92 protein-coding genes (1 of these 92 only partly in view) are annotated in these 115,343 nt (G+C 47.5%); 79 read left to right on the top strand and 13 right to left on the bottom strand.

What is annotated here, in order from left to right:
• The 17 genes from R70723_RS29345 to R70723_RS29265 all read left to right on the top strand — a co-directional run.
• Positions 1 to 622, top strand: the 3' end of a protein-coding gene (locus R70723_RS29345; RefSeq protein ID WP_039877600.1) for a phospho-sugar mutase. The gene continues 1,094 nt to the left of window position 1, outside the view; only the last 622 of its 1,716 coding nucleotides appear in the window; its start codon lies off the left edge, out of view; it ends in the stop codon at positions 620 to 622.
• 133 nt (positions 623 to 755) lie between these two features.
• A complete protein-coding gene (locus tag R70723_RS29340; protein ID WP_039877598.1) occupies positions 756 to 2,795 on the top strand; it encodes a DUF5693 family protein in 2,040 nt (679 codons plus the stop codon).
• A complete protein-coding gene (gene csaB / locus R70723_RS29335; protein ID WP_039877596.1) occupies positions 2,768 to 3,907 on the top strand; it encodes a polysaccharide pyruvyl transferase CsaB in 1,140 nt (379 codons plus the stop codon). The genes R70723_RS29340 and csaB overlap by 28 nt, the downstream gene beginning before the upstream one ends.
• Before the next feature lie 7 nt (positions 3,908 to 3,914).
• Entirely contained in the window at positions 3,915 to 4,670 is a 756-nt protein-coding gene (locus R70723_RS29330; RefSeq protein WP_039877594.1) for a WecB/TagA/CpsF family glycosyltransferase, read from the top strand.
• Between the two features lie 116 nt (positions 4,671 to 4,786).
• The gene (locus R70723_RS29325; protein ID WP_039877593.1) at positions 4,787 to 5,914 is read left to right on the top strand and encodes a glycosyltransferase family 4 protein; all 1,128 of its coding nucleotides are present in this window, start codon (positions 4,787 to 4,789) and stop codon (positions 5,912 to 5,914) included.
• 161 nt (positions 5,915 to 6,075) lie between these two features.
• On the top strand, positions 6,076 to 9,957 hold the full coding sequence (locus tag R70723_RS29320) for an S-layer homology domain-containing protein (RefSeq protein WP_039877592.1): 3,882 nt from the start codon (positions 6,076 to 6,078) through the stop codon (positions 9,955 to 9,957).
• A gap of 245 nt (positions 9,958 to 10,202) precedes the next feature.
• Positions 10,203 to 10,544: a hypothetical protein gene (locus tag R70723_RS29315; protein WP_039877589.1), complete on the top strand. Its 342-nt coding sequence runs from the start codon at positions 10,203 to 10,205 to the stop codon at positions 10,542 to 10,544.
• A gap of 593 nt (positions 10,545 to 11,137) precedes the next feature.
• Positions 11,138 to 13,858 carry an S-layer homology domain-containing protein gene (locus R70723_RS29310; protein WP_039877588.1) on the top strand — a complete coding sequence of 907 codons (2,721 nt, stop codon included), beginning with the start codon at positions 11,138 to 11,140 and terminating at the stop codon, positions 13,856 to 13,858.
• Between the two features lie 71 nt (positions 13,859 to 13,929).
• On the top strand, positions 13,930 to 14,475 hold the full coding sequence (locus R70723_RS29305; protein ID WP_039877586.1) for a hypothetical protein: 546 nt from the start codon (positions 13,930 to 13,932) through the stop codon (positions 14,473 to 14,475).
• 163 nt (positions 14,476 to 14,638) lie between these two features.
• Positions 14,639 to 14,908 carry an alpha/beta-type small acid-soluble spore protein gene (locus R70723_RS29300; RefSeq protein ID WP_039877584.1) on the top strand — a complete coding sequence of 90 codons (270 nt, stop codon included), beginning with the start codon at positions 14,639 to 14,641 and terminating at the stop codon, positions 14,906 to 14,908.
• Positions 14,909 to 15,119: 211 nt separating this feature from the next.
• Positions 15,120 to 16,322 carry a methionine adenosyltransferase gene (gene metK / locus R70723_RS29295; RefSeq protein ID WP_039877582.1) on the top strand — a complete coding sequence of 401 codons (1,203 nt, stop codon included), beginning with the start codon at positions 15,120 to 15,122 and terminating at the stop codon, positions 16,320 to 16,322.
• Positions 16,323 to 16,532: 210 nt separating this feature from the next.
• Positions 16,533 to 20,552: an Ig-like domain-containing protein gene (locus tag R70723_RS29290; RefSeq protein ID WP_052421513.1), complete on the top strand. Its 4,020-nt coding sequence runs from the start codon at positions 16,533 to 16,535 to the stop codon at positions 20,550 to 20,552.
• 232 nt (positions 20,553 to 20,784) lie between these two features.
• Entirely contained in the window at positions 20,785 to 23,517 is a 2,733-nt protein-coding gene (locus tag R70723_RS29285) for a stalk domain-containing protein (protein ID WP_039877579.1), read from the top strand.
• Between the two features lie 58 nt (positions 23,518 to 23,575).
• Positions 23,576 to 24,733 (top strand): sensor histidine kinase, encoded by a 1,158-nt coding sequence (locus R70723_RS29280; protein WP_039877578.1) that lies wholly within the window; start codon positions 23,576 to 23,578, stop codon positions 24,731 to 24,733.
• Between the two features lie 4 nt (positions 24,734 to 24,737).
• Complete coding sequence (locus R70723_RS29275; RefSeq protein WP_039877577.1) at positions 24,738 to 25,460, top strand: response regulator transcription factor; 723 nt, start codon at positions 24,738 to 24,740, stop codon at positions 25,458 to 25,460.
• A gap of 285 nt (positions 25,461 to 25,745) precedes the next feature.
• Positions 25,746 to 26,156, top strand: coding sequence for a glycosyltransferase family 2 protein (locus tag R70723_RS29270; protein WP_047171259.1), 411 nt, complete (start codon positions 25,746 to 25,748; stop codon positions 26,154 to 26,156).
• A gap of 177 nt (positions 26,157 to 26,333) precedes the next feature.
• Positions 26,334 to 28,514, top strand: coding sequence for a helicase-related protein (locus R70723_RS29265; protein WP_039877575.1), 2,181 nt, complete (start codon positions 26,334 to 26,336; stop codon positions 28,512 to 28,514).
• A 119-nt stretch (positions 28,515 to 28,633) separates the two neighbouring features.
• Here R70723_RS29265 and R70723_RS33165 read toward each other — a convergent pair whose 3' ends face one another.
• Positions 28,634 to 28,912: a hypothetical protein gene (locus R70723_RS33165; RefSeq protein ID WP_052421512.1), complete on the bottom strand. Its 279-nt coding sequence runs from the start codon at positions 28,910 to 28,912 to the stop codon at positions 28,634 to 28,636.
• Here R70723_RS33165 and R70723_RS33160 point away from each other — a divergent pair.
• The 41 genes from R70723_RS33160 to argH all read left to right on the top strand — a co-directional run bounded on the left by R70723_RS33160 (position 28,907) and on the right by argH (position 72,751).
• Entirely contained in the window at positions 28,907 to 29,371 is a 465-nt protein-coding gene (locus R70723_RS33160) for a ComF family protein (protein ID WP_144027115.1), read from the top strand. The two genes, R70723_RS33165 and R70723_RS33160, sit on opposite strands and share 6 nt — an antisense overlap.
• Before the next feature lie 197 nt (positions 29,372 to 29,568).
• Positions 29,569 to 29,979, top strand: a complete 411-nt coding sequence (locus R70723_RS29255; RefSeq protein WP_039877574.1) for a flagellar protein — start codon at positions 29,569 to 29,571, stop codon at positions 29,977 to 29,979.
• Positions 29,980 to 30,085: 106 nt separating this feature from the next.
• Positions 30,086 to 30,373: a flagellar biosynthesis anti-sigma factor FlgM gene (gene flgM, locus R70723_RS29250; RefSeq protein WP_039877573.1), complete on the top strand. Its 288-nt coding sequence runs from the start codon at positions 30,086 to 30,088 to the stop codon at positions 30,371 to 30,373.
• A 13-nt stretch (positions 30,374 to 30,386) separates the two neighbouring features.
• Positions 30,387 to 30,887 (top strand): flagellar protein FlgN, encoded by a 501-nt coding sequence (locus R70723_RS29245; protein ID WP_039877572.1) that lies wholly within the window; start codon positions 30,387 to 30,389, stop codon positions 30,885 to 30,887.
• 54 nt (positions 30,888 to 30,941) lie between these two features.
• The gene (gene flgK / locus R70723_RS29240) at positions 30,942 to 32,537 is read left to right on the top strand and encodes a flagellar hook-associated protein FlgK (protein ID WP_039877570.1); all 1,596 of its coding nucleotides are present in this window, start codon (positions 30,942 to 30,944) and stop codon (positions 32,535 to 32,537) included.
• Positions 32,538 to 32,551: 14 nt separating this feature from the next.
• Positions 32,552 to 33,469, top strand: a complete 918-nt coding sequence (flgL, locus tag R70723_RS29235; protein ID WP_039877569.1) for a flagellar hook-associated protein FlgL — start codon at positions 32,552 to 32,554, stop codon at positions 33,467 to 33,469.
• Between the two features lie 15 nt (positions 33,470 to 33,484).
• Complete coding sequence (locus tag R70723_RS29230; RefSeq protein WP_179088068.1) at positions 33,485 to 34,051, top strand: DUF6470 family protein; 567 nt, start codon at positions 33,485 to 33,487, stop codon at positions 34,049 to 34,051.
• Positions 34,052 to 34,127: 76 nt separating this feature from the next.
• The gene (fliW, locus tag R70723_RS29225; RefSeq protein ID WP_039877566.1) at positions 34,128 to 34,574 is read left to right on the top strand and encodes a flagellar assembly protein FliW; all 447 of its coding nucleotides are present in this window, start codon (positions 34,128 to 34,130) and stop codon (positions 34,572 to 34,574) included.
• 1 nt (position 34,575) lies between these two features.
• Positions 34,576 to 34,812 carry a carbon storage regulator CsrA gene (gene csrA, locus R70723_RS29220; RefSeq protein ID WP_039877564.1) on the top strand — a complete coding sequence of 79 codons (237 nt, stop codon included), beginning with the start codon at positions 34,576 to 34,578 and terminating at the stop codon, positions 34,810 to 34,812.
• A 230-nt stretch (positions 34,813 to 35,042) separates the two neighbouring features.
• The gene (locus R70723_RS29215; RefSeq protein ID WP_039877563.1) at positions 35,043 to 35,852 is read left to right on the top strand and encodes a flagellin N-terminal helical domain-containing protein; all 810 of its coding nucleotides are present in this window, start codon (positions 35,043 to 35,045) and stop codon (positions 35,850 to 35,852) included.
• A 70-nt stretch (positions 35,853 to 35,922) separates the two neighbouring features.
• Positions 35,923 to 36,735, top strand: coding sequence for a flagellin N-terminal helical domain-containing protein (locus R70723_RS29210; RefSeq protein ID WP_039877557.1), 813 nt, complete (start codon positions 35,923 to 35,925; stop codon positions 36,733 to 36,735).
• 122 nt (positions 36,736 to 36,857) lie between these two features.
• The gene (locus R70723_RS29205; RefSeq protein ID WP_076418441.1) at positions 36,858 to 37,877 is read left to right on the top strand and encodes a transposase; all 1,020 of its coding nucleotides are present in this window, start codon (positions 36,858 to 36,860) and stop codon (positions 37,875 to 37,877) included.
• A 14-nt stretch (positions 37,878 to 37,891) separates the two neighbouring features.
• Complete coding sequence (locus R70723_RS29200) at positions 37,892 to 38,458, top strand: transposase (RefSeq protein WP_039877555.1); 567 nt, start codon at positions 37,892 to 37,894, stop codon at positions 38,456 to 38,458.
• Positions 38,459 to 38,530: 72 nt separating this feature from the next.
• Positions 38,531 to 39,607, top strand: a complete 1,077-nt coding sequence (locus R70723_RS29195; protein WP_231574796.1) for a tetratricopeptide repeat-containing glycosyltransferase family 2 protein — start codon at positions 38,531 to 38,533, stop codon at positions 39,605 to 39,607.
• 96 nt (positions 39,608 to 39,703) lie between these two features.
• Positions 39,704 to 41,599: a glycosyltransferase family 2 protein gene (locus tag R70723_RS29190; RefSeq protein ID WP_039877551.1), complete on the top strand. Its 1,896-nt coding sequence runs from the start codon at positions 39,704 to 39,706 to the stop codon at positions 41,597 to 41,599.
• A 392-nt stretch (positions 41,600 to 41,991) separates the two neighbouring features.
• The gene (locus tag R70723_RS29185; protein WP_039877549.1) at positions 41,992 to 43,734 is read left to right on the top strand and encodes a glycosyltransferase family A protein; all 1,743 of its coding nucleotides are present in this window, start codon (positions 41,992 to 41,994) and stop codon (positions 43,732 to 43,734) included.
• A gap of 24 nt (positions 43,735 to 43,758) precedes the next feature.
• On the top strand, positions 43,759 to 44,538 hold the full coding sequence (gene rfbF / locus R70723_RS29180) for a glucose-1-phosphate cytidylyltransferase (protein WP_039877548.1): 780 nt from the start codon (positions 43,759 to 43,761) through the stop codon (positions 44,536 to 44,538).
• A gap of 29 nt (positions 44,539 to 44,567) precedes the next feature.
• Entirely contained in the window at positions 44,568 to 45,656 is a 1,089-nt protein-coding gene (locus R70723_RS29175; protein ID WP_039877546.1) for an NAD-dependent epimerase/dehydratase family protein, read from the top strand.
• On the top strand, positions 45,650 to 46,780 hold the full coding sequence (locus tag R70723_RS32435) for an FkbM family methyltransferase (RefSeq protein ID WP_052421510.1): 1,131 nt from the start codon (positions 45,650 to 45,652) through the stop codon (positions 46,778 to 46,780). Before R70723_RS29175 ends, R70723_RS32435 begins: the two co-directional genes overlap by 7 nt.
• A 21-nt stretch (positions 46,781 to 46,801) precedes the next feature.
• Positions 46,802 to 47,896, top strand: coding sequence for an FkbM family methyltransferase (locus R70723_RS29165; RefSeq protein WP_144027116.1), 1,095 nt, complete (start codon positions 46,802 to 46,804; stop codon positions 47,894 to 47,896).
• Between the two features lie 20 nt (positions 47,897 to 47,916).
• On the top strand, positions 47,917 to 49,086 hold the full coding sequence (locus R70723_RS29160; protein WP_039877545.1) for a glycosyltransferase: 1,170 nt from the start codon (positions 47,917 to 47,919) through the stop codon (positions 49,084 to 49,086).
• Between the two features lie 48 nt (positions 49,087 to 49,134).
• On the top strand, positions 49,135 to 50,391 hold the full coding sequence (locus tag R70723_RS29155) for a UDP-glucose dehydrogenase family protein (protein ID WP_039877544.1): 1,257 nt from the start codon (positions 49,135 to 49,137) through the stop codon (positions 50,389 to 50,391).
• An 11-nt stretch (positions 50,392 to 50,402) separates the two neighbouring features.
• A complete protein-coding gene (locus R70723_RS29150) occupies positions 50,403 to 51,707 on the top strand; it encodes a glycosyltransferase family 2 protein (RefSeq protein ID WP_039877543.1) in 1,305 nt (434 codons plus the stop codon).
• Positions 51,708 to 51,737: 30 nt separating this feature from the next.
• On the top strand, positions 51,738 to 52,679 hold the full coding sequence (locus R70723_RS29145; RefSeq protein WP_231574795.1) for a glycosyltransferase family 2 protein: 942 nt from the start codon (positions 51,738 to 51,740) through the stop codon (positions 52,677 to 52,679).
• A 330-nt stretch (positions 52,680 to 53,009) separates the two neighbouring features.
• Positions 53,010 to 53,396 (top strand): flagellar protein FlaG, encoded by a 387-nt coding sequence (locus R70723_RS29140; RefSeq protein ID WP_039877542.1) that lies wholly within the window; start codon positions 53,010 to 53,012, stop codon positions 53,394 to 53,396.
• A 13-nt stretch (positions 53,397 to 53,409) separates the two neighbouring features.
• Complete coding sequence (fliD, locus tag R70723_RS29135; RefSeq protein WP_231574794.1) at positions 53,410 to 54,915, top strand: flagellar filament capping protein FliD; 1,506 nt, start codon at positions 53,410 to 53,412, stop codon at positions 54,913 to 54,915.
• 22 nt (positions 54,916 to 54,937) lie between these two features.
• The gene (gene fliS / locus R70723_RS29130) at positions 54,938 to 55,324 is read left to right on the top strand and encodes a flagellar export chaperone FliS (RefSeq protein WP_039877540.1); all 387 of its coding nucleotides are present in this window, start codon (positions 54,938 to 54,940) and stop codon (positions 55,322 to 55,324) included.
• On the top strand, positions 55,305 to 55,655 hold the full coding sequence (locus tag R70723_RS29125; RefSeq protein ID WP_083684203.1) for a flagellar protein FliT: 351 nt from the start codon (positions 55,305 to 55,307) through the stop codon (positions 55,653 to 55,655). The genes fliS and R70723_RS29125 overlap by 20 nt, the downstream gene beginning before the upstream one ends.
• Before the next feature lie 224 nt (positions 55,656 to 55,879).
• Positions 55,880 to 56,077, top strand: coding sequence for a cold shock domain-containing protein (locus tag R70723_RS29120; protein ID WP_019915069.1), 198 nt, complete (start codon positions 55,880 to 55,882; stop codon positions 56,075 to 56,077).
• Positions 56,078 to 56,510: 433 nt separating this feature from the next.
• The gene (locus R70723_RS32430; protein WP_052421507.1) at positions 56,511 to 57,932 is read left to right on the top strand and encodes an S-layer homology domain-containing protein; all 1,422 of its coding nucleotides are present in this window, start codon (positions 56,511 to 56,513) and stop codon (positions 57,930 to 57,932) included.
• 255 nt (positions 57,933 to 58,187) lie between these two features.
• A complete protein-coding gene (gene hpf / locus R70723_RS29110) occupies positions 58,188 to 58,739 on the top strand; it encodes a ribosome hibernation-promoting factor, HPF/YfiA family (protein WP_039877536.1) in 552 nt (183 codons plus the stop codon).
• 300 nt (positions 58,740 to 59,039) lie between these two features.
• Entirely contained in the window at positions 59,040 to 61,547 is a 2,508-nt protein-coding gene (secA, locus tag R70723_RS29105; protein WP_039877535.1) for a preprotein translocase subunit SecA, read from the top strand.
• Between the two features lie 418 nt (positions 61,548 to 61,965).
• A protein-coding gene (gene prfB, locus R70723_RS29100) for a peptide chain release factor 2 (RefSeq protein ID WP_144027118.1) occupies positions 61,966 to 63,079 on the top strand; the annotation gives its coding sequence in 2 pieces (ribosomal slippage) (positions 61,966 to 62,037 and positions 62,039 to 63,079; 1,113 coding nt in all).
• Between the two features lie 54 nt (positions 63,080 to 63,133).
• Positions 63,134 to 64,018, top strand: a complete 885-nt coding sequence (locus tag R70723_RS29095) for a YitT family protein (RefSeq protein ID WP_039877531.1) — start codon at positions 63,134 to 63,136, stop codon at positions 64,016 to 64,018.
• A gap of 151 nt (positions 64,019 to 64,169) precedes the next feature.
• Positions 64,170 to 65,225, top strand: coding sequence for an N-acetyl-gamma-glutamyl-phosphate reductase (gene argC / locus R70723_RS29090; protein ID WP_039877530.1), 1,056 nt, complete (start codon positions 64,170 to 64,172; stop codon positions 65,223 to 65,225).
• Between the two features lie 21 nt (positions 65,226 to 65,246).
• On the top strand, positions 65,247 to 66,479 hold the full coding sequence (gene argJ, locus R70723_RS29085; RefSeq protein WP_039877528.1) for a bifunctional ornithine acetyltransferase/N-acetylglutamate synthase: 1,233 nt from the start codon (positions 65,247 to 65,249) through the stop codon (positions 66,477 to 66,479).
• A 39-nt stretch (positions 66,480 to 66,518) separates the two neighbouring features.
• On the top strand, positions 66,519 to 67,322 hold the full coding sequence (gene argB / locus R70723_RS29080; RefSeq protein ID WP_039877527.1) for an acetylglutamate kinase: 804 nt from the start codon (positions 66,519 to 66,521) through the stop codon (positions 67,320 to 67,322).
• Positions 67,323 to 67,410: 88 nt separating this feature from the next.
• Positions 67,411 to 68,697, top strand: coding sequence for an aspartate aminotransferase family protein (locus R70723_RS29075; RefSeq protein ID WP_039877526.1), 1,287 nt, complete (start codon positions 67,411 to 67,413; stop codon positions 68,695 to 68,697).
• Positions 68,694 to 69,662, top strand: coding sequence for an ornithine carbamoyltransferase (gene argF, locus R70723_RS29070; RefSeq protein WP_039877525.1), 969 nt, complete (start codon positions 68,694 to 68,696; stop codon positions 69,660 to 69,662). Before R70723_RS29075 ends, argF begins: the two co-directional genes overlap by 4 nt.
• A 319-nt stretch (positions 69,663 to 69,981) precedes the next feature.
• Positions 69,982 to 71,217: an argininosuccinate synthase gene (locus R70723_RS29065; RefSeq protein ID WP_039877523.1), complete on the top strand. Its 1,236-nt coding sequence runs from the start codon at positions 69,982 to 69,984 to the stop codon at positions 71,215 to 71,217.
• Positions 71,218 to 71,335: 118 nt separating this feature from the next.
• Positions 71,336 to 72,751 (top strand): argininosuccinate lyase, encoded by a 1,416-nt coding sequence (argH, locus tag R70723_RS29060; RefSeq protein WP_039877521.1) that lies wholly within the window; start codon positions 71,336 to 71,338, stop codon positions 72,749 to 72,751.
• Positions 72,752 to 72,974: 223 nt separating this feature from the next.
• Here the strand turns inward: argH and R70723_RS29055 are convergent, their stop codons facing one another.
• On the bottom strand, positions 72,975 to 73,784 hold the full coding sequence (locus tag R70723_RS29055; RefSeq protein WP_039877520.1) for an alpha/beta hydrolase: 810 nt from the start codon (positions 73,782 to 73,784) through the stop codon (positions 72,975 to 72,977).
• A gap of 117 nt (positions 73,785 to 73,901) precedes the next feature.
• Between R70723_RS29055 and R70723_RS29050 the strand changes: the two genes are divergently transcribed.
• Genes R70723_RS29050 through R70723_RS29040 form a run of 3 tightly spaced genes read left to right on the top strand, consistent with a single transcriptional unit; the run spans position 73,902 to position 76,861 of the window.
• A complete protein-coding gene (locus R70723_RS29050; RefSeq protein ID WP_052421506.1) occupies positions 73,902 to 74,504 on the top strand; it encodes a type IV pilus modification PilV family protein in 603 nt (200 codons plus the stop codon).
• A complete protein-coding gene (locus R70723_RS29045; protein WP_039877518.1) occupies positions 74,488 to 75,024 on the top strand; it encodes a PilW family protein in 537 nt (178 codons plus the stop codon). The genes R70723_RS29050 and R70723_RS29045 overlap by 17 nt, the downstream gene beginning before the upstream one ends.
• Before the next feature lie 13 nt (positions 75,025 to 75,037).
• Positions 75,038 to 76,861: a hypothetical protein gene (locus tag R70723_RS29040; protein WP_039877517.1), complete on the top strand. Its 1,824-nt coding sequence runs from the start codon at positions 75,038 to 75,040 to the stop codon at positions 76,859 to 76,861.
• 60 nt (positions 76,862 to 76,921) lie between these two features.
• Here the strand turns inward: R70723_RS29040 and R70723_RS29035 are convergent, their stop codons facing one another.
• Positions 76,922 to 81,472, bottom strand: a complete 4,551-nt coding sequence (locus R70723_RS29035; protein WP_039877516.1) for a choice-of-anchor A family protein — start codon at positions 81,470 to 81,472, stop codon at positions 76,922 to 76,924.
• Positions 81,473 to 81,781: 309 nt separating this feature from the next.
• On the opposite strand from R70723_RS29035, the gene R70723_RS29030 reads away from it, so the two are divergent.
• The 8 genes from R70723_RS29030 to R70723_RS32425 all read left to right on the top strand — a co-directional run bounded on the left by R70723_RS29030 (position 81,782) and on the right by R70723_RS32425 (position 90,274).
• Entirely contained in the window at positions 81,782 to 83,446 is a 1,665-nt protein-coding gene (locus tag R70723_RS29030) for a GspE/PulE family protein (protein ID WP_039877515.1), read from the top strand.
• A gap of 19 nt (positions 83,447 to 83,465) precedes the next feature.
• Entirely contained in the window at positions 83,466 to 84,515 is a 1,050-nt protein-coding gene (locus R70723_RS29025; protein WP_076418446.1) for a type IV pilus twitching motility protein PilT, read from the top strand.
• Entirely contained in the window at positions 84,515 to 85,720 is a 1,206-nt protein-coding gene (locus R70723_RS29020; RefSeq protein WP_039877514.1) for a type II secretion system F family protein, read from the top strand. The genes R70723_RS29025 and R70723_RS29020 overlap by 1 nt, the downstream gene beginning before the upstream one ends.
• Positions 85,721 to 85,906: 186 nt before the next feature.
• Positions 85,907 to 86,380 (top strand): type II secretion system protein, encoded by a 474-nt coding sequence (locus R70723_RS29015; protein WP_039877513.1) that lies wholly within the window; start codon positions 85,907 to 85,909, stop codon positions 86,378 to 86,380.
• Positions 86,381 to 86,451: 71 nt separating this feature from the next.
• Entirely contained in the window at positions 86,452 to 87,201 is a 750-nt protein-coding gene (locus R70723_RS29010) for a prepilin peptidase (protein ID WP_039877512.1), read from the top strand.
• Positions 87,202 to 87,216: 15 nt separating this feature from the next.
• Positions 87,217 to 88,857: a pilus assembly protein PilM gene (gene pilM / locus R70723_RS29005; protein WP_039877510.1), complete on the top strand. Its 1,641-nt coding sequence runs from the start codon at positions 87,217 to 87,219 to the stop codon at positions 88,855 to 88,857.
• A complete protein-coding gene (locus tag R70723_RS29000; RefSeq protein ID WP_039877509.1) occupies positions 88,844 to 89,443 on the top strand; it encodes a hypothetical protein in 600 nt (199 codons plus the stop codon). The genes pilM and R70723_RS29000 overlap by 14 nt, the downstream gene beginning before the upstream one ends.
• 228 nt (positions 89,444 to 89,671) lie before the next feature.
• Positions 89,672 to 90,274, top strand: coding sequence for a DL-endopeptidase inhibitor IseA family protein (locus tag R70723_RS32425; RefSeq protein ID WP_052421505.1), 603 nt, complete (start codon positions 89,672 to 89,674; stop codon positions 90,272 to 90,274).
• 123 nt (positions 90,275 to 90,397) lie between these two features.
• Here the strand turns inward: R70723_RS32425 and R70723_RS28990 are convergent, their stop codons facing one another.
• On the bottom strand, positions 90,398 to 91,828 hold the full coding sequence (locus tag R70723_RS28990; RefSeq protein WP_039877507.1) for a VanW family protein: 1,431 nt from the start codon (positions 91,826 to 91,828) through the stop codon (positions 90,398 to 90,400).
• Between the two features lie 352 nt (positions 91,829 to 92,180).
• Between R70723_RS28990 and ftsE the strand changes: the two genes are divergently transcribed.
• The 5 genes from ftsE to R70723_RS28965 all read left to right on the top strand — a co-directional run bounded on the left by ftsE (position 92,181) and on the right by R70723_RS28965 (position 98,164).
• A complete protein-coding gene (ftsE, locus tag R70723_RS28985; protein ID WP_039877506.1) occupies positions 92,181 to 92,867 on the top strand; it encodes a cell division ATP-binding protein FtsE in 687 nt (228 codons plus the stop codon).
• Positions 92,857 to 93,771, top strand: a complete 915-nt coding sequence (gene ftsX, locus R70723_RS28980) for a permease-like cell division protein FtsX (RefSeq protein ID WP_039877505.1) — start codon at positions 92,857 to 92,859, stop codon at positions 93,769 to 93,771. Before ftsE ends, ftsX begins: the two co-directional genes overlap by 11 nt.
• A gap of 60 nt (positions 93,772 to 93,831) precedes the next feature.
• Complete coding sequence (locus tag R70723_RS28975) at positions 93,832 to 95,133, top strand: murein hydrolase activator EnvC family protein (RefSeq protein ID WP_039877504.1); 1,302 nt, start codon at positions 93,832 to 93,834, stop codon at positions 95,131 to 95,133.
• Between the two features lie 137 nt (positions 95,134 to 95,270).
• Complete coding sequence (locus R70723_RS28970; RefSeq protein ID WP_039877502.1) at positions 95,271 to 96,740, top strand: S41 family peptidase; 1,470 nt, start codon at positions 95,271 to 95,273, stop codon at positions 96,738 to 96,740.
• A 59-nt stretch (positions 96,741 to 96,799) separates the two neighbouring features.
• Positions 96,800 to 98,164, top strand: coding sequence for a PDZ domain-containing protein (locus tag R70723_RS28965; protein ID WP_372238255.1), 1,365 nt, complete (start codon positions 96,800 to 96,802; stop codon positions 98,162 to 98,164).
• A gap of 664 nt (positions 98,165 to 98,828) precedes the next feature.
• On the opposite strand, the gene R70723_RS28960 is transcribed toward R70723_RS28965, so the two are convergent.
• Both R70723_RS28960 and R70723_RS31745 read right to left on the bottom strand, forming a co-directional pair.
• The gene (locus R70723_RS28960) at positions 98,829 to 99,488 is read right to left on the bottom strand and encodes a response regulator transcription factor (protein ID WP_039877500.1); all 660 of its coding nucleotides are present in this window, start codon (positions 99,486 to 99,488) and stop codon (positions 98,829 to 98,831) included.
• Positions 99,489 to 99,600: 112 nt separating this feature from the next.
• Positions 99,601 to 100,758, bottom strand: a complete 1,158-nt coding sequence (locus tag R70723_RS31745) for a sensor histidine kinase (RefSeq protein WP_052421504.1) — start codon at positions 100,756 to 100,758, stop codon at positions 99,601 to 99,603.
• 184 nt (positions 100,759 to 100,942) lie between these two features.
• Here R70723_RS31745 and R70723_RS28950 point away from each other — a divergent pair, with 184 nt between their 5' ends.
• The 4 genes from R70723_RS28950 (at position 100,943) to R70723_RS28935 (ending at position 105,551) form a co-directional block, all read left to right on the top strand.
• Positions 100,943 to 101,878 (top strand): ABC transporter ATP-binding protein, encoded by a 936-nt coding sequence (locus R70723_RS28950; RefSeq protein WP_039877499.1) that lies wholly within the window; start codon positions 100,943 to 100,945, stop codon positions 101,876 to 101,878.
• Positions 101,879 to 101,898: 20 nt separating this feature from the next.
• A complete protein-coding gene (locus R70723_RS28945) occupies positions 101,899 to 103,065 on the top strand; it encodes an ABC transporter permease (RefSeq protein WP_039877497.1) in 1,167 nt (388 codons plus the stop codon).
• Complete coding sequence (locus R70723_RS28940; RefSeq protein WP_039877496.1) at positions 103,062 to 104,219, top strand: ABC transporter permease; 1,158 nt, start codon at positions 103,062 to 103,064, stop codon at positions 104,217 to 104,219. Before R70723_RS28945 ends, R70723_RS28940 begins: the two co-directional genes overlap by 4 nt.
• Before the next feature lie 171 nt (positions 104,220 to 104,390).
• A complete protein-coding gene (locus tag R70723_RS28935; RefSeq protein ID WP_039879404.1) occupies positions 104,391 to 105,551 on the top strand; it encodes a cation:proton antiporter in 1,161 nt (386 codons plus the stop codon).
• A gap of 269 nt (positions 105,552 to 105,820) precedes the next feature.
• Here R70723_RS28935 and R70723_RS28930 read toward each other — a convergent pair whose 3' ends face one another.
• From R70723_RS28930 to R70723_RS28920, 3 genes are read right to left on the bottom strand one after another with little or no spacing between them, the layout of a single operon-like run.
• On the bottom strand, positions 105,821 to 106,618 hold the full coding sequence (locus R70723_RS28930; RefSeq protein ID WP_052421503.1) for an ABC transporter permease: 798 nt from the start codon (positions 106,616 to 106,618) through the stop codon (positions 105,821 to 105,823).
• 20 nt (positions 106,619 to 106,638) lie between these two features.
• A complete protein-coding gene (locus tag R70723_RS28925; RefSeq protein WP_039877495.1) occupies positions 106,639 to 107,445 on the bottom strand; it encodes an ABC transporter permease in 807 nt (268 codons plus the stop codon).
• Positions 107,446 to 107,465: 20 nt separating this feature from the next.
• Complete coding sequence (locus R70723_RS28920) at positions 107,466 to 108,482, bottom strand: ABC transporter ATP-binding protein (protein WP_039877494.1); 1,017 nt, start codon at positions 108,480 to 108,482, stop codon at positions 107,466 to 107,468.
• 341 nt (positions 108,483 to 108,823) lie between these two features.
• Between R70723_RS28920 and R70723_RS28915 the strand changes: the two genes are divergently transcribed.
• On the top strand, positions 108,824 to 109,666 hold the full coding sequence (locus R70723_RS28915) for a helix-turn-helix transcriptional regulator (RefSeq protein WP_039877493.1): 843 nt from the start codon (positions 108,824 to 108,826) through the stop codon (positions 109,664 to 109,666).
• Between the two features lie 56 nt (positions 109,667 to 109,722).
• Here the strand turns inward: R70723_RS28915 and R70723_RS28910 are convergent, their stop codons facing one another.
• From R70723_RS28910 to R70723_RS28895, 4 genes are read right to left on the bottom strand one after another with little or no spacing between them, the layout of a single operon-like run.
• A complete protein-coding gene (locus tag R70723_RS28910) occupies positions 109,723 to 111,006 on the bottom strand; it encodes a TolC family protein (RefSeq protein WP_039877492.1) in 1,284 nt (427 codons plus the stop codon).
• Between the two features lie 13 nt (positions 111,007 to 111,019).
• Positions 111,020 to 112,678, bottom strand: coding sequence for a beta-barrel domain-containing protein (locus R70723_RS28905; protein ID WP_039877491.1), 1,659 nt, complete (start codon positions 112,676 to 112,678; stop codon positions 111,020 to 111,022).
• Positions 112,675 to 114,900 (bottom strand): peptidase domain-containing ABC transporter, encoded by a 2,226-nt coding sequence (locus R70723_RS28900; protein WP_197071817.1) that lies wholly within the window; start codon positions 114,898 to 114,900, stop codon positions 112,675 to 112,677. The genes R70723_RS28905 and R70723_RS28900 overlap by 4 nt, the downstream gene beginning before the upstream one ends.
• Positions 114,901 to 114,954: 54 nt before the next feature.
• Complete coding sequence (locus R70723_RS28895) at positions 114,955 to 115,320, bottom strand: hypothetical protein (protein WP_039877490.1); 366 nt, start codon at positions 115,318 to 115,320, stop codon at positions 114,955 to 114,957.
• Positions 115,321 to 115,343: the final 23 nt, after the last annotated feature.

The raw sequence follows: 115,343 nt of genomic DNA, 5'->3' as shown, positions 1-115,343 counted from the left end.
TACCAGTGAAATGGGGGCAGCTGTAGCCGCGCATTATGGTGCCACTGTGTTTAATACACTGACCGGATTCAAATATATCGGTGAAAAAATGAATCAGTTCGAGCAGTCCGGTGAGTACACCTATCTGTTCGGTTACGAGGAAAGCTACGGCTATCTCGCCGGCAACTATGCCCGTGATAAGGATGCCGTATTGGCCTCCATGCTGATTGCCGAAGCGGGTGCATATTACAAAGCCCAAGGCAAGACGCTCTACGATGTGCTTCAGGAGCTGTATGAGCAGTTCGGCTACTTCCTGGAAAGTCTGGAATCACGCACACTCAAGGGCAAGGACGGTGTAGCGCAGATCCAGGGAATCATGAGTGACTGGCGCAATAACCCGCCGCAGGAAATTGCTGGCGCAGCAGTAACTGAAGTGCTGGATTATTCCCTCGGCCTCAGCGGCCTGCCTAAGGAGAATGTGCTTAAGTATCTACTGTCCGACGGATCCTGGTTCTGTCTGCGCCCATCCGGCACAGAGCCGAAGATTAAAGTATACTTCGCGGTTCGCGGAGAATCACTGCAGAATGCAAAAGACAAGGTAGCCGCGCTTACAGAGCAGGTTATGGCCCGTGTCGACGGGTAATACTATTTTTGCCTGATATCAAGCTTTCTCACAGAAACGGATACTGCTCCTGACGGGACAGACATCCGTTTCTGCTTGAGTTAAAGCAATTTTGCGGTATAAAGGCTTTGAAGTGAAAGAGGAGGTACTTTTGGTGCAGCAGAAATGGCAACAATGGAATATAGCTTCGCGCAAATGGTTATGGATACTCGTGGTTATTGGTGTGCTGTCTGCGCTCCCGGTTGTTTATGACCGTCTGCAGACAGAGAAGTCTTCCAAAACTGTTGAGTTTGTATTTGATTACCGTGATCTTGTTGAAGTAGCCAGCTACCGGGTTAATCCCAAGGATTATATTTCCGAGCAGCTTGACCGGCTGAAGGAAGCCGGTGTACAGAGCATGGCTATCTACGAGAGCAATCTGGAGGATTACCGCAAGGCCCGCCGCCTGATGATCTGGGGGGCAACGGATATCGCCAATCTTACAGATACAGTGATTCCGGAGAATGAGAACTATACATACGTCCTCTTTACGAGCGCGGAGAATAGTTCGGTGCTCGCGCCGCTGATTCAGGAGGCCTTTAATACCCTGGATATCGCTACTGAAAGCTGGAGCTTCCGCGGGCAGCAGGGTCTCATTATCAAGACACCGCTGGAGGATGCAACCTTGAAGCCGCTTCAGCCGGACCCGTTCAATCTGGAGCTGCTGCATGATAAGGGCTTTAGCATTGTGCCCCGTCTGTTGGACTCGCTGGTGTACAACCAGGAAGCCGTTACGCGCCTGCTGGACCGTTACCAGGAGCTTGGCGTAAAGCGCATCCTGTTTGAAGGAGAATCTGTTAAAGGCTTCTCGGATGATGCCGATACAGGCAGCCTGACCGCATTTGCAGAGCTTCTTAAGGAGCGCGGAATGGGTATAGCTGCTATTGAGAATATTAAAGCCCAGCAAAAGGGCTTCAGCAAGCTGGCTTATCAGCTTGATTACAACGTTGCGCGTCTGTATTCACTAAGTGAAGGGGATTCAGGGCTCTCGCCGGAGGTTATTGCAGACCGGTTCGCTCTGGCGACAAAAGACCGGAACATCCGGATGCTGTATCTCAATACCATTCCTTCGCGGGATACGACAAAAGCACAGATTACCGATACGCTGGACAACCTGGTAACGAGCCTAAGCGACCCGGACGGGGCGGTCAAGAAGATTGAAGATAACGGTTTTACATTGGGACAGGCGGAAGCCTTCAATGTTGTGGACTCTTCCTACCAGCGTTACTTTAAGCTTGGAGCCGTTATCGGAGCAGTGTCTATGGTAGCTTTGCTGGTATCGTACTTTGTTCCAGCTCTTACTCTGGCGGCCTGGGCTGCCGGGCTGATCGGAAGCGCGGGCCTGATGCTGCTGAAGCCACAGCTGTTTGAACAGGCGCTGGCACTTGCCGTTGCCATCAGCGCACCTACGGTTGCGACTGTAATGGCTGTACGCAAAATCAATGAACAGGGACCGCCGCTGCGCAGTAACAAGCTGACCTATGTGGTCATGAGCCCGGGACGCCGTCTTGCGCATAGTGTTGTGCTCTATATCAAGACCGCCCTGATCTCGTTAAGTGCTGTACCGTTTGTTATTGCTCTGCTTAATAACGTAACCTATAGTCTTGTGCTTAACCAGTTCCGCGGCGTCAGCCTGCTGCATCTGGCTCCAATTGCCCTGACTGGCCTATACGTACTCTTATATCGCGGCGAATTTGCTTTTAACAAAACCGGCAAGCTCCTGCGTACACCGATTACGCTTGCTATGGTAATCGCTGCCGGCATATTGGGTGTGCTGGGAATGTATTATTTAAGCCGTACCGGCAACAGCGGCAGTGTCAGCTCGATTGAAATGACCTTCCGGACCTTCCTGGAGAATACGGTGGGCGTCCGGCCGCGCAACAAGGAATTCCTGCTTGCCCATCCGTTGTTCATTTTGGGTGCTTTCATGGCCTACAAATACCGTAATGCCGCCTTTATCATGATCATTGCGGTTATCGGCCAGCTGTCGATGGTGGATACCTTTGCCCATATCCATTCTCCGGTGCTGATTTCATTAATCCGCGGAATTCTTGGTCTGGGACTTGGGCTTATTATCGGCCTGATTGCTATAGGAGTCTGGCAGATTGCGGAAGGGTGTTGGAAAAGATGGTCTCCACTGCTCAAAAAATTGTAATTTCCGGTTATTACGGCTTCCGCAACAGCGGAGACGAGGCTGTGCTGCAGTCCATTCTGAATGCACTGCACAGACAGTCTCAGGCCGCCGGCTTAGCTATCGAACCTGTTGTACTATCCATAGACCCGGAATGGACAACGGCTACCTACGGGGTTAAGTCGGTTCACCGGATGAAACTGGGTGAAGTCCGGCAGGCCATCTCGGAGAGCGCCGGCCTGATCAGCGGAGGCGGGAGCCTGCTGCAGGATGTGACAAGTTCAAAGACCATCCCGTATTACCTGGGGATTATAAAGCTGGCCCAATGGATGGGGAAGCCGACCTTTATCTATGCCCAGGGCATCGGCCCGGTTAACCGGAAGGTGTTCCACCCGCTGATTAAATCGGTATTCCGCAAATGCGCCTATGTGTCCGTAAGGGATATGCAGTCCCGGCAGCTGCTTCAGAGCATAGGGCTGGACGTGAACCGTATTCAGGTCGTTCCGGATCCCGTAATGGGCCTGGAGCTGCCGGATGGTACCACTCCGGGGGAGGCAGCAGCTGTACAAACACCGCCTGCGCTGAAGACCGTAGGGATTTCCGTGCGTTACTGGGAGGAATCACGCCAGGAGCTGAATGCTATTGCCGAAGGGCTGCTGCAGGCCTGCGCTAAAACCCCGCTTCACCTGCGATTTCTGCCGTTTCATTATCCCCTGGATAATGATGCTTCACGTTATATGATGCAGAAGCTTGAGAAGGAAGCAGCTGCACTGGGGGCAAGCGTAAGCCTGTGTGAGGATGCGCTTCATCCGCAGCAGATGCTGCGCGAGGTTGCAGCATGTGATGCCCTGATCGGCATGCGGCTTCACAGCCTCATTTATGCCGCTGGCAGACGCGTCCCGCTTATGGGAGTCTCCTATGATCCGAAGATTGATCATTTCCTGGAGCGGATAAGCTGTAAGCCGGTCGGATCGACGGTTAAGCTGGATGGCGGCGAGGTCGCTGCCGAGCTTCTGCTCCTGCTTGAGCAGGGGGAGGCCTGGAAGCGGGAGCGGGAACAGATCATTGATACCCTGGTCGAGGAAGCAGAATCGCCGGCCCGCCGGATTGTAGAATATTTATGCCGTAAAGGATGATTGCAACGTGAAAGCAGATAGTATTTTACCTACTGTACCGATTTTTGGCATACGTGTCTCCAAGGTTGATATGCAGGCTACAGTTGCCTACCTGACTGAAGCTGTGCGTAACCGGGAGCCGCATCAGGTCATTACTGCAAATCCCATTATGGTGATGGCTGCTCTGGAGAATCCGTCCTACATGGACATTATGAAATCGGCCGAGCTGGTTGTTCCTGACGGGACAGGCGTAGTCTGGGCCGCTGATTATTGTAAGGAGCCTGTAGCTGAACGTGTAGCCGGATTTGATCTTTTACATGAATTACTGCGCCAAGGCGAAAGCTATAGCTGGAAGGTTTACCTGCTGGGTTCAACGCCTGAGGTGATTCGGGAGACCGTCTCCAGGTTACAATCACAATATCCGCGTATTATCATAGCCGGTTACCGTGATGGCTTCTTCGGGCCGGAGTCGGATGAGGCGGTAGTTGCCGATATTACGGAGTCCCAGCCTGATTTGCTCTTTGTTGCCAGGGGTGCGGACAGCCAGGAGCCATGGATCGCCAAATACAAGTCCAAGCTGAATATTCCTGTGATGATGGGAGTAGGCGGGAGTTTCGATGTGATCTCCGGCAAAAGCAAACGGGCGCCGATTGCCTTCCAGAAACTGCGTGCGGAATGGTTATACCGCCTTTTAAAAGAACCAACCCGCTATAAAAGAATGCTTGCGCTGCCGAAATTTGCAGTAAAAGTACTGCGTGAGAAAGATAAAGTGACAAAAGCCTAGAAAAATGAGCAAATATACCGGGAATATCCGAACAACAGCCCAAAAACGGAATTGGAATTTGCTTTTAGTTCAGCGTATAATTCAATGCGGTAGAGAAATGGGGGTCGACTTTTCAAATGTTAATTGTATACATCGCCGGATTTATTGTGTGCATGGGACTTGCGCTTCTCCTGACACCGCTAGTGAAGAAATTCGCTATTAAGATCGGTGCCACAGATGTGCCGAATGCCCGTAAAGTGCATACAAGAATTATGCCCCGCCTTGGCGGACTGGGTATTTTCCTGGCGTTTGTGTTAGGCCTGCTTGCCGTGTTGCCGATTATTCCGTACGATTTCACTCCGCGGGAGACGAATTTCATCAAAGCGCTGCTGTGCGGGGGCGGGCTGATTGTTCTGATCGGCGGTCTTGATGACCGGTTCGAGCTTTCTGCCAAAGTGAAGCTGCTGGGCCAAATTGCTGCAGCATGCATCGTCGTTTTCGGTTTTGGCATTACTGTTGATTTCGTAAACATTCCATTTAATAATACGTACTCCTCGCTGGAGAGCTGGATTGCCGTACCGCTGACGATTTTCTGGATTGTCGGTGTCACCAACGCGGTTAACCTGATTGACGGTCTGGACGGGCTCGCTGCCGGTGTTTCAGGTATAGCAATTGCTACTATTGCTGTCATGGCGTTTCTGATGGGCAATACAATGGTTGCGCTACTGTGCCTGCTGCTGCTGGGCAGTATCTTAGGATTTCTGTTCTTTAACTTTCATCCAGCCAAAATTTTCATGGGTGATACAGGTTCACTGTTTCTCGGGTTCTGTCTGGCATTGCTGGCACTGCTCGGATTCAAGCAGATCGCAGTCGTATCCTTTATCACACCGCTTCTCATTATCGGAGTGCCTTTATCAGATACCTTCTTTGCAATCGTACGCCGTAAGCTGCAGAAAAAACCGATTTTTGCACCTGACAAAGGGCATCTGCACCACTGCCTGCGCGAGCTTGGATTCAGCCACCGCCAGACGGTGCTGATTATTTACGGCATCGCCGCTTTCTTTGGTGTCTTGGCTGTTATTCAGACTTCTGCATCGCTATACGAAGCAAACTGGGTAACTTTTGTAGTCATATGCGTCATGCTGTTCTTCCTGCAGATCGGTGCAGAAATTACAGGAGTCATCAGCAAAACCAAACGTCCGCTTATTGATCTGTTCCTGAGAATGCGTCTTAAACTTGCACCTCAGCGCAGCTCGAAATCTTAGAATTCTGCCATAATCCAGGTTTTTATTGTTAAATTAACAAAACTCATCCTTTTTAAGGATGAGTTTTTTGCTTTTCTCCCTAACAAGATAGCTGGAAGTAACCGATATAAAAAAAAGTGAAGGTCACGAAGAGAACTTTAACTTAAAGGAGAGATAAACACATGCAACGCTTTAAGAGACCATTTGTCTGGGTGCTGCTTGCGGCTCTGATCGTTTCTATGTTACCGGGCAAATATATGCCTCAGGCGGCGGCAGCCGATGCTGTCACGACTTATTTTACTCCGGATGATCAGACATTGCGTTCCACAGTGGTGCTGGATCCAAGTGCCCGTGCAGAGGCAGCTAATGCTATCACCCGTGATAGAGTTTTTTTGACGAGTAATCAGACGCTTAATATAACCGGTGTTTACTCACAGGTAACGTCCACCACAATGAAGGTTGTTGTGGAGCAGCTGTCGCAGGACAGCACAGGTAAATGGGTTACAGATTCTACCCGGCTGACAACAGGGACTGTAACAACGGATACAAACAGCCCCGGCAACCGTTTTGTAACCAGCGGAGTGACGCTTTATTCTGGCTTTAACAAAATTACATTTTCAGGCCTTCAGGGGAATTTGACCCGTTCAGAGTCCTTCTATGTCCTGTATGACAGAGTGCCGTTTATTACGTCTCTTCAAGTGTTGGGCGGGCCTGCTGCACTTAACTTAAATGAAGGAACACAGGTAGTTGTTCCGGTATCTTCGATTACCCTGCAAGGCAAGGTAGCCAACGCTACTAAAGTAACAGTATCCCTTAACGGAGGTACAGCCCTTCAGACCTCTTTGCTGGAGGACGGAACCTTTTTCACACCTGCCTTAACATTGAAGCCTGGATTAAGCTCGCTTCAGATTATTGTGCAGAATGCCTCTGACAAAATAACGATAGACCGTAATGTGTATTTCTTTGATACGGACCAGCCTTATGCATCATTAAATCTGGTTCACGCCAACAGCCCGTATTCGCTGATTGATAATACACCTACGCTATCAGTTGAAAACAAATTTACGGCAGGCCTGTCCGGGGAGATTCTGCTTCCTTATAACGCATCTCCTTTCGGAGGAGCTACAGGAGCAGGAGAATTTGTTATCAATGCCGGTACAACTAGTGAGGTTAAGATTAGAACAATCACGACCACTCAAGAAATGACGATTCCCGGCCCTGATGGTATTACACCTGCATATAAGCTGGTGAAATTTACAACCTCAGAGGATGTTCCGATTGCTACGGGAGGCAATGATTTTACACTTACCGTTAGATTCGGTAATTTTACTGCTTCACTTGTAAAGTCATATTATTATGTTCCAGGTGAAACGGTAATCAACAACATCTACTATCTTCCTGATTATGATACGGGAAAAAGCATTGCAAATGTATCCAAGCTGCCGCTGAACGGACAGCAGATGGAAAAAGATAATTTCTACATTATGCTTAAGACTAATGTAGTGCCTAAAGGCGAGTTGACTGCGATGTATCTGCCTCTGAGCACTAAGGGCCTTGTTCTTACAAAGGTTAACGCAACAGGGCTTGCTGGTGACGGTACTGAGCAGGTCTATAGAATTACAGGCTTCTCTAATGGACAACAGAAGGTACAATTTAAATACGGCAGCTCTAATTCGGTGTACAACGTAGATATTTCATATGTATCCAAGAACTATATCTATGTCAGCAACCTGCAGGATGGTCAGACAATCGAATATAACTCGAATTCGACTACAAGCATTACTGTTGAAGGTGAGTATATCGGTTTTGAGAATATCTCGAACGCCCAATTCCAGATTAACGGTAAAGACAGCGCTTCGTGGGATACATCTGGCACCCCGCAGTTTAATGTAAGCATGTCTGCTCCTAAATTCAGAGTCACTCTGAAAATTGATCAGGCAGGACCGCTGGTATATGGTGAGAACACCTTGCTGTTCACCGGTATTTCCATGGACTCCTCCGGTAACCAGCGTGTCATTACCAAAGAGCTGCGCATTTACATCATTGATACCAATGTGTCCAATCTGTCGCAGTTTCATCCGGTGCTGACCGCAAACCGCCCGGTCTTTGAGACGGATTCCCGTTCTAATGATGCCAAACGCAATGCGATTCTGACCCTGCCGGCGGAGATTACTTATACTGACGGCAAGTATGTAACGACCAGAGATAATTATGATCTGGTGCTGCAAGGCGGAGGAGCGACGATCCTTAACCTCTATATGGGCTCTGATCTGGTCTTTACCTCTGTTGGTATAACCGATATGCTCAAAGAAAATAACGTAGACAACTATACCTCACCGGGTACCTATGGCTCATTAATTTATGACTATGTAGGAACAACCAAGGACTTCCTGCTGCGGATCCGTGATTTGAAGTTCGATGCACCGGGAAGCCATGTCTACACGCTGGAGTTGATCAATAAGACCGGAGCCAGAACAACACAAAGAATTGAAATTGTACGCGAAGTATTGCCTTACCGCATTTTGGCGCCTGTAGCCACAGTCGGAGACCAGATTGTAGTTAACAAGAACTTTGTACGTTTTGATATTGAAGCCGAAGGCGCAACTAAGGTTATGATCGACAAGTACGAGGCGGTACCGCGTTCTGACCTGGCTAACCGCTTCACCTACGATTATGTCGGTCTGAAGCCGGACAAAGCCACTTCAATAAAGATTCAGATCGTACGTGAGGACTCGACTCTTAACGATACTGTCACTGTATATTACGCCAGTGCAGTGCAGATTGATACGGAGTATATGGCGGAGAAGGTTGCGACCAAATACAGCGTGTTTAACAAGCAGCTGGAGCTGAATTTCCCTAAAGGAACGCTGATGAAGGGTTATACCAGTACCGGTGCGGCAAAGTATTACCCTGATACCAAGCTGTTGTTCGGGATTGCGGACCCAACTGATGGCGTTGTAGAGCGCAAAAACGACTATGGCAATATCATTAACGTCAGCCCGGTCGATGAAAGATATGTAGGAGTACAGAAGCAGCTTGTCATTCTGCAGGAGCTGGTACTACGGTTCACATCAACGGCGACGAACAGTAACTTCTCCAGAGTATCGGATATTTACTGGCTGAGCGGCGGTCTTGGAGAGGTAGGCACAAAGGGCAGCAGCAGTTATGTGCCTGCAACAAACGGAGTGGCCCCATACTCTATCGAGGGCAATTTCACCCAGATCAGCCAGACACGCAAAATCGTCCCATCCCAGCGCGGTGAATTGAAGCTTAGCTTCAGTCCAAACGTGGTGGATGAGGTTGGCTCGACCGTTACTGTTTTCCGGTATACGGATTCAGGCAAGTGGGAGAACATCGGCGGTGAAGTAGATACCAAGAATCATACCGTTACTGTTCCATTTGATGAGTTCGGCTATTATACAGTTATGAAGCTTCGCCGCGGGTTTACCGACATTACGAACCATCCGTGGGCGAGAAATATTCTGAACGGCCTATATTCCAAAGGAATTATGACCAACCTGCGGTCTGACGCGTTTGGCGCCGATGATACAACGACCCGCGGCGAATTCGCAACCCTGCTGGTTACCGGTCTTAATATTCCGCTGGACTATGATGCGAACAAGCAGACCTTCTTTGATATCGTGCCGGAAGCTGTATCAACAACCTGGAATTTCAAGAGCATTGAGACAGCCGCGAGAGCGGGGATTGTCACGGGCCTGAGTGATGGATTCTTCGGTCCGGACCAGGCGCTGACAAGAGAGCAGGCTGCAGTTATGATAGCCCGTGCGCTTAAGCTGAAAATGTCAGCGAATGATGCCAAGCTGCTGGCCAGCCTCAATAAGTCCTTTGTTGATTCAGGCAGCATGGATTACTACTCCCGCCCCGCGGTAGAGGCAGTGTCCAAGGCGAAGATCATGGAAGGCAGTGCAATTACAGTTACCGGTCAGACGAAGCCGATATACAACTTCAATCCGAAGGGGAAGCTCACCAGAGCGGAAGCCGGCAAGATTGCGGTTGCCCTTCTGCAGAAGAGCACTAGCATTTTCCCGAAAACCTTCAATTAATACCGTATTTGAACCGCCGGGCTGCGACAACCGTTCGCGGCCCGGTTTCTTTTGATCATAAAGCTGTTTATTTAGTGTATGAGATGAAGAGTTAATTTGAGCAGAAGAGGATATACTTTAAGTATGAATGTGCAGCTGTTTAATTGAAGGAAATTACATATTGACGACATTAACTTTGTATTCTGCACTGTTTTACGTTACAATAACTTAGAAAATAATTTTTTTCTGAAAGGTGAAAGCCATCGATGAAACCGATTTTATCAAAAGCGCAGCTGGATTACACGAAAGCAAAGAACCTGTTTGAGAATAGAGCTAAAGTTTTGGAGAAGGAAATTGCTGCAAAGCGCGCGTTGCAGGAAATCACACAGGAAGTAATGGAAGAGCTTGTACAGGAGACCGGATTCCATAATGCCTATAATGATCTTGTTGTTGCGGAGAATGCTTTGATTGAATGGTCCCACACCACTATCAAGCATGAGAAGACCTACCGCGATAACCGTGCAGCAATTGATGCCATGTACGAGAATGTAAATGCGAGCCCTGAGAAACGACAGGAATTGATCCAGCTATCCATGAAGATCCGTTAGGGATATGTTTATAGAAGGAAAGCGCCGGCAACGGCGCTTTTTTTGATATCATCTGAATTTTAGGAGCGGCTGGGAACTCCTCATCCTGCCTTCGTGCCATACTCATTGACGATGCTTTATTTGTGATGCAACATAGACCTATATACAGGTTTAAAAAAGGGGAAATATGTTTATTTACTTAACAAATATTGCTTAATGACGCTGCGAAAGCCTCTATGCTATACTAATTCCCGTAGCCGCCCATGATTAACAATAGTTAGTAGAAGTTACAAATGTATCATTTGATGATCAGGCGGAGCACAGCAATATTTTTTCGAAAAAACTTTTGAACGAAGCGCAACTTTTTAAAACCTTCTGCGTTTAAGATGTAGAGTCATTCACACCAGGCACTTGCGGAATTAAGCTCTTGGGCTCCGAGATGCCAGATGGAAAAATTAGCTTTACGTGACTTGAGGCACATTGTATAATACTTAGGTAGAATTAGGAATCTAGTATTAATATGCCTTCAGCTTGTTTACAAGTTTCTGTGATACCCGTCACAGACATTATTTATACTTAATATGCTCAACTCGGGAAAGGGGGTGCATCGACTAATGAGTAACATGAGCTACCCAACTAAAGAAAACACAAAGTTCATGAATGTCCAAGGAGGAGAAAAAAAGGTTATGAAGAAAATTTTATCCGTAGCATTATCTACAGCAATGGCATTCTCAATGTTTGCCTCTGTAGCATTTGGTGAAACTGCAACAACTCCACAAGCTAAATTCGACGCTTTGGCTGCTAAAGGTATCCTGAACGGCTACCCAGACGGTCAAGCTCATCTTGAAAAAGATCTGACTCGTGCTGAATTCGCTAAGATCGTTACTAAGCTGTTCGATCTTACTGAAGTAACTGGCAAGCTGTCTTACAATGACAAAGGTTACACAGCTACTAACTGGGCTGTTCCTTACATCGAAGCTGTTACTGCAGCTAACCTGATGCAAGGTAAAGATACTGTTAAAGGTATCTTCGATTACAACGGTAAAGTAACAGTTGAAGAAGTAGCGGCTGTATTGTTCCGCGCTCTGAAACTGGAAACTCCAGCAACAACTGATAACTCTGCATCCGCATGGGCTAAGGGCTATGCTCAAGCAGTTATCAACGCTGGTCTGGTTGCCCAAGGCACCAACTTCAAAGCTAACGCTACTCGCTCTTTGGTAGTAGAAGCAGCTTATGCAGTTGATAACCTGACTACAGCTCCTGCTGTAGTATCCGCTGAAGCGCTGAGCCCAACTAGCGTGCTGGTTACTTTCGCTGACAAAACAACTACAACTGTAGCGCTGACTACTGCATTGGTTGAAGGTGTTGAACAGACAATCAGCTTCACTAACAATGGTCATAACTACACTGCTAAAGTAACTCTGGCAGCACCTAAGGTAGTATCCGTTACTGTTCCAAATGCTAAGCAAGTAGTAGTAACGTTCAACCGTGCTATTGATACTTCCACTTTGGCTTCCAACGATAAGCTCAAAGCTGGCGTTATCAAAGTAATTGCTTTGAACAATCAAGCTGCTATCACTACAGACGGTGCAGAAGTTAGCGTGAACGCTGCTGGAACAGAAGCTACTGTTACCTTCCCAGAACTTCAGTTCCTTAAAGGACAATACACTGTAGTTGTGACTGACAGCGTTAAGACTACTGCAGGAACAGCAATTGCTTCTTACAGCACATTGCTGACAGCTGCTGATACTGCAGCTCCAACTGTTGCATCTGTTACTGCTGCTGCTAAAGCGACTACTAACAAAGTTTACGTTAAATTCAGTGAGCCAGTTAAACCAGCTGGTATCATTGCTAGCGTAAATGGTGTGTCTGCGACTGTGACTCGTGAAACTTACGACACTTTCAGCTTGACCGCTGGTACATTGAATGCAGGTTCTTCTTATGAAGTGTCCTTGTTGAATGTTACTGACTTTGCTGGTAACCAAGCAAACCCTAACCCAATTAAAGCAACTGTAGCAGTTACTGCTGACACTGCTGCTCCAACTATCACTTCTGTTACTCCAGTAGGTGATACTTCAATCACTGTTAAGTTCAACAAAAAAGTAAGTTACGAATCTCTGATTGGTAACGTACGCCTGTTGAGTGCTTACGGCGATGCTCAAGGTACACTGTCTGTAGTGACTGATAAAGACAGCGATACTATTAAGTTCAACGTTCCAGCAGGATTCAAGCTCCCTGATTCTGGTACTTTCAACGGTAACCTGGTCTTCGGAGCGACTGTTCGTGATACCCTGGGTAACACTCTGGGAACTCCTGTGACTCAATCCATCACCATTGTAAAAGATGCTACAGCTCCTACAGTTGCTAGTGCAACATTCAGCACTGATAAAGGTCTTGTTGTAACATTCTCTGAAGATGTTGAATATGTTGGTGGAGCACTTACTCTGATCAAGGATTCTACTGGTCAAGTATTTAGCACAAACTTTAGCGGTCAAACTGTTGATGGTGCCAAGGTTACTTTCCCTAACGTGAAGGGTCTTGACGGAGGTTACACTCTGCGCCTGCCTGCAGGTTTTGTAGTAGATAAAGCACTTGCTAAGAATAAATTGGCTGCAACTACTGTTGCTGTTACTGCAACTGCTGCTACAACAACTGATACTGAAAGACCAGATGTAACCAGCATCACTTATGCTGAGCCTACAGGCACGAATACTGAAATTGTATTTACTGTAACTGCTACTGATGACAAAGGTTTGAGCATTGCCTCCCTGCGTGACATTAACAGCTACACACTGGGTAGCAAGGCGCTTCCAAGCAGTGCTTACACTCAGGTAATTTCTTCTGAAGGAACTGCAACTTCCCCTACTAAAGCAGTAGTTGAAGTACGCGTTCCAAAAACTGCAATCAGCAAAACTGAACCAGTTGAGTTCATTGCATTTGGTGTAGCTGATACTGCTGGGAATGTAACAGTTGCTAAGAATATTAAGCCAGTGCTGAAAGATGGCGTTCGTCCAACCCTGGAGTCTGCAGCTGTTTCTACTGGAGATACTTCGCTTCTGCAATTGGTGTTCTCCGAGCCTGTTGATGTTACAACTCTGAAGGCTAGTGACTTCACAATTATTGTGAATAACTCGTCCACAGCAGCTACTATCTCCGGAGGCTTCATCGCCGGCGTTGGTAACGATGCAGGTAAATACTATGTTAGACTTGCAGGTTACTCTGACCTGAATGCTAACAATGTCAACAGCATCAGCGTTAAAATTAACGTTGGCGCAACTATTAAAGACGTTGCAGGAAACCTTATCGTTGATGACAAAACAGTAAACGCTAAGTAATCCTAATTACCGAAGCAAAGAATAGCCTCTTCGGAGGCTATTCTTTTTTTATATCCAAGAGGAGGACTCCAATGAAAACAGTATGGAAAATTACTTTGGCAACTGGCGTACTGGCTGGCAGCTTATGGGCAGGGTCCTTGCTGAATGTGACTGCTGATGGTGCAGGTGTCGGTTCACAGCCGGGTACAGCAGATGATCCGGTTGTAACTAAAAGCTACGTGGATCAGCAGATTCAAAAGGCTCTTCAAGGCGGCGGGCCTATAGCCACTCAAGCTCCAGCTGTAACTGCGGCACCTGCAGCAACAGCTACACCGGCTGCGACAACGGCACCCGTTCAGAGCGGAGATGCAGTCGAAATTGTCGATGTTAAGCCAGGGCAGACCTTGATTGCCGGGGCGGGAGCTGAATTTATTGTACGGGCCGGTAAAGCTGTTATCTATTCACAGGACAGCAACGGTGTTGCGGATCTCACAGCTGGTACTGATCTTCTGAATGGAACAGCGGCACCATCCAATCATTTATTATCCTTCCCCCGTGATGGACGGGGCATCTCTGTTCAAGCAGGCCAAACCCTGGGCCTGGTTGTAATGGTACGCGGAGCATACACTTTGAAGTAACATGTTTTTGGTTTTATCTATATAATAAGGATTCCCGGTAAGACAAATTTCATACTCCCGGAACTCTTTCCCTCCCCTGACAATCATTGATCAGACTTAAAGCTATGATACGAGCGCACAATATTTCCTGTAATCTTAAAACCAATCCAGGAGGTAATGTATCATGGCACGAAGTAATCGCACAGTTGTACCTGAAAGCCGGGCAATGCTGAAACAAATGCAATATGAAATTGCAGCTGAATTCGGATTGTACGGAGCGTCCTATGGCGGCGGGGCAGACACTGAATTTGGCTCTGAGCTGGGTGCTCTCGGCGGCTCGGGAGGAGTTGGACGGACTCCATATCTGGGTCATTTGACCTCCAGAGATAATGGATCTGTAGGCGGAGAAATCACAAAGAGGCTTGTGAAGCAGGCGGAGCAGTCTCTTTTTTGAACATTAGCGGAACTTGCCTTTAATTGACACTATCCGTCAAATAAGATAATATGACTTTTGAGGAAAGCCTTAAACCTTTTCCATATGGAAAAGGTTCGTTTTTTGAACCGGCAGCTATTATTTATGATCATAATTTATATTTAGTTGACCTGTTATCTATTGAGGAGCCCCTTATACAGTGTCAGACTAACCATATGGGAGGTTGATGTGTGTGTCTATTAAAGGACGTCATTTGTTTACTTCTGAGTCTGTAACAGAAGGACATCCGGATAAAATCTGTGATCAGATTTCTGATGCAGTTTTGGATGCTTTTTTGGCCAATGACCCAAATGCCCGTGTAGCCTGCGAAGTAGCTGTGGCCACTGGTCTAGTGCTAGTTATCGGCGAAATCAGCACCAAATCGGAATATGTTGATATTCCGTCTATTGTCCGCAATACCATCAAAGAAATCGGCTATACACGTGCTAAATTTGGATTTGACTATAATACCTGCGCGGTTCTAAGCTCGCTCAATGAGCAGTCTGCTGATATCGCACAGGGTGTTAATGCTGCACTTGAGAACCGTGATCCTGCACAGGTTGCTGAAGAAACGGCTAATATCGGTGCCGGAGACCAGGGGCTAATGTTTGGTTTTGCAACAAATGAGACTCCTGAGCTGATGCCGCTCCCGATTGCTTTGTCTCACCGGATTGCCCGCCGTTTATCTGAAGTCCGCAAAGACGGTACTTTGGAATATTTGCGTCCGGACGGCAAAACACAGGTTACTATTGAGTATCAGGATGAAAAGCCTGTTCGCGTAGATACCATTGTGGTTTCGACCCAGCATGCTGAGGAAATTACTCTTGAGCAGATTCAGGCAGATATTAAAGAGCATGTAATTCTTCCGGTAGTTCCTGCTGATCTGCTGGATGAGAATACGAAGTACTTCATTAATCCTACAGGCCGGTTTGTTATTGGCGGTCCTCAGGGAGATGCCGGTTTAACCGGTCGTAAGATTATTGTAGATACATATGGCGGTTATGCCCGTCATGGCGGAGGCGCATTCTCCGGTAAGGATCCAACCAAGGTTGACCGTTCGGCTGCGTATGCTGCACGTTATGTAGCCAAGAATCTGGTGGCTGCAGGCTTGGCCGATAAATGCGAAATTCAATTGGCATACGCAATTGGTGTGGCCAATCCTGTCTCGATTAATGTGGATACATACGGAACAGGTAAAATCAGCGAAGAAAAGCTGGCTGAGCTGATCAGCAGCAACTTCGATCTTCGCCCTGCCGGCATTATTTCCATGCTGGATCTGCGCAAGCCGATCTATAGACAGACTGCAGCTTACGGACATTTCGGACGTACAGATGTGGATCTTCCTTGGGAACGTGTGGATAAGGCTGAAATGCTCAAAGCACAGGCCGGAATCTAAGTCCTTCAAGATATTGTTTAAAAGCCCGCAGACCGCGCTTCTACTTGTAGAGGCTACTGGCTGCGGGCTTTTTTTGCGCTGTCTATCAGCATGACCATTCATTGAAATGCTGAAATCCTACAGTCTTCTAAACTTTGGAAGCCTGCAAGCCGAAATATAAGAGTATGTATGCAGACGAGAAAGTATGGCTTGAGAGGAGTCTTTTACCGCATGAAAAGAAAAATTTCAATCTGGACAGCACTCATTCTGGCTGGAAACCTGCTGCTTAGCACCGGGTATCCGTCGATCGGAATCGGCAGCCAGACGGTACATGCCGCAAATGAATTTAACGTCGGGATCTCACCGGCCCAGGGAGAAGCAAATGTAAATATCAGCTCAAACATCAAGCTCAGCTTCGATAGGCTGGTAAGTCCGCAAAGCGGAAATATTACTGTTACAGCTCAAGGAGCAAGTGAGCCTTATGTGACGATTCCGGTGGGGAGCTCGGGATTAATCAGCAGTTCTACAGAATATCAGGTGAAATTAGGCAAGGAGCTTGAATACAACAAGACCTATACCGTAAATGTGCCCAGAGGAATGTTTAAGGATAGCCTGGGACTGGAATCGCAAGCAGCAACTTCGACATTTATTACGGCACCATCAATTAATACAGCTATCACCGTAACAGAGTATGCTCCGGCTAATCATTCGAGGGTTGACAGCAGCCTAACACAGCTCAGCCTGAAGCTCAATAAGAAGCTGCAGGAAGGCGGAGGATCGATCAGGCTTATCGCTTCGTCAGATAATTCTGTTGTTCAGGAATTTAAAATTAAATCTGGTGAACCTTATTTCTATTTGCAAAATGATAACACAGCTTCAACTACAACAGTCACACTGACTTTGGCAAACAAGCTTACGGCCGGCAGCAGCTATTATATACTGATTGACCCGTATGCACTGAAGGATGAGGATAATAAATCTTTTGCTGGAATCTCTACAGGGAACGTCTGGAGCTTTTCGGTAAAAGGTTCGGCAGTACCAGGAGTTTCGGTATCCCCTGCAAATGGAGCAGGCGCAGTCTCCGTATCAACCGGCATTCAGCTTACGTTTGACCAGCCGATGATGCCGGCTACAGGAGTTATATCTGTGTCTCCTGCTAATACGGCTAATGCCAGATATTTTAACGTAAATTCAGCTTCTGTTACTGGAGGAGGTACCCGGTTTATTAGTTTGGCTGCAGCCTCTGCGGCTAACCCGCTGATAAGTAATACCCAGTATACGGTAACTATTCCGCAAGGTGCATTTTATGACCAGGACGGCAATGTATTTCCGGCTTCCGGGCCGTACAGCTGGACATTTACTACTACATCTCTTACCGGTTACGGAATAACGTCGCTTAGTCCCGCTGACCGAAGTGAAGCAGTGCAGATCAGCCAGCCGATAAAGATTGCTTTCAATCAGGCAACCACGTTAATCTCAGCAAGTGGGGTAGCATTATATAAGAGCAACGGAACTAAAATTTCAACGACAGTAACGCCAAGTGCCAATGCCAAGGAATTTACTATTGTACCTGCGTCAAGTCTGGATAATGACACCTTCTATTATGTGGATATTGCCCAGGGAGCATTTGTTGACGGCAGCAGCAATCCCTTTGAAGGAATAAATGGCAGAAACGGCTGGAGCTTTAAGACAGTAGCTCTGGATAAGACGGCTCCTGTCCTTTCTTCCGCAGTGCTTGAAAACAACCGTACCATACGCCTGAAATATGATGAAGCGCTCAACTCCGGCGTGTCTTTAATGCTGGGCAGTTTTGCAGTTACGGTTAATGATGAGAAACGTAATATCGATAGTGTCTATATTCAGGGGGACAGTGTCTTTGTTACGCTCAGCACAGGCGTGGCTGTGGGACACGTCATTAGAATCTCCTACACCCAGGGAATAAGAATGATTGAGGATTTAAGCGGAAACACGGCAAGCTCGTTTTCTTTACGTGTGGTGACTAATAACATCCAGTCTGTACTTCCAACACCTAAAGATGGAACACTATCGGGCAAAACACTTGTACTGAACTTTAACGACCAGCTTAGAGCAGCATCTGCAGCCGGGTTCGGACAATTCTATGTGTATGCCGACGGCGTCTCGCTGGGTGTCAATTCGGTTAGCTCCAGCGGGTCTTCGGTTACCCTGGGCTTAAATAATGTAGCCTCAAACGGGCAAAGTGTCCGTGTAACCTATTATGCAGGCTCTTATCCTCTGCAGGATCAGTACGGGCAGAATATAGCCAGCTTCAGTGACTTTTATATCCGTAATACGAGCGATTGGGTACCACCGGTCTATCAGAGCGCAACGGGTTCAGATAAGCAGATTATCCTGACCTATAATGAGGGACTTTCACCGTCCAGTCTGCCTTTGGTCAGCCAGTACTCGGTACTGGCCGGAAGCACACCCAATTATGTGACTAATGTAGCCGTGAGCGGGAATCAGGTAACTCTTACTCTGACAAGCGCTTTGTCAACAGGCGGTTATACTACGGTCTCTTATGTTCCCGGCGTTGCCGGAATCAGTGATTTAAACGGTAACCGGGCAGCTCATATTAATCTTCAGCCGGTATCTGTTTCCGGAAGCAGCACCACTACAGTGCCGAATATCAGTTCAGCAGCCATTGCCGGTGATGTGCTTACTGTCACCTTCAGTAAGAGCATGCAGGCAAGCTTAACACTGCATGTCGGCCAGTTCGCAGTCAGGGTAGACGGCAGTATGGTAGGTGTGCAGAATTACAGCATATCCGGATCAACTCTTAGGCTGGTCTTGTCCACAGTTGTCAAAGCAGGACAAACTGTAGATTTGTCCTATATGACAGGGGCAGGCAGCATACTGGATCTCAGTGGTACTGCACTGGCTTCCTTTACAGCCCTAGCGGTCCAGAATGTGACGGGTACAGCTACCGCGGCAACAACCAGCCGCCCTTCATATCTTGGCATTCTCGCTGCAAGTGAATTCGGTAAGGAATATCCGCTGCTCAAAAGTGATTCTGCAACTGCAGCCGATGACCGTTCCGTCTATAGCCAGCTCACCAAACGGTATATGCTCACAGCAGACCGTCTGGCAGCAAGCTATGAATATTTACACAAGCTAGGCACGCCTTCTCTCGTGTTTGAGGTGCCTGCGACAGAAGCAGCCGCATATGTCTCCATTCCGCTTAAGCCGCTTCTGGATGCCGTCAACCGTAACAGCAAATCAGCCTTTGGGATCCGTTACGGGGACAACCTGTACAATCTGGCGCTGGATGATGTGAATATGAACGGCCTTGCTGCAAGCCTGATTGCCGACAGCAGCTCCATATCGCTTGTAATCCGTCTGGAAAAGGTTCCGGCTGGCACATATGCGCCTTTTGAGCAGAAGCTTAGAACGCAGGGATTGCAGACGGTAACCGGTCTGACAGACATCCGGATGAGTGCAGTAGTCAGCGGGAATTACTCGAACGGTACTGTATTAAGCGCTCCAGGTGAGTATTTTGTACGGACGACAGCGACACTAAACAGTGATCAGACCTCAGCCGCAAGACTTGATCTTGTCTATTATGATGCTGTGTATCTGCCGACCAAAATCAGCACCGCCGGAAGTTATACCGTTATAGGGGCGGGCACAAAGGGTAATCCTGTTGTCGGTACATTCCTGTCTACCCGCAGCTTTACGGATACGGGCAAGCACTGGGCGAGGTCAACTATAGCTTTGCTTACCGCTAAAAATATTATCGACAGCAGCTACGGTACCGCCTTTAAGCCGGAGCAGAAAATTACACGTGCAGAGTTCGCAGTTATGCTTAGCCGGGGACTTGGGCTGCTGGGGGACCGTGAAACAGCTCAGCGCTTCAGCGATGTTCAGGCTGCAACACAGACTGGTGATTACATCGGTGCTGCAGCCAAGGCAGGCATTATTACCGGGAATACAGACGGTACATTCCGGCCTAATGATAATATTACCCGTGAACAGCTGGCGATTATGATTATCCGTGCAATGGAGTACACAGAGAATCCGATTACCCTTAGGGGAACGGCTGCATCTGCTCTAAGCGCATTTAAGGATCGGAGCAAAATCCAGAATGCTGCTGCCGAATTCGTCGCCAAAGCGGTGCAGGAGGGAATCATCCTGGGTATGACTACAACAGAGTTCCAGCCTCAGGGTAATGCCACACGGGCACAGGCTGCCGTTATGCTGCAGCGGATGCTTAATATGGCCGGCTACCTTTAAGATGATTTGGGTTTAAGAATAAGAGCCCCGCGTAATGCGGGGCTTTTTTTGTGCGCCCGCAGCAGTTTGGACCGCTAGCTGAAAGGAGTGAATCTAGCAATATTCGCAACTTTTCGTGAAAATTCCAGTCTATTTAATAGTAATGGGGAAGCAGAGGCTTATTTTTTGTTTTTATTATAGACGCTGATACAAGAATGCAAATATAAAATGGAGATGGGAGAGTTACGCAGAAATGAGTAAAGTTTTCATGGGGAAGAGAGACAAAAAGTCAGGACGGGGAGCGGGTCTGCAACAGACCCGGCGCTGGGTAGCCGCATCATTAGCCGGTGTGCTCTGGATTATGCCGGTAATCGGAAGTGAAGGACTACCGGTATGGGGAACCGGAGATGTACCTGTTGCCAAAGCGGCAGCCAGCTCTTTTAGTGTTACTAAGGTGAGTGAAGAGGTGATTACCTCCGGAGCGCTCATGATGAAATATAAGTTCACCACCCTGCGCTCAGGCAAAACGGCCACCGGACTGGCGGACGTTATCCGTGTAGATTTGAGCAATCCCTATGTTTCCATAGATGTAATGACCGGTAAGGGCGGCAACCTGACCACCCGGCAAAGCACTGGCGGCATGGCTGCCGAAACAGGGGCAGTAGCAGCTATTAATGGAGATTATTTCAATACAGGCGGTGAAGGAGCACCGATCGGCGGGCAGGTGTCCGGCGGGACTCTGGTATCTACTCCTTCACAGCTGGATGGAATGTATGCTTTTGCCGTGACCAAGGACCGTAAGCCTGTTATCGATGAATATACCTTTGAAGGGCTGGTTACTGCGGAGGACGGTGCCCAATTCCCGCTCTCCGGCATCAATAAAGGGGCTTACAGCCCGGAGGGCGGCAGCTCCACCTACAGCCATGCCAACGCTGCCTACATTTATACAGATGCCTGGACCGCTCTAGACCGGCCTAAGAACAGCTCTACAACACCGACCGAGGTGCTGGTGCAGAATGATACAATAACACAGATCTCGCTGGATGCGGCGCTGCCGATGGCTGTGCCGGAGGGGGCTTATATTTTGCGGACACATGGCCTGGCGGCACAGTTCGTCAAAGCTCATCTTACTGTCGGCCAGAAGCTTAGCAGTGTATATTCCCTGAAATCCAAGACCACCCAGCAGTCCCTTGATCCGGCCAGCCTGCAGATGATGATCGGCGGACATACCATTCTGGTTAATGGCGGCAAGGCAGCAGCCTTCTCGCGTTCAACCTCAAGTATCGGAGGGTACCGGGCACGAACTGCGCTGGGATACTCTCAGGATGGCCGCTATGTCTACATGATTGCCGTAGAGGATAATGCTAATAGCGCCGGTATGTCACTGACAGAGCTGCAATCTTTTATGACGGGCATCGGGGTCTGGAAGGGGCTTAATCTCGACGGTGGGGGCTCTACAACTATGGTAGACCGCCCGCTGGCTGAAACCTCGACGAAGCTGACCTTTAACACTGAGTATGGCACAGAGCAGCGCAGCATTGTCAACGGGCTTGGTGTATATACATCTGCTCCGCAGGGCGAGGTAAAAGGGATTAAGATCAGCGGCAGTCCGGCCCTTTTGATCGGACAGAAGGCAGACTATTCATTAAAAGGCTATGATACCTACTATAATCCGGTAGATGTGGCCTCGGCTAACCCGGCCTGGACTTCGAGCAACGGCAGCATGTCGGTAAGCGCCGGTACAGTAACAGCCGTCAAGGCAGGAACAGCAACACTGACCGCTACAAGCGGAGCAGCCAGTGCCACAACGAAGGTTACGGTTCTGGGAGGTGACGACCTCGCAAGCCTGTCAGCCGGGACTGCAACAGCTCCTCTGACAGCAGGCGCTTCGGTATCGGTTCCTGTTACAGCAGTCTCCAAAAGCGGGGCAACCCTGACCGTGCCGGCTTCGGCGCTCAAATGGGAGTTTGTCGGCTTTAACGGCAGTGTACAGGACGGCAAGCTTACCGTTAATTCGGTCAACGCAGGTGTAACAACAGGTTATGCAATCGCAAGGTATGACGGCTTCAGTACGGCAGTTGTATTGTCTACGGCAGCGGCTACAGCCTGGGAGGACTTCGAGAATGTCAGCTATCCGATTGCCTTCACAACCAATGCAGCCGGGGTTACCGGAACTGCGGCAGTTACGGCGGGATCAGCAGAACGTGCAGGCTCCAAGGTCCTGTCACTTATCTATGACATGTCTGCCGGCAGCGGGAAAATGTACGCCTACGCCCAGTTTAACGGAACCACAGGCAAAAGCATTCCGGCAGCAGCGACTTCCATGTCGCTCGATGTTATGGGCGATATGAGCCTTAACTGGCTGCGGGCTGAGGTAGTTGACAATGCGGGGGCAACAGCATACATTGACCTGGCCAAGGTTATTGACTGGAACGGCTGGAAGAGCCTGAATATTGATCTTAGCAGTTCAGGCATTAAATTCCCTGCATCCCTGAAAAGGGTATATGTGGTCAATGTGGAGGAAGGACAGGATGAGCGGGCTAAGACCGGTACCGTAGGCTTTGATAATATTTCCTTTGTCATGCCTTCACTGTCCAGTGAAGCCGGACTTCCGAAAGCAGTGGCCTCGATGATCATAGGCTCGAAATCCCTGACCGTTAACGGAACCAAGAAAGCAATTGATGTGGCTCCGATCGTTAAGGACGGGACCACTTATGTTCCGATAAAATATGTAGTGGATGTTTTTGGAGGAAGTGCAGCCTGGGATCAGAACACGAAGAAAATTATGGTGCTGCGGGGCTCGAAGGCGCTGGATCTGACGGTCGGCAAAAAGGAATATGTGCTGAACGGGAAGCGCCAGAGTGCAGAAGTAGCTCCTTTAATCCTAGACGGCAGGACTTTAGTACCGCTTCGGCTTGTCTCGGAGCAGCTTGGACTGACTGTAAAATGGGAACAGATAACGAAGACCGTAACCATCGAATCGTGATATGTTAATATAAAGAAAAGCCGTTAACAACGATCCGATAGAAATGGGGCAAGCATCCGTGGAATTTCAAGCCGATGCGATAGATCGCGTCATTAAGAATACCATCGACGTGATGGAGAGCAGCAAGTATCAGATATTTGAAATTATGCATGTTGCCCGGGACGAGCTTGCTGCACTCACCAAAGAACTGCAGAGGGTTATGGAAGAAACGGATGAAACATTGCAGAAGGTTGATAAGCTAGAGCTTCAATATCACCGCTCACGGATCCGGCTGACTGAGGTCAGCCGGGACTTTGTCCGGTACTCGGAGAAGGATATCCGGATTGCCTACGAGAAGGCTACCGAGCTGCAGCTGGAGCTTATGATGACAAGAGAGCGGGAGATTTATCTGCGGAGCAGGCGGGATGAATTGCAGCTGCGGGTCCGCAGTGTCGAAAATTCAGTCGAGCGTGCAGAATCAATCGGATCGCAAATGAGTGTTGTTATCGAATATCTGGCAGGTGAAATGGGACAAGTCTCGCGAATAGTTGAAACAGCAAAGAACAGGCAAATGATCGGGCTGAAGATTATTCTGGCCCAGGAAGAGGAACGCAAAAGAATTGCCCGGGAAATTCATGATGGTCCTGCCCAAATGCTGGCGAATCTGGTCCTTAGGACGGAAATTGTAGAAAGAATGCTGGTGAAGCAGGAATTTGGACTGGTACAGGACGAAGTAATAGACTTAAAGGGACAGGTCCGCTACAGTCTGGAAGAAATGCGCAAGGTTATTTTTAATCTGCGGCCAATGGCGCTGGATGATCTTGGGCTGATTCCGACGCTGCGCAAGTATGTTCATGACTTTGAGGAAAAAACCAAAATCCGTACAACCTTTGAAACAAGAGGCAAAGAGCACCGTCTTTCTTCCGCTATGGAAGCCGCTGTTTACCGTCTTGTGCAGGAGGGACTCACTAACGCAGCTAAACACGCTTATCCAAGCTACGTTCTGGTGGAGATTACTTATCAGGCTCAGCTGATCAAAATTGTTGTGAAGGATAACGGCCTTGGCTTCAATGTGAAGAAGGTAAGCGAGCAGGGCAGCCGGGAAAGCTTCGGACTGGTCGGTATGCGCGAGCGTGTTGAATTGCTTGAAGGAAGAATGGAAATAGAGTCTGCAGAAAATCAGGGAACATCAATCGTAATTCACATTCCGACGAATGTGGAAAAGGGGAAGGAGTAATGTGATGGAGAACCAAAGCTCTGGCAAATTGCCGATAAAAGTTCTTTTGGCCGATGATCATCAGTTGTTTCGCGAAGGGCTTAAACGGATTTTAAATATGGAGGATGACATTGAAGTCATCGGCGAATGCGGGGACGGTATTCAGGTACTGGAATTCTGCAACGTTAATAAACCGGATATCGTGCTTATGGACATTAACATGCCTGTAGAGAACGGTGTGGAAGCTACACAGAAGGTCCGGGAGATGTTCCCGGATGTAAAGGTTATTATTCTATCGATCCATGATGATGAAAGCTATGTATTCGAAACCCTGCGCAAGGGTGCTAACGGCTACCTGCTGAAGGATATGGAGGCTGAGTCGCTGATTAATGCGATCCGTTCGGTATGTGAAGGACATGCCTTCATTCATCCGAAGGTTACCGGCAAGCTGATTAACCAGCTGCGCCGTATGACTTACCTTAACGAGACTGGTGCAATGGCTGAAACTCCGGTTAAGGAAGCAGGCGTGAAGTTCGTGGCCGGTGACAATAATCCGCTGACCCGCCGTGAAGCAGAGGTGCTGCGCCTGATGGCTGAAGGCAAGAGTAACAAGAACATCGGGGAATACCTCTTTATCAGTGAAAAAACGGTCAAAAACCATGTCAGCAGTATTCTGCAGAAAATGGAAGTTGATGACCGTACACAGGCTGTAATCAACTCGATCAAATACGGCTGGGTCACCCTATAACGGGATAACGTTAACTGAGCGTTTTGGAGAATCCAAATGATCCGGAACAACATTACATAACGGCAGGGACTGCTTTGTCCTCTGCCAGCGTATTGTTCAGTCGCAGTTATATTCGAATTTTGCAAAATGCTGATTTAAATAAATACCCGGATATAGGCAGTCTGACCCTGTCCGCTGCAAGATAACCCTGTAGCAGACAGGTTTCCCGGCCGCAAGGCAGCCATGGGCAGTCACCGACCTCGGAGCACCGGCATATAGTGTCGGTATAAGAGGAGGTGCATCTCCATGGTAGCCCAGTTAATATGGATTGCGGCTGTTTATGGATTGGCAGTAGCTCTCGTTCATATTCTGCAACACCGGGAACATACCCGGCATGCCGGACGGTTCAGCAAGCGGCTTCATTACATTCTGATTACCCGCAATCATGAGGCGGTAATTGAAGGTTATATCCGGCTGCTGGCCTGGCAGGCTTTCCGGGCAGGCAAAGCGTATCAAGTGACCCTGATGGATGACGAGTCCAGGGACGGCACGGTTGCTGTAGCAGCCCGGCTGGCCCGGAGCGGCTCTATGATTGAATTCGTGCCGCTGCTGCAGCTGTATCGTTTTCAAGATAGTCCTGAACCTCAGCAGCAGACGGTTATCGATCTGCGGAAACAGGGAAGCGGGGGATCACAATCAACGCGCGACGAATATTAACTAAATACGCAAGCAACGGGTGAAGCACACTCTCCAGCAATGGGGGAGTGTGCTTTTTTTGTTTTATTGCCTGTTTGGTAGTGGAATAGCAGAATCTATATCGGGTATGAAGAAAAACGCTTGTTAAGCTCAAAAGGCAGGTCTGGGATTCAGTTGATTTTATAAAGGAGGCACGTTATGAAGGTTAGCGTCTATGCCGTGAATGCAGATGACCGCTGGAGGCTATATATATCAATCTGTCCGGAAGTTGACCGCTTATGGTGGAGCGGGATCGGTGTGCGCGGCTGGACTTCTGCGTCGGTGGATAGAATGGTAATGCTCTCTGGCTCCTTCCCGCTTGGCTGGGCTGTGAAGCTGCGGGAGCAAATCAGATGTCATCCTGCTATGGAGAAGTGGACAGCCAGGGAGTGGCGAGCTTCCATGAAAGCTGTTCTTAAGACCGAGATCCGGGAAGAGGAGCGCATTAGCGGTAAGCCGGCAGAGGATTGGTTTGGGGAAGCTGGCGAAATGCAGAGATTTCCCGGTTCACAGAACTGCGACAGGAGTACTGGAAGCGGGCCGGGAACCGGAGGAAGTGCCGGATCTCATGTACTTGCTTACATGAAAGAGCTTAGCGGAGCTGCAGATCTTCTAGTGTCCTTGCTATCAGGCCGATCGCTCCTGCAGAACGAGCTGGCTGCACTGCTGGCAGAACAGGCTGCAGACGGGGGACAACAATGGATGGCTGCCGTTCAGCTTGCTTACCTGCAGGGAAGGCTTAGACTGGAGGCAGCAGTTGCATCCGGCGGCGGTGGCGGCGTAGTTGAGGGCGGGAACGTCGGGGGTGAGGGAAAGAACGTTGGGAGTAAGGGCAGGAATGGCGGGGGTGGGGGAAAAAACGCAGGGAGTGAGGGCGAAAATGGTGGGGGTAAGGGCAGGAATAGCGGGGATGGGGGAAGGAGCGCAGGGAGTGAGGGCAAGAATGGTGGGGGTAAAGGCAGGAAGAGCGCCCGCTCGGGCGTGGTGCGTGCGGCGCTTCGCCTGCCGCTGCTGCTCTTGCGCGGCGCTGCCCGCCGCCGCGCGGAACCTCGCTGCCTGCGCTGCGGCAGCGCCCCCACGGGCCGCACGCCCTGCGCAGCGTGCGGCCTTGCGGGCTGCGCCTATTGCGAGGCCTGCCTCGCACTCGGGCGCAGCCGGGCTTGCGCGCTGCTGATACGCAGCGCGGCTTCTCCGGCCGTGCGCGCCGCAGCGGCCGGGACCAGCCCCACCGTTGCGGCACGCCGGTGGGGGCTTAGTGCAGCCCAGGCGGGGGCCGCCGGGGCTGCACTGGGGTTCTTGGCTGCGCGGGCGAAGCGCGCAGCCGGGGGAGGCCCAGAGCGGTTCCTGCTCTGGGCGGTGACGGGAGCGGGGAAGACGGAGATCACCTTCCCGCTCCTGGATGCAGTGCTCGCCGCCGGAGGGCGGGCACTGGTGGCGACGCCGCGGCGCGACGTCGTGCTGGAGCTGGCCCCGCGGATGGCGCGGGCCTTCCCGGCGGCGTCACTGGCCGTGCTGTACGGAGGCAGTCCGGACCGCTGGGTTCCGGGACAGCTAACCCTTGCAACGACACACCAGCTGCTGCGTTTCTACCAGGCCTTTGATCTGGTCATTATCGACGAGCTTGATGCGTTTCCGTATCACAACGATCCTATGCTGGCTTTTGCAGCCAGGCATGCCTGCAAGCAGGACGGGGCTTTCATTCTCCTGTCAGCAACACCGCCGCGGGAGCTGCAGCGGGAGGCCAGCTTCGGCCGGCTGCCTCATGTCAGAGTGCCGGTGCGCTTTCATGGTCATCCGCTACCGGTCCCGCGGCATCTGTCCATGAAGCCGGTACAGACATGCATCAGACGCGGATGCTTACCGGGAGGATTGCTGCAGGCCCTGCGCAGATCGCTGGCGCGGGAGGCGCAGGTGTTTCTGTTTGCGGCGCGTATTGTCCATATTGAGCCGCTGCTGGTGCTGCTACGCCGGATTTTTCCTGACGTCCGAATCGAAGGCACTTCTTCTCAGGATCTGCTCCGTTCTGCCAAAGTGATATCCTTCCGTGAGCGGGAGATCAGAATACTGGTGACCACAACCATTCTTGAACGGGGAGTAACGGTCCCGCGCAGCGATGTATACATTCTTGATGCGGACAGCACCCTGTTTGATGAGGCTTCGCTGGTGCAGATGGCAGGCCGGGCAGGCCGCTCAAAGGAAGATCCTGCGGGTACAGTAATGTTCCTTTCCCCGCAATGGACCAGCTCCCAGCGCAAAGCGATTGCCCAGATCCGTACCATGAATAATGTTGCCCGCAGAAAGGGTTATTTGAAGGAGGGGAGGGATCAATGCCTCCGTTAAGCAACTGGGCAGCAGGCATCCGCTCCTTGTTAGCCCCGGCATGTATTCATTGTTTAATCTGCGGCCAAAGCAGCCGGCCTTCGGCCAGACTGCCCGGCATTTGTATAAGCTGTGAAGCCTCAATTCCATGGATACACCACCCCCGCTGCCAGAAGTGCGGCCGGCACGTCGGCTGTCCAGACTGCAGCCGGAGCGGACAATCCACCCCGATTGTCTGTAACCGGAGCGCCGTCGCCTATACGCCAGTTATGCGGGAATTGCTTGGCCGCTATAAGTATAGGGGCCACGAACGGCTTGCGCCCCTGCTGGGGCTGATGCTGGATAGCGCATACCTGCAGCTTAAAGCTTATATAGAGCTTTGTAAGAACCCCTCGCCGTTTCAATCGGAACGGTTGCATGAACCTAATCTCCTTCGACGCAAGAGGACGTACCCAACTGAGCAGTGGAAGGCCGATCTGCTTATCCCTGTACCCGTCTCAGACGCACGCCTGATCGAGCGAGGCTTTAATCAGGCTGAACGTCTGGCAGATGTGTTGACCGGGCGGAGAGAGATTCCACAGCTTCCGCTACTCACCCGTACCCAGCATACCGCCAAACAGAGCTTTAAAAGCAGGGCAGAGCGTATCGCGGATATGCAGCATGCTTTTGCCGCAAATCCGGACGAGTCTGTAAGAATGCAATTCAGCGGCTGGCTATCTGCATCTAAGGACTACGCCCGTCCGCTGCAGATAATCATAATCGATGATATTTACACTACCGGTAGTACAATCCGCGCATGTGCAGAAGCGGTGCAGCTTGTGTGTGCCAGCCATGGAGCCACTGCCGATATCTACAGCCTTTGCTGGGCGCGTTCATGAGAATTAATCCTTAATTTACTGGTGGATTTAATAATTTATATAACACTTAAGAGTGATTTCACTTTTTTGTGCCTGCAATATAATCAAATTACTTCTCCCGCCGATACTAATCATAGACTATGCGTTTGCAATCATGTAATCTAAGCATAAGTTGATTATGCACTGCACAAAATGTAAGGGAAGGAGCCGCGGGTGAAATGAATGTAGACAATTGTCCTAGATGCGGCCGTTTATACGTCAAAAATATTTTGGAGCTTTGCCAGCCCTGTATCAAAGAGCTTGAGAATCAATATGTGATCTGCGCAGAATATCTGCGCAAGAATCGTGGCACCAATATTCAGGAATTGTCCGATGCTACTGAAATTTCTATTAAGGAGATCACCCGGTTTATACGTGAAGGCCGGATTTCTATAGCGAATGCTCCAAACATGATGATGCCTTGTGAAGTGTGCGGAAATCTTATCCGTGACGGGCATATGTGTGATAGCTGCCGCTCACGTTTAAGCAAGGAGCTTAATAGGGCTGCTGCCGAAAGTGCTGCCGCCAATGACACGCCTAAAAATGGCAACAAGGCTGCTTACCGGGCCGTCGATAAGTTCCGGAATTAATAAAAACTTGGAAAAAACGTTTTCAGCTATAAAGATTGATTCAATAAAGGCCGATAAACTTAGTAAAGATTATCGGTTTTTTTATATTAAAAGGAAGGTGGAAGTTATGAAAATTAACGAGACCGGACGAATTAACCCAATTAATCCGTATCAACGGACTGCCGAAGCACAGCGTCAGGAACAGATTAGGAAGAGCACACGTAAGGATGAGGTTTCCATTTCTGATGAAGCAATCAAGCTTTTGCAGGCACAGAACAGCGGTAAAGTTGACACTGACCGTGCCAACAAGATTGAGAGCCTGAAACAGCAAGTATCCGCAGGTACCTACCAGGTTGACGCAGCCAAACTCGCAGATTCACTCGCCCCTTACTTCAAGCAATCCTCCGAGAATTAGGTGAACCCATCTTATGGCATTGACGAGACTATTTGAACTTCTTGAGCGGCTGGACGAGACGCATCTGCAGATGCTCGATCTGGCCGCTGTCAAGAAACAGGCGATTATGGATAACAAGGTAGACGGTCTGATCGACATTATGAACCGGGAGTCCAAGCTGATGAAGCTGATAGGACAGCTTGAAGAAAAGCGCGGAGAGGCTGCTTATACCTTTTTGCAGGGGGTGGGCATACGCTCCAATCTGAACCTGAATCTGACCGAGCTGTCCCGGCTTGTATTTGATCCCGAAGACAAATCGCGTCTGCAGCAGATCCAGCATAAGCTTTCTGACACCCTTCACCGTCTAAAGAAAGCTAATGAATTAAATCAGAAGCTGATCGAGCAGTCGCTTACTTTTATAGACTATTCCCTGGATTTGCTTGTCGGAAGACCGAACCAGGATTTTACGTATCATCATCCAGCCGATAAAGGTTACAACAGTAATCGGCCAGGTCTTTTTGACGCCCGCGGATAGTTGCAGCCTGCCTGCAGTCCGTTTTGCCGGTGCATATATAGGGAGGAATAAGCAGTGACATCCACATTTCATTCAATCGAGACGGCGAGACGGAGCCTGTTCACCCAGACCGCTGCACTCAATACTACCGGACACAATATTGCTAATGCGAATACAGAAGGCTACACGCGTCAGCGTGTGAATATGAAGGCTGCTATACCTATTGAGGCATATGGCCTTAATAACTCCACATTACCCGGCCAAATGGGGACCGGTGTAGAATTCTCGTCGATTGACCGGATACGTGAAATGTTTTTGGATGATCAATACCGGGGTGAGAATGCCGCGAGCGGCAACTGGTTGATTCAGTCTGATACGCTGGATAAGCTGGAGGCAATTGTGAATGAGCCATCTGATACAGGTATTCGCACAGTACTCGATAACTTCTGGAAATCCTGGTCAGATCTGAGTAAGAATCCTGAAGACCCTACAGCCCGTAAGATTGTTGTGCAAACTGCCCAATCCCTTACGGATGCCATGAATTATATGAGCACTCAACTGAATAACCTGGACCGGGACCTCAATAGCAATATTGATGTTAAGGGGAAGGAAATTCAGAGCTATCTGAGCTCTATTGCTGATTTAAACCAATCCATCTTCAAAATCGAGGGTATGGGCGACCAGGCTAATGATTTGCGTGACCAGCGCGATTTATTGACAGACAAGCTCTCCAAAATCATTAATATTACGGTGTTAGATACAGATGCCGGATACACGATCTCACTGGGCGGACAACCCCTTGTACAGGGAGCGGCAGTGGGAGCGGTAGTGGACAATGCTTTTCTCAATAACGCCTATGCTTCTGGAGATCTCAAGGCGGGCGAAGCCTATGGTATGCTTTTCTCCAGTAACACGTATGTTGCAGACTACAAAAAACAGCTTGATGACATGGCCAATACTATTGCTAACGGAGAGGTCCAGGTTACGATACCTTCGGGCTCTACACTTCCAGCAGGCATTACTGTGCTTAAGGATTCCGAAATAATCAACCCAGACGGAACTAAAACTACATTACTTGCAGGTGCAACGGTTCCTATTCCACTTACAGGTGATTTAAAGACCACGGTTAAGGGACTTAACGGACTACATCAGTTAGGATATGCGCTAGACGGCAGTTCCGGCAGAGACTTCTTTACCGCTTCTATTGCCGGAGAGCCGATTACTGCAGCTAATTTACGTCTGAATCCTGTGATTGCTGCAGATCCGACTCTGTTCGCTACTTCCCTGCGTGCTACTACAGACAGTGACGGGAAAGTGACTGTCATTAAAGGAAATAATGCGCTGGCGCTCTTGTTTAGTAATATGAAGGATAACAATACGTTTACTACAGCTAATGGAACCACCACCGGTACAGTCGGCTCCTATTTAAGCTCCATGGTGGGCCAGCTTGGTATTCAATCTCAGGAAGCTGCACGCCAAGCTAGCAACTCAGATTATCTGGTGGACCAGGTCAATTCCAGACGGCAATCGGTAAGCGGGGTTTCTCTAGATGAGGAAATGTCAAATATGCTGGTGTTCCAGCATGCCTATAGTGCGGCTGCCCGCTTTATGACAACATATGATGAGATGCTTGATAAACTAATTAATTCTACCGGCACAGTCGGCAGATAAAGGAGGTATATCTAATGTTGAGGGTCACCTCCAATATGATGAATTCACAGCTGCTGCTTAACTTGAATCGTAATGCACGTACAATGAATGATACTCAGCTGCAATTGGCTACTGGTCGCAAGATTAATAAACCCTCTGATGATCCGGTAGGTATCACCTATTCACTTCGCTATCGCGCTGAGCTCTCTTCAAATGAACAGTATTCCAAGAATGTAGATAGCGCTCTTTCGTGGTTGGATTATAACGACACGGTACTGGGACAGGCTGGTGATGTTGTTCAGCGCTTGCGTGAGTTAACTGTGCAGGCTTCCACAGGGAGCAACCCGCAATCAGCTTTGGACAGTATTAACGAAGAAGTATTGCAGCTCAAAGAACAGCTGGTGGATATATCCAATAGTACACTGAACGGTAAATATATTTTTAATGGTGAGAATTATAATACTAAGCCTTATGATTTTGCTAAAAGTGCTGATGGTACTTATGATGTATCGAAGGCTATCACTACAGATCCTGGTCAAATTCAGTATATAGTTGGCGAAGGAGTGCAGATGCCTATTAACATGACTGGAAACGATGTGTTTGGGTATACAGGTGATCCGGATAATCTATTCGCGACTATCAACAATATTTCTGCCGCGTTAAAATCCGGTAATTCTTCTGCGATCTCAGATCAACTTACCAATATTGATACACGAATTGAAAGTATGTTGACAGCTCGCTCTGAAATCGGGGCCAAAACTAACCGTGTTGAATTAATGAAGGAAAGACTTAGTGATTTAAATAGTAACCTAACGGAGCTTCAGGCTAAGACTGAAGATGCTGAATATGAGGAATTAATTATGAAATCTAAGATACAAGAGAATATCTATAATGCTTCGCTATCTGTTGGAGCTAAGATTATATCTACAACTCTCGTAGATTTCATAAGATAATGGAGGTGCTCCCTGTTGGCACTGTCAGTACTTCAAATACGTCAGACACCTGGCTTGATAGGTATTGATTCTGACATGGGGAAGTTTTCAATTACCCAATACCAAGCGGAGCTTAATATTACATCGGAAAGAGGACAATGGGACATCCAGCAATTTAATCCGGAGATGTCTATTGATCAATCCAGAGCCAGAGCTGCTTATAATGGTGGGAGTATTCTTGAAATGAATGGTCGGATATATTCCGGTATTCAGCAAATTTACCTGCAGGGCATCGCGAACCGTGTGGAGCAGGGGAATCGGATGGCTGAATTTTTCAAACCAGGGAATACAATTGCAGAGGTATATGGAGAAGATTGGCAAGCAGTTCCTTTCCCTGAATTTCGTGGCCCCGCTTCATATGATAATGTTGATATTCATTTTGAAACGAGAAGTCCCCGGATTGAGTTTTCAAGGGGTGAGGTAAAGATTGATGTAGCTGTTCGTCGGCCGGATATTGAATATACAAGAGGTAAACTGGATATATATATGAGGCAGTATGCATCTATTCAGTTCATTCCGCCTGAAGTGAATTTGCAATGGTAATTTGTGAGCTGTAGATGTGCCGGATAGCGCTTCTACGGCTTTTCTTGTTTAATATTGTACTAAGGAGTGGAAACAGATGATTATTGATACACTATCTTGGGGAGAAATGGAAGTAGAAGAGGAACATATATTTCATTTTTCAAAGGGAATTCCCGGATTTGAAGAGGAAACTGATTTCGCATTAATTTCTACCCCTGACCATTCTTTCTGGTATTTACAGTCGACGAAAGATAAGGCCTTGTCCTTTCTGCTTAGTGACCCTTTTGTCTTCTATCCGTCTTATGAGTTTGATCTTCCTGACGCTGAAGCAAAGGAACTAAGGATTGACAACCAACTAATCGTACGTTGTGTAATAACCCTTAAGAATAAGGTGGAGGAGTCTACGATTAATTTGCTTGCTCCTCTTGTGCTTAATCCAGAAGAACGAGTAGGCAAGCAGATTGTACTGCACAACACACCTTATCATACTAAGCATAGCTTATTAGCGTTGTCTCCAGGTATTGATGGAAAGGATGGTGTTTAATATGCTCGTTCTCTCTCGAAAAAAAGGCGAGAGTATCATCATAACGGACCAGATTGAAGTTACAATTTTAGGTGTAGAGGGGGATACAGTCAAAGTTGGTATAAAAGCTCCCAGTCATATAGATATATTTCGTAAAGAAATATATCTATCCATTAAGGAATCAAATCAGGAATCGGCAGCACCTGCTCCCTCAGAGATTAATACGCTTATTGACCGATTACGTGAGGCGAAAAATTAATATGGATATAAGACTTTAACCGGTGGTAGCTCAGGGCTATCTCCGGTTTTTCTTTATGACATCAAAAAAATCAATAATAAATATATGGAAAACTGCCGGATTACTCTAAACTCATAAGGGTTAAAAGACGATATATAATTTAGACAAAGATCCCGCAGGGCGGCCGACCTTAACGGATCTTTGTTACCACAAGGATGTGGAACTAGTATAATTCAGGGAGGAAAATTATCATGATTATTAATCACAACGTTACGGCGCTGAACACTCACCGCCAATTGGCAATCAACACAAGCAACACAAGTAAGAACATCGAGAAATTGTCTTCCGGTCTCCGGATTAACCGTGCAGGTGATGATGCTGCAGGCTTGGCTATTTCCGAGAAAATGCGCGGACAGATCCGTGGTCTGGATCAAGCATCCCGAAATTCTCAAGACGGTATCTCTATGATTCAAACCGCTGAAGGTGCATTGAATGAGACTCACTCCATCCTGCAACGTATGAGAGAGCTTGCTGTTCAATCTGCCAATGATACGAACGTTACGGCTGACCGCGCTGCTATTGATCAAGAGTATCAAGCATTGTCAACTGAGATTACACGTATTTCTGATGATACCGAATTCAATACACAAAAACTTTGGGATGGTACTACAACTACTGTGGAATTCCAGGTGGGCGCTAACACAGGGCAAAAGATTTCTTATACCTTCTCAAATATGGATGCAGCTACTTTGACAGCTACTGGGGATTTGACGACAAAAGCCAACGCTTCCACAGCTCTGGCAGCTGTTGATGTGGCTATCGGCAAAGTATCCACAGAACGTTCGAAGTTGGGTGCGGTTCAAAATCGTCTGGAACACACAATCAACAACCTGAACACTTCTTCTGAGAACCTGACTGCAGCAGAATCCCGCGTTCGCGATGTGGACATGGCCAAAGAAATGATGGCTCAGACGAAGAACAACATCCTTGCTCAAGCAGCTCAAGCAATGCTTGCTCAAGCGAATCAACAGCCGCAGGGCGTTCTTCAACTGCTTCGTTAATCTAAAGTTCAATTCTAATCTATAAACCTTCCACACGGATGTGGAAGTTACATTCAAGGAGGAACTCAACATGATTATTAACCACAATGTTACGGCGCTGAACACTCACCGTCAATTGGCAATCAACACAAGCAATACAAGTAAGAACATCGAGAAATTGTCTTCCGGTCTCCGGATTAACCGTGCAGGGGACGATGCTGCAGGCTTGGCTATTTCCGAGAAAATGCGCGGACAGATCCGTGGTCTGGATCAAGCATCCCGCAATGCTCAAGATGGCATCTCCATGATTCAAACCGCTGAAGGTGCATTGAATGAGACTCACTCCATCCTGCAACGGATGAGAGAGCTTGCTGTTCAATCTTCCAATGATACGAACGTTACGGCTGACCGTGAAGCAATTGACCAAGAGTATCAGGCATTGGCAACTGAGATTACTCGTATTTCGGATGATACCGAATTCAATACACAGAAACTTTGGAATGGCGCTACAACTGCTGTGGATTTCCAAGTGGGTGCTAACACAGGGCAAAAGATTTCTTATACCTTCGCCGATATGGATGCTGCAGCATTAATGACTGCTGTAGGTGATTTGAAGACCAAGGGTAATTCGCAAACAGCTCTGACAGCTGTTGATGCGGGCATTGCAAAAGTATCTACAGAACGTTCGAAACTGGGTGCGGTTCAGAACCGTCTGGAACACACAATCAACAACCTGAATACTTCTTCTGAGAACCTGACTGCAGCAGAATCCCGTGTTCGTGACGTGGATATGGCCAAAGAAATGATGGCGCAAACGAAGAACAACATTCTTGCTCAAGCAGCTCAAGCGATGCTTGCTCAAGCGAACCAACAGCCACAGGGCGTTCTTCAATTGCTTCGTTAATTTTTACCGTCTGAATAGAGACCTTAGTTTATCTAAGGTCTTTTTTTTTCTACGGTTGATTATTTCTCTAACGACTCTAAAATCGGGTAATAAAAGGTAAGACCTAACTTGGAGGGATCATTATGAAACCACAAAAGAGAGGCTTACCTAAAAACCGAATTGTCCCCGAACAAAAAATGTATTTTCGTCCAGAAGTCACTCATTGTCCCGATTGTGGAACTAAACTCAAGCGGCATCATAACGCTTCGAATAAAATTATAGCCACGCTCGAAGGCATTATCGAAGTCTGGAATATGGCGTACCACTGCCCAGCTCCGGTCTGTGGTAAACCCAAACGGTATTTTCGTTCGGTTCAGGCAGATGCTTTGTGTCTCAAACACACCTCGTACGCCTACGATGTGCTGGCGCTTGTCGGCGAAATGCGATTTAAGCAGCATATGACTGTGACCGAAATTTCAGAAGCCCTAACGGAGCGAGGAATTCCCACCTCTGAACGTCATGCTATGCGTCTCTACGAATGGTATATGACCTTGCTTCGCGCTTCGCTAACGACAGATGTCAAAGAACAATTAGCGAATGTCGTCAAGGAATATAACGGACTCCTTCTCTCCATGGACGGTGTCCAACCGGAGAAAGGAAATGAAACGCTGTACGTGGTGCGCGAAGGGTTTAGTGGGCGAATTCTAGCGGCAAAAAATTTGAAAAGTGGTTCTAAAACGGAACTGATGGCTCTTTTAAAACCCGTCAAAGATCTTGGATTTCCTGTCATTGGACTCGTCAGCGATGGTCAACAATCTATTCGACTCGCGATGGGAGAAACTTGGCCGGAAACCCCGTACCAATACTGCCAATACCACTATCTTAAAGACATTGCCAAACCGGTCGTCGACTTGGACCGTAAACTCAAAACGGGCCTCAAAAAAAGCCTCCGGGGTCTGCGGGAGATTGAAAAACAAGTAGAAGATGACGATTCAATAGAAAGCGAGGTCACTCGGGATTACTTAGCCGCAACTCGTTCGCTTCTGCTGGAGGACGGAAATCCCCCACTTGATTTGCCTGGGATTCAGATTTATGAGAAAGCTGAAGCCGTGAAAGCTTCACTCGAAAAGAGTGTAGCTAAAAAAGGGGGGCCGTCCTTCTGAAAAAGGTTCTTCTTTTGTTCCGCAAACTGCCTGAATTTACTTCGAAGTACCACGAGGTAAAACGATGGCAGATTCCGATTCAGGAAACAGCGAGGCTGCTTGCTCCTGCAGCGGTCACGGAGGACCAACGTAGTGAAACGGTACGTTTTTCGATGCAATGTTTGTTGTTCTGGATGCAAAAAACGTATACCCAAAAGGAAGATACCGTACTCGTATCCAACTTTCAAAGCTATACCCGCGGCTTTTGGAAAGGGCTCTTTACCTGCTACGATTCGCCGTGGGTACCACGCACAAATAATGACCATGAACGATTTTTTCGTCAGACAAAAACAAAACACCGGCGAACGACGGGACGCCGCAGTTGGAACGAACATATTCTCCGCTGTGGTGAATTTGTCGTGCTTGTCGATGATGCGTTAAACCAAGAGCATCTCGTGTCCAGGTTGCAACAAGTTTCGTATGAAGCCTTTAACCAAGAACGTTGTCGGTGGACGAAACGATTGGACGAAACCACGAAACGCAGACGCTTCCGCCGAGATCCATTGGCTTATCTTAAACAGATTGAAAACAAGCTTTGTTAGTAAATTAGTCAACCGTAGTTTTTTTTTTTTGAACCCACGTATGCATGGTAGAAACTAAGTGAGGTGAGGCCGATGTTATCATTAGCTATGATTGTAAAGAATGAATCAGAAAAAATTGGAAGATGTCTGCGGAGTGTACAATCTGTCGTTGATGAGATCGTAATCGTTGATACGGGTTCTACAGATCATACTAAGCAGATTGCAAGCACCTTTGGAGCGCGGATTTTTGATTACATTTGGAATGATGATTTCTCGAGTGCAAGAAACTATGCTTTAGAGCAGTGCAATGGCGATTGGATCTTAGTCCTGGATGCAGATGATCGGATTACACATGCATCCCGGAAAGAAATAGACGATTTCATACGTAAGCATGCTGCCCTAGGTCGAATCCAAATTACTAACAGCTTTGACTATAATGGAGAGCTAAGAGAATCGAAGGCTCATGTGACCCGGTTGTTTCCTAAAGGATCATTCTACACCGGTAAAATACATGAGCAGATTGTTTCTGAACTTCCAAGAAAAAACGTACCTATTGAAGTGTATCATGACGGATATTTCAAGTCTGAAAAGTATAAACGTAATATTAAGATGCTAGAAGTCGAGTTAGAACAGAATCCTGATGACTCATATACACTATTCCAACTAGGTAAAGAGTACCGGATAATAAAAGAGTATGCTAAAGCTAATGTGTACCTAACAAGATGCTATAAGGCCATCACCAGTAATGATGGTTATAAACCTCAAGTAGTGATCGAGTATTTGTATACAATCTTGGGGCTTGACGATTTTGAACGAGGGCTTACTCTAATTGAACAAGAGACGCATAACTTAAGCGACTATCCAGATTTCCTTTTCGCCAGTGGGTTATTCTTTATGGAGCTGGTGTTTAGTGAGACAGATAAGTATTTTAAATATTTCCCTTTAATAGAAGAGTCATATTTGAAATGTCTGTCCATAGGCGATACTACAAAATACGAAAGTGTTAAAGGAACAGGAAGTTTCCTGGCAGCCTATAACCTTGCTGTATTCTATGAAACTACAGGTGATCTGGGCAAAGCAAAAACATATTATCGAATTTCAGCTGAATACAATTACAAGATGGCCCAACAGCGCCTGGGTATTCTTAATACAATTAAAGAAGAAAATTAATAAATTTTTAATCATAATGCATCTTATTTTGTTATGAAAAAAGGCCGATAATTAGAGTATAATTATTAATTTCTAAAATGATGAGAGGACACCTCTATGAATAAAACAGTATCACTATGCATGATTGTAAAGAATGAAGAGAATACACTGGCACGTTGTTTGGAAAGTGTTGCCGGTAAGGTGGACGAAATTATTATTGTAGACACAGGATCGGAAGATGCCACTATAGAGACTGCAGCTCGGTTTACTTCAAACATTCACCACTTTGAATGGACTGGTAGTTTTTCCGAGGCGAGAAACTACAGTATTCAACAGGCTACCTGTGATTATATTCTTATCATGGATGCGGATGAATATCTGGACGAGAAATCTGATCTTTATAAGGAAATTGTTTCAGATGCGGATTATTTCTTATTGAAAATTAAAAATTATATATCCTATGCGGAAACCTTTACACATAAGGCAGTAAGATTATTTAAGAATAATGATCAGCTTTATTTCAAGAGTCATCTGCATGAACATATTAATGTATTGGATAAACGTTATACTTTCGTTGGAGGAGAGGCAGATCTGCTCCTTCACCATACGGGCTACAACAAAGAGACGATAGAAGAGAAGGATAAACTGCAAAGAAATCTTTCTATTATGATTAAAGCTGTTAATGAGAATCCTAATGGATATAATTTGTTTAATATGGGGAGGACTTATGTAGCTCTTGGTGAAACAGAGAAAGCTGTTAAATTGTTTCAACAAGCTTACCCTTTGTGTAAAGATAAAGTATTTTTGCCAGATCTGCTGTCCTTTCTCGCTTTGAGTCTGGGAAAGTTGGATAAGCATGAAGATGGTTTAAGAATCATAGAGGATGCGCTTCAGTTATTTTCTTCGGATTCTGAAATGCGTTATATTCATGGACAAATGCTCTTGGAGGCCGGTTATCAGGAAGAAGCGATATTATCATTCAAGAAGTGTCTCCTCATTGGGAATCAAACAGAAGGAACGATGATATCTGAAGGTTCAGGAGGTTATAAAGCCCGGTTTATGCTGGCTGAAATATATGACAAGCAAAGAAAAATAACTCAAAGCTATGAAGAGACCGTTCAGGTCCTACGAGAGAAGAAAACGTATTCTCCGGCTTTGAAAAAGTATTTTGAAATCGTAACGAAAGCAAATCTCCCTGTTGAGGAGGTCTATCACAATATAGAGTTCATATATAATGTTCAGAATATTAACGACTTAAGGCTGTTGCTGGATACCCTATACGTCTTGAGGCACCCGTTGCTTAGTAAATATGTGGGGAAATTTAATATCGAACCACCACCCCATATTATCGCGGTGGCTTTACAATATGATAAGAAATATGAGCAGGCACTTGAACAATGGTCTGATATTGCCGAATATCCTGCTGAAGCGGGAGAAGATCTGCTGTTGCTTTCTGTTATTCTTAAGGATACTGCCCTTTTTCGTAGAGCGCGTCCACTTTTGAATTTAAGCAACAGAGAGAGTGACGTTTTAATGAGTTTAGTCAACAGACAAGATAGTTCCAATGTTCGATTAACTACTAGTTTAGAAAAACTGCTTATTGAAGTTTGCCGTCATCTTATCATACTGCACGAATTTGAAATCTTTGAAAGTGTGTTAGGGCTCCTTTTGAAGGGAAGCGTAGAAACGAAGTACAACATATGCCTTTTACTCGCGGATTATAGTTTTACAGAGGTAGCAATTGATATTTTGATCAAGCTATATGACGAACAACCAAATAACATAAAGGTTATTACATTACTTGGTGATCTTTGTTTTCAAAGTAACTATCTCGAAGATGCTCATTTATTCTATACCAAACTCATGGACTTAAAACCTGTCTATAGCACTTATGAGCGCTGTTACCAATGCTACCAGAAGCAAAATGATATTAAAGGTATGAGTATTATGAACAATGAAATTAGACAAAAATTCCCTGTGGTTACTTGGATTGATCATACTTATGTTAACTAATCGTGAACATAATTTGGAGGAAGGATTTTCTTTGTTGTAAAGAGTGAGGCGAAAATATCTCTTTCCAATGGACAGGCAGCTTTGCAGAGGCAAGGAATTTTAGTAATCACAATGCTTCCTGCGATTATATATTTGTATTGGATGCTGAGACTGATTTTCTAGGTGCGAAGGTTGAGTTAATAATTTGCGATATTATTACCCCATTTTTTCCAAAGAAAATAATTGCAAAAGGGCTGCGTTTATCCGATATATTATGTATATTACTACTCCAAACAACTAAATTAAGAAGCGGCAGTAAAATGTAAATAGAATGAAGACTAATGAAGATACATCATTTCATAAAGGATATCAGTGATTTTTTACCAGTCTAAACAACCCAAAGGAGCAGTAAGGTGAATCTAATAAAGCCGCCAGCAGTACTTCTACAGACACTGGCTTTTAATGTGGAAGATTATATCGTGGAATGTGTGGAAAGTGTTCTAAATCAATCCTTTATAGATTTTGAGTGGATAGTTGTAGACAATGGATCGACCGATAGAACTAGCATGTTGCTCGAAGAATACGCCAAGAGAGATAGTAGAATACGACTTTTTAGAAATGAAATGAACACTTTTTTATATAATGAACCTTGGAATCCTGATTATATTGAGTATCTTAACAGTAGTAAAGCTGAATACTGGTGTGCATTGGATAGTGATGACTACATTCATTCTGATTTTCTAAAGGAACTTTATGCCGCTGCAATAAAGTATAATGCAGATATTGTAGTTGCTGGAACAACATTGTTTCTAGAGGGAAACCCCCATAAGAGGAGTGTGCGTTGTCCACCTGACTTTTACACAGAAGATTTAACCACTCTGGGTGATTTGCTGCCCCAAATTTACGGTAGTTTTAGATCAATGTGGGGAAAGCTTTTTAAGTTGCCTCTAGCAATGAAACAAAGCCATTATAGAACAGTAGAAAAACCGCTTACTCTATTAAACGCATTCGACACTCTATTTTGCCTTGATTGTTTAAGTTTTGCACACTCAGTCGTGGGAATAAATAAACCACTTCATTACTACAGGATGAGACAGAATTCGTTCTATAATTCACAGCTGAATAAAAATAGGTATCTAGATTATAAGACTATTTTTGAAGAAAGCAAGGAATTACTACAGAGTTGGAACAAACTTAACGATTCAAACTTACATTTTATAGCTTCTGTGTTCCTAGCATCGATGGAGGACTGTGTGATGATAGCAATGAATGCTAAATCAGCTTCAATAGAAGATAGGTTGGAAGCTGTCGAGGTGATCATATCCGATGAGTCCGTATATCAAGTGCTTGGGCAAAATAATCTTTGGGACAATCTATTCATAAAAGTAAACGATATTGTCGATCAAATAGTAGGGGATATTGAAGAATTTGAAATACCTCTGGCAATGAATCACTTTATATATAGGCTTTATTCATCTATAAAAATGATTACTTCTGCCGGAGATAACAAACAAGCTGCCCTTCTACTTTACCTATCCTCAATATGTGATATAAACAATAAAAATCATTTCGGTGTCTCATTGTTATACTCTTTCTTTAAATCTACTGGAAAAGATTCACTTGCTAAATTAGAAAGTGATGGTATTCCATGCGAGTTTCTTGCCTCACATCCTGAATTATTACGAGAAATTGTGAATGGAGATTCTGAAAAGGCACTAATTATTTGTGACCAAAATTTGGCGGACAACAATTTCATCTTGCTGAAACAATCACTGACTAAACTTGGTTCGAAAATACAACTTGATGAGTTAACACAAGTTAAACTGAATATGGAAAGAAGTATCTATGACGAGAAGTACGAAGAAGCGGTAGAATTGTTACTGGACGTTCTTGAAACTCGTCCTCTTGACCATGATGCTCTATACTACAAGTTATATATACTGATTTTGATGGGTGAATTGTTGCCAGCACTTGAAACTGCTATTGTTTTAAAGGTGTTCTATCCATATGAATGTAACTCAATGGAGTTAATAGCTTTGGCGTTTCTAAATGTTGGTTTGAAGGATATGGCTAGGAGCCTTTATCAAACAGCTTTGGATTTATGTGTAGATGAAACGCAACGGCAACATATAAAAACTGAACTTAATGCTCTTTAAATACCAATATAAGGCGTGAGTGAGATGAAGGTTGTAATTTTAGCTGGTGGATATGGGACAAGAATAAGCGAAGAAAGCCATTTGAAACCGAAACCTATGATTGAAATTGGTGACAAGCCTATTCTATGGCATATAATGAAGAGCTATAGTCACTTTGGATATAATGATTTTGTAATCTGTCTTGGTTATAAAGGTTATGTTATAAAAGAGTTTTTTGCTGATTATTATCTTCATACCTCAGATGTCACCTTTGATTTTCTTAATCAAAACATGTTAACGGTACATAATAATGTTACCGAGCCATGGCGTGTTACACTAGTGAACACTGGGTTGGATACGATGACAGGCGGTAGAATAAAAAGAATAAGAAAATATGTGGGCGATGAGAGATTTATGCTTACGTACGGTGACGGAGTGGCCGATGTAGATTTAAATCAACTCAAACAATACCATATAAATTCCGAAGCCTATATTACTATGACGTCTATTCAACCAGGTGGGCGCTTTGGGGTTCTCGCTATTGATGAAGCGACGAGCCGCATTGACCGTTTTGTTGAAAAATCAGTTGAGGATGGGGGCTGGATCAACGGCGGCTTTATGATTGTAGAACCCAAAGTGTTTGACTATATTGAGGACGACACTACAGTATTTGAAGCTGATACGCTGGTTAAAATTGCTCATGAAGGCAAATTAAATGCATATAAGCATTATGGATTCTGGCAGTGTATGGATACGCAGCGAGATAAAGGCGTACTTGAGAACCTGTGGAGAAACAACAAAGCACCTTGGAAGCTTTGGGAGTAGGATATCATTGTTTGAGAGGGGGCATTGATATGTGGATGCCAGAAATAACTAGAGAAGATATGAGTTTTATTTATAAATCGATGTCAGAGGAGTATAAGCAAAAATTATATGGTAGAACGGTCTTAATCACTGGATTTGCAGGCTCGCTGGGATACTCCTTGCTTCATTTCTTTGCTGCACACGGTGAACAGCTTGGTGTTAAAAAAGTTTATGCCATTGATAAACTTATGTTTGGGCAGCCAAACTGGATGAAGCGCTTTATAGGAAATCCACTTTTTGATTTGCGTACTTTAGATGTTATTTCCTGTGATTTCGACTTTGCTAGTGATGCAGATCTTGTTTTCCACATGGCATCACTCGCCTCTCCTATCTATTATCGACTACATCCCATTGAAACCATGGATGCCGATGTCACTGGTCTTCGTCGATTGCTTGATTTCTTTAAAACTAAACATATTAAAGGCTTTTTGTTTTATTCCAGCAGTGAAATTTATGGCGACCCTCACTCTTCTCAAATCCCAACTCCGGAAGATTATTGGGGAAATGTAAATTCTTGTGGACCGAGAGCCTGCTACGATGAATCAAAGCGTTTTGGAGAAACACTCTGTTATAATTTTGCGAAGCAATATGATATGCCGATCACTGTTGTTCGTCCGTTTAATAACTATGGACCCGGGATGAGAATTAATGATCAAAGGGTAGTAGCGGATTTTGCAAAGGCTGTAATAGATAACGAGAATATTGTGATTTATTCTGACGGGAAACCGACCCGTACGTTTGATTATATTCCCGATGCCACAGTAGGATACATTAAGTGTGCGCTATATGGAAAATTTGATGTATTTAATATCGGTTCGGATAAACCGGAGATTACTATTTTGCAATTAGCCGAACTCTACAAAAAAATAGCTCATGAGCAGTTTGGTTACAATGGTACCATTGTGTATGAAGTTCATTCAGATAAGGATTATTTGACGGATAACCCTAATCGCCGCTGTCCGGACATCACAAAGGCAAGAACAATACTTGAATATGAGCCGCAAATTCATATTGAAGAGGGAATTAAGAGGTACCTGCTTTATTTACAGGAATGTGACAGGAGTGAATATCAATGGTGAATGAATTTTCGGTTGATATGCTGACCAAGGAGTCAAATCAGATTGATATTTTATTACAGAAGTGTTCGGAAGTTTTAACTACAGATCGAAAACCAATTGTGTTATTTGGTTCGGGATTCATTGGAAGGTATTATTTAGATCTGATAAAAAAAATGGACATGGTAGTAGAGGTATACTTTTGTGATAACAACCCAAACAAATGGGGAACAAGTATTGATGATGTATTGGTAATTAGCTTTGATGAATTAAAAAACAATTATAGAAGTAGCTACATTATAATTACCTCTTTACAATTTTACGATGAAATCCGTCTTCAATTGAAGGAGAATAACTTAAAAATTTTGCTAGATGAATCAATATATTCTGTTATTACAGATGATTACGACGTGTTGCAAGTATATAAAGATTATCATAAATTAATTTGCGAAAACATCGAGAAGTTTTCAACTATTTATAACTTGTTATCTGACGATTATTCTAAGCGGTTGTTTTGCGATAGATTAAATTATATTATCAGTGCTAACTCCAGGTATATTACTCCTTTGAGAAGCAAATCACCTCAATATTTTGAACCGGAGATAATTTCTTTATCAAATGAAGAGATATTTATCGACGGTGGGGGATATATAGGAGATACGGTTCAGGAATTTATTAAGCAAACGAATGAACAGTATACCAAAGTATACTCTTTTGAACCGGAGGAAAGTAAACATTGGATTTTTTTAAAGAATTTCTCATCTACAAATAAAATTAAACTTGTACCTTACGGTCTTTGGGATAAAAAGGAAGAAATTAATTTTTCTTCACGTGATGACATGGCTAGTGGAATAAGTGAAACAGGTAATACTATAATTCCAGTGACTTCCATTGATGAGTTTCTTGGTGGGGACCCTGTAACTTTTATCAAAATGGATATAGAAGGAGCAGAGTTTAAAGCACTGAAGGGCGCGGAGAAAACCATAAGAAAATACAAACCGAAACTTGCCATATGCGTATATCATAAACCACTGGATATTGTGGAGATACCGATGTATTTAAAAGAACTTGTACCTGAGTATAAATTTTATTTGAGACACTATAATTATGGTCTGACTGAAACTGTTTGTTATGCTGTGGTTGAGTAAATTATGAGGGTGTGACTGTAAGTGATAAATCAATTTTCACTCAAGAAAATAGAAAGCAGGTCAAACCGATTATCTGAATTAATTGCAAATGACTCCATAAATAATCAAAGGCCATTAATTTTGTATGGAAGCGGATCATGGGGAGTTTATTACTTAAATGCCATGAAGGATCTATTTAAGGATTTTGTATTTTGTGATGGAAACCCGTCAAAATGGGGAACTACCGTAGAAGGCATACCTGTGATCAATCCTGAGGAACTAAAGACAAACTATAGGGACTGCCATATTACTATAACGTCATTGGATTATTATGATGAGATTTATCAGCAAATAAAGGATTTTCAACTTCAAGAAAGACTAGTAATGGCTCTAGAGGGATTTAGAGATGACCAATTAAAAGACTATTACAATTTAATAATTGAAAATTATGAGTACTTTGCCAAAACCTATGACGTGCTTTCTGATGAGCTTTCCCAGGACATCTTTTATGATAGACTCAATTGTTGTATCTCTGGGAATCATGAATATCTTCTTCCCTTGAGAAGCAAAACCTCTCAATATTTCGACCCGAATATCATTTCTCTCTCTGAGGAAGAAATTTTTATAGATGGTGGTGCTTATACTGGTGATACAGTACTAGAATTTCTAAAACAGACAAACGGTATGTTTAAGCAGATTTACTCGTTTGAACCTGAGGAAAGTAAGTATAAGGATTATTTTGAGATAAGCTCCAAGCATGATAATATCCAATTACTGAACTATGGACTATGGAGCAAAAAGGATGTTCTCCGTTTTAATGCGGTAAATGATGGTTCAAGTGGTGTAAGTGAGAATGGTATTGTAGAAATCCCGGTAATATCGATTGATGAGCTACTTGATGGAAAACCGGTAACTTTTATAAAGATGGACATCGAAGGTGCAGAACTTGAGGCTTTAAAAGGTGCGCAAGAGATCATTAAAAAATATAAGCCTAAACTTGCAATATGCGTATATCATAAACCATTAGATATTGTAGAAATTCCCTTATTTTTGAAACGGCTTGTACCTGAATATAAAATTTATCTTAGACACTATAACATCAGTATGTACGAAACCGTATGTTATGCGGTTGTTTGATAATAGGCAAGGGGGGCGTTATGATCAACATACCCAAGAGAGTTCTGTTTGTGAATGGCTTGCCAATTGATAAAGGCGGAATAGAAACAGCAATAATGCAGGTATATAGAGGTATTGAGCGTAGACAGCTTTTAATTGATTTTGCAGTAAGAAAGCCTGAAACCGGACATTTTCATGAAGAAATAGAGAGATATGGTGGTAGAATATTCAATCTGTTTGCAAACAGAAAGCATAATGGTAATAAAAAGTGGAACTTTGCTATGGATATTTATTATATTTATAGCTTTTATAAGCTTTTAAAAGATAAAGGACCTTTTTGTGCGGTGCACATAGCTCATCCCATGCTTGAAGGTTTTTTGATGATAGCAGCTAAGATGGCAGGTGTTCCGGTAAGAATTGCACACAGTAATAATACTGGAATTGACGATAAGCAACGTCTTAGTCTAGTCAGGAAATTAACAAGAAAATTAAAATTAACAATTTGCAGGGAGTACGCAACCCACATTTGGGGATGTTCTAAAGAAGCTTCTAAGTACCAATTCGGTAAAAACATTTTAGAAGACAAGCGGTCAGAAATCGTTCCATATCCGGTGGCAATCCACAATTTTGTGAGGAACCCTTGCAATAGAAATGAAGCGTGCTTGCAATTAAACATTGAAGCTCAAAATATAAACCTTATTAATGTCGGAAGATATACACCGCAAAAAAATCAATTATTCTTGCTGGAAACTTTTAAAAAAATGTTGAACAAAAGAAATGACCTTCATTTAATGCTGACAGGCCCTGGCTCGCTTGAAAATGAGATCAGAGAATATATTGAAAAACTTGATATGAAAAATTATGTAACGATGCTTGAAAGTAATACCAGTATTCCACTAGCATTGTCAGCATCAGATTATTTTTTACTGCCATCTATATATGAAGGTTTCGGGATTGTACTCATTGAAGCACAGGCAGCAAGTATTCCCTGTATTGTATCAGATGTATGCCAACCAGAACCTGACATGGGGTTAGTTGATTATATCCCTCTAGATAAAGGTTCAACATATTGGGCTGATTATATTCTATCTAAGATTCAACAACCTGAAGACAGAACGGTTAATTTAACACGTCTAATGGAATATGACGTGTCAAACGTAGCCCCACGTATGCAAAAGGTATACTTAGAAGGTTTGAAATACGGACAATGAGTGGCGATATTTGAAATTAGCAAAACTATAAACTAGTAGGAGCTTAAAATGAGTTATACAATTACAGTGTTTGGGCTTGGTTTTGTAGGGCTAACTTCTGCTTTGGCATTTGCTGAAAATGGACATAAAGTATATGGCTTCGACTTAGATGCACATAGGGTGGAGTTGATCAATGGCGGAAAGCTTCCTTTTATTGAACCAGGACTCGATGATGCACTGCTTCGTAATATCCATGGTAATTTCATTGTTACAGATGATGCAGAAAACTCTGTGAGGAATAGTGACTTTGTCTTTTTATGCGTCGGAACACCAACCGGTAAGAATGGAGAGGCAGATTTAAAATATATTTATTCTGCTATTGATATGTTTGCTAATGTTCTACACGATGGTAAACACCGTGTGATCGTTGTAAAATCTACTGTACCCCCGTCCACAACGTCTGAACGAGTCATTCCGTATTTGAGTGCTCAAGGATTACTTCCCGGGGATAGGTTTAGTGTCACCAATAACCCTGAGTTTTTGCGGGAAGGGAAGTGTTGGGATGATGCGATAAATGCTGATCGAATCGTTTGTGGTGTTGAAGATCATAAGGGTGAGGAGATGCTCCGTTCCTTGTACAGCCGATTCAATAGTCCCTTTTTTGCTGTTTCGCTCAATACGGGTGAATATATTAAGTATCTATCCAACACAATGCTTGCTAGTATGATTAGTTATGCAAATGAAATGTCTATAATTGCCGATGCAATCGGAGATATCCAAATCAAGGAAGCTTTTAACATTTTGCACATGGATCGACGTTGGGGTGGGGCTAGCATGTCATCTTATGTTTATCCTGGGTGTGGATATGGTGGATATTGCTTGCCGAAAGATACAGCTGCGATGTATGCACAGTCCATGTCAAAAGGATACGAACCTCTGATGCTTAAGAATGTTATTGCCATAAATAATATGATGCCTCAGTCGATGGCAGCTAAAATTATGAGAGTTGCAAAGCCTTCCGACAAGATAGGTATTCTAGGTTTGTCTTTTAAACCTGGTTCGGACGACGTTCGGGATAGTACATCAGCAAAAATTATCTCGCTTCTATTGGATGCAGGTTATACAAACCTTATTGGGTTTGATCCTGTAGCGAATGAATGCTTTGCCAGAGAGTACAATTTCGCCGAGGTTAGATACTGTGAAAATGTTCAAGTTATAGGTGACCAATCGGACGTCCTTGTTCTAGTCACTGCTTGGGAGCAGTTTGTTGGTATAGATAAGAAGTACCCTGGAAAGCCTATCGTTGATTGCAGATATTTCTTATGAGGTGATGAATTATGCCGCTGTTAAGTATCATCATACCTGTGTTTAATGCAGAACAATATATAGAAGAATGCCTTGAAAGTATATTAAATCAAGCGTTCAGCGATTATGAAATAATTTTAATTGATGATGCTTCAAAAGATAATAGTGGTCATATTTGCGATGCTTATGCAGCACAATATGAGCAAATAGAAGTGATTCACCTAGAGGTTAATAGTCTTCCGGCAGTGGCGCGTAATATAGGTTTAAATATGTCTAAAGGCGAATATATACATTTCTGTGATAATGATGACTACTATATAGACGGTATCTTCTCGCATATTGCAGCTAAACTCCGAGATTGTGCTCCAAGTGTGCTAATGGGGCAATTTATTAGCATACCGGAAAAAGGGGCTTTCATTACGAAAGATGTACCGCTCAACCCGGAAGTATTTATACAAAGTGACTCCAACCAAATGTCTGAATATTTGCTCACTATCCCTAATCTCTTATGTACACCTTGGAAAATCATTGTAAACCGAGAACTTTTAATCTCAAATAATATAACATTTCCTGAAGGGTATCATTCAGAGGATGAGGAATGGTTTCCCAAAGTGATATGCTGCGCTAATACATTTGCTTTACTTGAAGAACCTTTTTACTGCTACCGTCCAAGAGCTATGGGTTCAATCACTTCAACTAAAAGTTATTTGCACAGTAAGTCTCATTTAGTGGTTGCTTTCCATTTGTTGCGTTTTCTCAACGAGAAAAAATTTGAGGATGCTCGCTGTGAATTTTTGTATTCCCGTATCGATTTCCTACTGGGGTTATTCTCAACACGTTGTAGCACATTCCTTACAGAAGAGTTACGTGAAATAGCTATGATCATTCAATCCAACATGGACATTTTTCCACTGATCGCTAAGTTACCACGGAGACAATCTTTACATGAGTTAGTAAGGGGGTATGGTGCATACATTGGAATTTGTCTGTACCGAACATATGTTATAGAAACTACAATGGAATTGTTACATGGAAAAGAGAACAGGGAGATCTATGTATTCCCCACTGGGTATAATGGTGAAGGAACTGCGAGAATATTACAAAATGCTGGGTATGATGTGAAAGGATTTATTGATAATAGTGAGAAAAAAGAAGGATGCATCATCAACGGATTGCCTGTAAGTTTACCTTATATCCTAAAAAAAATGCCGCCGGAAAGTCTGAGTAGCATATTTGTGATGGTGTCGGTTCAAAGTGATAGCGTTGCAAATTTAATTATAAATCAACTCAGAGAACTAGGGTTGCATGATTCTCAGTTTTCCAGCAAAATTTACTGATATATTGTGGATAGAATGGGGAAGCTGCCAGTGTCGCTAAAAATGCCTAAGATCAGCATCATAATGTGCACGTATAATCGAGCACAGTTTCTATCCCGATCAATTGAAAGCATACTCTCACAAACATTTACTGACTTTGAATTTATTTTGGTGATCAACGGGTCTACAGATGGTAGCGAAATAATATGTAATAAGTATGCTGAGCAAGATAGCAGAATAAGACTTATTCCTATCACAGAAAACCGTGGAGCACCCGTTGGCAGAAATAAGGGACTAGAAGCGGCTTCATGTGAGTTTATTACCATTGTTGATGATGACGACCGCTGCGAACCCCAGATGCTTGAGTTTCTATGGGACTTGGCTACTAAGCATAATGCTGATATAGCCATGTGCGGTAGCTGGAATGATTTTTCTAGTAGGAAAGAGCCGTATTTTATATTTGATGATCTTTTAATATTGGATAAAGTACAGGGGCTGGATGAATTATTAAAACGCGAAAAATACAATGTGGCACCGCCAACAAAGCTTTTCCGCAAAACATTATTTGATGGCATACATTTTAAAGAAAATGTGATTGTGGATGATATACACATCATTTATAAGATTTTTGCCAAAGCTAACATTGTAGTTGTGCAAGGGAAACCACTTTATAGTTTTACCAAGCATGGAAGTAATATGACTAGTTTTATCCAGACTGATGTACTTTCACCAAGAATTTTAAATGAGTACCTTTCTGCTTTTCGTCAACGTACAGAATACCTCTGTAAAAACGTACCTGGCATTACATCTAGAGTCAGGTATTCCGAATGGTCGTATATGATCTCTATGTGTCAAAAAATAAAGCAATACAATAATACGGACTGTTCAGAGACATATGAATTTATGGTTAAAACCATACATGAAAATTATAGCGAGTTGATTGAAAATCCATTTATAACAGAAATGGAGAAAACGCAACTAAAGGGAATGTGATAATAATAAATCAGGGCTGCGATTTCAAACTATTATAAAATATTAAGAAGAAGTACAAATAGACAGAAGCCACTCTTAAGCAAGTGTGGTTTTTTTTTTACAATAGAAGAGATAGACAGAATAGGTAGCATTATATTAGAAGAATAATTCTTAGTACAGCAAACCTTTCGTACTGGAGATTCCTGTTCTTTCTTTTTAATTCGATATTTTACGGTGTTGTTTCAGTTCCAGCTAAATACAAAAATCAGGAGAATTAATTAAAATACTTTAATAACCTTTCTTTAATACCGATATATAAACTAAATACAAGTTTCCGTGGAGGTTATGGGAATGGACGTTCAGTTTTCTCTATCCGCTAAATCGGTAGAGCGCAGCATTAGTAATGTGAGAAATGAATCAGCCTCAAACAAGGATGATATTAACAGGATAGCGCAAGCCACAAGTGCTTCTGAACTGACTGCTATGGAAAAGCAGGGAGTCAAGGTGCCGGTTGGAGAAGAGCAGCTAATCCGAACTATTGCTCGTGCAGTAAAGGCATTGGAAGGGCCAACTACCTCTTTAGAGATAAGCATACATGAGAAGACCCATGCCCTGATGGTAAAGGTAATGAATAAAGAAACAGGCGAGTTAATACGGGAGGTTCCGCCAGAAAAAACGCTGGATCTTGTCGCAAAGATGATGGAAATAGCCGGCATTCTTATTGATGAAAAAGTATAAGGGGGAATTATGAATGGTGCTGAGAGTTAGCGGATTTTCTTCAGGATTAGATATCGACAGTGTTGTTAAACAAATGATGGCAGCTAAGCGCGCACCACTGGATAAGCTGAATCAACAAAAGACATTGATGGAATGGCAGCGGGACAGCTACAGAGAATTTAATGCCAAGTTAGTCGATCTTAAGATGAATAAACTGATTAAGTGGAATACTTCATCTCAAATGAACACCCAAAAAGCAATTGTGGGAGGCAATACGACGGCTGTCCGGGCGGAGGCCAGCTCGGCATCTAACGGGGTGGATATGTCAGTTACGGTGAAACAGCTTGCTACCAAATCCTCATTAGAATCAGCCTCTAAACTTACTACTACCTCAGGGACGGATAAAGTTATACTTAATACTAAATTGAGTGACCTGAGCGGGGCAACATCACCACTAACATTTGTTGTAGATGGTGGAGAAAGTATTACCTTTACTGAGGACGATACTATTTCAACAGCAATGGCCAGAATAAACAGTGGCTCAGGAGATATCAAAGCCACCTTCGATGAAGTGAGCGGTAAGTTATCCATTACATCCAATAAGTTTGGTGCAGATAACGTAATTGAAAATCAAAAGGTCAGCGGTTCACTCCTTACTCTGGTAAAGATGGATTATAGCAATACAAATGCATCATTTTTTAAGGCTCAAGAAGCAATTGTTGAAATTACCAGCAGTAAGTCTGCTACCGCTGAGGTCTATACCAGCACTTCAAACTCTCTAACTGTTAATGGTGTTTCGCTTACTTTTCTTGCTAAAAGCGACACTACGGGCGGAGCTACTACGATTAAGACCCAGGCTGATGCTGATAAATCCGTTGAGACAATTAAAGCTTTTGTAGAAACGTATAATGAACTTATTAATACAATGGCTACAACTATAGGGGAAGAAAAGTACAGAAGTTATACTCCTCTGACGGATGAACAAAAGGAAGCAATGAGCGAGAAGGAAATTGAATTGTGGGAGAAGAAAGCGAAAAGTGGTTTGCTCAAAGGAGATGTTATTCTTCAAACGGCCATCTCGGATATGCGTTCGGCAATAACTAGTAAACTTGGGGACCTTAGCGAGATGGGAATTACTACTGGACAATATTACGAGAACGGGAAGATTTATCTCAATGAGGATAAGCTTAAGCAGGCAATTCTGGATAACCCGCAAAAGGTAAGTGATATATTCCGCGGTTCTGCATTAGAGGTGAACGGAGGAATCTTCGGGGCACTGTCTACCGCGGCAGACAAGGCTTTAGACAAAATTGTGCTAAAAGCGGGTACATCAAAATTCTCAACAGATCTTAACTTTGCCTATAAAACGGAAAGTGTTATGGGACGGATGTTAAAGGATTATAACTCACGTATAAATTCATTGCAGGATCGTCTCAGCGATCTGGAAACCAGATATTATAAACAGTTTACAGCTATGGAAACCGCGATGAATAAATATAATTCTCAGTCTTCAAGTTTAAGCAGTTTATTCTCTAGTTAATTTGAAGTGAAAGGTGACATACATGATAAATTCTCCTTATGAAAAATACCGTCAATCATCGGTTAACACATCGACCCCAGCGCAGTTGCTTATAATGTTGTTTGATGGAGCAATCCGATTTGTCAGGGCTGGTATCGAGGGGATTGATGCGGTGAATCATCAGAAGGCAAACTTGAATCTAGGCAAGGCTCAACTGATTATTAGTGAATTGATGTCGACTTTGAATCCTTCCTACGAAATATCGAAAAGCCTGCTCTCTCTTTATGAATATATCAATTACCTGCTTATCCAAGCAAATGTAAAGAAAGAGAAATCGCATGCAGAAGAGGCTCTGGGGTATTTAACTGAGTTTCGCTTAACTTGGATGGAAGCCTCTAAGATGCCTGTAAATGACAACACACATGGATAAACAAGTCGCTATATTGGTTGATATTACCCTGAATATCACTAATCGATTAAATACTTGTTCTTTCGAGGAATTAGAGGAATTTGTTGAAGAACGTCAGATTTTAATTGACTCCATTCGAGAAAGATTTAGTGGGAGGTCTTCCTTCTCTATAGAAGAAGAGAGTCATCTGAAGGCAGTGCTAAGACGAGATCCTGAAATACTCGAAAGAATGCAGCAACTTAAAAGTGAGGCTGCCAAGTGGCTTCAACAGAGAGAGTTAGCCAAAGCCCAGCGCAACGCCTATGAAGCTGTCTATACCCCAGGCAGCATTCTAATGGACCGCAAAAAATAATATTTTCTTGATGTTTCATATCAGGAGCAGACGGGTATTAAATAGCGTCTGCTCCTTTTTGATTAATGATATCGTTTACAGCTGATTTTGGACTTCATTTGCGAGTGGTAAATTATTGCAAGTAAACATTTACTTTTCCAATTGACAATGAAGAAGCTGCGGTGGTATAGTCGAGTTGTGGGCAAGGCTCACGTTCATCTGATGACGAAGGGAATGTTTAATCAATGGAAGGTAAAGTAAAATGGTTTAACGCAGAAAAAGGTTATGGCTTCATCGAAACTGCCGATGGTGGCGACGTATTCGTACACTTCTCCGCGATCCAAACTGATGGCTTTAAGACTTTGGATGAAGGTCAATCCGTAGAGTTTGACATTGTTGAAGGTGCGCGCGGACCACAAGCAGCTAACGTCATCAAATTATAATCATCCGGCGAAGCCGACCTACATATATGGTAGATGGTTAGCAATTTAGACAACGCTAGCAGAGACCTTGGGATATTCCCCAGGGTCTTTTTTTATTGTTCTGAAAGCGCTAATTTGCCGTCTACAGCTCTCATACCCAACATGAATTTCCATTTATTTGTTAGAGTAATGCAAATACTGGGTAATGACAGATGTTGGGCCTACGGTTTTGCCTCGATACAGACTATTCGTGCTTAGGGATATGAGGGGATGAATTACATCATACCGCCTGGGTGAGAGAAAGCAAGGGATGCTTTTATAGCAGGTACTGTATAGTGCGGTTTATATGAGCGGAGGCCAACAAATGTAAGCGCACGCTTCCGGGGTTAGCTGCTTTTGTAATAGCTATTGACGGAGCGTATGCGTAAAACTTTTGAGGAGGATGGACAGCAGAATGAAGAAAATGTGGCGTGGTTTAATGACCGGAGTACTTGGAATCAGTATGTTGTTCGGGGCTCTGGGAAGTGTCTCTGCAGCAACAGCCAAGGACATTCAAGGGCACTGGGCGCAGAGCCAATTGCAGGATTGGCTGGATAAAGGTTACCTGCAGGGCTATGCTGACGGAACGGTAAAACCGAATAATGCAATTACCCGCGGAGAATATGTTGCGCTGGTAAACCGCCTGTTTGGGTTTACGGATACGGCAGCCATTACCTTTACAGATCTTAAAAGCAACAACTGGGCTTACAGTGAAGTGGCCAAGGCTGTAAGAGCCGGATATATCGGCGGATATGAGAACAATACGTTCCGCGCCACCAGCCCGATTACCCGGCAAGAAGCAGCGGTCATTACCGCAAAGCTGCTCGGCTTGAACACTAACAGCACAACGCTCACGTTTAAGGATAGTGCCCAAGTGTCCTCGTGGGCTAAAGGAGCAGTTGCAGCTGCGGCTGCCAAGAGCATCATTAACGGTTATCCGGACGGAACCTTCGGACCGAAGAAGGCTCTGACAAGAGCGGAGGCAGTCGGAATAATCGGGAACTCAGCGGCAAATAGACCTGGCGGTTCAGGTGGTACCGTTACACCGACACCTACGCCTACACCAGCCGCGACAGCTACTCCGGCACCGACTGCAACGCCTGCCATCCCGGGAGGCGGAGGTAACAGCGGCGGGGGCGGAAACGGCGGCAGCGTCTCACCGACCGTAAGCAATGTGACCTACGGGCATGTTGGTTCTGTTACGGCTGATGTATATCTTACTCCGTCAGTGACGGGTGCCGTTTATTATGTTGTTGCCCCTTACAGCAGCACAGCTACAGCGCCGAATTATCTGCAGGTCCGTGACGGTCTGACTGCTGCCGGATCGCCAGGCGTGAATGCCGGTTCAACGGCTGCAACTGCTGGCAGCACTGTGTCGTTCTCAGTTTACGGCTTGCAGCCTAACACGGAGTATTCAGCCTACATTGCCGTTGCTGATACTGCGGGAAGCTGGTCAGGTGTATACACTCTGCGTCTGGCTACTGCCTCAGCGGGCGGGACAGCCATAGCTGCGCTCAGCCCGGGCTCCATGGGGACAGTTACAGCTGATGTTTATGTGACAGCCGGACAGACAGGCGGAACGTCAACGCCAGTACGCTATGTGGTCCTTCCGGCAAATGCTGCTAATCCTACTGCAGAACAGATTGCAGCAGGGCAAAACAGCTTGGGTGAACAGCTTGCTGCTCCTTGGAGCGGCGGCTTTACATCAGTGCCGGGAGTAAGGCAGACACTGACACTGAGCGGTCTTACGAGTAATACGGCTTATAAAGTGTATGTCATTGCAGGCAGCGGAACAGCTTGGTCTCCGGTGGAGCTTTTACGGATCCATACAAAATAGACTTAAGCACACTCTGTATACCGGCAAGGTTTTTTAAGGGAATGGCTCTTATAATTTCAGCTGAAACAGGAATAATATAATCGGCTAGACAGGTCCGGATGAGGGCAAAGTGATTGCCCCGTTCGGACTTTGTTTATTTTAATGTATGGAAGGCTGTAACTTATGTAAGGTAAATGTAAAGTCTGTAATGAATTGCTTTTTACTTAGCGCTGACAATTTGGTATAATGGGAACGTAAACAAAGGAGGAGTGCCCTATGCAATTCAGCATTCGAGGTCAACAAATTGAAGTGACAGATGCTTTGAGAGATTATGTTGATAAAAAGCTCAGCAGACTTGAGAAGTATTTCGATGCACCCCCTACCTCAGAAGGATATGTGACGCTTAGCGTAGTCCGCGGCATCCACACGGTGGAAGTCACAATTCCGCTCGCCGGTGTAACGCTTCGTGCAGAAGACCGCAGCGATGACATGTACGCATCTATTGATGCTGTTGTGGACAAGCTGGAACGGCAGATCCGCAAGCACAAAACTAAGCTCAACCGTAAGTTCCGCCAGGAGGGCAGCCTGAAGACAATCTTCGTCGAAGAACCGGCAAGTGCCGTTGCTGTCGAGGAGCAGGATTACGATGATCTGGAAGTAGTGCGGAACAAGCGCTTCACTCTGAAGCCAATGGATGTAGAGGAAGCTATTCTGCAGATGAACATGGTTGGACATAATTTCTTCGTATTCTCCAACATTGAGACTTCTGAAGTAAGTGTTGTTTACAAACGCAATGACGGAAAGTACGGCCTGATCGAACAGGATTAACCACAGTTATCAGGCAATCAAGGTTTATACTGGAGAGTCATTACCGCCAGTACTAATTACAAAAATCAACCGAGTCCCTATTCGCTTGAAGCGAATAGGGCTCTTATTCGTATAAAAAGAGTGACAATTCGTCGAGACCGCTATTTTGTAAAATAAGGTTGCGGCTGCTCGTATTGCGGCTTGTCTTACAAACTGTTACAATTTATGAAGCAGCGGAATCGAAATCATATATGGCCCTTTCAATTTTTGGTTAAGGATGGGCTCGGTTCCACCATCTGTGTTGCATGAAAGGGGTTAACCATGCTAGGACTTGTAAAGAAAATATTCGGCGACACCAACGAACGCGATGTCAAGCGTCTGATGAAGACGGTCGAAGTTATTAACGGACTGGAACCTGAATTCGTAGCCCTCTCGGATGAGGCGCTTAAGGCGAAGACTGAAGAATTCCGGGCCCGGATTGAAAAAGGCGAGACCCTGGAAGAGATTCTTCCAGAAGCATTTGCAACCGTACGCGAAGCTTCCAAACGGACGCTGGGCATGCGGCATTTTGACGTACAGCTGGTTGGAGGTATGGCGCTGCATGAAGGCCGGATCTCCGAGATGAAGACAGGTGAAGGTAAGACACTGGTAGGTACATTGCCGGTTTATCTGAATGCACTGCTCAGCAAGGGTGTGCATGTCGTAACGGTGAATGATTATCTGGCTCAGCGTGACAGCGCGCAAATGGCACAAATCTATAACTTCCTGGGCATGACGGTCGGGGTCAACCTGAACGGCATGGACCATGCTGATAAACAAGCGGCATATGCCTGCGATATTACGTATGGCACGAACAATGAATTTGGCTTTGACTATCTGCGTGACAACATGGTGCTCTATAAGGAGCAGATGGTACAACGCCCGCTATATTTCTGTATTATAGATGAAGTGGACTCCATTCTGATCGACGAAGCCCGTACTCCGCTGATTATTTCCGGCCAAGCCGAGAAATCAACAGAGCTGTATTTTGCTGCAGACCGTTTTGTTAAGAAGCTGACGGCTGAAGAAGATTACACCGTTGATATTAAAGTGAAATCGGTAGCTTTGACTGAGAAGGGTGTGGCTACGGCTGAGCGCGCTTTTGGCATTGAGAACCTGTATGACCACAGCCACGTTACACTGAACCATCATATCGTTCAGGCTCTTAAGGCGAATGCCATCATGCGCCGTGATGTGGATTATGTGGTGAACGGTGATGAGGTTGTCATTGTCGATGAGTTCACTGGCCGTCTGATGGCTGGCCGCCGCTACAGCGACGGACTGCACCAGGCGATTGAAGCAAAGGAAGAAATCCAGGTACAGAATGAGAGCATGACCCTGGCAACGATCACCTTCCAGAACTACTTCCGGATGTACCGCAAGCTGGGCGGTATGACAGGTACGGCGAAGACGGAAGAAGAAGAGTTCAAGAAGATCTACGGCCTGGAAGTGCTGCAGGTACCGACCAATAAGCCAAACCAGCGTGAGGATATGGCTGACGTTGTTTATAAGAGCGAGAACGGCAAGTTTAATGCAGTAGTAGCAGAAATCGTGGAACGCCACAAAAAGAACCAGCCGGTGCTGGTAGGTACGGTATCGATCGAGAACTCTGAACGTGTATCTGAAATGCTGAAGCGTAAGGGCATCAAGCATCAGGTGCTGAATGCGAAGCATCATGAATCCGAAGCAGAGATCATTTCACAGGCCGGACAGCCGGGTACTGTAACGATTGCTACGAATATGGCTGGCCGCGGTACGGATATCACCCTTGGTGAGGGTGTGAGAGATGTTGGCGGTCTGCATATTATAGGTACAGAGCGTCATGAATCCCGCCGTATTGATAATCAGCTGCGCGGACGTGCCGGACGCCAAGGTGACCCGGGCTCTACACAATTCTATCTGTCCCTCGGTGATGAGCTCATGAAACGTTTCGGTGCAGACAATGTCCTGAATATGATGGACCGTCTGGGCTTTGAAGAGGATCAGCCGATTGAGAGCCGCATGATTACCCGTGCCATCGAATCGGCCCAGAAACGGGTTGAGGGTAATAACTTCGACATCCGCAAAGTCGTGCTGCAGTATGATGACGTCATGAACCAGCAGCGTGAAATTATCTATAAGCAGCGCCGTGAAATTCTCGAATCCGAGAATATCAAAAGTGTTGTAACCGAAATGATCAAGCCGGTCATTGACCGCGTAGTCCGCGCGCATTGCAGTGATGATATTCCCGAAAACTGGGAGCTGCAGGAGGTTGCTGACTATGTTAACAGCAAGCTGCTTGATGAAGGCGCCCTTACACGTGATGACCTCTGGGGTAAGGAAGTAGAAGAAATTGTTGATTTCATCTTTGACCGTGTTATGCAGAAATACGATGCACGCGAAGAGCGCCTTGGCGCTGAGCTGGTTCGTGAATTCGAAAAGGTTATCGTGCTTCGTTCTGTAGACAGCAAATGGATGGATCATATCGATGCGATGGATCAGCTCCGTCAAGGGATTCACCTGCGTGCATACGGCGGTACAGATCCGCTGCGCGAATATCAGTTTGAAGGCTTTGAGATGTTCAACGCCATGACTGCCGCCATTCAGGAGGAAGTTGCTACGTATATTATGAAGGCGCACATCGAGGCCAACCAGGAACGCCAGTCCGTAATCGAGGAAGATAAAATCTCGACCAACGCTGAGCCGGCTGAGAAACGTCCGGTGCACGTCGAAGCGGCTATCGGCCGTAACGATCCTTGCCCATGCGGCAGCGGCAAGAAGTACAAGAACTGCCACGGCCAGAACGCTTAGGATATCCTGATCGTTTCAGGCTTATAATGACAATAAAGGCGGCTGGGCCCGGGGTATCCCCCCGTTTGCGGCCCGGCCGTTTTTTTGGAGTTTGGAGGATTTGGCGATTTAGCTGCAGAGGATGGGCTGTGTTCATAAAAATTAAAAACTCAGGTAAAAGCGCGGAGGGGAAGTTTGGAACTGTAGGAGCGGTAGCGTCCGCCTTTGTCTGCGGATTTCAACCGCGAGCAGCGGTTCTAATCAAGAAATCTGGAGACAACAGCGGCCGGAAGTCCAAACATTCCCTGGAGTTGCGTACTAACCAGGTTCCGTGATTTTGAAGTGCCAGCTCTGAGGGGCAGCGATACTATGCCAGATCCACAAAATCTCCAATCAGCGGCCCCGCGCAAACTTTTATTTTGAAAGGTGTAGTGATCCCATGATCGATTTTACCGTGAAGCAGGACCTGCGTGAAATAGGCAAGAAATTAACCAACCTTAGGGGGTCTCTTTGACTTAGACCTGAAGCTGGAAGTCATTGCGAACTTTGAAGAGAAGATGGCGGCGCCGGATTTCTGGAATGACAATGAGAAGGCCCAGGCGGTCATCGGTGAGATGAACGCGGTCAAATCCGTAGTAGACCAGTTTGAGAAGCTGCAGCAGGAATATGATGATGCGGCAATGATGGCTGAGCTGGCCGACGAGGAAGGCGACGAGGAGCTGGCAGCAGAAGTGGCTGCAACGATCCGGGCAGTCGCCGGCAAGGTCGACGAGTTCGAGCTCCAGCTGCTGCTGAACCAGCCGTATGATAAGCTGAACGCTATCCTGGAGCTTCATCCGGGCGCAGGCGGAACGGAATCCCAGGACTGGGGCCAGATGCTGCTGCGCATGTACACACGCTGGGCGGAGAAAAGCGGCTTCAAGGTTGAAGTGCTTGACTACCTGCCGGGTGACGAGGCGGGTATCAAGAGCGTTACGCTGCTGATCAAAGGCTTTAACGCCTATGGCTACCTGAAGACGGAGAAGGGAGTGCACCGGCTGGTGCGTATATCCCCGTTCGATTCCTCCGGCAGACGGCATACCTCGTTCGTTTCCTGCGATGTCGTTCCGGAAATTTCGGATGATGTTGAAGTGGAAATCCGGACAGAGGATCTGAAGATCGATACCTACCGGGCCAGCGGTGCAGGCGGCCAGCATATCAATACGACGGACTCCGCGGTGCGGATCACGCATATTCCTACAGGAGTAGTGGTAACCTGTCAGAATGAACGCTCACAGATCAAGAACCGGGAGCAGGCGATGAAGATGCTGCGCTCTAAGCTGTATGAGCAGAAGCTGCAGGAGCAGCAGAAGCAGCTGGATGAGATCCGCGGGGAGCAGTCGGATATTGCCTGGGGCAGCCAGATACGCTCTTATGTGTTCCATCCCTACAGTATGGTGAAGGATCACCGGACTTCCGTAGAAACCGGGAATGTAGGAGCAGTAATGGACGGCGATATTAGCCCGTTCATTGACGGCTATTTGCGCAGCCAGATCAAGACAGAGGTTGAATAAGCATAACTGGATTTCTACGCGTCCTCGGAGTGTAGTAAGGAGAAGCTAGAGAATATGCAAACAATAAATTCACGCAATAAACCGCCGCTAATTCCACTAAACGGGCCGCTGCGCCATACTGTGGATATAGCTTTGATTCTGATTGGTTCATTCATTACCGGTCTCGGATTTAACCTGTTTTTTCTGCCGAACCAGATCGCTTCGGGGGGAGTCTCCGGCTTATCGGTGCTTGCCGACGAGTGGTTCGGCGCTGAGCCGGCTTTTACCCAGTGGGCGCTGAACATTCCTTTATTTATTCTCGGGGTTATTTTCCTCGGCAAGCAATATGGGATGCGCTCCCTGCTGGGCAGCTTCGTGCTGCCGCTGTTTATTTACCTGACCAAGGACGGTCCGGTTCCGACGCATAATCCGCTGCTTGCCTCCATTTACGGGGGGATTGCCGTGGGTCTTGGGCTGGGACTGGTGTTCCGCGGACGCGGATCTACGGGCGGACTGACGATAGCAGCGCAGATTATTCAAAAGTTCACCGGCTTCAGCTTCTCGCTGTCTGTCGTGCTGCTGGACGGTACGGTTATTACACTGGCAGCTTTTGTACTGGGCATGGAGCAGGCGATGTATGCACTGATCGGACTGTTCGTGACCGGAAGAGTAATCAATGCGCTGGAAGTGGGCTTTAGTGTGACCAAGGTGGCTTATATCATTTCGGATCATACGGAGGCGATCTCCCAGGCGATTCTGAATGACCTGGACCGCGGGCTGACCAAGCTGAACGCACAGGGCGGCTATACCGGTGATAACCGGGTGGTGCTGATGGCGGTTGTCGGGCAGAACGAAATTACCCGGCTAAAAGCGATCGTCCGGTCCGTTGATCCGGGCGCGTTCGTTATCATTACGGAGGCCCATGAGGTGCTCGGTGAAGGATTTAAAAGAGAAGCGTAGAATCTCCATGAGAGAAGTCTGCGCTTCTCTTTTTTTATAACAGTCCTCCCAATAAAGTTAACGTAACGTGTTGTATTTATATTAATTCAGTCGTATAATAATACATATTTGCAGGACGGTATGCAGGGATATCAACAGTTAGAAAGCAGGGATGACAGTGGCAGGCAAGCTGAGAGCGGCGATAGTGGGATCGACGGGGTATGGTGGCGTGGAGCTGATCAGGCTTTTGCAGAACCATCCGGATATAGAAATTACATCGGTAATCTCTTCATCTAGTGCCGGAGAGCCGATTGAGCAGGGTTTTCCGCATTTGACGGGAATTGTGGAGCGGAAGCTGGATGGCGTTGATCCGGCGGAGATCGCGGGCAGGGCAGATGTAGTGTTCACGGCAACACCGTCGGGTGTGAGTGCCAAGCTGGTGCCGCAGCTGCTGGAAGCGGGCCTGAAGGTTGTCGATCTGTCCGGCGATTTCCGGCTGAAGGACGGAGCGGAGTATGAAGAGTGGTATAAGCATACGGCCCCGCCCGCTGAATATCTGGAGCAGGCTGTATACGGGTTATGTGAGGTGTATGGTGAACGCGCTGCAGGAGTTGATTTTATCTCCAATCCGGGATGTTACCCGACCGCTACGCTGCTGGGACTGATTCCTGCGGTAGAGGCAGGCTGGATCAAGCCGGAGAGCATTATTATCGATGCGAAGTCGGGCATTTCCGGAGCGGGACGCGGTGTGAATCTGGGCGTTCATTATGCCGAGGTCAATGAGAACTTTAAGGCCTATAAGGTCAACAAGCATCAGCATATTCCGGAGATTGAACAGGTTCTTACCGATATTTCCGGGGAAAAGGTAACCGTGACCTTCACAACCCATCTGGTGCCGATGACCCGGGGAATTATGAGCACCATGTATGCAGGGATGAACGGCGCTTATAGCGAGCAGGATTTTGTGGAATTATACCGTAAGCATTATGCAGGCCGGTCTTTTGTGCGGATTCGTGAGGCTGGAGTGCTTCCGGCGACCAAAGAGGTGAGCGGCTCGAATTATTGCGATATCGGCTTCTCGGCAGATGCCCGTACAGGACGGGTAACGATTGTGTCTGTCATCGACAACATTGTTAAAGGCGCAGCAGGGCAGGCGATTCAGAACCTGAATTTGATGATGGGATGGGAGGAAACCCGCGGCCTCGGTTATACACCAGTGTATCCGTAAGGTTCAGCGGTCAAACATACAATGAGCATAAATCAGGCATATACCGTCGTGGAGGGCGGAAGCATTACCGCACCAAAGGGCTTTACCTCTGCAGGACTGCACTGCGGCCTCAAAAAAACAACCCGCAACGATCTGGGAGTCATCCTCTGTGAGGTTCCGGCAACGGCTGCGGCTGTGTATACAACAAATGTTTTCCAGGCTGCGCCGCTTAAAGTAACCCGGAAAAGTCTGGCGGACGGCATCCTGCAGGCGGTCATCGTGAACAGCGGGAACGCGAATGCCTGCACAGGCGAGCAGGGCGAAGCCGATGCTTATGAGATGCGTGCAGCTGCGGCCAAAGCGCTTGGCGTGAGTGAGCAGAATGTTGCAGTAGCTTCGACCGGAGTGATCGGTGAACTGCTGAAGATGGACCGTGTGCGTACCGGGATTGCCGGCATTCAGGAGAAGCTGGATGGAGGCGCCTCCGGAGCGGAGGAGTTCAGCCAGGCTATTTTGACAACCGATCTGGTGAAAAAAGAATGCTGCGTCGAAGTGCTCGTCGGCGGAGAAAAAGTAACGATTGCCGGCGCGGCCAAAGGATCGGGGATGATCCATCCGAATATGGCCACGATGCTGGGCTTCATGACGACGGATGCCCTGATTGACGGGGAGGATCTGCAGACCCTGCTGAGCACCGCTACTAATACCACTTTTAATATGATTACTGTTGATGGGGATACAAGCACGAATGATATGCTGGTAACGATGGCCAGCGGCCTGGCCGGGAATGAGAAGCTGACGCGTCTGCATGCGGACTGGGATGCTTTTGCCGCAGCGTTTACCCATGTGTGCCGGCATCTGGCGATGGCGATTGCGAGAGACGGTGAGGGTGCGACCAAACTGATTGAGGTCCAGATCAGCGGTGCGGTACATGATGAGGCTGCCGGGGCGATTGCCAAGACGGTGGTAGGCTCGAGTCTGGTGAAATCGGCGATTTTTGGGGCGGATGCCAACTGGGGCCGGATTATTGCGGCCGTTGGACGCGCCGGTGTTCCGGTATCGCCGGAGAAGGTGGATATTTCGCTTGGTGAGATTGAGGTGCTGCGCCAGTCGCGCCCGGTGGCTTTTGATGAGGAACAGGCTCTTCACTATCTGCAAAAGACCGATACGGTGCTCATTACCGTAACTCTGGCTGACGGCGAAGGCAAAGCTACAGCCTGGGGCTGTGATCTCACTTATGATTATGTGCGGATTAATGCTGCATACCGTACCTGACGGGCGGCTGGCATACAACCATAGGGAGGGTACCGGATAATGAGTGAGCAAAAGATAGAAAAGCTGTTTGTGATGAAATGCGGCGGGAGTACGCTGGCTGCGCTGCCGGATTCTTTTTTTGAGGATCTGCGGGAGCTGCAGGCCAGCGGGGTTCAGCCTGTCATTGTACACGGCGGCGGACCGGCAATTTCGGAGAATCTGGCGAAGCTGGGGATTGAGAGCCGCTTTGTGAACGGACTGCGGGTGACCACAGAGGAAGTGCTGGATGTTGTAGAGATGACGCTGGCAGGCAGCATCAACAAGGCGATTGTCCGCAGGATCCAGGGCAGCGGCGGGCAGGCGCTTGGCTTGTCCGGTGTGGACGGCAATCTGATACTGGCACGGCCTGTAGCCAACAGTGATGAAGTAGGGCAGGTCGGCGAGGTGACCGGGGTTAAGGCGGAGATTGTTCAAGGGATTCTCGCACTCGGCTACATTCCGGTTATTGCACCTATTGGTGTAGATGCCGGGGGGCAGCGTTACAATATTAATGCAGATACGGCGGCTGGGGCGGTGGCTTCTTTTGTAGAGTCGCCTTCAATGATTGTGGTCACGGATGTTCCCGGGATTATGCGTGTAATGGACGGTGAAAAGGTCGTACTGCCGTCAGTTACTGTGTCAGAGATCGAAGAGCTGATTGCCAGCGGTGAAATTTACGGCGGAATGATTCCGAAAGTGCGTGCGGCGATGGACTGCATCCAGGGCAGCGTGTCTGAAGTTGTTATTGTAGACGGCAAGGAGCCGCAGGTGCTGAGCAGGGTGCTGGGCGGGGAGAAGCTCGGGACGAGAATTATCCGTTCGTAGCAAGGAGAGTTCAAGACGGAGCCAGGTACTATTCAAAATATAGCGCTGCCGGTTTACCGGAAGCAGCATGGTGGGAGAGTGACTAAGAATGAGTGAGCTTACACAGGCGGAAAAGGATTCTTTAACAGGGGCTGCGCATACCCGTTCAGGCAAAACGGAGGTTCAGGAGGCTGCTCCTGCCAAGCTGAGTGCGGTATTCCCGTCCTATGCCAGATATGATCTGAGTCTGGTTAAGGGCAAAGGCAGCTGGGTCTGGGACGACCAGGGGAACAAGTACCTCGACTTCATGTGCGGGCTGGCGGTAACCAGTCTGGGACACGCTCCCGAGAAGGTTGGCGAGAAGCTGAAGGCACAGATTGATACGCTATGGCATGTGTCGAACCTGTTCCACATTCCGGGTCAGGACCGGGTAGCAGCGCTGCTTACGGGTAACAGCTGTGCGGATCAGGTGTTCTTTTGCAACAGCGGGGCGGAAGCGAATGAAGCAGCGATCAAGCTGGCACGCCGTTATCACCAGAAGGTGAAAGGCACGGGACGCTATGAGATTATTACGTTTGAGCAGTCCTTCCATGGACGTACTTTGGCGACGCTGACAGCCACTGGCCAGCAAAAGGTAAAAGAAGGCTTTCTGCCGTTGCCGGGCGGGTTCAAGACAGTGCCTTTGCATGATCTGCCGGCGCTGAAGGAAGCCATTACGGACAATACTGCAGCTATCATGCTGGAGATGATTCTGGCCGAAGGCGGCGTGCTGGAGGTACAGCAGGAGTTCCTCGATGCTGTGGTTGAGCTGTGCAACGAGCATGGCCTGCTGCTGATCGTGGATGAAGTGCAGACCGGTATGGGCCGTACAGGCAAGCTGTTTGCCCATCAGCATTACGGGATTGAGCCGGATATTTTCACCCTGGCAAAAGGCGTAGCCAGCGGGTTCCCGGCAGGCGTTATGCTGGGCAAAGGTTATCTGCGCGAAGCGTTCAGCCCGGGCAGCCATGCAAGCACCTTCGGCGGTACGCCGCTGGCGGCAGCGGTGATGGAAGCGACGATCGAGACAATGCTCGAAGACGAGCTGCCGCAGCGCGCCGAGGAGATGGGCGAGTTCCTGCGCGGCCTGCTGAGAGAGAAGCTGGCGGATACGCCGTTTGTGAAGGAAGTGCGCGGCAAGGGTCTCTTGATCGGAATCGAATGCACAGAGGCGGTAGGCGATATTGTACTGGCCGGACAGAAGCAAGGGCTGCTGTTCGTGCAGGCCGGACCGAACGTAATCCGGCTGCTGCCTAATCTTTATGTGAGCCAGGATGAGATCCGCCAGGCGGTGGACATTCTTGTTCCGCTCATTCATACTTATGCTAACAAAGAAAGCGGGGAGGCACATTCATGAGCCAGAGTGTACACAGCGGGAAGCTGGCGATCGCAGAGCAGCTCAAAGGCCGTGATCTGCTGGAGCTGAACGATTACAGCCCGGAGGAAATCACGTATCTGATTGATCTGGCTATCGAGCTGAAGAAGAAGCAAAAAAACGGCGAGGTTTACCAGCCGCTGCAAGGCAAAACGATCGGACTTGTTTTTGAAAAATCCTCGACCCGCACACGCGTATCCTTCGAGGTCGGCATGTACCAGCTCGGCGGCCATGCGCTGTTTCTGAGCAAAAATGACATCCAGCTCGGCCGCGGCGAGACCGTTGGCGACACGGCTCAGGTGATGTCACGCTATCTCGACGGCATCATGATCCGTACCTTCGGCCATGATAAGGTTGAGGACCTGGCGCGTTACGCTTCTGTGCCTGTAATCAACGGCCTGAGCGACCTGGCACATCCTTGTCAGGTGCTGGCGGACTATCAGACCGTATACGAGCACAAAGGCAAGCTGAAAGGCCTTAAATTGGCCTATATCGGCGACGGCAACAACATGGCCCATTCCCTGCTGATCGGCGGCGCCAAGCTGGGCGTGCATGTCTCGGTTGCCGGACCTGAGGGCTACGAGCCTGACCCGGCTGTCGTTGCTGAGGCGCGTGAGATTGCCAAAGAGACAGGCGCTAACATCGTCATCACCAACAGCCCGCAGGAAGCCGTACAGGACGCTGACGTAATCTACACTGACGTGTGGGCGAGTATGGGCTTCGAAGCCGAGCAGCTGGCACGTGAAGCGGCATTCAAGGACTACCAGGTCAACGAGGAGCTTGTAAAAGGCGCTAAGAGCGACTACCTGTTCCTGCACTGCCTGCCGGCCCACCGTGAGGAAGAGGTCAGCACGGGCGTAATCGACGGCCCGAACTCAGTTATTTTCGACCAGGCCGAGAACCGCCTGCATGCGCAGAAGGCGCTGATGGCTGCTTTGATGGGCTAAAGAAATTGCAGTTTTGAACCTGCAAAGGCCTTAGAGGTCTTATACTATATAAAACACTATATAGGATGGGTTTGAAATATTACGCGATATAATTTTGGTGCTAAGCAACGGAGTGAAGTTTGGAACTGTAGGAGCGCTAGCGTTCGCCTTTGTCTTCGGATTTCTACCGCTGTATAGCGGTTCAAATTAGGAAATCTGAAGACAACAGCGACCGGAAGTCCAAACATTCACGCAGCTTGCGTCCGAGCAACAGAGTTATATCAGCTGTTTTTTCATAAATCCATCCCATACCCCCACACTGAAAGGAAGTTGCACCCCCATGCCTAAAGAAAAAATTGTACTCGCCTATTCCGGCGGGCTGGACACCTCAGTCATTCTGAAATGGCTAAAAGAAACCTATGATGCGGAGATTATCGCCTTCACTGCCGATATCGGCCAGAAGGAAGAGCTGGACGGCCTGGAGGAAAAAGCACTGGCTACCGGCGCATCGAAGGTCTATATTGACGATCTGCGCGATGAGTTCGCGAGTGATTTCATCTACCCGATGTTCCAGTCGGGCGCTTTGTATGAAGGCCAATATCTGCTCGGCACCAGTATTGCCCGTCCGCTGATTGCTAAGCGTATGGTGGACATTGCTATCGCAGAAGGCGCTACAGCAATTGCCCACGGCGCAACCGGCAAAGGCAATGACCAGGTCCGCTTCGAGCTGAATGCGGCAGCATTATCGCCGAACATCAAGGTAATTGCACCTTGGCGGCTGGAAGAGTTCCGCAACCAGTTCCCGGGCCGTGCCGAAATGATCGCCTACGCTGAAGCAAACGGCATTCCGGTACAGGCCTCGGCTGCTAAGCCGTACTCAATGGACCGCAACCTGCTGCACATCAGCTATGAGAGCGGCGTGCTGGAAGATCCCTGGTTTGACCCAAGCGCACCGGAGAACAAAGAAATGTTCCTGCTCAGTAACGCACCTGAGGACGCACCAGATGAAGCAGAGTATCTGGAGCTGGACTTCCTCAAGGGCGACTGCGTAGCACTGAACGGCGAAGCCTTGACTCCGCTGCAGGTAATGGAGAAGCTGAATGAGCTCGGCGGTAAGCACGGGATCGGACGCGTGGATATGGTCGAGAACCGTTTTGTCGGCATGAAGAGCCGCGGCGTCTATGAGACACCAGGCGGAACCATCCTGTTCACCGCGCACCGCAAAATGGAGTCCATCACCATGGACCGTGAAGTAATGAACCTGCGCGACAGCCTGATTACCCGTTACAGTACTCTGGTGTACAACGGTTTCTGGTTCGCTCCTGAGCGTCTTGCGCTGCAGGCACTGGTGAACGAGAGCCAGAAGAACGTAACCGGTACGGTGCGTGTGAAGCTGTACAAAGGCAACATCATCGGCGCCGGCGTAAAATCACCGGTCAGCCTGTACAATCCGGATATCGCGACAATGGAAGCAGATCCGACTCAGGCCTATGATCAGGGTGATGCAACAGGCTTTATCCGCCTGAATGCACTGCGTCTGAAGGTTTCCTCCGGCGTAGCAGAATCCAATAAGTAGATTATTATAACCGCTCAGCGGTTTCATAGCAGGTCATAACATAAGCGGACACCAGAAGGCCGTTCCTCCGACAGGACAGGAGCGGCCCTCTGACGTCTAGCAGAGGAGGACATAACAGGTGAGCAAGCTTTGGGGCGGCCGGTTTACTAAAGGGACTAACAAGCTGGTGGAGGAGTATACAGCATCCATCGGATTCGATAAGGCACTGGCCGAAGAGGATGTGCAGGGCAGTCTGGCCCATGTCACGATGCTGGGCAAATGCGGTATTCTTCCGCAGGAGGATGTTGAGACGATCAAGGCCGGACTGAACAAGGTGCTGGAAAAGGTTCGTGCAGGCGAAATCGAATTCTCCGTAGCGGATGAAGACATCCATATGAATATTGAAAAGAATCTGATCGAGGAAGTGGGTCCGGTCGGCGGTAAGCTGCACACCGGACGCAGCCGTAACGATCAGGTAGCGACAGATATGCACCTCTACCTCCGTAACCGGGTGGTCGAGTTCGTTGGCTTGCTGCACGAGCTGCAGGAAGCTCTGATTGAACAGGCTAAAGACAATGTGGACACGATTGTACCGGGCTACACGCATCTGCAGCGTGCCCAGCCGATCCTGTTCGCCCATCATCTGCTGGCATATGTATCGATGTTCCGCCGCGATGCGGAGCGCCTGACAGACAGCTATAAGCGGATCAACGTGCTTCCGCTGGGCGCCGGAGCCCTGGCTGGAACGACGTTCCCGATCGACCGTCATTTTGTAGCTGAGCAGCTTGGATTTGACAGTGTGTATGAGAACAGTCTGGACGCCGTCAGCGACCGCGACTTTATCGTCGAGTTCCTGGCTAACGCAGCGCTGATCATGACCCACCTGTCCCGGCTCAGCGAAGAGCTGGTGCTGTGGAGCAGCACCGAGTTCAGCTTCGTGGAGCTGGACGATGCGTTCTGCACAGGCAGCAGCATCATGCCGCAGAAGAAAAACCCTGACGTACCCGAGCTGGTGCGCGGTAAAACAGGCCGTGTCTACGGCAACCTGATCGGTCTGCTGACTGTCCTCAAATCGCTGCCGCTGGCATACAACAAGGATATGCAGGAAGACAAAGAAGGCATGTTTGATACAGTAGCAACACTGACAGGCGCCTTGCAGCTGTTCGCTCCAATGATCTCCACCATGAAGGTGAATAAGGGCCGGATGCGTGAAGCGGTTAACACCGACTTTTCCAATGCGACTGACATTGCGGACTTCCTGGTTGGCAAAGGCTTGCCTTTCCGCCAGGCGCATGAGGTTATCGGCAAAACAGTGCTCTACTGCATCAACGAAGGCAAATTCCTGCTTGATCTGACCCTGGATGAGTTCAAGCAGTTCTCTCCATTGTTCGACGACCAGATCTATGCTGTCCTGCAGCCTGAGGCCGTAGTGAACGCCCGTAACGTCTATGGCGGTACAGCGACAGTACAGGTAAAAGCGGCAATTGAGCGCGCTGGGGCTTCCCTGCTTGAAGCGGGTAAGTGGGTAGCGCAGCATGCGGACAGTGCTGAATAAGCAGCTTGTCCAAGGCCAAGCAAACCTGGTTCGCTCAGACTAAATAACAAAAGACTGTCCTCACCGCGGTAATCCTATGCGGGAAGGGCAGTCTTTTACTATGCGGGGGTTAAATGAGTCTGGTGGCTGGCCTCCGCTGCTTTTGTTAACTTCACTTTTTTGGAAAAGATATGAATGATGCTATAAATCACTGTATACGCTACCAAAAGTGATAATGCTTGCCCTAAATGCTCCACGAATCAGAAGATGATTTGCCCAGCGGCAGCCACTTCAGCACATCCTGGATTTTGGCGTCCCAATAACCCCATTCATGCTCCCCTGGGCCTTCTTCATAGGTTAATGACAACGAAGTCTCGGCGCAGGCAGCGCGGAACACCTGATTGTCTTCATAGAGGAAATCCTCTGTACCACAGCACTGGTAGAGCAGCGGCTTAGGACCGTTTGATTGGTCGACCTCCCGAAGCAGCCACAACAGATCATTTGGCGTGCCGGTGATATCCTCCTTGCCGAAGATTAGCTCGTATTCTATTGATCTTTTGGACGCGTCGTCCCGGTTCATGAAATGATTCGCCATATCGAGCGCCCCCGACAGGCTGGCAGCAGCGGCAAAAGCCTCCGGCTTGCGCAGTCCCAGCTTCATCGCCCCGTAACCGCCCATGGAGAGCCCGGCCACGAAATTATCCTCACGTTTAGCTGATAGCGGGAAGAATGAGCGGGCAAGCGCGGGCAGCTCCTCGCTGATAAAGGTCCAGTACCGGCCGCCTTCGGCCATATCCGTATAAAAGCTCCGGTGCACCTGTGGCATCACCACCGCAATTCCCAGCTCAGCCGCATAGCGCTCAATCGAGGTCCGGCGCAGCCAGATCGAATCATCATCCGACAGGCCGTGCAGCAGGTAGAGCGTCGGGTGAAGATTCCCTCTTTTCACATTGTTGAGTCCAATTTGTGTTGTCGTCTGCTGCGGCAGAATCACCGTCATTGAAGTACTGAGGCCAAGCACATCCGAATAAAATCTGCATTCAATCAGAGCCATTGTAATTTCCTCCTTTTAGCACAAATGATAGCATAGTGCATAGCCGATATATAGAGTAGAAATCGCTGGAATTATTATGTGTAATAGGATTGCTGGGTTATGAGGGGAAAGAATATAATGGAAGCAGGAATAATAGATTCGGTATGTGCAAGTGCGAAAGCTTTGCAGAGTGAGGGGCGAAAAGGCAGGATGAAAGATCGTCTTAAGCAGGAAAAAGGATTTACACTGATCGAAGTACTGGCGGCGATTATCATTCTGTCGATCGTCTCCCTGGTACTAACGTCTTATTTTACCAACGCCATGTCATACGCCAAAGCCAACCAGAACAAGACGATCATGGTCAATCTGGCTCGCAATGCGCTGTTTTATGCGGAGAAGCAGGATTTTGATGTGTGGAAGAAATATTTCGATAGTAATATTAATATCGGCTATGGGGACGTGTGCACAGTGGATGAACTCGAGGTTCCCTGTAACTATAGCAGTCTGGTGAAGGATGTAACGATACTTGATAAAGTACTTAATCCAAGCATCAATGGTATTAGTTATTCAATCAATATTGCCTATCAAGAAGATCTATATAAAGAAATGGAAGACATAAAGAGTGATGCGGCAAATTACCTTATCCCTGTTTTGGTTACCGTTAAGGCTCCTGAGAAAAATGGCAGAAAGGCTGCTGAGACCATAGTGGAGGGATATATAACCAATGAAGCGATTCGTTAATTTCTTTCGCAATGAGCAGGGGCTTACTCTAATAGAGATGATCGCAGCTATTACATTATCCGCAATGGTTGTGGGCCTTATTTCAGGCATCACAATGTTTGGAATTCGCAGCTATCACAAAATTACAATTGAAAACACCCTGCGTGATGAGGCCGATATTATTATGTCTGCAATCATTACTGAGCTATATACCTCTGCTCCCGATAAAGTTGGAAATATGTCTGATGGCAGCGGCGTGGAGACCTTCTCAAACTTAAAAGGGAATACTCCAATGCAAAAGATATTTATCAAAGATGGACAGCTAATCATTGGTAACAGTAGTACAGTGGTTTCAAAAGAATCTATTACCGCGACAACTTCGGATTTAAGCGGATCTGAGATTAAATTTACAAGTTCATCAGAATTATGCAGAAACAATATACCTTGTGATACTGGTCTTGTTGAAATCGACCTAGTCCTGGTCCAGAACTTTGAGGGGAGAGAGTATAAGCTGGAGCTCGAGAGCAAATTCGGATTCTAGGAGGCAACTATTAATGTTTACAGTATTTCAAAAAGGGAAACTTTTTAAAATCCTCCAAAGAGAGCAGGGCTCAGCATTAGTACTGGTAATGTTTGTTGTATTATTACTAACCATTCTTGGTTTAGGAGTGCTTTCTGCCACTGTAGGAGGAAGCCAAAGAACTGAGACAAGGGAAAGTGATGTGCAGACTCTGCATTTGACAGAAAAATCTCTCGAAGAAGCAGCAGCGTATATTACTTCAGGTCTTAATGGGAAGAAACTAAGCCCTGATGCATTACAAGATACCATCACTAATAATATCAATGAGCTTCTCACAACTAAATCTTCTGTACAAACGGATCTTTCAAATGCAGAAGGTACAATTAAGAATATTACCTTTGATAACCCTGAAGAAGCATCCAAAACTTTAATTTACAAGTTAACGGTAACAGCTGAAGCCAAAGTAAATGGAGTTACAAGACAGCTTCAGCAGCAGCTGATCATTGATGCCAATCCTGATTTCCTAAAATATGCATTAGGTTCGGAGGGAGACGTAATTATTAATGGAGCCCCATTAATTCAAGGTAATTTATATGCTGGCGGTGAGCTTAAGATAAGAGATCTAGCCTATTATAAATATATGGGCAGTCCCACTCGTGAAGCATCGACTATTTATCCTGTAGTTTCACCGATTGTTAAAGGTGATGACTATGGCCAAGTATACGTGCAATCATTAAACAGCATTCAGTATGCATCGGGCAGCAGCGGTAATTACAACAACATTGCAACCGGAACCTCAAGTGGTACAGTAGTTACACAAGATGATATTATTAATAGTAATTTGAAAGATGTTCTGGGTTTAGAGTTAAATTCTAACTCAACTGATCCGGTATATCCTCTCGATAAAATAAATATTAAGAAGCATCAGAAATTTGTGCAAATTGATGTAGAGGAGTCATTCATTGATAAACTGGTTGAAGCTACCAGTAGCAACAATAGAGATTTATTGAAAGAATATTTTATAGATAATGATCCTAATATAAGTCTTACGTATCCAAGTACCTTTAACATCTTGCATAATGAGCCTCGTCCTATTCCTCCAACTGATACAGAGGCTCCTGACTATGAAGATAAGTTTGACGAGTATGAAAGTAGCCTGCAAGATTACCTAGATAACTTGGCTAAGCTGTATACTCTCAACACTCATGCAGTACTGGAAGACAATTTAGTTGTAAATGGTATTGATTATGAAGATGTTCTATTTACAGAACAAGCTAAGGAAGACTCAAAGTGGCTGATTGTGAAAGGAAATTTATTTATAAATAATGAAAGCGTTGCAGACACTATAAATGTACGGGGAAATATCTTGGTTACCGGAGATGTCATTATTAAAGGAAAAGTTAATTTTGACTCTACAATGTTTGTATTGGGAAAGGCTACTATTGATGATGCAATAATTCACGGACTCTCAAACAAGCAATTGGTGCTGATCTCCCAAAAAGATATGCTTGTGAACCGGGTAGATAAATTTAGCAGTCAGGTGCCCGACCGTATGGATGCATTTCTGTATACAGAAGGACAAGCTACATTATATGGGGTAGGGACCACACTCAGCATTAACGGAGGCGTTTTTTCAAAAGGAACTTTGACTATTAATGCTGTGGTGGGGGAAGTGTTAGAGCCAACTTCTGCGAGTAGTGCAACCCCGCTTCTATTTAATGGTGGAGATTACCGGAGACTGCAGATCAAGTATGATAAATCGATATATGAAGCACAAAAAGGGGGGCTCCCTCGTGTAAATCAGGTCAATGTTACAAAGGGGCCGCTCAAACTGATTCCGATTTCTGCTCAGCCATAAAAAAGGATAGAGAAAGGACCTTCCTGATTAAGGGAAGGTCCTCTTTCTCTATGCAAACAGCTAATACCGGTCTCCAGTCTCCTCGACAACTTTGATTTTAATTTGAGCAGAAATCGTAGTGCCTTTATAGTTGACTGTGACTATTGTACTTCCTGGAGCTAATCCTGTAATTTGTCCAGTTGAGGGGTCCAGGCTAATAATATGTTTATCCCCATTACTCCATGCTAGATTACCAGCAATATCATTTATCTTTATTGAAGCAGGATTAGGGTGAAGACGCGGAAGCAGTTGTTCTGTTTGTCCTACCAGAAGTACAACCTCTTCATCCGAATTAATGTTAAAGCTCAGAGAGTTTAGTCCAACTATATGAATAGTATGCTCATCGTGTAGATTGCCAGCTGTCGCTCTTACGGTTACTGATGTCTGAGCTTGCATATTAGCCTTTAATTTATAATAGGTGTCACTTACTTTGATTAATGTAGCATTGCTCATTCCGTCGATGATTTCCCAGTCATCGATTACCAGAGTATCAGCATTGGCCGGAAGAACGGAGAGATTCAAATTTATAGTTTTCCCTGTAAATACTTCGTTGCTCCCAGTTATCTCAATAGAAGTTGCAGGGTTGCTGACTTGAATCTCTTTAGTTGCAGTAAGGATAGTTACATTATCAGTAATTCTAAAAGCTTCAACGCTGATAGTGAAAGTACCACTTTGCTGAGGAACGAAGGTTTTATGAAGATCATCACTTCCAGATTTTAGCGATTCTATCGGGCTCCATCTATAGCCAATAGTAGGATCATTAGCAGGTGTATAAATAGCTTCTAGCGGGACACTGTCCCCGACAATTACTGGCTGGTCGCCACCTATAAGCTCCAAAGTAGGTGCAGCAGGTACTGTGGGTATAGAATTATCTACAACAGGTCGAGGTATAACAGTAACTAAGATTGTTTTGGATGGGCGATTAACGTTAGTCGTATCGGTTGCCCTTACTGTAATATTAGCTGAACCTAAATTTAATCCACTAATTACACCGCTATTTGTATTTACGCTTACTCTATTAGGATTATCAGTCTCCCATTCCAGTCGTTGATTCGCAGCGTCTGCAGGAGTAACCGTAGCAATCAGCTTACGGGATTCACCTAAGTAGATCGTGATGTTGTCCGAATCCAGTTGAATGGCCGACACCTTTTTTACCGCCTCCAAATGTATGGATGGGAAGTTTACAGCTACACGCGGTTTCGGAGTAGGAACCGGAGTAGGCGTCGGTGTTGGCGATGGTGTTGGCGATGGTGTTGGAGTCGGTATCGGCGTCGGTGTAGGTGCTGCTGTTGGTGTAGGTATAGCTCCTTTAAATGGTTTGAAATTTAAGGTGGAAGAATTTTTTACAGTTCGTGCTATTAAGTTACCGGTTACTTGGCCATTTGAAAAAGTAACAGTTGTTTTTGGGGCAAGTATTGAACCCATTACGCCGACACTATTAATTGTCAGTTCGCCTTCATCTATAAAATTAAATATTACTTTTTCTTCGTTCAAGCCATTTAGAGTGAAACCGAAATTTTGCATACTTACTGAAGCTCCATCAACATTTATAACTACTGTAGAAGTACTGGGGACATTAATATCAAATCCCCAAGTTTTTGAGAGTTCACTTCCTTTTACCTTAAATACATTCAAGGTATTATTAGTTCCTTTAAGCTTTAAGCCTCCATCAAAAACAGCATTAGTAGCGGTTAAGGCTTTTAATTGATCGGATAATTTTAATAAATATGACTCGGCCATATCAAATTTGATAGGATTTCCTTTACTAATACCAGAATGCGTACCGGTTACTTGAGCTGGAAGGGATCCTCCATAAATAATTTTTCCGTTTACAGAACCATTATCAAAGTAGAAGTCCCCTCCAGCAATAACTGCGGGTTCCTTATTATTTATATTTGAGCTGTTTACGCTTATACCTCCGTTACGTGGTCTAAGATCAACTGTACCGCCACCTGCCAGCCGTCCTTGCATATTCAAGTTAGAAAAGAGAGAATCTCTAATAACAAAAGCATTGAAATCCCCAGCTATTCCTAAAATAGAGTTAGACGTTGATACAGCAGGATTAAATGTAGGGGTAGGCGCTGGTGTGACAGTTGGTGTAACTGTTGGTGTAATAATTGGAGTAACTGTTGGTGACGGTGTTGCAGTAGCGGTAACCACACTTTGAACATCCTCATATTCTAAAGTTGTACCAACCAATGAATATTTTCCGGCTGCGGTTGCTTTAAGACTGACTTTAATTACAAAAGGTGTTTTTTGCTCAGGCTCATAATATGGCTCAGTTGTACTTGTATTAAGGCTATACGTGATCTTGTCAAATATTTTAGAAAGGGTAGTTAAGCCACTTCTGTCATCTACTTCACTATTTACGTCTGCAGGAAGTGTTACAACATCAATATTAGCTGGCAAAACATCTTTAAAAATTACTCCAGGTATCACAAGAGTCGTAGCTGCACGGTCTGATGCATTTACATTAGCTGCAGGAATAGAAACAGGAAGTATAGAGTATTCCAAGGTAAAAGTCTCTCCAACTCCGATCTTTCCGTCAGACATATTATTGGAAATGATTCTTTTTCTAATATCTAGATTTGCAGTAGTTGTCTGAGTATGTACGGGAACATCAAATACCATAGTAGCAGCAGCACCATTGGTGTCTTTGGCGTTAATTTCAATCTGGAGGGTACCTCCACTAGGCAACGGATTAGAGAATGTATGATAGATACTATCCCCCGATTTAATTGCAGTATCATCAAGTTTGATGTCAGTCAGATAACTGCCGTTACTTTTGAATCTTACACTAGTCATTAAGTCAGTATCATAACGATCGGGATCTTTGACAGAATATTTGAGAACAAAATCTTTCTGATAAGAAGGAAACCCGGTTGTAGGTGTATCAATGGTTACGACGGGAGCATGATTGGATTGAATATAATTATGATATAGCGCATTAACAAGCAACTTGCTCCAAATCTCGGTTGTATTCCCCGCTAACACTTGAGCACTGCCCATGTAGACAGAATTCTGTTTGGAGTATGCAAAATAGTGATTATAACTATCATCTTGATCATAGGAGTCATCGGCAAGATTATACCAAGGCATAACACTCCTATCTTCGAGATTCAAACGAAATGAAGAATGGCTTTTACCTGACAGAGACAGATTGGACACAGATGAGAGCTTGTTAGATACGCCATCTATTTGACTCGTATATAAAGGATATTGTGTCTGCAATGAACCATTAACAGAAATAAAATGAGCAGGTTGATTCTCATCGCCCGGTCTTGAAACAAGAGCAGTGTTTTTTTGTCCGCTTAATTGGATTGCCTCAGCTGCCCAATCCTGAATATTAGTTGCAGCAGTATCAAAAAGATAGATTACTCCCTGTTTAGAGTTAGAAAATTCTTTTATAGCTGCAGCAGCAGAAGCGGTAAACGGAGAAGCCGATTTGTGCAGATCAAAATAATTAACGATTAGTTCATCGAAACGTCCATTTATCGTACTGTGAGTGTTTATATAGCTGTTGAATTCAGACACAGACATTGATTGCAGATTGAGTAGGTAATCGTCAGACTCTTTAAGGGAGCTCGGAAGAGATAGTTCACTTCCTATCCGAAGAACGTCAATATTCGCTTTGTTTTCACGATATCTTATAGAACCTGACTCGTAATCTTTGAATTGTTGTCCACTATTAGATTCGGTTATTTCAATTTTCCAATTTAGAATTCCGGAATAGGTCGCAGGTAACCTGTAGTTAATAATGTTATTGGATGTTTTGTTGGCAGTTATCGAGGCTACCACACTGTCCTCTGTAAAAATATTGTTGCCTTCCTTAAGAAAAAGCTTAACTGTTACAGGGTAATCATTAATATTTTCTACGTTTGCCACATCAATATTAAAGCTAAGACTCTCTCCAGCTCTATAAATACGGCTATTTTGTCCGTAGTCCTTAATATCTGTCCGGTTAGAAATTAAAAGGGAGGGACGTTGTTTAAGTCTTGAAGCATACTTTGACTCATTGCTTGAGAGCTCTTCTGTGAACTTTGTGAGTTCATTGTCATTTAGAAACACAACATTGGACTGAGGAGAATTGGTACGATAATTATTAAAGGTGTCGAATAGGATTCCATGCTGATCTGTGGCTTGATTTAAGAAAGGAGCATTGTGGAAAAAGACATAGAGTCCCTTATTTATAAAATGTTGAATAATTTCGTCTGCCTTTAATTGAGTTATGTCATTCATTGAATTCTTAGTGTTTGCGGAGGGAGTTTCAGCGGGATTCTTATTGTAATTTCCTTTGCCGATATATATAGCATCATATTTGCCGTCAAGACCGTCCCGGAGAGCTATGAATCTTTTCATACTGATAGTATCTATATCCAAGGAAGAAGAGCCAGAGCTGGAAGCATTGAGGTCACTTTCCCCACTCTCGGTAACTTCAAGAATTTTAACCGTATAGTCAGGATTACCTGCAAAAACATCGATCATTAGATGTCTTATTGGCAGAATCAATATTAATAATAGCAATATGAATGCTGGAAAAAAGAGAACTCTTTTTTCTTTGATACGCTTCATGTTCATCTCTCCCTGGCCGATATATAATTCATACTTTCTGTCAAAAGTGAATGCATTATGTCATTTAATGGATATATGTGACGGCTGTTTTCATTGTAAAAAGTACCAATCTATGCTATATATCATTCTAGGACATATTTAGTAGATAGGCAATTAAAAGATATGCGCATTCTGCTGTTTTATGAGTCTAAATAACTATTAAATTTGAAATATTCTTACAATATACATAGGTTGAATTAAGCAGGACTGCCGGACTGGTTCGGAAGAGGCTGCCCACGACAAAATCTAGCGCTCTGGAGTGAAAAAGAGATGGCCATCATGAAGAAAAGGCTGGGAGACCTGCTCGTAGAAAACGGAATTATCTCCCAGGAACAGCTTGAAGAAGCGCTGGTTGAACAGCGTAAATCCAAGCGCAAGCTGGGCGATCTGCTGATTACCCAGGGCTATATTACCGAGCAGCAGCTTATTGAGGTTCTTGAATTCCAGCTGGGAATTCCCCACGTCAGCCTGTTCAAATATCAGATAGACCCGGCGATTACCCAGATCATTCCTGAGAGCATGGCTAAACGTTATCAGGTGCTTCCGTTCATGAAGGAGGGCGGCAAGCTGATGGTGGCGATGGCAGATCCGCTTGATTATTTTGCTATCGAGGATCTGCGCATGAGCACCGGCTTCCGCATTGAGCCTGCGATTTCCAGCCGGGACGAGCTGACCCGGGCGATTGCCCGCCACTATGGCATGCGGGATTCGATGAGCCAGATGATGGTGGAGCTTCCGACCCAGGAAGAGATCGAAGAAACCGAAATCACCGATGAGGATTCGCCGATTGTGCGGCTAGTGAACCAGATGATCCAGCAGGCAGTATCGCTCAGAGCATCGGATATCCATGTGGACCCGGGTGAAAATAACCTGTCCATCCGCTTCCGGATCGACGGAACACTGCGTACAGAGCGGATTATCCCGAAGCAGATGCAGGGCTTCATTACAGCAAGACTCAAAATCATGGCCAAGCTTAACATTGCCGAGCGGCGCCTGCCGCAGGACGGCCGAATCAAGATGCAGTTTGATTACAAAATGGTCGACATCCGCGTATCCTCGCTGCCGACGATGCACGGTGAGAAGATTGTACTCCGGCTGCTCGATCTGAGCACCGGGGTGAAGACGGTTGACAGTCTGGGATTCAGTGACTGGAATGCCGGAGCTTTTCAGGACATGATCAGCAAGCCTTACGGCATTATCCTGATTACCGGACCTACGGGCAGCGGTAAATCCACTACCCTATACGCGGCTCTTAATCAGCTGAATACCGAAAGCGCCAATATCATTACTATTGAAGATCCCGTGGAGTACCAGCTTGAAGGAGTTAATCAGGTACACGTGAATCCGGCGATCGGCTTAACCTTTGCAGCCGGACTTCGCTCGATTCTCCGTCAGGACCCGAACATTGTTATGGTAGGGGAAATCCGCGATACCGATACTGCTGAAATTGCCGTAAGGGCCTCGCTTACCGGGCATCTGGTATTGTCCACGCTGCATACGAATGATGCGGTCAGTACGATTTTGCGTTTGCGGGATATGGGCGTCGAGCCCTATCTGATCGCTTCTTCTCTACTTGGAGTAGTAGCACAGCGGCTCGTCCGCAAAATCTGCCCGGATTGCCGGGAAGAGCATGCACCAACCGAGCAGGAGTCGATCATGCTGCGCCGTTACGGTCTGCCTGACCGGGTGATCTACCGGGGGCACGGCTGCGGCAGCTGTAATAACACGGGCTTCAGGGGCCGGGTTGCGATCCATGAGGTGTTGACCATTAACGATCATCTGCGCCAGATGATTACCGATTCCGCATCCGTCGAAGAGCTTCGGGCGGCCGGCAGAGCCCAAGGTATGGTGCATTTGATGGAGGATGGATTCCTTAAAGTCTCCAAAGGAATAACCACCCTGCAGGAGGTTATGCGCGAGACGGTTTCGCATTAGAGTTTAGGGGGAGACAAAAGTGCCAGCCTTTTCATGGGATATTATTCAATTGCTATATATGGCCTTTGCTTCCAAGGCCTCGGACTTGCATATTTCAGTAGGCTCTCCTCCAGTTATGCGGATTGACGGAAAGCTGCAGCCGCTGGAAGGGGAAAGAGTAAGCTCGGAAGAAGCTGCCTACATGGCCGATATGTTGCTGGGCAGCGAGAGAAGCATAGAGTTTCGCAATAGAGGGGAATTCGATTTCTCTTATCCGCTGGACGACGAAGTAAGGTACCGCGTGAATGTGTACCGGCAGCGTGGTGAGGTCAGTATTGCGGCACGGTCCATACCGGCTCAGATTCCGAGTATGGAGCAGCTTTCACTTCCAGGAGTACTGTCCAGCCTGGCAATGAAGCCTCAAGGACTGATTCTGGTAACAGGACCTACTGGCAGCGGGAAATCATCGACGCTTGCTGCGATGCTGAATTATATTAACCGGACGGCCAGCAAGCATATTGTTACGCTGGAAGATCCGATAGAATTTCTGCACAGCCACGGAACCTGTCTGATAGATCAGCGTGAGGTGGGCAGTGATACCGGAAGCTTTGCCAGTGGTCTAAGAGCGGTCCTCCGCCAGGACCCGGATGTCATTTTGGTTGGGGAAATGCGCGATCTGGAGACCATTTCCGCCGCTGTTACTGCTGCTGAAACTGGACATTTGGTCATGGCTACGCTGCATACAACCGATGCACCGCAGACGATTGACCGGATCATCGACACGTTTCCGGGGCATCAGCAGGGGCAGATCCGTTCGCAGCTGGCCTCAGTGCTTTTGGCGGTTCTTTCGCAGCGGCTGTTTCCCCGTGCTGGCGGAAAAGGCCGGTTGTGCTCTACCGAGCTGCTGATTAACACACCGGCAGTGGCTAACCTGATTCGGACCGAGAAGACCCATCAGATCAAAAATGTAATGCAGACCGGCCGGGCGCTCGGCATGCACACCCTGGAGATGAATATACGCGAGCAATTGCAGCTGGGGCTGATTCAGCCTGAGGCAGCCAGAGGTTACCTCACGGAGGTGAGCAGCTGATGCCGCAGTTTGAATACCAGGTTCGTACAAGTGCCGGGAAGCAGCTCAAAGGCAAGCTGACAGCCTCGGACAAAGGATCGGCGATGGAGGAGCTGCGCAAGCGGGGACTGACCGTATTTTCGTTGGTCGAACAGAAATCCTCTATTCTATCGATGGAAATCTATATTGGTAATCCGGTCAAAACGATTGATTTCATCATTTATTGCCGTCAGTTCGCTACCTTGATGCGTGCTGGTGTTTCGATAGTGGATGCTACACGAATTCTGGCAGAGCAGACCGAGAGTAAAGCGCTGAGCAAAGCGTTAAATGATGTGAACTCCAGCCTGCTGCGCGGTATCGCCTTATCACAGGCGATTCAGGATCACAAAAAGATTTTTCCGCCGCTGTTCATCAGTATGATCCGTGCCGGGGAAGAATCGGGTGATCTGGAGGGCACGCTTGAGCGGCTGGCGTTATATTTTGAGAAACGTCACGTCACCTCTGAGAAAATCAAATCAGCCCTGACTTATCCGGTTACGGTTGCTATAATGGCGGTCGCCGCTGTGGTGTACTTGCTGTGGGCGATCGTGCCGCAGTTTGTGACAATGTTCGAATCGATGGATGCCGAGCTTCCGGCGATAACCAAGCTGGTCCTGGCTCTTAGTAAGAGCATTCAGGGACAATGGTATTTCTGGCTCATTGCCATCATCCTGATTGTGGTTGGTTTTCAAATTGCAAAACGCACAGAGCAGGGTGCATACGCACTGGATTATGCCAAGCTCAAGATTCCTGTGTTCGGCAAGCTAAATCAAAAGGGCTCAATTGCCCAGTTCACACGTACCTTTGCATCCTTGTATGCCAGCTCGGTGCCTATTCTGCAGGCGTTGTCCATTTTGGAAGAGGTAGCTGGCAATAAGGTGATAGGCGGATATATTCGCAGTGCTGCCGATTCTCTCAGACAGGGAAAGCCGCTCTCGGAGCCGCTTAAGAAAGCATGGGTATTCCCGCCGCTGGTCACACAAATGATTGCAATTGGTGAGGAGACCGGAGCGCTTGATGAGATGCTCTCCAAGGTCGCTGACTTCTATGAGATGGATGTTGAAAACACAGTTGACCGTCTGAAGTCATTGCTAGAGCCATTGTTAATTGCATTTTTGGCTGGTGTAGTGGGTGTAATTGTAGCAGCGATTATGCTGCCGATGTTTAGCCTGTATGGCAACATGTGAGCCATGTGCTCCTTGCATAGATTGAGAGGGGTGACGCCAGGCAGGCGGACCGGGAGCACAAGCAGGCTCCAGAACCTGCTGGAATAGGATGAGTACATTGGATGACAGCAACAGGACAGCGAGGTTTTACACAGATAACGGAGTATCGGTCTTATTCAATAACATCAATTATGAGGGGGAAAAGAAATGTTGGCACAGGCGATTCGTAAAAAGCTGGGCAAGGCGGGTAAAGAGGAAAAAGGGTTCACACTGATTGAGTTATTGGCGGTTATTGTTATTTTGGGGATTATTGCGGTGATTGCAGTACCGTTGATAGGGAATGTTATTCAAAATTCTCGAGAAGATGGTGATATTGCCACAGCACGTCAGATTTATGATGCAGCGAGATTATATATTGTAGGTGAAGAAAACGGGAATTTTGAGGGTGCTGGAACCGTAGATATTATTGCAGAAATCCAAGCAGATGGTTATTTGGATACACCACTTAGTTTACCAAGTTCAAAAGCTGTCATTACTGCAGGTACTGTTACATTCGATGCCGACGGCAATCTATCTGGCATGTCTATTACTCCGGCTCCACAGGGGTCTACACCTGTTGCAAGTAGTACTGCTGGAACTTACACACCTGCTCAAATACTTAGCGTCGATATTGATAAATAAAACCTTATTACCCAAAGGAATCGGAATTCCCGATTCCTTTTTTAAAATCCAAAGAACAGGAACAACACCCCATGACCATTGTTATCGCGGTATACATCACGCTTGTCGGCCTGATCCTGGGCTCCTTCTATAATGTAGTGGCGCTGCGGGTGCCGGCGGGGGAGTCGCTGGTGCGGCCGCCGTCGCATTGCACCAGCTGCGGGACGCGGCTGACGGCGCGGGATTTGCTGCCGGTGGCGAGCTACGTATTGTCCCGGGGCAGGTGCCGGCACTGCGGGGCGAAGGTATCGCCGCTGTATATGCTGGGTGAAATGGCGACGGGGCTGTTATTTTTGTGGGTATACCTGCAGTTTGGTTTATCCGGCCAAGGCATTACCGGATTTGTCTTAGTTAGCCTCGCGGTAATCGTGACGGTGGCTGACCTGAAGTACATGCTGATCCCGAACAAGGTGCTGCTGTTTTTTCTGCCGCTACTACTGCTGCTAGTAGCCATTTTCCCGGAAGGGCCGCTGTGGTCCCATCTGCTGGGAGGCGCGGCAGGCGGCTTCATTATTCTGCTGCTGGCTCTGCTCGGGGGCATGGGTATGGGGGATGTGAAGCTGTTCGTGCTGCTGGGCTGGGTGGTCGGCTTTCCCAATGTCATTTTGGCTTTCCTGATCGCTTGCGCACTGGGGAGTATTGTCGGCGGGACGCTGATGCTGCTCGGCAAGGTGAAGCGCAGGCAACCCATCCCGTTTGGACCGTGGCTGGCTGCAGGCTCCCTGATTGCTTTCTCTTACGGTTCACATCTTATCAGCGGTTATCTCGCGCTCATCCGTTAGGAGGAACTTTATAGCATGTTTGGAATAGGCAACAAAGCAGCCGGTGTCTCCATTGAGCAGACTGGCATCCGTTATATCAGCTTCAAGAACAATCAAGGCAAGCAGGTCCACAAAAAAAGATTCATGCCGCTGCTCCCGGGAATGATCGTTGAGAATCAGGTGGCAGACAGAGAGGCGCTGCTGGACCGTCTGCGGCAATGGGTAAAGACAAAAGGGCTGCGCGGCAGTGCAGTTAGCCTGTCGATTCCGCCTTCACAGATGATTATCCGTAAAATGACGATTCCCAGCACGGTAGAAAAGCAGATCGACCAGCTGGTAAAGCTTGAGGTTGAGACCGGCCTGCATCTTCCCTTCGAGAATCCGGTGTACGATTACGTGGTCACCGGGCAGGAGGAGAATGAGAGCCAGCTGATTATTTTTGCCGCGCCGCGCAAGGTCGTTCAGGACTACGTAGATGTACTGGAAGATGCCGGCCTGAAAATCAAAAGCGTTGAGGTTTCGGCAACAGCTCTGGCCCGCAGCATCGTAGCAGGCTATGGACATGCCTTTAACGAGACGATGCTGATTCATCTGGAGCAATCGCTGCTCGATATTTATATGTTCCGGGGCGGTAATCCGGTGTTTATGCGGACGATTAATCTGGTGGACCTGGCACAGCCTCAGTCGATCCCCTTTAATTTAAGCAAAGAGCTGCCTTCGGCAGCAGAGGCGGAGGCAGAAGCTGCTGCATCTTCTGCCTCTCAGCATCACTTGTCTGCTGAGCAGATCGTGGAGATTACAGCAGAAATATCACGCATGCTGAGCTTTTACCAGTACAGCCTGCACGACGGCTCCACACGGATTACGGAGCTGCTGATTACAGGCGCACCAGATATGCGCAGCCAATTACAGCAGGAGCTGCAGGCTGCGCTGCCGGAGCTGGCAATCGCTCCGATTGCCGTTGACCAGTTCGCGGCCGGCGTACGGCCGGACAACAGCCTCAATGATTACCGGGTAGCTGCCGGAGCCGCGCTGCGTGATCCTAAGCTGCGCAGTATTAATCTGCTGCCGCGTGAGGACCGTGAGACCATTGTATTCCCTTATGTTGCAGTGACGCTTGCCGCCGTCTGGGTGCTTGGCGTAATCGGGACCGGTATTTTATATACTTCAGTGCGCGGGGAGTACGCCGATCAGAGCACCCTGATTCAGGCAGCTCAGGATCAGAATGCTAACCTGCAGCTTGAACTGGCCGGCCTGAACAGCAGCGGAGCCGGAAGCGGCAGCTTTGACCGGTCGGCAATTATTGAAGCCTTGTCAGCCAGCCGGGTAAATGCTGCTGCCTTGCTGAATGAATTGAAGTCGAAGCTGCCGTATGCTGCTGTAATCCGTGAGATCAGCTATTCCTTCCGCGGGGATCTGCTGCTGACTGTGAATTTCACAGATATGGAGCACAGCGGAGTGTATCTGACTGCACTGCGGGGAATGCCGTTTGCGCGTGAAGCGGTCATTGAGAAATTATCCGAAGGCTCCTCCGGAGCAGTGGCCGGCGGCCTCTCTAATCTTATCAATTATTCGGCGGTATACCGTGTAAGTACTGCACCTGAGGCTGCGGATCAGCAAGCGGCAGAGGCACAGGCTACTGCGGAAGGAGGAGCGGACAACAGTGGAACAAATTAATAAATACCGCTCACCGATCGTTTTGGGTATGCTGATCCTGTTTCTGATCCTGTTTGCCTTTTATATGCTGGGGATTCGCCCGGTAAGCAGTGATATTGCGCTACAGAGCAGCGAGCTTTCCCTGCTGGAACGGGAAGGATCGGCGCTCCAGAGCAAAATCAATGAACTCAAGGGCGCCGGAGACAGCCTGAGCGCAGACGAAGAGACTGCACTGGACGCTATTCCGCAAGGTGACGGAAGCGAAGCGCTGATCAATGAGCTGAAGGCGATCGGCGACAGCTCTCATGCCAGGCTGAAGGACATCGGCTTTTCGCTGACGGGTACAAGTACGGCTGGAACGTGGACTGGTTCAGCAGCTGCTTCTGCAGCCGGACTGCAGGAGATCAAGATGACGGCTATTGTTGAAGGCGGTTATGCCGAGATACACGAATGGCTGAAGCAGCTGAACAAGATGCCGAGACTAATCACGGTGGATTCCTTTGCATTCCAGCAGCCGTATGAATTTCCGACCGCGCAGAATCCGGGCAGCATCCTGACGGCAAATGTGGCCTTTACGGCTTATTACGAGGCTGAAGCCGCAGAGTAATCAGTGAATAATTAAGGTTGTTACATGTACTAATCAGACTTCGTCTTCCCTAACCGGGGAGGCGGAGTTTTTTTGTGCGCCGTAAAGCGGTAAATCCGTTTTCAGCCGGCAGCAGATTGGGTATTTTAGCTTACAGGCTATCGTAAGTTATAAAGTATCCTTTACAGCAACAGAAGCAGTTACGTTCTACCTGAATAAGCAGAACAAGATGAATAAGGAGGCGTTGGTATGAAAAAGAAATGGTTGATCGGTTCGCTGGCACTTTCGCTCGGTCTGGTATCGGCGGGAAGCGGGGCACTGGCGGCTTCGCCGGCAACAGGGAATGCGGGAGTAAGGACAGTAGCGGCATCTTTGCCGGGCAAAGAGGGTCCCGCTACCATTAACAACCTGACAGAGCGAAGCATCATTCCGCTGCTGGTCCATGCCAAGAAGCTGTATACCTATGCCAGCGGTGCAGGCAATACCTTCGGGGCTGAGAAGTTTACCTACAACGGACTCGAGTACCGCTATCTTTCCAGTGACCTCGGAACCAAGCAGCAGCTGATGAATTATATAAAAAGAGGCTTTACGCATAACGCCGCAGCTTTTTATACACAGACGCAATTTCTTGAAATGAAGGGGCGCATGGCCCAGGTTAACGCAGATGTAGGCAATCATCTTCAGTTCGATAAAGCTATCGCCAAGATGGTTTCCAAAACAGCAACTACAGCAGTATTTGAGCTTAGCGTGCCTCAGGAGAGCGGGCAGGGGGATAATGCCGGGGTTGTAGTCAAGCTGAAAAAGGTGAACGGTTACTGGAGAATTGACATGTCACCGGATACCTTGTTCTAAGACAAGCTGAAGGAACCGTAAAGATGTTCTTCAGCTGCTTCGCCCCAAAGGGCGGCCAGATTTCATTCTGGCCGCCCTTTGCGGTAAAGAGTAGAATGGTGCCGTCCGGGAGCACATGGCAGGTCATTCCTGGCTGCGCACACCATCCTCCACGAGCGGCTTCTTTACAGGCTCGGGCTGGACCGCCTTGCTCATGCCGCCCCGGTTGATGGCGATTACCTGCTTCTGTGCCGGATAAGTATCGCGGGAGAGCTGTTTCTTTTCCGCTGCCTTACCGTCAATATAACGTATAATATAGGTTTCTACTACATAACCGATCTTGCCGCTCTGGATAACCCGTGTGCCCCCGCGGGGCAGCGAGGAGTCACTGACGTACCGGGCCGCGGGCTGCAGGATTTCAACGGTCTGGGACTGTACGGTATAGTAGACGTTTTTGGGAAATGTGCCGAACAGCTTCACCGTCAGGGTTCTGCCCTGAACCGCAGCCTTGATAATCAGGTATTTGCCGGTGTTGTTGCGGAAACGGAAGTTGATGTAGCCCTGGGCAAATGTGGCATCCTGCCCCTTCGGCAGATAGCTGACCGGCAGCGAATGGTTACGCCGCTCTACAATTTCCAGACCCGCTCTGAGCGCCGCATTGTAGAGCGTGCTGGACACCTGGCAGATGCCGCCGCCGGTGCCGGGCTGCAGCTTGCCGTTCACAATAACAGGTGCTTCGCGCAGCCCGGATTCACGCTGGGCTTTTTCAATCGCCTTGCCGTAATCAAAAACAGCGTCTGGCGGCAGGATTGTGCCGTTCACAGCTTTGGCTGCGGCCTCCACGTTGAACGTGCGTCCGGGGCCGCTTAAGCCAAGGGAGGTGCTGAACTGGGTGATTTTCCGTTCGATGCCCTGATCCTTCAGCACCTTTAATGTTATAGCCGGCTCTTTAACGGTCAAGGGCACCTCCAGGGTAATGCGCTTTGCCTGCAAAGCCTCCCGCTCAGCGGGCTGAACCGGCAGCGCTGCCCGCAGGGCGAGCTCAAGCCCGTACCAGTCCACCTCGTAGGAGGTGGTCTCCGCCGTGTAAACCACCCGGTCATCTTCGGTAATACGCCGGGTAGCGTCTACCGGTGTACCGAAGGATTCTCTTTCCCATGCAGGGCTAAGGCTTGACTGCAGCTGTTCCAAATCCAGATGGATACCGAGCTCCCAGCTGCGGGCAAAGCTGCGGCGGGCCTGTGCCCGGTCCAGCATCCTCCCTTCCGTTAAGCTCTTTAGCCCTTGAAGAAAAGCTCCGGCTTCATAAGCGACACCAGCCTGCTTCAGGGTGACGGTCAGCTCGGTGTTGTCGCCTGCCTTAAGTACCAGGGGGATAGCTTCAAGCGCTTCAAGCCGGGCGGCAAGCTCGCTGCGGACCCCGGCAGCCTCATGTCCGCCGATATCCCAGCCGGTCAGCCGGGTCCCCTTCGGGATGGTATGCTGCCCTCCATATAAATGAAGCCCGCCGGCCAGCAGTGAAGCGGCCAGCAGCAGTGAGATGGCTGCGGTGAGGACGATATGTGCTTTTTTCATTAGATAGTCTCCTTCGAAAGCGGCAGATTTGCGTGCAGGGAGCAGCGCAGGCCGGGATAATAAGCTTACTGATCGCCATTTCCAGCCGATATATAAAGGTGGGAAGGGGACCAGGCAGGATTTTTTTACAGAAAGCTCGAATGTATTACAAATGAATGGCAGCCTCTCTATCAGGGGGCCTGTTTCATGTATATGAGCCGTACCGGGAAAACTTTCGGGTACTCAAACGGTTACAGATTTGTTACAATAGTTACGTCTGTGGGATTCGGGCAGTTAATGGAAGCTTCTGCGGTTTGGTGTCGAACCTGACGGCCGGCCGGCGGAATATGACAAAATCGGGAAGTGATAACTTTTGATTGAAATGCAGGATGTATGGAAGACGTACCCCAACGGGACTAATGCTCTCCAGGGGATATCCGTCAAGATTGACCGCAATGAATTCGTGTATGTCGTCGGACCGTCCGGCGCAGGGAAATCAACTTTCATGAAATTAATTTATAGAGAAGAAACACCAACCAAGGGCCAGATTTCGGTAGGCGGGTTCAATATCGGCAAGCTCAAGCCGCGTAAAATTCCTTATGTAAGACGCAACATCGGCGTAGTGTTCCAGGATTTCCGGCTGCTGCCGAAGCTGACGGCGTATGAGAATGTCGCTTTTGCGATGGAGGTTATTGAGGCCCCTAAGAAAATTATGAAGAAGCGCGTCAATGAGGTGCTTGATCTGGTGGGACTGCGCAGCAAGGCGAACCGGGAGCCGTCCCAGCTCTCAGGCGGAGAGCAGCAGCGGATTGCGATTGCCCGGGCCATCGTCAACAATCCGTCGGTTATCATTGCAGATGAGCCTACCGGTAACCTGGATCCTGAGACCTCCTGGGGCATCATGCAGCTGCTGGACGAAATTAATTTCCGCGGCACTACGATTGTAATGGCTACCCATAACAGGGATATTGTCAATAAAATGCGCAAACGGGTACTGGCGATCGAGAACGGCAACATTGTCAGAGACCAGGTGAGAGGGGAATACGGTTATGAGTTTTAAAACCTTCTTGCGCCACATGCGGGAAGGCTTCAAAAATGTATTCCGCAACGGCTGGATGTCGGTGGCTTCCATCACATCTATTGTCGTCTCCCTATTCGTGCTCGGTGTCTTTATTCTGCTTGTACTCAATGTGAACTCCATCGCCGACAAGGCGGACAGCCAGGTGCAGATCAATGTGCATCTGACGCTTAACACAGATCAGAAGATGCGTGAAACGCTGCAGAACGAAATCGGCAGCATGCCGGAAGTAAGCAAGGTAGAGTTCGTATCCAAGGAGCAGGGGCTGATCGAGTTCCGCGAGGATATGGGGCCGGATGCAGCCGAGCTGCTGGAAGGCTTTGACGAAGAGAATAACCCGCTGCCGGACAAGCTGCTGGTCGAGGTGATTGAACCGACTACAGTCCCGTTTGTAGCAGATAAGATAGAAGCACTAAACACAAAGCATGAAGAGCAGCCGATATATAAAGTGAACTACGGTAAAGGCTCGGTTGAGACACTGTTTAAGATTACGCGCGCTGTGCGCAATATAGGCTTTATTTTTGTGGCAGGCCTGGCTCTGATGTCCATGTTCCTGATTTCCAATACGATCCGGGTAACCATTCTCGCCCGCCGCAAGGAGATCGGCATTATGAAGCTGGTCGGGGCAACGAATGCGTTTATCCGCTGGCCGTTTTTTGTGGAGGGGGCGCTGATCGGACTGATCGGCTCACTTGTGACCTCGGGTGTTCTCTTTATCGGCTACAGCAGTCTGATACGTTCTGTACAGGGGGATCCGATGCTGGGGCTGCAGCTGATTCCTTTTGAAGAAATCTGGCTGCTCATGTGCGGGCTGCTTGTAGGGCTTGGCATGCTGATCGGGATCTGGGGAAGTACCGTATCAATCCGCAAGTTTTTGAAGGTGTAAGCACAATTTCTGACGTGAAATGACATTATAAATACGGAGTAAAAGGATGGGGAGTGCGAGTTGAAGAAGAAGATTGCCGCCGGACTAGCCGTAGCACTGCTGGCTGTCACTTTTTTAGGACCCTCTGACGGATATGCCAAAAAGACAACAGTCGCAGAAATAGATCAGCAGCTGAAGAAGCTGCAGCAAGAGGTGCAGGCGGCTAAGGCCGCACAGGACAAGGCGGCTTCCCGTACTCAGGAGGCACAGCACTACAAGAACAAAACCACCCAGAATCTCGAGTATGTGCTGGCACAGATCGAGCAGGTAAAGGGTGAAATGACGACCATTTCCGGCAAAATCGCCAGCACAGAGGAGTCGCTCAACGTGACTGCAGCCGAGCTGAGTGATGCGGAGGACCGGATTGCTTCGCGTGAAAAGCTGCTGGAATCCCGTGTCCGGCTGATGTATACCGATGGTGCTGTTTCTTATCTTGATGTGCTGCTGTCATCGACCAGCTTCTCCGATTTTCTGGACCGGGCGGATTCGCTCAAAATGATCGTGGATCAGGACCAGGATCTGCTGGAGCAGCACAAGCTCGACAAGGAGACAGTGGTATCCAAGAAGATAGAACTGGAGGGACAGTATGCCAATGCAAAGCAGCTGTATACCCAGCTTGAGGATCAGCGCAGTGTCTTGAAAGAAAAGGAAGAAGAGAAGCAGGAGCTTATCGCTCATTATGATGAAGAAATTCTGGTGTCCGGGGAAATTTCCGAAGAGCAGGAAGCTAAGCTGGTTCAGCTGGCCAGTGAGCGTTCCGCGCTGGAGACACAGAAGGATAAGCTGAAGGCAGAGGAAGCGGCACGTAAAGCGGCTGCAGCCAAAGCAGAGGCGGCACGCCGAGCGGCAGCCGCAGCGGCCAAAGCGAAGGCCAGGTCAACAAGCAATGTCAGCAGCGCAAGCTCCTCCTCAGAGTTTTCCGGCAGCGGCGGACCGTTCCTGATGCCTGTAGGCTCGGCGCGGATCTCGTCGGGCTACGGCAAGCGGACCCATCCGGTAACCGGTGAAGTCGGCAAAATGCACACCGGTGTAGACTTTGCAGTTCCGCAGGGAACCAGCATCCATGCCGCTGAATCCGGCACCGTGCTTGTTTCGGAATGGTGGAGCGGCTACGGATATACAGTCATTATTGACCATGGCGGCGGTGTGTGGACACTTTACGGACATATCCGTGAGGGCGGCCTCAGGGTTTCAGCCGGGGACCAGGTTAGCAGAGGTCAGGTTATTGCCGAATCTGGCTCAACCGGGCGCTCTACAGGCCCGCATCTTCACTTTGAGGTACGGGTAGACGGTAAGACTGTTAATCCGATGCCGTATCTGTAGATCTGGCTGCTGAAATACAAATAAAGACAACGGCAATAAATATTAATACGCGCTGCGGCATATACTGGAAGAGATACCGTCCTTTCCGGACGGATGCGGGCCTTTAGTAGATGGACAGAAGGGACGGTGGGAACATCATGTTAAAGAAAAGCACGGCGGTCTTTATGATCGTCGCTGCGCTGCTCTGCGGCAGCCTGTTAACCCTTGGCGTGACCGGTTATGTGCAGGTTGTCGGACAAGCTGCGGGTGAAGGCGTAGCGGCTGTACTGCAGACGAACAGCGGCCTGCAGGATAAGGAGTCCCAGAAGCTGGGCACCGCACTAAGCCTGATAGAAGATAACTACTACGATACAGTAGACCGGAACAAGCTGATCGACGGTGCGGTCAACGGTATGATGGAAGCACTGGGCGATCCTTATTCCAATTATATGGGCAAGGAAACAGCAGAGAAGTTTGAAGAGAGCATTGAAGGCTCCTTCTCGGGTATCGGCGCAGAGGTATCCTCGGATAACGGCAAGGTTGTTGTTGTCTCGCCGATCAAGGGAGCGCCGGCTGAAAAGGCCGGAATTCAGGCTAAGGATGTCATTCTGTCGGTCAACGGCGAAACGCTGGAGGGCCTTGAGCTGAATGATGCCGTCGCCAAAATCCGCGGACCGAAGGGCAGCAAGGCAACGCTCAAGGTACAGCGTACCGGATCAGCAGAGCCGCTGGAATTCGTGATTACCCGCGATGATGTGAAGCTTGAAACCGTCTATGCCACCATGGAGAAGGACGGCGTTGGCGTTATTGAGGTAACCCAGTTCTCGATGAATACCGCCGAGCGGTTTAAGGAAGAGCTGAACAACCTCGAGAAGAAGGGCATGAAGGGGCTTGTCATCGATGTCCGTAACGATCCGGGCGGTGTACTGCAGCGGGTTATTGAGATGGCAGAGCAGTTCGTCCCGGCAGGCAAAACGATTGTTCAAGTGGAAAATAAGGATAAATCGCGCGAGGTCAGCACCTCCAAAGGGTCAAGCAAGGCTTATCCGGTGGTTGTGCTGATGAATAAGGGAAGCGCCAGCGCATCGGAGATCCTGGCAGGAGCGCTGCAGCAGTCGGCCGGGGCCAAGCTGATCGGGGAGCATTCCTTCGGTAAGGGCACCGTGCAGACCAGCTTCGAGAAGGAGCTTGGAGACGGCAGCCTGCTCAAGATCACGATTGCCAAATGGCTGACGCCGGACGGCACCTGGGTTCACGGCAAGGGTATTGAGCCTGATATCACAGTGGCCCAGCCGGATTACTTCTCGGTAGCACCGATTAATAAGAGTGCTACCCTGCAATACAATATGAACAGCTCGGATATCAAAAGTGCGCAGACCATGCTGGAAGGCCTGGGCTACAAGCCGGGGCGTAAGGACGGATATTTTGACGCCGCAACTAAAGATGCGGTGAAGAAATTCCAGAGCGCCTCCAAGCTGCAGGCAACCGGCATCATTGATGCCAAAACCGCTGAAGCATTGGAGCTGGCCCTGATCAAGGTCATTCAGGACCCGGCAAATGACAACCAGCGTAACCGGGGAATTGAAGAGGTGCGGAAGGAAATCCAGAAAGCCGCGTCGAACAAGTAAGAAGGCTGAATTCAGCCTTCTTTTTTTTGAGTCTTGTGTAGAAGGAGTGTGACGACAGTTTGAATGATATGCTAGAACTGCTTACAAGCTTGGGCACAGCGGTCATACATCTGCTGATTCAGCCTTATTACTATATTGCCATTCTCTTCATTGCCCTGTACTATCGCAGACAGGTGGCGCTGGAGCGCAAGCTGATTCATGTGAAGCAGCACGGCTGGGGTTCAGAAACATGGCGGACGGTATGGAGCGGGCTTGTCATGGGTCTGGCAGTGTCAGCCGCAGCTGTCGCGCTCGGTATTTCACTGCCTGCGGATGCTGTTGTCTGCATCTGGATTGTCAGCCTGATTCTCATGTTGTTCCGCGTGCGTTATTTAACCTTTGGCTACTCCGTTGGAGTATTAGGTATTATACAGTTCATAATTTCGTTCTTCCCGGATGCGCTTCAGGACGGCACCGCCGGGCGGCTGGTTACGGCGGTGCGCGGAATGGACATCCCGGCACTGCTCGTGCTGGCCGGGCTGCTGCATCTCGCCGAAGCGCTGCTCGCGCGCTGGCAGGGCGCGCGTCTGGCGACGCCGCTCTTCCTGGAGGGCAAGCGCGGCAAGGTCGTCGGCGGCTACCAGCTGGAGGCCTTCTGGCCGCTGCCGCTGTTCCTGCTGGTTCCCTCTGCTGCGGGAACCGCTGACCTGCCCTGGCAGCCGCTGCTTGGCGGCGGGCTTGGACTCGTATCGCTGCCGGTTATCATCGGCTTCAGCGGGACAACCTACAGCCTGCTGCCTGCACGCAAGGCAGCCCGCACCGCAGGCCGGCTGCTGGCGTACAGCATCGTCCTGCTGGGCGTGAGCCTGCTCGCCGCCGCCTGGAGCCCGCTCACGCTGGTTGCGGCGCTGCTTGCGCTGCTCCTGCACGAAGGCCTGAACTGGTACAGCGCACTCGAGGAGCGCAGCACAAGTCCGAGCTTCGTGCATCCGCCGGCCGGCCGCAAGGTGCTGGCCGTCCTGCCGGGCAGTCCGGCGGAGGAGCTGGGCATCCTGCCGGGTGAAGTGCTGCTGAAGGTCAACGGGGTCCTGTTGACCGAGGCGGCGCAGCTGCATGACGCGCTGCGCATGAACCCGGCTTACTGCAAGCTGGAGGTGCAGAACCGGGAAGGGGAGAGCAAATACCTGCAGCGTCCGATCTACGACGGCGATCATCACCAGCTCGGCATGATTCTCGTGCCGGAGCCGGATGAAGCCGTAACAGCCGGGGCGAAGCCGACCAGCATCTTCGGCATCATCGGCATGAGGACGGGTACCCGTACCCGCCGCAAGGGCCTGGCTTCGGCCGGACTGAACCGGACCAAGGCCGCCGACGGCCAGCCGCCCGCCGGATCTGAGCGGCCGCGCCCGCCTGAGACCGCGAATGCGGAGACACTGGATGCCTAAGCGGGCCGTCCGGATTCCCTGTTCTGGAAGCGATACAATCCACTGATAATAAAGGCCAGCTCCCCGTTATAGCTGCGGGGGCTGGCCTTTTTAATTACAGAAGTGATTGCCAGTAGAAGCGAAGGGGCGGGTGGCCTGATATATGAATATCTATTGGTGACCAGGCTGAATTTTTCCGGAGGTCTTGGGAGGCCACCGGAGGGAATTAGACCGGCTAACGGACCTGAGAGGCGTTATTCTCCCCTGTAGAGTTGCTCTCCCATTCTAACGGACCGTAGCGCCCTTATTTTGTCCAAAATAGCTTTTTTCCGTTGAATTCACATATATAACGGCGCTGGAGTCCGTTAGCATGAACAACAGCTGGTTATAGCGTATATAACGGCATCTGTGTCCGTTAGAACCGAAGGGGACGGCCAATAGACCATGCTCCTTACATTAGTAGTTACTCATTCATCATCAATCACACCATGCGCCTTACCCTAGCCTTTACTTCTGTACCATTAAGCCCGCACCATCTGCCTCACACAGATAGTCATCAAGCACACCCGTGCACCTGCCCTGGCATCTGCTCCATCCAAGGCTACCCGTGCGCCCTCTCCTGTATGTGCAGGCTTGATGGCGGCTTAAGCTGTCGCCAGGGCATGCTTTCTCCGCAGTCCTCCCGTTACCCCCGGCAGTCCTTCAAATAAAATATCGCAATCTGCGTACGGTCACGCAGACTGAGCTTGCTAAGGATGTCGGTGATGTAGTTTTTCACGGTGCCTTCGCTCAGGAACAGCCTAGCAGCGATCTCTTTGTTGGTCAGACCTTCCGCAATCGCAGTGACTATGCCCTGCTCGGCCTTAGTCAGGCCGTAAGATTCAAGGGAGGTGTCCTGTGCAGGAGCCGGCCTGGCTGCTGCTGGCTGAAGAAAGCCGGCCATTTTCCGGGCGATATCGGGATGGATCAGCATGTTGCCCTGGTGAACGGTTTTGATGCCCTGGATAATCCGGTCCGGCGGAATATTCTTCAGCAGATACCCGCTGGCCCCGCTCCGCAGTGCTTCGATAATGTATTCATCATCGTCAAAGGTGGTCAGCATCAGTACAGACACATGGGGATAAGCCTCCTTAATCCGGCGTGTGCCCTCGACCCCGTCGCAGACCGGCATCCGGATATCCATCAGCACCACATCAGCAGCCTGCGGCAGCTCCTGCAGCAGCGTGAGCGCTTTGCCGCCATCGCCCGCACAGCCCGCGACTTCAATCTCCGCATCCAGACCGACCAGCACCTTGAGACTCTCGCGGATAAAAGGGTCATCATCAACAATTACAACTCTAATCATACAGAAGGCTCACCTCGTCTTACTGATATTATGTAGCTTTAGAAATGGAACCTATAGTTTTTCCCATCATATACTGCTGCTGCCGAAAGGTCTGGACTCCTGTACCGCGCGCTCACTTGAGCTCCCCGTGCCGGTATACCGGCAGTCTCGTAATCACAGTGAACGGTGCCTCCGTGCGCAGCTCCAGCGTTCCTCCGACCAGGCCGGTACGTTCGGTCATCCCCTTTAGACCCATCCCGCCGCCGGCACGAAGCCGGTACAGCTTATCCCCCTCCGGCAGCAGGCCGTTATTGCCGGCCTCCATGATAATCTCACGGTCACTATAATGCACAGTGATCCACACGGAAGTGGCCTTCCCGTGCCGCAGGGCATTGGTTATGGCTTCCCGGGCGTTTTTGTATAGTACGACCTGTACGCTCGGGTACAGCGGATAGACATATCCGTGTACCTGGTACGAGGTTTCGATTCCTGTATCCCGTCCAGTCTCCTCAAGCAGCCGGTCCAGAGCGTAGGCCCCCTCAAGCTGGGGTGTATAATTCACCTGTCTCAGGGCAGTCCGCATATTATCCATACTGGCAGCCAGCTGGTCGCGGATCTGGCCCATCATCTCCATTCCGGTATCGGGTGAGCCGGGCAGGGTGTGGATGGCAGCCTCGACCATCATTTTGACCCGGATCAGCCGGTGGCCGATATCATCATGCAGCTGCCGTGAGATCCGTACCCGCTCCTCTGCCTGGGCCGCGTTCTCCACCTGGGCGTTGAACTGCAGCAGCCGGTTGCGGGTCTCGTCGAGCTCGAAGTGCCTTTTGCGCAGCTCGTCATACAGAAACAGTGTGTCCTCGCGGCCCCGCCCGGCATGCAGCAGCAGCCTATCCAGCGCGGCTGCGAGCAGAAAGGTAAGATTGATGCAGATCAGCTCAGAAGCACCTGAGCCCGAAAAAGCAATATTCAGAGCGCCCAGATGCAGGGCGGCCAGCAGGACTGGTACGGAGCCGGGCAGCAGCCTGGAATAGCAGAGCAGTGCGGAAATAGCAGGAAAAAGCATCAGCAGCCCGTATTCCCGGCACATCCAGGCACTGTACAGCAGCTCAAGAATTACAGCCAGCACAGGCAATCTCCCCGGCAGCCGGGTACCGGCAGCTGCCAGCAGCAGCTGCAGAAGGAAAAAGAAGGTGAACAGGCCATAGTCAGAATAATCATATACATACACTGTGAGCACAGCCGGAATTAACAGCAGGCTGAAGCGGATGATCTGCAGCTCTCTGGTCAAGGTATTCATCCTTTGTATCATAATAGAAGGCCGTTAAAGTCTATATTCATCTTAGCATATCCGGCTGTACGTACAGGAGATGACTTTAGTCACCACCAGCTCATGACTTAGCGTACCTCCCGCAGAGCTTCCTGTGCGCTACAATGATAACCATAGAAGCAACAGGAAGAGGAGAGATTAGCGGATGGCTCTTGCAGTGCTCAGGGATGTTGTTAAAAGGTATGATCAGAAGCTGACGGTGGACCATGTCAATTTCAGGATTGAGGAAGGGGAAATCTTCGGGCTGCTCGGGCCGAACGGAGCGGGGAAAAGCACTACCATCAGCATGATCTGCGGCCTGCTTAAATGTGATTCCGGTGAAATCATGATCGACGGGTTATCAGTAAAGGAACAGACGCTCGAGGTTAAGAAGCGGATCGGGCTTGTTCCCCAGGACCTGGCATTATACGGAAATCTGTCTGCGGCGGAGAATGTACGTTTTTTCGGCAAGTTGTACGGGCTGCGGGGCAATCTGCTGAAGGAGCGGACAGAGGAGGCGCTTGCTTTTACCGGATTAAGCGACCGGGCCAGGGAGAAGCCGGCTACCTTCTCGGGAGGGATGAAGCGGCGTCTGAATATCGCATGTGCGATTATGCACCGCCCGAAGCTGATTATTATGGATGAGCCGACGGTCGGCATCGATCCGCAATCGCGCAATCATATTCTGGAGTCGGTCAAGACACTGAACAAGCTCGGCTCGACAATTATATATACAAGTCATTACATGGAGGAGGTTGCGGCGATCTGTGACCGGGTAGCGATTATGGATAAAGGCCATATCATTGCCTGCGGTACGGAGAAGGAGCTGCGCGACCGGGTGGCCCATGAAGAAAAAATCGTAATAAATGCAGCCAACATAACCCCCGCCCTGCTCAGCGAGCTGGGCAGACATCCGCGGATTAGCCGCGTGGAGTCCATCCAGGATGCTGTTGAGCTGTACCTGCCGTCCTCACAGAGCGAGCTGCAGGATATCCTGTTTATTTTTGCCAAGCATGAGGGGATTATTGTATCTCTGCATATTGATGAGCCGGATCTGGAGACGTTGTTCCTCAGCCTGACCGGGCGGACCCTCAGGGACTGAGAAAGGAGCTACGAGCTGAAATGAACATCTGGACGATTATGACAAATGAGCTGCGCAGGCTGCTGCGTTCACGCACCTGGATGCTGAATATGATTCTGCTGCCGATTGTGCTGATTTTCCTGCTGGGGGCCTCCTTATCCGGAGTGGTCGGGACAGAGAGCCCGGAGACGGTGAATCCGGTGAAGGTTGCTATTGTGAACGCTGCAGGGCAGGCTCCGGCGCATTCCGCCATGCTGGCGGCTTTTGTGAAATCGGATGAGGTTAAGGACTTCATCATTCCTGTAGAGGTGAAGGACCGTGCGGAAGCCGAAAGCGGGCTGCGTACAGGCAAATACGGGTATGCCGTCATTGTGCCGCAGGGGTTTGACAGTGATATCCAGAGCGGCGTCCGGGCGGAGCTGGAATTCATTCTTGGTAAAAACTACAGCGGCAACACTACGGCCGGTGCTGTGTTCGACAGCTTTCTCAGCGAAATCAACTACAAGCAGGCGGCTGCACTGACGCTGGGACCTGCAGCGCTGGCTGCAGTCCAGCCGGTATTGACTGATCAGCCTGCAGTGCAGCTCGGCAATCTTAATAACGGCGGAAAGGATTACACAGCCTCACAATTTTACGCGGCGTCCATGCTGCTGATGTTTCTTTTGTACAGCGGACTTACGGTTACGGGGTCTCTGTTCAGCGAAAGGGAAAGCCATACGTTGTTCCGGATCAATTCGATGCCGGTCAAAGGCTCACAGCTGTTCATCGGCAAAATGCTCGGGGTCGGCCTTCTTACGGGAGTGCAGTGTGCGGCCATTATTATTTTTACCGATGTGCTGTTCGGCGTGTACTGGGGCAACCGCCCGTGGCTGCTGATGGTGTTCTGCCTGCTGATGATTATCGCCTCGATGATGCTTTCGATTCTTGCCTGCATGTTAAGCCAGACAAGTGCAACGGCCACAAGTATTGTGAACGTCCTGACGGTAGCGATGACCTTCATGAGCGGAGGCATGCTGCCTCTGCCGGATTCCTGGGTGAACAGTGTTGGAGCTTTTACAGTTAACCATTGGGAGCTGCAGGCGATTATTAAAATGATGCTGCATTCAGGATTTGAGCAGCTGCTGCCCAACCTGCTGGTGATGTCAGCGATATGTCTTGTGCTGATCAGCGGAGTGGTCTTCACATACCGGAAGGTGGGTTACCGATGAGTACTATCTGGACAATCGGCTGGAATATGGTCAAACGGACCATTGGCTCCCGTAAAGGGCTGCTGCTGCATATTTTTCTGCCCGGCATCGTAATTGCCGGCATTATTTTCATCACAGGAGGCTTCGACAGCAGCGCTCCTGCCACCTTGCTCTATACGAATCTGGATAACGGTGCGGGAGGCCGTCATCTGCTTGCCGAGCTGAAGAGCTCGGGGGAATACAAGCTGACTGAACGCCCTGATGAACAGGCGGTGAAGGAAAGTGTCATTGGCCAGCAGGGCGTTGCCGGTCTGCTCATTCCGCAGGATTACACATCACAGCTGCTGGAGGGCAGACAGCCTCAGCTGACTATATACGAGCTGAAAATTTCAGAGGATTCGGTGCTGCTGAAGCTGAAAACCGAGGCCATTGCCGGGCAGATGCTTGTGACAGCTGATATGGTGAAGGGGGCAGGCTCCGTTGATCCGGCAGTGCAGTATGCCGCTATATTGCAGCAGGCAGAGCAGCACAATGTATCAAGTGTAAGGACAGATTACGACCTGTACCCGAGGCAGACACTGGGAGTTATTACCGGAATGACCCTAATGTTCCTGATGGGTCTGGTTACAAGCTCAGTCAATCAGATTACGGATGACCGCAGAGGCCGGACCATGATGAGGATGTTCAGTGCACCGGTACGCGCCTATGAAATCACACTGGGTAATTTCATAGGCAGCTTTCTGGTCGGCATCATCCAGATCGCCGTCGTCCTGGTTCTTGGCAAGTGGGTACTGCGCTATGATTATGAAGTTCCGATGCTGCTGTACTTCCTGGTGCTGTCTGCCTTCATGCTTGTCTCCATGGGCATTGCCGCCACGGTTGCCGGCCTGATCCGCAATCCGCGGAATGCCGGCATGCTGAATGCGCTCATTCTTACACCGACCTGCATGCTGGGCGGCTGCTTCTGGCCGTTATCCATCATGCCTGATTACATGCAGAAGGCTGCCAATTTCACGCCGCAGAAATGGGCGATCCAGGCAGTTGACATCGCTGCTACAGGCGGCAGCTGGAATGAGCTGTGGCTGCCCTTTGCCGTACTCGGCCTGATGGCGGCAATTCTGCTGGCGCTCGGCTCGGCAACGCTGCGTCCGAACGAGGCGGGAGTCAGCGCCTAAACGCCAAACTCTGCCATCCGGCTAATTGTGATTGCGCCTGCCGGGGGCTTACGTTATACTAATACAATATTGTTCAACCGAATATCTGTTTTACAAGGAGGAGCCTGTCACCAAGGGCTCCTCTTTGTCTTTTTTCGGCAACAGGAGATGATTTTAAGCGGGGGGATGGAAATGGAATTTATTCTGGTATTAGTGCTTATTTTGTTGTTTACGAAGCTGGCGGGGGCGTTATCTGTGAAAATGGGTCAGCCCGCTGTACTCGGCAAGCTGCTGATCGGGATTGTCCTCGGTCCGGCGGTGCTCGGCTGGGTGCAGGACAGTGATTTTATCCACTATATGTCGGAGATCGGTGTGCTGCTGCTGATGTTCATCGCGGGTCTTGAGACGGATCTGGCCCAGCTGAAGCGCAACTGGAAATCTGCTTTTGCGGTGGCGGTGGGCGGTATTCTGCTGCCTTTTCTCGGAGGAATGGCTGTCGGGGAATGGTTTGGCTTCGACCAGCATCATGCGCTGTTTCTTGGGGCGCTGCTGAGCGCGACCTCGGTCAGTATCTCGGTGCAGGTGCTGCAGGAGATGAACAAGCTGAATTCACCGGAGGGTACGACGATTCTGGGCGCTGCTGTGGTGGATGATATTCTGGTGGTCATTCTGCTGGCGCTGCTGATGAGCTTTTTCGGGACAGGAGAGTCTGTTTCCATCAGTCTGCTCATTGGCAAGAAGGTATTGTTCTTCGCCGTTGCTATCCTCGCAGGCTGGCTGCTGGTTCCACGGCTGATGAAGGGGTCCGCCCCGCTGAAGGTGACAGAGGCTACGGTTACGGCCGCGCTGGTTATTTGCTTCGGATTTGCTTACTTTGCAGAGAGGATGGGAATGGCCGGTATTATTGGCGCTTTTGCCGCAGGAATTGCCGTCGGGCAGACTCCGTTCAGGCATACAGTAGAAACTAAGGTTGCACCTGTAGCTTATTCGCTGTTCGTCCCGGTTTTCTTTGTGAGCATCGGGCTTAGCGTAACCTTTGACGGTGCAGGCAGTCAGGTCCCGTTCATGATTGTCCTGGTTATCGTCTCGGTGCTGGCGAAGCTGCTGGGCGGCGGACTGGGGGCGCGGCTTACCGGCTTCAGCACCCGTTCATCGGTTATTATCGGCACCGGAATGATTTCCCGGGGAGAGGTCGCCCTCATCATTGCGTCCACCGGACTTGCCAGCGGACTGCTGCTGCCGGAATATTTTACAGCGGTCATTATTGTAGTCATTGCTACTACACTGGTCACGCCTCCGCTCCTGAAGGCTGTCTTCCGTGAACCGGTCCGGCGCCTGGTGAAGAAAGGCTGAGAAGGCCCGGCTGTACAATATCTATCTTTGAAGGAGCTGCTGTATTTCCGGAGATCGGCCAGGGAACGGAAGGAAGCGGGGAAGAAGGCGGAAGCAGCATTGTAAAGACGGGCTGATTGTGAATCGTATTTTGGAGATGACTCAGACCACCTAGACCCAGGTAAGTATTTCAGTTATAAAGACAGAGGCAGTGCGGAGATTCCGCACTGCCTCTGTTAGTTTCCGTTAGAGTTCTGCCGTAGTAAAAAGATCAGCGAGGAGCCATGCCGCTAATTGCCCGTGCTCTCATAACGTGACAGCCCGAAGCGGAAGATACCGTAAGCCGCAGCCATGCTTCCCAGTGCGGCTACCGGAGCCAGCATCCACCAGCCGGACCAGCCGCTTTTGCCGAAGATATAGGTGGCAGGGTAGAAGCTGATAAAAGCATACGGCAGCACGGTAGAGACGAACAAGCGGATCGCCTGCGGAAACAGGGACAGCGGATACTTGGCCAGATCGGCCAAATTATGGACCATCAGCGGAAAGGCATTTCCGGCATTCTTGATCCAGAAAGCAGCTGAATTGGCAGCCAGATTAATGGATACACGGATAATTACCGCCGTAATCAGGAGAAGAAGAAGGATGAGGAATTTTCCCGGAGTCCAGTGCACATTTCCGCGGACCAGCGACTGCCAGATGATGACTCCGCCGATCAGCAGGTTGCCCAGGCCGTTGATCCCGATTCCTGTGCAGAAGACCTGCAGCACCACAGGCACCGGCCGCAGCAGGTAGCGGTCCATTTCACCCAGATTAACGAGCCGGCTCATCCGCCAGGTTCCTTCAAAGAACAGCGAGCCGACGCCTTCCGTCACAAAAATCATCGCATACATAAACGTTACTTCCCAGAACTGCCAGCCGTTGATATCGGGAATCCGGTCATAAATGACCCAGAGGAAGACAAAGCCGAGCACCTGGGTTAACGCAGCGGAACACATTAATATGTAGAAATCCTTATTATATTCCAGAATAGCTTTGAGCTGCTGCACGTACAGCCGCCTGTACAGATAGAACATCCTTGATACCCGCACCTGTTCTCACTCCTTTCATCTTAACCGCCATGAATGGTTACCTGGCGGACTGCCCAGTTCCACATGGCTTTGCCGGCGAACCAGAGGGCGATTCCCCAAAACGCCTGCAAAGCAATCAGCTTCAGACTCTCGGCGGTGCCGGTCTGCTGCAGAAAGATCATCGTCGGCGTATGAATGATGCTCTGAAAGGGAAGCCATAAAGCCAGACGCTCCAGCCAGTCCGGGAAAAAGGCCAGCGGCACAAGTGCACCGGACAGCAGGTTGGTAACGGCAATCCGCGTCCAGACGATGCCCATCGAGCCGGTCGACCAGAAGCAGAGCAGTGCCGCCAGATACACCACACCGAACTTAACCAGGATGGCGCCGAGCAGGCTTAAGAGAAACAGCACATAGACAAGCGGTGAATGCGGCAGGGTAATTCCGGACAGAAAGGAGGCAAATATCGTCAGCAGAACCGCGCTCATACCGCCTTCCAGCAGACTGGCCCCCAGCGTCTCCGAAAAGCGGGCGCTCTGGAAGTCCAGCGGCTTAAGCAGATCCATCGCTACGCTTCCGTCCAGGATTTTGCCGGAGATGGAGGTCTCAGAGTACCAGGAGAGCACGGAGTTGGCCAGAAAGGTCACGAGCAAATAGGTCTTCATTTGATCCCAGGTGTATCCGCCGACCTCGCTGCGGCCGCTGTATATGCCCTGCCACAAAAAGTAGATCGCCAGCAGGTTCACGGTGTTAGCCAAAAAGCCGATCACGTAGGAGGTCCGGTACGCCAGCACATTTTGCAGAGAGCGGTTTGCGATGCTTCTATATTTTTTTAGTGGAATAGCAGACATGGCTGTGAGTTCCTCCTTCCTTATTGGGCTTGCTGATTGAGGTCGAGATTACCGTCATATACAGCCTTGATAACCTGCTCAATGTTGGCATCCTCCATCCGGAAGTCAATGACCTCGCCATGGCGCATCACCCGGCTGACCACATCGCTGGCGGTATATTCATACCGGTCAAAGGCAACAGAGAATTCCTGATCATTCTGCAGTGTAAACCTGATTCCGGGAGACCGGTTCAGCTCTGCGAACAGCTCCGGCAGCGGCGAGCCAACCTGAAAGAAAATAACCCGGCTGCGGGCAAACCGCGACTTCACCTCACTCAGGCTGCCGTCATAAATAATCCTGCCGTGGTCGATGATAATCAGCCGTTTGCACAGATCCTCAATATCGCCGAGATCGTGGGTGGTCAGCATGACGGTGGTCTGCTGCTCCTGGTTAATTTTTTTGATGAATTCACGGATTTTCTGCTTTACGGACACATCAAGCCCGATCGTCGGCTCGTCGAGATAGACAATGGGCGGGTTATGTAAGAGGGCCGCGGCCAGATCGGCGCGCATGCGCTGCCCCAGCGAGAGCTTCCGGGCGGATAAGTGAATGAATTCATTCATGCCCAGCAGTTCAATAAACTGCTCCAGATTATTCCGGTATACCGGATCAGGGATCTGATAAATATCCTTAAGCAGCGAAAAGGATTCGACAATCGGGATGTCCCACCACAGCTGGGTGCGCTGTCCGAAGACAGCGCCGATCCCGGCGGCGTTCTCCATTCTTTTTTTATACGGATTGAGACCGTTTACAGAAATGCTGCCCCCGGACGGCTTCAGGATGCCGCTCAGCATCTTGATTGTTGTGGACTTACCGGCACCGTTCGGCCCCACATAGGCGACAGTTTCACCGGTTTCGATACTGAGATCCAGCGGATGGACAGCCACTTTTGTAATGTTTTTGGGAACAATCAGGTGCTTGAGCGCCCCCTTCAGACCGGGCTCCTTCACCGCCTGCACAAAGGACTTGGTCAACCCCCTGGCTTCTATAATACCCAAGGCTATTCCTCCCCTACTCTTAATGATTGTGATCGTTAGACAAAAGCCATGTTCAAATATAGCACTTGGCTCGTGTCGAAAACTGGCGGAATAGCATAGCAGCTAAAAAAAATGGATTTTAACGAAAAAAGTCAGCCCCTCCGCTGTGGCATTATTCTTAATAGAACAGCTGTAACAGATGGTCCCGTTTATATTAACCTCATATATTAATAAACTGGAAACATAAATTGTATTGTGGGTACAATTATGGGTGTATATTCTATAAAAGGTGAAATCTTGAGTGTGTAAACTTTACATGATACAATACTAAAATCAAATTATGGAATTTAGGAGGGCGTGAATTGACAACAGCGCAGAAAAAGACAAAATTTTGGTACTCACCTAAAGATATTAAGAAGGAGCAACTGGATTTTTTTTATAATGATAAGAAATGTGAAGAATTAAAATCCTTTGAAAAAATGAGAGCGTATTCTTCGCAGGAGACGAAGCAGAATTTCAAATATCATAAAGCAATGATTAGTTCATTACATAATGAAATGCTCAAAATTAGTAAGTATATATCTGTAGACTTTGCAGTTTTTCTGAGTGATGATACGGGAAAAATTCTGGATATTTATCCTTCATCACCAGAGATACAAGCAGAACTGAATAGGTCCGGATTAAGTGTGGGCATAAGTTTTGCCAAACCAGAATTAGGCCTGAACGCAGTTTCGCTTGCGATGGTAATGAATTCAATTGGAGTCGTTAAAGGGAAGGAGCATACAAATCCTATATTTTCCGAATGGAATTGTGTATGCTCTCCCCTCTATTCAGAAGGTGTAATACATGGGTATGTGGATATTTCTTTCTATAAAGGGCAGCCCATTGAGTTAGCCATTCCTTTAATGCGGCAGATTGCAGATAATGTAAGCGTTAGATGGATGCGCAATGATCCTGAACTGCAGCGGTGCAGGTTGGATTTGATTTTCACAGAGTATAGCTTGACAGCGAGGGAGAAGGATGTAGCACAAATGTGGTTGGTAGAAAAAAGTGCTTTGTACATTTCTAACGAGTTAGGAATTAGCGAAGGTACGGTAAGGAATGTCATTAAGAGCATCTATACTAAGATGAATGTAAATGACCGTTGGCAGTTTATCAAGAAACTGTCACCTTCTCCGGCTAATGAGCAGGAATTTATATTATAAATAAAGGAGCCCAGTGTTTTAGGGCTCCTTTATTTATTATTAAACCTGTAAATGCTTCAAATAAGAACCCCGTATGCTATTAAATTCACCTTCTCCAGAAATATCAGATATTCGTATTGTAAGCTGTTCATTTGCTGGTTAGATTGATTAACCTGCCGAATGGCCGTATCCACCTCAGATAAGGTAGCTAAGCCTTTACCTTGCAAGGTTTTAATATCATCTAATGCTTGCATAAGCCTGATATACTCTGCTTTTAATTGGACATTTCTTTGAGAAAGTTTATTAGCTTCAGCTTTATATCCCGTGAATTTTTCTTCGAGCTGCTGCTGGAGGGCATTTCTCTGCTCAAGCTGACTGGACCAGAGAATGTAATAGTAGCTTTTAAGTTCGGGCTCGGAGATCAGGATGGCATCATAATTGTCTTTAGCCAGCTTCACTTTGACATCCTGCTGTTTCAGTTCTAGATTATTAACGGGATCGAAAACTGTATTAAAGTTTTTGGTTGTTGGGATTACAGGTAGAGCGGGTGGATTGATTATAACCTTGCTAAAATCAGTCAAACCTAATTCGTGTTTAAAAAGCTCCATTTGTGCCTGTAGACTGCTTTCCTCACGATTAAGTGCAATTTCCTGCTGTTCAGCTCTAGCCTGGGTCTCTTCCAGTTCCTTCTTTGAAATGAGTCCACTTTTATAGAGTGAATGAGCATCATCTGCCTGGGAGGCTAAATACTGCAAGTCCTGTTTCAAATATTCGATATTCATTATTGCGGAGGAGAGCAGGTAATACTTTTGAATGACATCGTAGCGTACCAATGCCTCTGATTCCTCAACCTCTAACCGGTTGAGTGACTGATTACTCTCGAGCGAGCGCAGTTGGTTACTGTACTCTTTAAGCTGGCTATTTTTAAGTTCTAGATTATAGCTGTTCTGGCTAACATTCTGTGCTTGTATCCATTGATTTATTGAAGTATTTATCATGATTTGCAGTACGATTGACTGTTGGATAGCTGCTTTTTCTTCGTCACTCAGCTGGTCATAGTTTGAAATGTTTTTCAAGAAATCGTTGAAGGAGACAGGTAATTGACCATTTGATGATGTGACATTCTTATCCTCTAGCTTTTTTTTAACGGCATTAATATAAGAAAACTGGGCGTTACTTTCAACTGCTCTCCAATTAGCAAGCTTGACACTGGAGTAGTGACTTAGAGCAAGTTTCACGGCTTCATCCAAGGAAAGGTTTTTGGTTTTTACAGTAGCGGTGGCATCGGCAAAAGCAGTCTCTGAATAAGTAGTAAACAGAATAAAGCAAATCATTAAAAAAAGAAGCCTCACTTTAAGCATGGGCCATTCTCCTTTAATCTCTAAGATTAATCTTCTCCAGAACGAAATCAATAATTTTTCTAGAATCGGTAATTACAGAAGCATTAGCTGTCATCCCAATGCGAAGCTCTCCATGTTCACCATGGCGGTTGATGAGTGGGGTATTAGGAATAGTGGCTTCGACTAAGTAATAGCTCAGGCCATCTTGTTGAACAATAGAGTCTGTGCTAATTGAAGTAATTGTTCCTCGAAGTGAGCCAAAACTTTGTCTGGGAAAGGCGGTAAAACTTAAATCTACCTGATCACCTACTGTTATTTTTCCGGCTTCTGCATTGGGGACGGCAAGACTCATTTTATATTTTGATTCATTTGAAGGGATAATTGCTAGCAGTGACTCTCCAGCTTGTACTATGTCTCCAATATTAGTATCTTTCAGAACGTTGATAGTACCTGAAATTGGTGCTCTAAGTATCTTTTTGTCTCGTTCAAGTTCAAGCACCTTAATATTTTCTTGGAGTGTGGTTAAAGTTTTTGTATCCGTCTCGATTGCTGAATGAATTTGTACAATACGGTCAAGTTTGATTTTTTTTAATTCTGTTTCTTCCCTTACTTGGTTAAGTTTCTGTTGATTAAGCAAGTCACTTTGTTGCTCAGCAAGCCGTTTTTTCTGCATTTCTAAGGTTTCATGTTCTGTAACAGAAGGGTCGTGCCCATTGTGCAGTAATTCTAAACTGTTTTGTATCTCCGCTAATTGCTGGTTGTAATTCGTGATATTGCTTTCTGCACTAAGTAAGAATTCATTCTGAAATTGGCTGATTTGTAAATAAGAGGTTTCATATTGATGTTGCTCTTCTATTATCTGAGCTTTGGGTATAAGGCGTTCCCCCAAACTGAGTGAGCGGTTATAGTTTTCCTTTTTCTCAGTAAATTGGTTAGATAACTGAATATATTTACTTTGATATGAATTATATTGTTCGGTCCGTTTGGTATCTTCAGACGGAAGCAAGTTTTGATTATCTTTGATAGATTGTACAAGCAACTTTTCGTTTGTAATTTCAACATTAAGCAACTTCTCTTTACGCTCTAATTCAATTTTATTTTGAAAAGATTTATTTAAGCTGGTCTCAGCATTCATGGATGCAGATTCTTGCAAACCTACATTCTCGTGAATGGCAGATGTAAGCTGCTCATAAGTCCCTCGGTAGCTCTGCTGCAGCTGGCTATACTCAAGAAGAAATTGCTCTACCATATCGTAATAGTAAAGCTCGTCTGTTTTTTTAGAAGAGAGTAGGTTAGTCATGCTGCTAATGCTTTGTTTATAGAGCTGCAAATATTGAAGTTTTTTTGTGAGCTTGCTAATTTCAGAATTACGATTAGATAGTTCTATATCGAGATCTGTATGCTCAAATCTAATTAGGGGTTCTCCCTGTTTAATCGGTATTCCTTCCTTGATATATACATGTTCTACTGTCCCGTTAAATGAAGTTTGAATGGTACTGACTTTCTCGTTCGGTCTGACCACAGCAGTAGCCTTGGCAACTTCATCAATTTGGCCATTATAAGACCAGACAAGTAGCGATACTAAAATAATGAAAATAATAAATATGAAGGTAGAAATTATAGGGCTAGTTCTAGACTCCATAATTTCTCTACTGTCAGACATTTCCGACAGATTATGAATTTGTATACTCATACAAGAGATACCTCGCTTGTTCTCGTAGAACTTAGTATGCAGTGCTCCTGACTTTGGTCAATTCCGGGGAGCTGATCTTTCCATAGGCCAAAGTACTTTCCGCGGTAATCTAGGAGTTCCTGATGTGTTCCATGTTCTATGATCTGCCCTTGATCCATTACATAAATCCGGTCACAGCGCATAATGGTACTTAATCGATGAGCGATAATAACTGTGGTTATGCCTTCAAAAGTATTAATCGTTTCAGATACAGCCTTCTCAGTTGTAGAATCTAAATTACTGGTTGCTTCATCCATAATTAGAATATCTGGCTGTTTGAGAATCGCTCTGGCGATTGCCAAACGTTGTTTTTGACCCCCGGAGATATTTGCCGCATTCTCTTCTAGCATTGTGTTATAACGTAATGGCAGTTGATTGATAAATTCGTGAGCCTGTGCAGTCTGGCAAGCCTGGGCAATTCTATCAAGGCCAACATCAAGCCCCAAGCCAAGGCAGAGATTATCACGAATCGTTCCGCTGAAGAAAAAAGTGTCCTGAGATATATAAGAAATTCTCTGTCTCAAGCTATCGAGATGGATGTCCTTAATATTAATGTTGTTGATTAGGATTTCGCCAGACTCATGCTGATAAAATTGCATAATTAGCTTGATCAGAGTCGTTTTACCAGAACCACTTTCGCCGACAAACGCTATTTTTTCTCCTTCATGGAGGTGGAAATTGATATCTTTAAGTACAAGGGAACGAGTTCCGTATCTAAAGCTGACATTACTAAATTTAATATCGCCTTTTAAGGAAGTAGGCTGAAGCTTCTGATCTTCATCTTTGTGTTTTTCTGCTTCTAAATCTAGAATCTCTCCCAGTCGGTCGGACGCTACAACGGCTGTTTGCAGAGTTGGCTGTAAATTAATGAGGTTTTGTATAGGGTCTAAGAAGTATGCTAACAATGAGTTATAGGTAATAAGTTGTCCAATCGACATGTTACCTGCTATGACCTGGCTTGCACCAACCCAGAGAATGACGACACCTCCAATTAATTGGACAACGCTTTTTAGAGAACTCTGGACATTGTTGAACAATCCGAAGCTGAATACCGATCTTAGAAAAGAAATGAACTTTTTTTCTGTTTCGAAGCCTACACTAATTTCAGAATTGTAAGCTTTGACGGTTTCTATCCCATCAATCGATTCTACAAGATAGGAAGTGAGTTGAGCGTTCTTCTCCATCTGTTCCCGGTTCAGCCGGTCAAAGGGCTTATGAAACCCCCAGACCAAGGCCAAATATAAAGGTACCATCAGTAGAGTAACCCCAAATAGCATGGCGCTTTGCGAGTATAGAATGAATCCTCCGGCGATAACCATGATAATATCAATCATTAAGGTTAAGGTGGCACTGGAAATTGCATCACGTACTTTTGAGGCATCCATAAGTCTTGAAATGATCTCACCATTTTTACGGGTTCCGAAGAAATTCAGTGGTAGCCTTAAAACATGATGGTAATAGCCAAGGATGAGTGAGATATCTAGCTTCTGGCTCAAGGTAAGTAGGAGATGGCTGCGAAAGGCATTCAAGAGGATCTTAAAGATGTAAAGTACAATAACCCCTGCAGAGATAATATTAAGAGTCTTCTTTAGTCCAAACGGGAGGATTTCATCTAATAAAAATTGAAAATAGAATGCCGAAAAAATACCCAAAACGGTATATAAAATGGACGCTAAAAAAATCCCCATTAGCATTCGTTTCTGAGGAATCAGAAGCTTGAAAAAGCGTGCGAATAATCCTTGGGTCAAGTCACCTTTCTTAAATTCTGGAGTGGGAACCATCAGGATAAGAATACCTGTCCAGATTTTGAAAAAATTATCCGGGGTATACTTTACGATGCCTTTCCCAGGATCGGCGATGATAACTTCTTGTTTTGATATCTTATGAATGACTACATAATGCAATAATGATTGATCTATTATGACATGTGCAACGGCAGGGAGGGGGAAGTTATCAAAGAAAGCTTCTTGATTCCCTTTTACAGCTTTGGCTGTAAAACCTAATTTTTCGGCAGCTTTTACAATTCCAAAAGCATTGGTACCCATCTTATCGGTCCCAGCGATTTCACGTATTTTTGTATTCGGGTATTTTAGCCCATATTGTTTGGAAATAGTGGCAAGACATGCTGCACCGCAATCTGTAGCGTCAAGTTGCTTATAACAATAGAATTTTTTAAACAGGATGAATCCCACCTAATTTGCTTTATTGATTGACTTTTTGAATGAAATTAACTCAAGTTATTTTTTCTTATTTTGGTAATAATAAGTAGCAAAAAAGCCTCCAATCCCAAGTACAATAAACACAACACTCATGGTATGATCTCCTGCAGTATTGTTATCAGAGATAATCCCTCCAGGGAAAATCATATCAATTAAAATTGTTAAAGAAAAAATTAGAGCGTAAATAAATACACAATAGAAAATTTTGTTTTTGGTCTTTGAATAAATATAAAGACCGCCTATAAAAATGAAAAAATTAACTGCAAACCATTGAGGATTTAGAATTTCGGACTTCCCCATAAAGGTGAGAATCAAAATGAGGATGCCTAAAAAAATATCCGTTTTAATTATGAAAGGAATTAGTCTCTCGAATTTTTGCTTCAACGTAATTCTCTGCCGCCTTTCTT

It is taken from the genome of Paenibacillus sp. FSL R7-0273, assembly GCF_000758625.1.
Lineage (GTDB): Bacteria > Bacillota > Bacilli > Paenibacillales > Paenibacillaceae > Paenibacillus_AQ.
Note: the sequence above shows the minus strand (reverse complement) of the source record. Positions and strands in the feature narration are given on the sequence as shown.

What these genes read in the sequence shown, in the direction of transcription:
- flgL (WP_039877569.1), top strand. Translation starts at nt 32,552, where the DNA reads ATGTTGAGGGTCACCTCCAATATGATGAATTCACAGCTGCTGCTTAAC.
- R70723_RS28960 (WP_039877500.1), bottom strand. Translation starts at nt 99,488, where the DNA reads ATGATTAGAGTTGTAATTGTTGATGATGACCCTTTTATCCGCGAGAGT.
- rfbF (WP_039877548.1), top strand. Translation starts at nt 43,759, where the DNA reads ATGAAGGTTGTAATTTTAGCTGGTGGATATGGGACAAGAATAAGCGAA.
- fliS (WP_039877540.1), top strand. Translation starts at nt 54,938, where the DNA reads ATGATAAATTCTCCTTATGAAAAATACCGTCAATCATCGGTTAACACA.
- argC (WP_039877530.1), top strand. Translation starts at nt 64,170, where the DNA reads ATGACAGTGGCAGGCAAGCTGAGAGCGGCGATAGTGGGATCGACGGGG.
- R70723_RS29065 (WP_039877523.1), top strand. Translation starts at nt 69,982, where the DNA reads ATGCCTAAAGAAAAAATTGTACTCGCCTATTCCGGCGGGCTGGACACC.
- R70723_RS28935 (WP_039879404.1), top strand. Translation starts at nt 104,391, where the DNA reads ATGGAATTTATTCTGGTATTAGTGCTTATTTTGTTGTTTACGAAGCTG.
- R70723_RS29245 (WP_039877572.1), top strand. Translation starts at nt 30,387, where the DNA reads ATGGCATTGACGAGACTATTTGAACTTCTTGAGCGGCTGGACGAGACG.
- argF (WP_039877525.1), top strand. Translation starts at nt 68,694, where the DNA reads ATGAGCCAGAGTGTACACAGCGGGAAGCTGGCGATCGCAGAGCAGCTC.
- R70723_RS29290 (WP_052421513.1), top strand. Translation starts at nt 16,533, where the DNA reads ATGAAAAGAAAAATTTCAATCTGGACAGCACTCATTCTGGCTGGAAAC.
- R70723_RS29055 (WP_039877520.1), bottom strand. Translation starts at nt 73,784, where the DNA reads ATGGCTCTGATTGAATGCAGATTTTATTCGGATGTGCTTGGCCTCAGT.
- csrA (WP_039877564.1), top strand. Translation starts at nt 34,576, where the DNA reads ATGCTCGTTCTCTCTCGAAAAAAAGGCGAGAGTATCATCATAACGGAC.
- R70723_RS32430 (WP_052421507.1), top strand. Translation starts at nt 56,511, where the DNA reads ATGAAGAAAATGTGGCGTGGTTTAATGACCGGAGTACTTGGAATCAGT.
- R70723_RS32425 (WP_052421505.1), top strand. Translation starts at nt 89,672, where the DNA reads ATGAAAAAGAAATGGTTGATCGGTTCGCTGGCACTTTCGCTCGGTCTG.
- R70723_RS29030 (WP_039877515.1), top strand. Translation starts at nt 81,782, where the DNA reads ATGGCCATCATGAAGAAAAGGCTGGGAGACCTGCTCGTAGAAAACGGA.
- R70723_RS28910 (WP_039877492.1), bottom strand. Translation starts at nt 111,006, where the DNA reads ATGCTTAAAGTGAGGCTTCTTTTTTTAATGATTTGCTTTATTCTGTTT.
- R70723_RS29205 (WP_076418441.1), top strand. Translation starts at nt 36,858, where the DNA reads ATGAAACCACAAAAGAGAGGCTTACCTAAAAACCGAATTGTCCCCGAA.
- R70723_RS29140 (WP_039877542.1), top strand. Translation starts at nt 53,010, where the DNA reads ATGGACGTTCAGTTTTCTCTATCCGCTAAATCGGTAGAGCGCAGCATT.
- R70723_RS28990 (WP_039877507.1), bottom strand. Translation starts at nt 91,828, where the DNA reads ATGAAAAAAGCACATATCGTCCTCACCGCAGCCATCTCACTGCTGCTG.
- secA (WP_039877535.1), top strand. Translation starts at nt 59,040, where the DNA reads ATGCTAGGACTTGTAAAGAAAATATTCGGCGACACCAACGAACGCGAT.
- R70723_RS29310 (WP_039877588.1), top strand. Translation starts at nt 11,138, where the DNA reads ATGAGTAACATGAGCTACCCAACTAAAGAAAACACAAAGTTCATGAAT.
- R70723_RS29175 (WP_039877546.1), top strand. Translation starts at nt 44,568, where the DNA reads ATGTGGATGCCAGAAATAACTAGAGAAGATATGAGTTTTATTTATAAA.
- R70723_RS28950 (WP_039877499.1), top strand. Translation starts at nt 100,943, where the DNA reads ATGGCTCTTGCAGTGCTCAGGGATGTTGTTAAAAGGTATGATCAGAAG.
- R70723_RS28945 (WP_039877497.1), top strand. Translation starts at nt 101,899, where the DNA reads ATGAACATCTGGACGATTATGACAAATGAGCTGCGCAGGCTGCTGCGT.
- R70723_RS29035 (WP_039877516.1), bottom strand. Translation starts at nt 81,472, where the DNA reads ATGAAGCGTATCAAAGAAAAAAGAGTTCTCTTTTTTCCAGCATTCATA.
- argB (WP_039877527.1), top strand. Translation starts at nt 66,519, where the DNA reads ATGAGTGAGCAAAAGATAGAAAAGCTGTTTGTGATGAAATGCGGCGGG.
- R70723_RS29010 (WP_039877512.1), top strand. Translation starts at nt 86,452, where the DNA reads ATGACCATTGTTATCGCGGTATACATCACGCTTGTCGGCCTGATCCTG.
- R70723_RS29215 (WP_039877563.1), top strand. Translation starts at nt 35,043, where the DNA reads ATGATTATTAATCACAACGTTACGGCGCTGAACACTCACCGCCAATTG.
- fliD (WP_231574794.1), top strand. Translation starts at nt 53,410, where the DNA reads ATGGTGCTGAGAGTTAGCGGATTTTCTTCAGGATTAGATATCGACAGT.
- R70723_RS33165 (WP_052421512.1), bottom strand. Translation starts at nt 28,912, where the DNA reads ATGCAACCGTTCCGATTGAAACGGCGAGGGGTTCTTACAAAGCTCTAT.
- R70723_RS29325 (WP_039877593.1), top strand. Translation starts at nt 4,787, where the DNA reads ATGTTAATTGTATACATCGCCGGATTTATTGTGTGCATGGGACTTGCG.
- R70723_RS29040 (WP_039877517.1), top strand. Translation starts at nt 75,038, where the DNA reads ATGTTTACAGTATTTCAAAAAGGGAAACTTTTTAAAATCCTCCAAAGA.
- R70723_RS29150 (WP_039877543.1), top strand. Translation starts at nt 50,403, where the DNA reads ATGCCGCTGTTAAGTATCATCATACCTGTGTTTAATGCAGAACAATAT.
- R70723_RS29210 (WP_039877557.1), top strand. Translation starts at nt 35,923, where the DNA reads ATGATTATTAACCACAATGTTACGGCGCTGAACACTCACCGTCAATTG.
- R70723_RS28940 (WP_039877496.1), top strand. Translation starts at nt 103,062, where the DNA reads ATGAGTACTATCTGGACAATCGGCTGGAATATGGTCAAACGGACCATT.
- pilM (WP_039877510.1), top strand. Translation starts at nt 87,217, where the DNA reads ATGTTTGGAATAGGCAACAAAGCAGCCGGTGTCTCCATTGAGCAGACT.
- R70723_RS29120 (WP_019915069.1), top strand. Translation starts at nt 55,880, where the DNA reads ATGGAAGGTAAAGTAAAATGGTTTAACGCAGAAAAAGGTTATGGCTTC.
- R70723_RS29190 (WP_039877551.1), top strand. Translation starts at nt 39,704, where the DNA reads ATGAATAAAACAGTATCACTATGCATGATTGTAAAGAATGAAGAGAAT.
- R70723_RS29020 (WP_039877514.1), top strand. Translation starts at nt 84,515, where the DNA reads ATGCCGCAGTTTGAATACCAGGTTCGTACAAGTGCCGGGAAGCAGCTC.
- R70723_RS29160 (WP_039877545.1), top strand. Translation starts at nt 47,917, where the DNA reads ATGATCAACATACCCAAGAGAGTTCTGTTTGTGAATGGCTTGCCAATT.
- R70723_RS29305 (WP_039877586.1), top strand. Translation starts at nt 13,930, where the DNA reads ATGAAAACAGTATGGAAAATTACTTTGGCAACTGGCGTACTGGCTGGC.
- R70723_RS32435 (WP_052421510.1), top strand. Translation starts at nt 45,650, where the DNA reads ATGGTGAATGAATTTTCGGTTGATATGCTGACCAAGGAGTCAAATCAG.
- R70723_RS28905 (WP_039877491.1), bottom strand. Translation starts at nt 112,678, where the DNA reads ATGAGTATACAAATTCATAATCTGTCGGAAATGTCTGACAGTAGAGAA.
- R70723_RS29300 (WP_039877584.1), top strand. Translation starts at nt 14,639, where the DNA reads ATGGCACGAAGTAATCGCACAGTTGTACCTGAAAGCCGGGCAATGCTG.
- hpf (WP_039877536.1), top strand. Translation starts at nt 58,188, where the DNA reads ATGCAATTCAGCATTCGAGGTCAACAAATTGAAGTGACAGATGCTTTG.
- R70723_RS29285 (WP_039877579.1), top strand. Translation starts at nt 20,785, where the DNA reads ATGAGTAAAGTTTTCATGGGGAAGAGAGACAAAAAGTCAGGACGGGGA.
- R70723_RS29195 (WP_231574796.1), top strand. Translation starts at nt 38,531, where the DNA reads ATGTTATCATTAGCTATGATTGTAAAGAATGAATCAGAAAAAATTGGA.
- R70723_RS28925 (WP_039877495.1), bottom strand. Translation starts at nt 107,445, where the DNA reads ATGTCTGCTATTCCACTAAAAAAATATAGAAGCATCGCAAACCGCTCT.
- R70723_RS29320 (WP_039877592.1), top strand. Translation starts at nt 6,076, where the DNA reads ATGCAACGCTTTAAGAGACCATTTGTCTGGGTGCTGCTTGCGGCTCTG.
- R70723_RS29265 (WP_039877575.1), top strand. Translation starts at nt 26,334, where the DNA reads ATGAAGGTTAGCGTCTATGCCGTGAATGCAGATGACCGCTGGAGGCTA.
- R70723_RS29155 (WP_039877544.1), top strand. Translation starts at nt 49,135, where the DNA reads ATGAGTTATACAATTACAGTGTTTGGGCTTGGTTTTGTAGGGCTAACT.
- R70723_RS29275 (WP_039877577.1), top strand. Translation starts at nt 24,738, where the DNA reads ATGGAGAACCAAAGCTCTGGCAAATTGCCGATAAAAGTTCTTTTGGCC.
- R70723_RS29050 (WP_052421506.1), top strand. Translation starts at nt 73,902, where the DNA reads ATGGAAGCAGGAATAATAGATTCGGTATGTGCAAGTGCGAAAGCTTTG.
- flgM (WP_039877573.1), top strand. Translation starts at nt 30,086, where the DNA reads ATGAAAATTAACGAGACCGGACGAATTAACCCAATTAATCCGTATCAA.
- R70723_RS29045 (WP_039877518.1), top strand. Translation starts at nt 74,488, where the DNA reads ATGAAGCGATTCGTTAATTTCTTTCGCAATGAGCAGGGGCTTACTCTA.
- R70723_RS29095 (WP_039877531.1), top strand. Translation starts at nt 63,134, where the DNA reads ATGCAAACAATAAATTCACGCAATAAACCGCCGCTAATTCCACTAAAC.
- csaB (WP_039877596.1), top strand. Translation starts at nt 2,768, where the DNA reads ATGGTCTCCACTGCTCAAAAAATTGTAATTTCCGGTTATTACGGCTTC.
- fliW (WP_039877566.1), top strand. Translation starts at nt 34,128, where the DNA reads ATGATTATTGATACACTATCTTGGGGAGAAATGGAAGTAGAAGAGGAA.
- R70723_RS29315 (WP_039877589.1), top strand. Translation starts at nt 10,203, where the DNA reads ATGAAACCGATTTTATCAAAAGCGCAGCTGGATTACACGAAAGCAAAG.
- R70723_RS29125 (WP_083684203.1), top strand. Translation starts at nt 55,305, where the DNA reads ATGACAACACACATGGATAAACAAGTCGCTATATTGGTTGATATTACC.
- argJ (WP_039877528.1), top strand. Translation starts at nt 65,247, where the DNA reads ATGAGCATAAATCAGGCATATACCGTCGTGGAGGGCGGAAGCATTACC.
- ftsX (WP_039877505.1), top strand. Translation starts at nt 92,857, where the DNA reads ATGAGTTTTAAAACCTTCTTGCGCCACATGCGGGAAGGCTTCAAAAAT.
- R70723_RS29255 (WP_039877574.1), top strand. Translation starts at nt 29,569, where the DNA reads ATGAATGTAGACAATTGTCCTAGATGCGGCCGTTTATACGTCAAAAAT.
- R70723_RS29270 (WP_047171259.1), top strand. Translation starts at nt 25,746, where the DNA reads ATGGTAGCCCAGTTAATATGGATTGCGGCTGTTTATGGATTGGCAGTA.
- R70723_RS29075 (WP_039877526.1), top strand. Translation starts at nt 67,411, where the DNA reads ATGAGTGAGCTTACACAGGCGGAAAAGGATTCTTTAACAGGGGCTGCG.
- R70723_RS28970 (WP_039877502.1), top strand. Translation starts at nt 95,271, where the DNA reads ATGTTAAAGAAAAGCACGGCGGTCTTTATGATCGTCGCTGCGCTGCTC.
- R70723_RS29015 (WP_039877513.1), top strand. Translation starts at nt 85,907, where the DNA reads ATGTTGGCACAGGCGATTCGTAAAAAGCTGGGCAAGGCGGGTAAAGAG.